The sequence below is a fragment of the Streptomyces sp. 35G-GA-8 genome (assembly GCF_023534745.1).
Classification (GTDB): Bacteria; Actinomycetota; Actinomycetes; order Streptomycetales; family Streptomycetaceae; genus Streptomyces.
The window spans coordinates 173,015-256,474 of sequence record NZ_JAMHJQ010000013.1; the positions used below are offsets into that span (position 1 = coordinate 173,015).

At 70.8% G+C, this 83,460-nt stretch carries 78 protein-coding genes and 1 tRNA gene (1 of these 79 running past the window's edge); 22 read left to right on the forward strand and 57 right to left on the reverse strand.

From position 1 onward, the window contains the following. The 3 genes from M1203_RS28390 to M1203_RS28400 all read left to right on the forward strand — a co-directional run. A protein-coding gene (locus M1203_RS28390) for a fatty acid desaturase (protein WP_249952652.1) crosses the window boundary here: on the forward strand, positions 1–233 show its final stretch. It extends 766 nt beyond the left edge of the window; the window shows 233 of its 999 coding nt (coding positions 767–999); its start codon lies beyond the left edge, outside the window; the stop codon is at positions 231–233. Next, positions 233–928, forward strand: a complete 696-nt coding sequence (locus M1203_RS28395) for a TetR/AcrR family transcriptional regulator (protein WP_249952738.1) — start codon at positions 233–235, stop codon at positions 926–928. The genes M1203_RS28390 and M1203_RS28395 overlap by 1 nt, the downstream gene beginning before the upstream one ends. Before the next feature lie 92 nt (positions 929–1,020). Next, on the forward strand, positions 1,021–1,632 hold the full coding sequence (locus tag M1203_RS28400) for a Uma2 family endonuclease (RefSeq protein WP_249952653.1): 612 nt from the start codon (positions 1,021–1,023) through the stop codon (positions 1,630–1,632). 1 nt (position 1,633) lies between these two features. On the opposite strand, the gene M1203_RS28405 is transcribed toward M1203_RS28400, so the two are convergent. Together M1203_RS28405 and M1203_RS28410 are read right to left on the reverse strand one after the other, a co-directional pair. Further along, positions 1,634–1,996 carry a VOC family protein gene (locus M1203_RS28405; RefSeq protein ID WP_249952654.1) on the reverse strand — a complete coding sequence of 121 codons (363 nt, stop codon included), beginning with the start codon at positions 1,994–1,996 and terminating at the stop codon, positions 1,634–1,636. Positions 1,997–2,002: 6 nt separating this feature from the next. After that, a complete protein-coding gene (locus M1203_RS28410) occupies positions 2,003–2,860 on the reverse strand; it encodes a trans-aconitate 2-methyltransferase (RefSeq protein WP_249952655.1) in 858 nt (285 codons plus the stop codon). A gap of 127 nt (positions 2,861–2,987) precedes the next feature. On the opposite strand from M1203_RS28410, the gene M1203_RS28415 reads away from it, so the two are divergent. After that, positions 2,988–3,482, forward strand: coding sequence for a MarR family winged helix-turn-helix transcriptional regulator (locus M1203_RS28415; protein WP_249952656.1), 495 nt, complete (start codon positions 2,988–2,990; stop codon positions 3,480–3,482). Here M1203_RS28415 and M1203_RS28420 read toward each other — a convergent pair. Further along, positions 3,444–4,388, reverse strand: a complete 945-nt coding sequence (locus M1203_RS28420) for a response regulator transcription factor (protein WP_249952657.1) — start codon at positions 4,386–4,388, stop codon at positions 3,444–3,446. The genes M1203_RS28415 and M1203_RS28420 overlap by 39 nt on opposite strands. Before the next feature lie 246 nt (positions 4,389–4,634). On the opposite strand from M1203_RS28420, the gene M1203_RS28425 reads away from it, so the two are divergent. Continuing rightward, the gene (locus M1203_RS28425) at positions 4,635–5,081 is read left to right on the forward strand and encodes an N-acetyltransferase (protein WP_249952658.1); all 447 of its coding nucleotides are present in this window, start codon (positions 4,635–4,637) and stop codon (positions 5,079–5,081) included. A gap of 62 nt (positions 5,082–5,143) precedes the next feature. Here the strand turns inward: M1203_RS28425 and galK are convergent, their stop codons facing one another. The 3 genes from galK to galT form a co-directional block, all read right to left on the reverse strand. Beyond that, a complete protein-coding gene (gene galK / locus M1203_RS28430) occupies positions 5,144–6,334 on the reverse strand; it encodes a galactokinase (protein WP_374404196.1) in 1,191 nt (396 codons plus the stop codon). 13 nt (positions 6,335–6,347) lie between these two features. Then, positions 6,348–7,316, reverse strand: a complete 969-nt coding sequence (gene galE, locus M1203_RS28435) for a UDP-glucose 4-epimerase GalE (protein ID WP_249952740.1) — start codon at positions 7,314–7,316, stop codon at positions 6,348–6,350. 68 nt (positions 7,317–7,384) lie between these two features. Then, positions 7,385–8,428: a galactose-1-phosphate uridylyltransferase gene (galT, locus tag M1203_RS28440; protein ID WP_249952659.1), complete on the reverse strand. Its 1,044-nt coding sequence runs from the start codon at positions 8,426–8,428 to the stop codon at positions 7,385–7,387. Positions 8,429–8,676: 248 nt separating this feature from the next. Here galT and M1203_RS28445 point away from each other — a divergent pair, with 248 nt between their 5' ends. Together M1203_RS28445 and M1203_RS28450 are read left to right on the forward strand one after the other, a co-directional pair. Then, the gene (locus M1203_RS28445; protein ID WP_249952660.1) at positions 8,677–10,347 is read left to right on the forward strand and encodes a sodium:solute symporter family protein; all 1,671 of its coding nucleotides are present in this window, start codon (positions 8,677–8,679) and stop codon (positions 10,345–10,347) included. A 24-nt stretch (positions 10,348–10,371) separates the two neighbouring features. Further along, positions 10,372–10,692, forward strand: a complete 321-nt coding sequence (locus M1203_RS28450; RefSeq protein ID WP_249952661.1) for a hypothetical protein — start codon at positions 10,372–10,374, stop codon at positions 10,690–10,692. Positions 10,693–10,714: 22 nt separating this feature from the next. On the opposite strand, the gene M1203_RS28455 is transcribed toward M1203_RS28450, so the two are convergent. The 6 genes from M1203_RS28455 to M1203_RS28480 form a co-directional block, all read right to left on the reverse strand. After that, complete coding sequence (locus M1203_RS28455; RefSeq protein ID WP_249952662.1) at positions 10,715–11,425, reverse strand: LuxR C-terminal-related transcriptional regulator; 711 nt, start codon at positions 11,423–11,425, stop codon at positions 10,715–10,717. A 249-nt stretch (positions 11,426–11,674) separates the two neighbouring features. Next, positions 11,675–13,555 (reverse strand): PQQ-binding-like beta-propeller repeat protein, encoded by a 1,881-nt coding sequence (locus M1203_RS28460; RefSeq protein WP_249952663.1) that lies wholly within the window; start codon positions 13,553–13,555, stop codon positions 11,675–11,677. A gap of 84 nt (positions 13,556–13,639) precedes the next feature. After that, on the reverse strand, positions 13,640–15,535 hold the full coding sequence (locus tag M1203_RS28465) for a PQQ-binding-like beta-propeller repeat protein (RefSeq protein ID WP_249952664.1): 1,896 nt from the start codon (positions 15,533–15,535) through the stop codon (positions 13,640–13,642). Positions 15,536–15,774: 239 nt separating this feature from the next. After that, positions 15,775–17,646 (reverse strand): ABC-F family ATP-binding cassette domain-containing protein, encoded by a 1,872-nt coding sequence (locus M1203_RS28470; protein WP_249952665.1) that lies wholly within the window; start codon positions 17,644–17,646, stop codon positions 15,775–15,777. 1,390 nt (positions 17,647–19,036) lie between these two features. Continuing rightward, complete coding sequence (locus M1203_RS28475) at positions 19,037–19,393, reverse strand: hypothetical protein (RefSeq protein ID WP_249952666.1); 357 nt, start codon at positions 19,391–19,393, stop codon at positions 19,037–19,039. Between the two features lie 196 nt (positions 19,394–19,589). Beyond that, positions 19,590–20,012 carry an ATP-binding protein gene (locus tag M1203_RS28480; RefSeq protein ID WP_249952667.1) on the reverse strand — a complete coding sequence of 141 codons (423 nt, stop codon included), beginning with the start codon at positions 20,010–20,012 and terminating at the stop codon, positions 19,590–19,592. Between the two features lie 201 nt (positions 20,013–20,213). Between M1203_RS28480 and M1203_RS28485 the strand changes: the two genes are divergently transcribed. Both M1203_RS28485 and M1203_RS28490 read left to right on the forward strand, forming a co-directional pair. Continuing rightward, positions 20,214–21,083 (forward strand): helix-turn-helix transcriptional regulator, encoded by an 870-nt coding sequence (locus tag M1203_RS28485; RefSeq protein WP_249952668.1) that lies wholly within the window; start codon positions 20,214–20,216, stop codon positions 21,081–21,083. Continuing rightward, positions 21,080–21,280, forward strand: a complete 201-nt coding sequence (locus M1203_RS28490) for a DUF397 domain-containing protein (RefSeq protein ID WP_249952669.1) — start codon at positions 21,080–21,082, stop codon at positions 21,278–21,280. The genes M1203_RS28485 and M1203_RS28490 overlap by 4 nt, the downstream gene beginning before the upstream one ends. A gap of 220 nt (positions 21,281–21,500) precedes the next feature. Here M1203_RS28490 and M1203_RS28495 read toward each other — a convergent pair whose 3' ends face one another. The 11 genes from M1203_RS28495 to rsmI form a co-directional block, all read right to left on the reverse strand. Beyond that, entirely contained in the window at positions 21,501–22,193 is a 693-nt protein-coding gene (locus M1203_RS28495) for a methionyl-tRNA formyltransferase (RefSeq protein ID WP_249952670.1), read from the reverse strand. 196 nt (positions 22,194–22,389) lie between these two features. Beyond that, the gene (locus M1203_RS28500) at positions 22,390–23,013 is read right to left on the reverse strand and encodes a DUF6879 family protein (protein ID WP_249952671.1); all 624 of its coding nucleotides are present in this window, start codon (positions 23,011–23,013) and stop codon (positions 22,390–22,392) included. Further along, positions 23,006–23,275 carry a hypothetical protein gene (locus M1203_RS28505; protein WP_249952672.1) on the reverse strand — a complete coding sequence of 90 codons (270 nt, stop codon included), beginning with the start codon at positions 23,273–23,275 and terminating at the stop codon, positions 23,006–23,008. Before M1203_RS28505 ends, M1203_RS28500 begins: the two co-directional genes overlap by 8 nt. Before the next feature lie 141 nt (positions 23,276–23,416). Further along, positions 23,417–25,558 (reverse strand): tetratricopeptide repeat protein, encoded by a 2,142-nt coding sequence (locus tag M1203_RS28510; protein WP_249952673.1) that lies wholly within the window; start codon positions 25,556–25,558, stop codon positions 23,417–23,419. Continuing rightward, positions 25,555–25,965: a hypothetical protein gene (locus M1203_RS28515; RefSeq protein WP_249952674.1), complete on the reverse strand. Its 411-nt coding sequence runs from the start codon at positions 25,963–25,965 to the stop codon at positions 25,555–25,557. Before M1203_RS28515 ends, M1203_RS28510 begins: the two co-directional genes overlap by 4 nt. A 91-nt stretch (positions 25,966–26,056) precedes the next feature. Beyond that, positions 26,057–26,962 (reverse strand): 4-(cytidine 5'-diphospho)-2-C-methyl-D-erythritol kinase, encoded by a 906-nt coding sequence (locus M1203_RS28520; protein ID WP_249952675.1) that lies wholly within the window; start codon positions 26,960–26,962, stop codon positions 26,057–26,059. Continuing rightward, a complete protein-coding gene (gene rsmA / locus M1203_RS28525; protein WP_249952676.1) occupies positions 26,959–27,897 on the reverse strand; it encodes a 16S rRNA (adenine(1518)-N(6)/adenine(1519)-N(6))-dimethyltransferase RsmA in 939 nt (312 codons plus the stop codon). Before rsmA ends, M1203_RS28520 begins: the two co-directional genes overlap by 4 nt. Then, positions 27,894–29,159: a ubiquitin-like domain-containing protein gene (locus M1203_RS28530; protein WP_308404918.1), complete on the reverse strand. Its 1,266-nt coding sequence runs from the start codon at positions 29,157–29,159 to the stop codon at positions 27,894–27,896. The genes rsmA and M1203_RS28530 overlap by 4 nt, the downstream gene beginning before the upstream one ends. A gap of 163 nt (positions 29,160–29,322) precedes the next feature. Further along, a complete protein-coding gene (locus M1203_RS28535; RefSeq protein ID WP_249952677.1) occupies positions 29,323–30,192 on the reverse strand; it encodes a TatD family hydrolase in 870 nt (289 codons plus the stop codon). 65 nt (positions 30,193–30,257) lie between these two features. Continuing rightward, entirely contained in the window at positions 30,258–30,725 is a 468-nt protein-coding gene (locus M1203_RS28540) for a hypothetical protein (RefSeq protein WP_249952678.1), read from the reverse strand. A 126-nt stretch (positions 30,726–30,851) separates the two neighbouring features. Next, positions 30,852–31,766: a 16S rRNA (cytidine(1402)-2'-O)-methyltransferase gene (gene rsmI / locus M1203_RS28545; protein ID WP_283959114.1), complete on the reverse strand. Its 915-nt coding sequence runs from the start codon at positions 31,764–31,766 to the stop codon at positions 30,852–30,854. 53 nt (positions 31,767–31,819) lie between these two features. Between rsmI and M1203_RS28550 the strand changes: the two genes are divergently transcribed. The 3 genes from M1203_RS28550 to M1203_RS28560 all read left to right on the forward strand — a co-directional run bounded on the left by M1203_RS28550 (position 31,820) and on the right by M1203_RS28560 (position 36,597). Then, the gene (locus M1203_RS28550; RefSeq protein ID WP_249952680.1) at positions 31,820–33,538 is read left to right on the forward strand and encodes a phospholipid carrier-dependent glycosyltransferase; all 1,719 of its coding nucleotides are present in this window, start codon (positions 31,820–31,822) and stop codon (positions 33,536–33,538) included. A gap of 190 nt (positions 33,539–33,728) precedes the next feature. Continuing rightward, positions 33,729–35,369, forward strand: coding sequence for a penicillin-binding transpeptidase domain-containing protein (locus tag M1203_RS28555; protein WP_249952681.1), 1,641 nt, complete (start codon positions 33,729–33,731; stop codon positions 35,367–35,369). A gap of 109 nt (positions 35,370–35,478) precedes the next feature. Continuing rightward, entirely contained in the window at positions 35,479–36,597 is a 1,119-nt protein-coding gene (locus M1203_RS28560) for a DUF1259 domain-containing protein (protein ID WP_249952682.1), read from the forward strand. A 130-nt stretch (positions 36,598–36,727) separates the two neighbouring features. Here M1203_RS28560 and M1203_RS28565 read toward each other — a convergent pair whose 3' ends face one another. The 5 genes from M1203_RS28565 to M1203_RS28585 all read right to left on the reverse strand — a co-directional run bounded on the left by M1203_RS28565 (position 36,728) and on the right by M1203_RS28585 (position 41,357). Continuing rightward, positions 36,728–37,498, reverse strand: coding sequence for an SDR family NAD(P)-dependent oxidoreductase (locus tag M1203_RS28565; protein WP_249952683.1), 771 nt, complete (start codon positions 37,496–37,498; stop codon positions 36,728–36,730). After that, positions 37,485–38,690 carry a serine hydrolase domain-containing protein gene (locus M1203_RS28570; RefSeq protein WP_249952684.1) on the reverse strand — a complete coding sequence of 402 codons (1,206 nt, stop codon included), beginning with the start codon at positions 38,688–38,690 and terminating at the stop codon, positions 37,485–37,487. The genes M1203_RS28565 and M1203_RS28570 overlap by 14 nt, the downstream gene beginning before the upstream one ends. A 75-nt stretch (positions 38,691–38,765) precedes the next feature. Then, complete coding sequence (locus M1203_RS28575; RefSeq protein WP_249952685.1) at positions 38,766–39,548, reverse strand: energy-coupling factor ABC transporter ATP-binding protein; 783 nt, start codon at positions 39,546–39,548, stop codon at positions 38,766–38,768. After that, a complete protein-coding gene (gene cbiQ, locus M1203_RS28580) occupies positions 39,545–40,306 on the reverse strand; it encodes a cobalt ECF transporter T component CbiQ (RefSeq protein WP_249952686.1) in 762 nt (253 codons plus the stop codon). The genes M1203_RS28575 and cbiQ overlap by 4 nt, the downstream gene beginning before the upstream one ends. Position 40,307: 1 nt before the next feature. After that, on the reverse strand, positions 40,308–41,357 hold the full coding sequence (locus M1203_RS28585; protein ID WP_249952687.1) for an energy-coupling factor ABC transporter permease: 1,050 nt from the start codon (positions 41,355–41,357) through the stop codon (positions 40,308–40,310). A gap of 278 nt (positions 41,358–41,635) precedes the next feature. Between M1203_RS28585 and M1203_RS28590 the strand changes: the two genes are divergently transcribed. Next, complete coding sequence (locus M1203_RS28590; protein WP_249952688.1) at positions 41,636–42,049, forward strand: SsgA family sporulation/cell division regulator; 414 nt, start codon at positions 41,636–41,638, stop codon at positions 42,047–42,049. A 136-nt stretch (positions 42,050–42,185) separates the two neighbouring features. On the opposite strand, the gene M1203_RS28595 is transcribed toward M1203_RS28590, so the two are convergent. Together M1203_RS28595 and M1203_RS28600 are read right to left on the reverse strand one after the other, a co-directional pair. Beyond that, on the reverse strand, positions 42,186–44,423 hold the full coding sequence (locus tag M1203_RS28595) for an MMPL family transporter (RefSeq protein WP_249952689.1): 2,238 nt from the start codon (positions 44,421–44,423) through the stop codon (positions 42,186–42,188). 104 nt (positions 44,424–44,527) lie between these two features. Beyond that, positions 44,528–45,100: a TetR/AcrR family transcriptional regulator gene (locus M1203_RS28600; protein ID WP_249952690.1), complete on the reverse strand. Its 573-nt coding sequence runs from the start codon at positions 45,098–45,100 to the stop codon at positions 44,528–44,530. A gap of 220 nt (positions 45,101–45,320) precedes the next feature. Between M1203_RS28600 and M1203_RS28605 the strand changes: the two genes are divergently transcribed. Beyond that, positions 45,321–48,815, forward strand: a complete 3,495-nt coding sequence (locus tag M1203_RS28605) for a S41 family peptidase (protein WP_249952691.1) — start codon at positions 45,321–45,323, stop codon at positions 48,813–48,815. A gap of 86 nt (positions 48,816–48,901) precedes the next feature. Here M1203_RS28605 and M1203_RS28610 read toward each other — a convergent pair whose 3' ends face one another. From M1203_RS28610 to M1203_RS28625, 4 genes are all read right to left on the reverse strand, one after another. Beyond that, positions 48,902–49,198 (reverse strand): hypothetical protein, encoded by a 297-nt coding sequence (locus tag M1203_RS28610; protein WP_249952692.1) that lies wholly within the window; start codon positions 49,196–49,198, stop codon positions 48,902–48,904. A gap of 86 nt (positions 49,199–49,284) precedes the next feature. Then, the gene (locus M1203_RS28615) at positions 49,285–50,184 is read right to left on the reverse strand and encodes an SDR family oxidoreductase (RefSeq protein ID WP_249952693.1); all 900 of its coding nucleotides are present in this window, start codon (positions 50,182–50,184) and stop codon (positions 49,285–49,287) included. Beyond that, positions 50,181–51,152 carry an alpha/beta fold hydrolase gene (locus M1203_RS28620; RefSeq protein WP_374404228.1) on the reverse strand — a complete coding sequence of 324 codons (972 nt, stop codon included), beginning with the start codon at positions 51,150–51,152 and terminating at the stop codon, positions 50,181–50,183. The genes M1203_RS28615 and M1203_RS28620 overlap by 4 nt, the downstream gene beginning before the upstream one ends. 5 nt (positions 51,153–51,157) lie before the next feature. After that, the gene (locus tag M1203_RS28625) at positions 51,158–52,801 is read right to left on the reverse strand and encodes an NAD(P)/FAD-dependent oxidoreductase (protein ID WP_249952695.1); all 1,644 of its coding nucleotides are present in this window, start codon (positions 52,799–52,801) and stop codon (positions 51,158–51,160) included. A 289-nt stretch (positions 52,802–53,090) separates the two neighbouring features. Between M1203_RS28625 and M1203_RS28630 the strand changes: the two genes are divergently transcribed. Beyond that, positions 53,091–53,753 (forward strand): MerR family transcriptional regulator, encoded by a 663-nt coding sequence (locus tag M1203_RS28630; protein WP_249952742.1) that lies wholly within the window; start codon positions 53,091–53,093, stop codon positions 53,751–53,753. Between the two features lie 9 nt (positions 53,754–53,762). Here M1203_RS28630 and M1203_RS28635 read toward each other — a convergent pair whose 3' ends face one another. The 7 genes from M1203_RS28635 to M1203_RS28665 form a co-directional block, all read right to left on the reverse strand. After that, positions 53,763–54,401 carry a hypothetical protein gene (locus tag M1203_RS28635; protein WP_249952696.1) on the reverse strand — a complete coding sequence of 213 codons (639 nt, stop codon included), beginning with the start codon at positions 54,399–54,401 and terminating at the stop codon, positions 53,763–53,765. A gap of 87 nt (positions 54,402–54,488) precedes the next feature. Next, positions 54,489–55,295 carry an exodeoxyribonuclease III gene (locus tag M1203_RS28640; RefSeq protein WP_249952697.1) on the reverse strand — a complete coding sequence of 269 codons (807 nt, stop codon included), beginning with the start codon at positions 55,293–55,295 and terminating at the stop codon, positions 54,489–54,491. Positions 55,296–56,023: 728 nt separating this feature from the next. Then, positions 56,024–57,475, reverse strand: coding sequence for a DUF2079 domain-containing protein (locus tag M1203_RS28645; RefSeq protein ID WP_249952698.1), 1,452 nt, complete (start codon positions 57,473–57,475; stop codon positions 56,024–56,026). 14 nt (positions 57,476–57,489) lie between these two features. Further along, the gene (locus M1203_RS28650) at positions 57,490–57,990 is read right to left on the reverse strand and encodes a hypothetical protein (RefSeq protein ID WP_249952699.1); all 501 of its coding nucleotides are present in this window, start codon (positions 57,988–57,990) and stop codon (positions 57,490–57,492) included. Then, positions 57,983–58,498 (reverse strand): SigE family RNA polymerase sigma factor, encoded by a 516-nt coding sequence (locus M1203_RS28655; protein WP_249952700.1) that lies wholly within the window; start codon positions 58,496–58,498, stop codon positions 57,983–57,985. Before M1203_RS28655 ends, M1203_RS28650 begins: the two co-directional genes overlap by 8 nt. Before the next feature lie 174 nt (positions 58,499–58,672). Continuing rightward, on the reverse strand, positions 58,673–59,080 hold the full coding sequence (locus M1203_RS28660; RefSeq protein ID WP_249952701.1) for a rodlin: 408 nt from the start codon (positions 59,078–59,080) through the stop codon (positions 58,673–58,675). A gap of 174 nt (positions 59,081–59,254) precedes the next feature. Further along, positions 59,255–59,665 carry a rodlin gene (locus M1203_RS28665; protein ID WP_249952702.1) on the reverse strand — a complete coding sequence of 137 codons (411 nt, stop codon included), beginning with the start codon at positions 59,663–59,665 and terminating at the stop codon, positions 59,255–59,257. Positions 59,666–59,919: 254 nt separating this feature from the next. On the opposite strand from M1203_RS28665, the gene M1203_RS28670 reads away from it, so the two are divergent. The 3 genes from M1203_RS28670 (at position 59,920) to M1203_RS28680 (ending at position 61,997) form a co-directional block, all read left to right on the forward strand. Further along, positions 59,920–60,330: a rodlin gene (locus M1203_RS28670; RefSeq protein ID WP_249952743.1), complete on the forward strand. Its 411-nt coding sequence runs from the start codon at positions 59,920–59,922 to the stop codon at positions 60,328–60,330. Positions 60,331–60,648: 318 nt separating this feature from the next. Continuing rightward, on the forward strand, positions 60,649–60,882 hold the full coding sequence (locus tag M1203_RS28675) for a chaplin (RefSeq protein ID WP_249952744.1): 234 nt from the start codon (positions 60,649–60,651) through the stop codon (positions 60,880–60,882). Positions 60,883–61,031: 149 nt separating this feature from the next. Further along, complete coding sequence (locus M1203_RS28680) at positions 61,032–61,997, forward strand: chaplin (protein WP_249952703.1); 966 nt, start codon at positions 61,032–61,034, stop codon at positions 61,995–61,997. Positions 61,998–62,085: 88 nt separating this feature from the next. On the opposite strand, the gene M1203_RS28685 is transcribed toward M1203_RS28680, so the two are convergent. After that, on the reverse strand, positions 62,086–63,354 hold the full coding sequence (locus M1203_RS28685; RefSeq protein WP_249952704.1) for an NAD(P)-binding domain-containing protein: 1,269 nt from the start codon (positions 63,352–63,354) through the stop codon (positions 62,086–62,088). A 65-nt stretch (positions 63,355–63,419) separates the two neighbouring features. Further along, positions 63,420–64,793 (reverse strand): ATP-grasp domain-containing protein, encoded by a 1,374-nt coding sequence (locus M1203_RS28690; RefSeq protein WP_249952705.1) that lies wholly within the window; start codon positions 64,791–64,793, stop codon positions 63,420–63,422. Between the two features lie 164 nt (positions 64,794–64,957). On the opposite strand from M1203_RS28690, the gene M1203_RS28695 reads away from it, so the two are divergent. Then, complete coding sequence (locus tag M1203_RS28695) at positions 64,958–66,145, forward strand: glycoside hydrolase family 26 protein (RefSeq protein ID WP_374404215.1); 1,188 nt, start codon at positions 64,958–64,960, stop codon at positions 66,143–66,145. A gap of 33 nt (positions 66,146–66,178) precedes the next feature. Here the strand turns inward: M1203_RS28695 and M1203_RS28700 are convergent, their stop codons facing one another. From M1203_RS28700 to M1203_RS28735, 8 genes are read right to left on the reverse strand one after another with little or no spacing between them, the layout of a single operon-like run. Continuing rightward, the gene (locus tag M1203_RS28700; RefSeq protein ID WP_249952706.1) at positions 66,179–67,381 is read right to left on the reverse strand and encodes a GNAT family N-acetyltransferase; all 1,203 of its coding nucleotides are present in this window, start codon (positions 67,379–67,381) and stop codon (positions 66,179–66,181) included. 7 nt (positions 67,382–67,388) lie between these two features. After that, positions 67,389–68,171 carry a lipopolysaccharide biosynthesis protein gene (locus M1203_RS28705; RefSeq protein WP_249952707.1) on the reverse strand — a complete coding sequence of 261 codons (783 nt, stop codon included), beginning with the start codon at positions 68,169–68,171 and terminating at the stop codon, positions 67,389–67,391. A gap of 7 nt (positions 68,172–68,178) precedes the next feature. Then, on the reverse strand, positions 68,179–69,327 hold the full coding sequence (locus M1203_RS28710; protein WP_249952708.1) for a glycosyltransferase: 1,149 nt from the start codon (positions 69,325–69,327) through the stop codon (positions 68,179–68,181). Continuing rightward, entirely contained in the window at positions 69,324–70,151 is an 828-nt protein-coding gene (locus tag M1203_RS28715; RefSeq protein WP_374404231.1) for a polysaccharide deacetylase family protein, read from the reverse strand. Before M1203_RS28715 ends, M1203_RS28710 begins: the two co-directional genes overlap by 4 nt. Positions 70,152–70,182: 31 nt before the next feature. Then, positions 70,183–71,919, reverse strand: a complete 1,737-nt coding sequence (gene murJ, locus M1203_RS28720; protein ID WP_249952710.1) for a murein biosynthesis integral membrane protein MurJ — start codon at positions 71,917–71,919, stop codon at positions 70,183–70,185. Further along, the gene (locus M1203_RS28725) at positions 71,916–73,367 is read right to left on the reverse strand and encodes an O-antigen ligase (RefSeq protein ID WP_249952711.1); all 1,452 of its coding nucleotides are present in this window, start codon (positions 73,365–73,367) and stop codon (positions 71,916–71,918) included. The genes murJ and M1203_RS28725 overlap by 4 nt, the downstream gene beginning before the upstream one ends. Then, a complete protein-coding gene (locus tag M1203_RS28730; protein WP_249952712.1) occupies positions 73,367–75,139 on the reverse strand; it encodes a sugar transferase in 1,773 nt (590 codons plus the stop codon). Before M1203_RS28730 ends, M1203_RS28725 begins: the two co-directional genes overlap by 1 nt. After that, complete coding sequence (locus M1203_RS28735) at positions 75,136–76,353, reverse strand: glycosyltransferase (RefSeq protein WP_249952713.1); 1,218 nt, start codon at positions 76,351–76,353, stop codon at positions 75,136–75,138. The genes M1203_RS28730 and M1203_RS28735 overlap by 4 nt, the downstream gene beginning before the upstream one ends. A 472-nt stretch (positions 76,354–76,825) precedes the next feature. Between M1203_RS28735 and M1203_RS28740 the strand changes: the two genes are divergently transcribed. From M1203_RS28740 to M1203_RS39315, 3 genes are all read left to right on the forward strand, one after another. Further along, entirely contained in the window at positions 76,826–77,065 is a 240-nt protein-coding gene (locus tag M1203_RS28740; protein ID WP_249952714.1) for a chaplin, read from the forward strand. A gap of 329 nt (positions 77,066–77,394) precedes the next feature. Beyond that, on the forward strand, positions 77,395–77,859 hold the full coding sequence (locus M1203_RS28745; RefSeq protein ID WP_249952715.1) for a hypothetical protein: 465 nt from the start codon (positions 77,395–77,397) through the stop codon (positions 77,857–77,859). Positions 77,860–78,067: 208 nt separating this feature from the next. Then, positions 78,068–78,418, forward strand: a complete 351-nt coding sequence (locus tag M1203_RS39315; RefSeq protein WP_374404220.1) for a hypothetical protein — start codon at positions 78,068–78,070, stop codon at positions 78,416–78,418. Positions 78,419–78,572: 154 nt separating this feature from the next. Here M1203_RS39315 and M1203_RS28755 read toward each other — a convergent pair whose 3' ends face one another. The 6 genes from M1203_RS28755 to M1203_RS28780 form a co-directional block, all read right to left on the reverse strand. Further along, a complete protein-coding gene (locus M1203_RS28755; RefSeq protein ID WP_249952716.1) occupies positions 78,573–79,214 on the reverse strand; it encodes a vitamin K epoxide reductase family protein in 642 nt (213 codons plus the stop codon). Between the two features lie 63 nt (positions 79,215–79,277). Next, positions 79,278–79,784 (reverse strand): DUF5949 family protein, encoded by a 507-nt coding sequence (locus tag M1203_RS28760; RefSeq protein WP_249952717.1) that lies wholly within the window; start codon positions 79,782–79,784, stop codon positions 79,278–79,280. 104 nt (positions 79,785–79,888) lie between these two features. Then, the gene (locus M1203_RS28765; RefSeq protein WP_249952718.1) at positions 79,889–81,433 is read right to left on the reverse strand and encodes a hypothetical protein; all 1,545 of its coding nucleotides are present in this window, start codon (positions 81,431–81,433) and stop codon (positions 79,889–79,891) included. 182 nt (positions 81,434–81,615) lie between these two features. Beyond that, positions 81,616–82,254, reverse strand: coding sequence for a hypothetical protein (locus tag M1203_RS28770; protein WP_249952719.1), 639 nt, complete (start codon positions 82,252–82,254; stop codon positions 81,616–81,618). A 209-nt stretch (positions 82,255–82,463) separates the two neighbouring features. Further along, a tRNA-Ala gene (locus M1203_RS28775) sits at positions 82,464–82,537 on the reverse strand. Between the two features lie 122 nt (positions 82,538–82,659). Then, on the reverse strand, positions 82,660–83,460 hold an 801-nt coding region (locus M1203_RS28780), incomplete at its 5' end, for a hypothetical protein (protein WP_249952720.1).

Here is an 83,460-nt window from a genome sequence, read left to right on the forward strand (position 1 = left end):
GGGACCGCTCGGGCAATGTGTGGTGGCTCGCGGTGCTGTCCTGCGGTGAGTCCTGGCACAACCTGCACCACGCGGACCCGACCAGCGCGCGGCACGGCGTGCTCAGGGGCCAGCTCGACTCCAGCGCCCGGATCATCCGCTGGTTCGAGCTGCTGGGGTGGGCGTCCGACGTCCGCTGGCCGAGCGCTGCCCGGCTGGACACCCGCCGCAAGAGCGCACCTGCCAAGGCATGATGGGCACCGTGGCGATCGACGGCAGTACGAGCGGCAAGGGCAGCACCGACAAGGGCCGGACCACGGGAGGCCGGCGGACCCGCAGGGTCCGGATGACGGGTGCGGAACGGCGCGAGCAACTGCTGGACATCGGCCGCACCGTCTTCGCCGAGAAGGGCTTCGAGGCCACGTCGGTCGAGGAGATCGCGGCGAAGGCCGGGGTCTCCAAGCCCGTCGTGTACGAGCACTTCGGCGGCAAGGAGGGCCTGTACGCGGTGGTGGTGGACCGCGAGATGCGCCAGCTGCTGGACATGGTCACCAGCGCCCTGACCGCCGGCCACCCCCGTGAGCTGCTGGAACAGGCCGCGTTCGCGCTCCTGGACTACATCGAGACGTATACGGACGGCTTCCGCATCCTGGTCCGCGACTCCCCGGTCGCGCAGTCCACGGGCACGTTCGCCTCGCTGATCAGCGATATCGCCACCCAGGTCGAGGACATCCTCGGCATGGAGTTCAAGGCCCGCGGCTTCGACCCGAAGCTGGCACCGCTGTACGCCCAGGCGCTGGTGGGCATGGTGGCGCTGACCGGCCAGTGGTGGGTGGACGCGCGCCGCCCGAAGAAGTCCGAGGTGGCCGCGCATCTGGTGAACCTGGCCTGGCACGGCCTGGAGAACCTGGAACCGAGGCCGCGGCTGATAGGCCACCGGAAGATCTGAGGGGTCAGCCTTGGGGGGCATGGTCACTCATTGTGATGACGATTGTCGTATTCCACCGCTACGGTGGAGAAACAGGGCCGAGCATTCCGTCCATGGACGACCTCTTGACCAGCGATTGGGCCGAACCCGCACCCCAATGGCCTCGGCCGCCCGACGGCGGCTACACGGTGGAAGATCTGTTCACTCTGCCGGCTCTCCCGCGTCATACCGAGATGATCGACGGAAGCCTCGTCTTCGCGAGCCGACAGAATCTCTTTCACGGCCGAGTGATCGACCTGCTGAGCACCGGCCTGCGCTGTACCGTCCCACCCGATCTGAAGATCAGTCGCCAGATGACAGTGATTCTGGACCGCTACAACGGCTTGGAACCGGATGTCTCCGTCATCCGAGCCGACGCGTGCACGGGCCTTGAGCAGGACAGATACGAGGCGGCCGATGTCCTGCTCGCCGTTGAAGTGGCCTCTCCTGCCTCCCGTGCGCGGGACCACGACAGCAAACCCCGCAAATACGCCGCGTCCGGCATCCCGAACTTCTGGCTGGTCGAGATGGCCGGCGCCGACAAGCACCCGGTGGTGCGTGTCTACGAACTGGACCCGCTGTCCAAGTCGTACCAGCTGACGGGCATCCATCACGACCGGCTCAAGACCGGCGTCCCGTTCACCATCGACATGGACATCACCCTGGAGGCACTGGACCAGCTCTGAGTCAGCCGAGGGGCTCCAGGAATTCGAGGCGGTTGCCGACCGGGTCCTCGGAGTAGAAGCGCCGGTGGCCCGGGAGGTGGTCGTCCCAGGTCACCCGCGCTCCCGCCGCCCCGACGCGGTGGGCGTACGCCTCGATGCCGGTGACCCGCAGGCCCGGATGGGCCTTCTTCGGGGGCCGGAAGTCCCTCTCGATGCCGAGATGGAGCTGCACCGCCCCGGACTGGAACCAGCAGCCGCCGCGCGCGGCCAGCGCGGGCGGCTTGGGGATCTCGGTCATCCCGAGGACATCCACGTAGTAGCCGCGCAGCGCGTCCTCGGAGCCCGGCGGGGCCGCCAGCAGGACATGGTCGATGGCTGTCAGCATCCGGTCTCACGCCTCCTTGTGGGCAACCGCGAAGATCCGGCGGAACGGGAAGACCGTGCCGTGCGGGCTCGGGGGGTAGGCCGTGCGGAGCAGGTCTCGGTAGTGGGCCATGAACTCCGCCGTGGCCTCCTCGTCGTCCTCCAGCGCCGTGAGGACGGGCCGCAGGGCCGTGCCCTTGACCCAGTCGAGCACCGGGTCCTCGCCGGTGAGGAGCTGGAGGTAGGTCGTCTCCCAGACGTCCGCCGCGCAGCCCAGGTCCGTCAGGCGCGTGAGGTAGTCCGCGGGCTCCAGGACGCGGTTGGCCCGCAGGGCCGGGAGGTCGAGCCGGTCGCGCCAGCGCGGGGAGGCGCACACGTCGGCGAGCAGGGTGTGGCTGGGCGCGGTGAAGTTGCCGGGGACCTGGAAGGCGAAGGTGCCGCCGGGGACGAGCGCGTCGATCCAGCCGGCGAAGGAGTCGGGGTGGTTCGGCACCCACTGGAGGGCCGCGTTGGAGACGATCAGCCCGTACGGTTCGCCGGGCGTCCAGTGCGCGGCGTCACCGGTCCGGAATTCCAGCGCACCGCCGCCCGCGGTGGGGCCCTCGTACTCCTCGCGGGCCCGGTCCAGCATCTCGGGCGAGTTGTCGAAGCCGGTGATCCGGGCGGCCGGCCAGCGGTCGGCGAGGAGCGCGGTGACATTGCCGGGGCCGCAGCCGAGGTCGGCGATCCTGACGGTTCCGCCGTCACCGGCGGGCGGCTCGGGGATACGGGCCAGCAGATCGAGGAACGGACGGCCCCGATGGCCGGCGTGCCTGAGGTACTGCTTCGGGTCCCAGGTCGGAGCGGGCTGGGCAGAGGAAGGGGAAGGGGAAGGTGCGGAGTGCATGTGGAGCCCCCATCGCGGTCTCGGCGTACACCGCCGGAGCGGCCCGCGGCGGTCAGGTCCCAGCCTGCACCCGCCATATCTTGACGTCAAGAGACTTCATGTCGAGGCACCCTCTACACTGATCGTCATGGAGGACGAGGTCGACCGACTGGTCGCAGCATGGCGCCGAGAGCGCCCCGACCTCGACGTGGAACCGCTGGAGGTGCTCAGCCGTGTGAGCAGGCTGGCCCGCCATCTCGACCGCGCGCGCCGTATCGCGTTCTCGGAGCACGGTCTGGAGCCGTGGGAGTTCGACGTACTCACCTCGCTGCGGCGCGCGGGCGCCCCGTATCAGCTCTCGCCCGGCCAGCTGCTGACCCAGACCCTGGTCACCTCGGGAACGATGACGAACCGTATCGACCGGCTCACCAAGAAGGGCCTGGTCGAGCGGTTGCCCGACCCCAGCGACCGGCGCGGGGTGCTGGTCAGGCTCACCACCGAGGGGCGGGACCGCGCGGATCAGGCGCTCGCCGGGCTGCTCGTCCAGGAGCGCGCGATCCTCGCCGAACTGTCCCGCGCCCAACGGGGTGAACTGGCCGGGCTGCTACGCCAGTTGACCGCCCCGTTCGACAACGTTCCCTAGCGGCTGCACCAGATCGACCGGTCCGACGCCCGCGCGGCGAGCCAGGGCGACGGCGGCCAGCGTGGAGTGCACGCCCAGCTTCCCGAGCACGTTCTGCATATGCGTACGGACGGTGTGCGGGGAGAGGAAGAGACGTTCGGCGACCGCCTTGCGCCCCAGCCCCGCGACCATGCAGCGCAGCACCTCGCGCTCGCGCGGCGTCAGCGACTCGACCAGCCGCTCGCTCTCCGTACGGTGCTTGCGCGCGGCCGTCAGCTCCCGCAGGACGCCCGTGAGCAGCGCGGGCGGCAGATGCGTCTCGTCCCGCAGGACGCCCCGCATGACGGCGAGCAGCCGTTGCAGCGAGCAGTCCTTCGCGACCCATCCGGAGGCGCCCGCCTGGAGCGCCAGGGCGGCGCGGTGCGGGTCGTCCTTCTCGGCGAGCACGACCGTACGGACGGACGGCTGGCCCGAACGGACCCCGGCGACCAGCGAGATGCCGTCGACCAGGACGGCTTCACCATGGTCCGGCACGGCACGGGCGACCGGCACCTGGGCCGGCCCGCCCGCCGCGGCCGATCCCGATCCGGGTCCCGATCCGGGCCCCGCCGTCGTCCCGTTCGCCGTCCCGTTGGCCGTCCCGTTCACCGCCCCGTTGAGCGAGCCGTTGAGGGAACCCGTCACACTCCCGTTGAGCGAGCCGTTGACCGCACCGCCGACCGCCCCCGGGACCGTGCCCAGATCGGCGTCGACGAGCATCACATCGAACCTGCGCCCCTCGGCCGCCGCGCGTTCGAGACAGCGCAGCGCGGCGGGGCCGCTGCCCGCGGCCGACACGTCCACGTCCGGCTCGGCCGCGAGCGCGGCGGCAAGCGATTCGGCGAAGATGCGATGGTCGTCCACCACAAGAACCCGGATACGTACCACTGGACACCCCCTGAAACGCGGGTGGCGGATGTCGCGAGCACGGCGCCCGGTATGCGGGGCGACAGATCAACGGCACGGCCGCCGCCGCCTGATGACCGCTGCCCCACCCCGGGCGTCGTACCCGACTTGTCTCCACCCCTGAACAGCACCGGCCCCCACCGGTGCTTTTTCCCAGCGTACGGGCGCGGGCCCGAAGCGGAAGGAAATTCGCAGAACTCGTTGGCCGCCGTGTTTATGGTGGGCCCCATGTTTCGTATGGAGACAGAAGTCGACAAGGAACGGCACGCCGCGCTCGGCGAACGGCTGGGCGCGGCCAACTCGGACCGCTCACCGGTCATGCGCGCGCTGCGCACCAGTCCGCTGGGGGAGGAAGTCCCGCTCCACGTCTGGCTGTTGGACGACACGACGGGCGAGCTGGCCGGCGGCCTGGCCGGCCGCACGTGGGCCCGCTGGCTCCATGTGGATCTGCTCTGGGTCGACGACCGGAACCGCGGCGCCCGGCTGGGCAGCCGGCTGCTGGCCGAAGCGGAACGGGTGGCCAGGACGGAGCGCGACTGCGCGCGGGCGCGTCTGGAGACCTGGGACTTCCAGGCCCCGGACTTCTACCGCAAGCAGGGCTACCAGGTCGTCGGCGAGATCATGGACTACCCGCCGGGCGTGACGGAGTACATCCTGGTCAAGACGCTGACCTGACCCGACAGGAACCGGAACCCGACGGGAACGCGCACCTGACCGGACAGCTCGCCCGGCCGCCCTCAGACCAGCCGGTGCGCCCCCCTCGACGGGATCGCGGGGAAGATGCGCGGGGCCGTGTGGCCCGCCGACGTGAAGGCTTCCGTGACCGCCTTCGTCACGGCTTCCGCGTCCGGCTCCTCGACCAGGACGACCGCCGAGCCGCCGAAGCCGCCGCCCGTCATCCGGGCGCCGAGCGCGCCCGCCGCCGTGGCCGTCTCGACCACCAGGTCGAGTTCGGCGCAGGAGACCCGCAGATCGTCGCGGAGCGAGACATGGCCCTCGACCAGGATCTCGCCGACGGCGCGGACATCGCCCGCGTCCAGCAGTGCGATGACCCGTTCGACGCGGTGGTCGTCGCTCACGACATGGCGGACGTAGCGGCGTACGTTCTCGCTCTCGCCCGCCGCGGCCAGCCGGTCGAGCGCCCCGGGCAGGTCCTCGTACGCCACATCGCGCAGCGCGCGCACCCCGAGCGCCCGCGCGCCCGCCTCGCAGCCCGCGCGCCGTTCGGCGTACGCGCCGTCGCCGAGCGCGTGCTTGACGCGGGTGTCGACGACCAGCAGCCGCAGTCCCTGGGCCGCCAGGTCGAAGGGCACCTGGCGCTGCGAGAGGTCGCGGGTGTCCAGATGGAGCGCGTGTCCGTCGGTGCAGCACGCCGAGGCCATCTGGTCCATGATCCCGCACGGCACGCCGACGAAGTCGTTCTCGGCGCGCTGCGCGAGCACCGCCAGCTCCGGCGCCGACAGGCCGAGTTCGTACAGGTCGTTCAGGGCGAGCGCGGTGACGACCTCCAGCGCGGCCGAGGACGAGAGGCCCGCGCCGGTCGGGACGGTCGACGCCAGATGGATGTCGGCGCCGGCGACCGGGTGCCCGGCCTGCCTCAGCGCCCAGACGACACCGGCCGGATAGGCGGCCCAGCCGGCGGAGGAGAGCGGTACGAGCGCGTCGGCGTCGAGCCGGACGACGCCCTGCGAGACATCGGCGGAGTGCACCCGCAGGACCGGGTCCGGACGGCGGGACACCGCGGCGACTGCCCGGTGCGGCAGCGCCAGCGGCATCACGAAACCGTCGTTGAAGTCGGTGTACTCGCCGATCAGATTGACCCGGCCGGGTGCCGCCCAGACGCCCTCGGGCTCGGCCCCGTACAACCGCCGGAACTCCTGGGTCACCGTCTCGACGGCGCCTTCCGCGCCCGTACCGCTCTGGCTCACCCTTGGTTCTCCCTCATCCTTGGTTCTCCTCGCGGCGGGCGAACGCCCACGCGTCCGTGACGATCCCCGCCAGATCGGCGCGGCTCGGGGTCCAGCCGAGACGGTCATGGGCCGCTTCGGCCGAGGCGACCAGGACGGCGGGGTCGCCGCCCCGGCGCGGTGCGACGACCTCGGGGACGGGGTGTCCGGTGACCGCGCGTACGGTCTCGATGACCTCGCGGACCGAGAAGCCCGCGCCGTTGCCGAGGTTGCAGATCAGATGCTCGCCGCCGGTGGCCGCGTCCAGCGCGCGCAGATGCGCCTCGGCGAGGTCGGCGACATGGATGTAGTCGCGTACGCAGGTGCCGTCCGGCGTCGGGTAGTCCTCGCCGAACACCGAGATCGCCTCCCGCTTGCCGAGGGCGACCTGGAGGACCAGCGGGATGAGATGCGACTCGGGGTCGTGCCGCTCGCCGCAACTGCCGTACGCCCCGGCCACGTTGAAGTACCGCAGCGAGACGGCCGCGAGACCGTGCGCCGCGCACTCCCCGCTGATCATGTGGTCGACGGCGAGCTTGGTGGCGCCGTACGGGCTGGTGGGCGCCGTCGGGTCGGTCTCCGTGATGGGGGTGGAGACCGGCTCCCCGTAGGTCGCGGCGGTGGACGAGAAGACGAGCGTGCGCACCCCGGCCGCGCGCATCGCGGCGAGCAGCGCCATCGAGCCGCCGACGTTGTTGTCCCAGTACTTCTCGGGCTTGGCGACGGACTCGCCGACCTGCGAGGAGGCCGCGAAGTGCAGCACCGCGTCGTACGAGGGGTCCAGCCACTTCGCCGCGTCCTGGATCCGGCCCTCGATGAAGTCCGCTCCCGCCGGGACGCCCTCGCGGAATCCGGTGGAGAGATCGTCCAGCACGGTCACCTCGTGACCGGCCTCCAGCAGATGTGCCGCGACCACGCTGCCGACATACCCCGCACCGCCGGTGACGAAGTACTTCCGGGCCACGGGGGCCGTCGCCGTCTTCCCTGTCGTCGCCGTCGTCGCCGTCGTCCCCGGGGAAGACACAGTCTCGCTCACTCGCTCGCTACCTCTCGCAGTCGCTCGGCCGCGGCCTCCGGCGGCACGTCGTTGATGAACACACTCATGCCGGATTCGGAACCCGCGAGGAATTTCAGCTTGCCGGAAGTGCGGCGGATGGTGAAAAGCTCAAGGTGAAGCGCGAAGTCGTGCCGCCCCTCGGCCCGGAAGGGCGCTTGGTGCCAGGCGGAGATGTACGGCGTCGGCGGTTCACCTTCGCCGAAGATCCGGTCGAAGCGTCTCAAGAGTTCCAGATAGATCTGTGGGAACTCTGTGCGCGCCGCGTCGTCGAGCCCGCGGAGGTCGGGGGTCCGCCGGACGGGGTAGAGGTGCACCTCGTACGGCCAGTGCGCCGCGTACGGCACGAACGCCAGCCAGTGCCGCCCCGCGAGCACCACCCGGCCGCCCTCGGTCCGCTCGCGCTCGACGAGGTCGTCGAAGAGGTTGCGGCCGGTCGCGGCGCGGTGCTCCCGTACGGAGCGGAGCATCAGCGCGGTGCGCGGGGTGACGAAGGGGTACGCGTAGATCTGCCCGTGCGGATGGCCGAGCGTCACACCGATCTCCGCGCCGCGGTTCTCGAACGGGAAGACCTGTTCGACCTGCGGCAGCTCGGCCAGTTCGGCGGTGCGGTCGGTCCACGCGTCGAGCACCAGCCCGGCCCGCTCCTCGGTGAGGTCCGCGAACGAGGAGTCGTGGTCGGAGGTGAAGCAGACGACCTCGCAGCGCCCCGAGTCCCCGGCGAGGGAGGGGAAGCGGTTCTCGAAGACGGCGACGTCGTAGTCCGGCTCCGGGATCTCGCTGAGCCGGCCGTCCCGCGAGGGGCAGAGCGGGCACGCGTCGGCGGGCGGGTGGTACGTACGGGCCTGGCGGTGCGAGGCGATGGCGACGGCGTCACCGAGCAGCGCGTCCCGGCGGATCTCTGAGGTGGTGGCGACCGGGCCGAGGGGCCTGCGGTCGGGAGTCTCGCGCACGGCGTCGTCCCGCAGGTCGTAGTAGACCAGCTCGCGGCCGTCGGCGAGCCTCGTCACCGTCTTCTTCATCGGTTGCCTCCACGGCCCACGGCCTCCGGCCGCGACACCACTCCCCAACAGAACCGCACACAAGAAATCATAAGCGAACAGTCGGCGTCAACGGCCACGACTGCCCGGAGCCCCGCCCTCGGACGCCGACTTCGATCACGACTCCGATCACGATCGGACAAAGAAAACCAACACAAGTGTTCATTTTCTAAACCCAGAGGCGTAGGTTCCCGCAGAGTCATCTTCTTGCGACGAAGCGGGTACCCCCCATGCGATACCTGGCCGAAGGGCTCCGGCTGCCCACCAACGGGCTCGACTACACCATCCTGGCGATCTACTTCATAGTGGTCCTCGGCATCGGCTTCGCCGCCCGTGCCAGCGTCAAGACCAGCCTGGACTTCTTCCTCTCCGGGCGCTCCCTGCCCGCCTGGGTGACGGGCCTCGCGTTCGTCGCCGCCAACCTCGGCGCCACCGAGATCCTGGGCATGGCCGCCAACGGCGCCCAGTACGGCGTCTATACCGTGCACTGGTACTGGATCGGCGCCATCCCCGCCATGGTCTTCCTCGGCCTGGTGATGATGCCGTTCTACTACGGGTCGAAGGTGCGCTCCGTACCGGAGTTCCTGCTGCACCGCTTCGGCCCGTCCTCCCATCTGCTCTCGTCGATCATCTTCGCGGTGTCGTCCGTGCTGATCGCGGGCGTCAACCTCTACGCGATGGCGATCGTGCTGGAAGCGCTGCTCGGCTGGCCCGAGTGGGTCGCGATCGTCGTCGCGGGCTTCTTCGTCCTCGCCTACATCACCATCGGCGGTCTCTCCTCGGCGATCTACAACGAGGTGCTCCAGTTCTTCGTCATCCTCGCCGCGCTGATACCCCTGACCATCGTCGGTCTCAAGCGGGTCGGCGGCTGGGACGGGCTGACCGACTCCCTCACCGGCTCGCACGGCGGCGCCTTCCTGAGCGCCTGGGAGGGCACCGGCGTCGGCTCGCCGAACCCGCTCGGCGCGAACTGGCTGACGATCGTCCTCGGCCTCGGCTTCGTGATGAGCTTCGGGTACTGGACCACCAACTTCGCCGAGGTGCAGCGCGCGCTGTCCGCGAAGAACCTCTCCGCCGCCAAGCGCACCCCGCTGATCGCGGCCTTCCCCAAGATCCTCATACCCATGGTCGTGATCGTCCCCGGACTGATCGCGCTGGTCATGGAACCGACGCTGGGCAAGGCGGGCAGCGGCCTCCAGTACAACGACGCGATCCCGGTCCTCATGCGCGATCTGCTGCCGAACGGCGTGCTCGGCATCGCGGTCACCGGTCTGCTCGCCGCGTTCATGGCCGGTATGGCCGCCAACGTCTCATCGTTCAACACCGTGTTCACCAACGACATCTGGGGCGCGTACCTCAAGAAGGACCGTGAGGACGCGTACTACCTGAAGACCGGACGGGTCGTCACGGCGGTCGGTGTGCTGATCGGCATGGGTACGGCGTTCATCGCCTCCAGCTTCAGCAACATCATGAACTACCTCCAGACGCTCTTCTCCTTCTTCAACGTCCCGCTGTTCGTGGTCTTCATCATCGGCATGTTCTGGAAGCGGACCACGCCGGCCGCCGGTTTCTGGGGGCTGCTCTCGGGCACGGTCGCCGCGATGGTCAACTACTTCTGGCTCTACAAGGGCGGAATCGTCGACATCCCGAGCGACCAGGGCGCGAACTTCGTCTCCTCCATCGTCGCGTTCGTCGTCGGCGCCCTGGTGATGGTGGTGGTGTCGTACGTGACGCGGCCCAAGCCCGCCGAGAAGCTCGCGGGGCTGGTGTACGGCACGCGCTCGCCCGACATGGACGAGCTGCCTGCCGAGGGCGACGACGCCTGGTACCGCAGGCCGGCCCTGCTCGGCTGGGGCGCGATCATCCTCGCCGCCATCTGCTACGTGCCGTTCTCCTTCTGACGGCGCCGAGAGGAACACATCACCATGAGCGACCACCGCAACGACGTCGAGGAGCTGGAAGCCAAGTCCGCCACCGCGGCCCGGCTCTTCGACATCCGCCGCATCATCGGCGGGCTCTTCGTGGTCTACGGGATCATCGTGACCATCGCCGGGATCACCGCGTCCGACGCCGATCTGGAGAAGGCGCAGGACATCAACATCAATCTGTGGACGGGGCTCGGGATGCTGGCCCTGGGGCTGTTCTTCCTGGCCTGGCTGAAGCTGCGCCCCACGGCGCCGCCCACGCCGGGCACATCGGCCACTCCGGCCACGCAGGGCACACCGCCCGTCCCGCCCGCCGAGTAACACCCGTCACAGGGGCCGGACTTCACCCACGCCGAGTGCGGTGATCCGGCCCCTTGGCCGCGTCCGGATGCGGCGCGGCCCGGTCCAGCAGCCCCGTACGCGCGGCCAGCGCCGCGGCCTCCAGCCGGGAGCCCACCCCCAGCTTCATCAGCACCCGCTGCACATGCGTCCTGGCCGTGCTCGGCGCGATGCTCATCCCGGCGGCGATCAGCCGGGTGTCCTCGCCCTCGGCGACCCGTACGAGCACCTCCACCTCGCGCGGGGTCAGCATCCGCAGCAGCCGCTGGCCCTCGTCGTCGGGCTGGATCACCGGATTGAGCAGCTCGGTGAACGCTCCCTGGAGCAGCTGGGGCGCCACCGCGGCCTCCCCGGCGCGCGCCTTGACCATCGCCCGCTCCACGCCCTCGATGCGCTCGTCGTGCCGTACGTAGCCGGAGGCACCGGCCGCGAACGCCGCGGCGATCCCGCGCGGGCTGGGCACCGGCCCGAGCACCACCACCGCCACCTGCGGGCGCTCCCGTTTGATCCTTACGATCGGGTCGAACGTGCCCGGCTCGGCGGGCACCGCCGTCCCCAGCAGACACACCTCGGGCGCCCTGCTCACCACCAGATCGGCGACGCCCGCCGTGGGCGCCGCCGCCGCGAGCACCCGGTGCCCGCGCAGTTTCAGCGCCGAGGCGAGCGCCTCGGCGAGCAGTCTGTGATCGTCGACCACCATGATCCGCACACCCATGAGCAACCCTCCCCCCGTCCCCCGTTACCTGCCCGGCCCCCCGGCCCCCGGTCTCTAGACCCGGCAAGCTACACGCTTGTTCGACATCGCGCGCCCCCTAACGGTCAGAAGCCCCTCGGATTGCCGAATTCCCTGCCATTCAGGACTACTGACCGGCCAGTCCGGATACGAGCGGGGCCCCGGCCCGTGGTGTCACCCCCGGGCCGGGGCCCCGAAATGCCGTGCTCGCGGCGGCAGTTGGCCGGGCCGCTACGTGGTCGTGAAGGAGACCGCGAGATACGACTTGTCGTCCAGCGACGAATTCGACGGCTTGCTCAGCGTGGTGTCGGACATGAAGAGCCGGCCGTTGCGGTAGAGCAGTTCCGCGTAGTCCGGCAGAAAGCCGGACTCCATGTCACGCACGGTCTCGCCGGCCGGATTCTCCAGCAGCACCGTCTGCTTGAACGTGCCGCCGTCGATGGAGACGATCTGGCCACCCTTGTCGTACGGGGGCCGCTTGTACGCGATGATGTTGCCGCCATCCATGCGCAGCGGCACCATCGTGTAGCGGTCGCCCGCGTCGGCGCGGTCCGAGGTGCCCTTGCCGGTGGCGAGATCGAACGAGACGATCTCGTTGGTGTCGCCGTACTCCCCGCCGCCCTCGTGCTCCTCGGTCGGCAGATAGAGCCGGCCGTTGCCCACCGCCAGCATCTGGCAGGACTCGACCTCGGTGGAGCGGCACTTCGCCGCGTACTTGTCGGCGTCCGCCGGGATCTTGGCGATCAGCTTGCCGGTCTTCGCGTCGATCGAGAAGAAGTCCGAGATCCCGCTGCCGTCCCCGGCCGTGTCACCGACGTCGGCCGCGACGACCAGCGGGTCGGTCGAGACGACGCTCGCGTAGTCCACACCGGTCGGCATCTGGAAGGTGGAGATCGGGGCGCCGGTGACCGGGTTCAGGTTCTGGATGGAGACCTGCGGGTCGTCGTACGAACCGCACTTGCGGGCCGCCACGAGCCCTTCGCCGCCGCCGTACCCCATGTCGTAGCAGCCCTCGGCGCTGACCTCGGGCTTCCACCGGACCGAGCCGTCGGCCAGATCGAAGGCCGCCCCGCCGTCGGTGCCGCCGGCCGCGATGGTCTCACCGCTGAGGGTGACCTCGCTGAACCGGACCTTCTCGTCACCGACGTTGGAGCCGTTGACGGACTTGGACCAGAGCAGCTTTCCGGCCATCAGGTCGATCGCGCCGACCTCCGTGCACTGCTGGTAGTTCTTGTCGGCCGTCGTCTTGGCCGCGGCGAAGGCGACCGCCGTCTTGTTGTCCTCGGAGACATGGGCCGATGCCGCGCAGACCTGGCCCGGGAGCGGGATCGACCACAGCTGGGTGCCCTTGTCCAGGTCGTAGCCGACGATCTCGTTGACCCCGGTCTTCACATACGCGGTGTCGGTGATCCAGGACCCCTTGACCGTCGTGACGTCGGTGACCTCGGGCACCGGCAGCTGGAAGGCGGCCTTGGACCTGGTGTTGCCCGGCGCCTTCTCCTTGCCCGCGCCGTCGGCGGCCTTCTCGCCGCCGGTGCCGGCCGTACCGCCCTCGGTGGAGCCGGACGAGCCGCCCTTGGCGTCGCTCTTCCCGCCCTCGTCGCCGGAGGACGCGAACAGGACGCCTCCGGCGATGATCAGTACGACGGCGACGGACGCGGCGATGATGATCTGCGCCTGGCGGCTCAGCTTCTTGCCGCCACCGGTGCCCTGCGGGGGCGGCGGGTACGGGTACTGCTGCTGGGCCCCGGGCTGCATGGGCGGGGTCGGGTAGCCGTACGGAGACGGCTGACCCGGCTGGCCGGCCTGGCCCGGCTGACCCGGATACCCGTACCCCGGCGGCTGGTTCGGATATCCGTACCCGGGCTGCTGGTTCGGGTACCCGTAGCCCGGCGGGGGGCCGGGCGGCGGTGTCCCCGGCGGCTGGGCCGGGGGACCTTGCGGCGGCGTCTGCGGATAGCCGTACGGAGGGTTCTCCGGGGGCGGCGTCGGGGCTCCGAACCCGCCGGGGGGCGGCTCCTGCGGGGCACCGAACCCACCGGCCGGAGGCTCCTGCGGAGCGCCGAACCCTCCCTGCGGTGGCTCGTTGGGTGGCTGGGGCGGCTGCGTCATGACGTACGTACCTCGGGAAAGTCGTCGGGGACGAGAAGGGGGACGAGAAGAACGACGAGAGCGGACGGGGTCATTTCCCGAGGGTCATTTCCCGAAGGCCATCATCGTCTTCGTCTTCAGCTCCTCTTCGTCGTTGCTCGCGCTGACCCGGCCGCTCATCACATAGAAACGGCCGTCCACATAGGCGTACTTCGGCGAGTAGAAGGAGTTCTCGATCTGCGCCGTGGACGCCGGGTGCTGCAGGAGCGTGGTCGGGGCGCCACCGCTCGGGGCCACGGTCGCGACCGCGCCGCCCGTGTCGTACGTGGCGTCCAGATAGACCAGGACCTTGCCGCCCTCCATGCGCAGCGGCGTCATCGTGCGGCCCTCGGGTGCCTTCGCACGCCACGTGGACTTTCCGGTGTCCAGGCTGAAGGCGACGATCTCGTTGGTGCGTGAGGTGCTGCCGCTGTCGGGCGCGGTCGCCATGTAGAAGGTGTTCGCGTCGGCGGCGACACCGACACAGCCCTCCAGATTCTGACCGAAGACGATGAAGCTCCCGCCGCAGTTCGGTGCGAACTTGTCGTTGCCGCCCTGGATCTGCGAGCGCGGGGTGCCGTTCGCGTTGAGCGCGACGATGCTCCAGGTGTCCTTCTCGTCGTTCTTCAACGAGACGACCAGCGGGTTGACCGAATAGACCTTGTCGGTGTCCCAGTCGGCGGCCAGCTTGTAGGTCCACTTGGCCTGACCGGTGGTCGGGTCGAGTTCCTGGATCTGGTTCCCGCCGGAGGTGCAGCTCTCGGCGGCGATCAGCTTGGGGCCGCCGGTGAGCGCGTACGGCTGGCAGTCACCGGGGAGCTTGCCGAACAGCTCCTTGCCGTCGCTCACCCGGAAGGCGTTGACGGCTCCGGTGCGGGCGGCGGTCACCGTGTCGCCGCTCATCGCGATGGTGATGTCGGAGAGCAGGTCGAAGGCCCCGGTCTCGGGTATCTCCTTCTTCCAACCGCCCTTGCCGGTCATCAGATCGACCAGCTGGAGCTGGTTGCAGTCGGCCTTCTCCGTGGTGCCGTTCTTGACCCCGATGACCAGCTTGCCGGTGGTCGTGGACGCGACGGGCGCCGCGCAGATCTCGGTGGGCAGCGACAGCGTCCACTTCTTCTTGCCGTCGGCGGCGGAGTACCCCACGACCTGCCGGTACATGGCCTTGACGACGGTGTCGCCGGCGAACCAGGGGCCGTACACGTCGGCGCCGTTGCGCGGCAGGTCCACATCGTTGGTCTGGAGCCACTCGATCCTGGCCTCGCCGTCCTTGCGCCCGGCGTTGAGGTCGTCCGCGGCCTCACGGCCGTCGCCGCTGCCGTCGCCCTGGTCGACGCTGGGCGAACCGGTCGGCTCGGCGTCCCCGCTCTTGCTGACGTTCGGCTTGTCGCCGCTGTCGTCACCGCCGACGGCGAACCATATGCCGCCCCCGATGACCAGTGCGCCCGCGACGGCCGCCGCGATGATGACACCGGGCTTGCCCTTGAAGGGGTTCTTGCCGCCACCGCCGGCGCCGCCGGGGGGCGCGGTGGGCGGGCCGGGGAACTGCTGGGGCGGATAGCCGCCGCCGTAGGGTCCTGGCTGCTGCCCGTACGGTCCGGGCTGCTGGCCGTAAGGCCCTGCCTGCTGGCCGTAGGGGCCCGGCTGGTTGTACGGACCTGGCTGCTGCTGACCGTACGGCCCCGGCTGGTTGTACGGACCGGGCTGCTGCTGGCCGTACGGTCCGGGCTGGTTGTACGGACCCGGCTGCTGCTGATCGGCCGGTCCCGCCTGCGGATAGCCGTAACCGGGCTGCGCGGCGGGCGGACCCGGCGGCGTCTGCGGAGGCGGCGGCATCTGCGGAGGCTGCGCGGGCGGCGGAGGACTCCCCGGTCCGCCCTGCCCCGGCGTGCCACCGTGCGGCGGGTCCTGCGGAGCTCCGAAGCCCCCCTGCGGCGGTTGCTGACTGGGCGGCTGACTCATCAGCGCTTTCCCCCTGTTAGTACGGTCCGCGACCCGGTCGGACTCCCCCGCGATTCCGGTGGCCGATGATTACCGGCCACCGGAATGGAGCGAATCGGGCGCGGTTTCCGCATCGTCATATCAGTCGAGCGGGGCTTCTTTCTATCACTCGGCCGTCGTAGCGGGACGGGCCGGTCCGCCCCTGTTCCCAAGGGAGGACCGGCCCGTGATGCGCTTGTTATGCGCTCTGCACAGCGTCTCTACGCGTCCTCCGCGAGCTCCAGCCAGCGCATTTCCAACTCGTCGCGCTCTCCCACCAGTTCGCGCAGCTCCGCATCCAATTTGGCCACTTTCTCAAAGTCTGTGGCGTTGTCGGCGATCTGCTGATGGAGGGTCGTCTCACGGCTGGACATCTTGTCCAGCTGGCGCTCGATCTTCTGGAGTTCCTTCTTCGCCGCGCGGCCGTCCTTGGCGGACACGGCCCCTGTACCGGCGGCCGTGCCGGCGCCCGCTCCCGTACCAGCTCCCGTACCCGTTCCCGGTCCCGCTGAGCGACCCTCCGCGGGGGCCTGCGCGGCGGCCGGAACCCCGGACTCGATCAACTGGCGGCGGCGTTCCAGATACTCGTCGATCCCGCGGGGCAGCATCCGCAGCTTCGTGTCACCGAGCAGCGCCATCACCTTGTCGGTGGTCCGCTCAATGAAGAACCGGTCGTGCGAGATGACGACCATGGAGCCCGGCCAGCCGTCGAGCAGGTCCTCCAGCTGGTTCAGCGTCTCGATGTCGAGATCATTGGTGGGCTCGTCGAGGAAGAGGACGTTCGGCTCGTCCATCAGCAGCCTGAGCAACTGGAGGCGGCGCCGCTCACCACCGGAGAGATCGCCGACCGGCGTCCACTGCTTCTCCTTGGTGAAGCCGAACTGCTCGCACAGCTGGCCCGCCGTCATCTCCCGCCCCTTGCCGAGGTCGACCCGGTCCCGTACCTGCTGCACGGCTTCGAGGACCCGTAGCGACGGCTTGAGTTCGGAGACCTCCTGGGACAGATACGCCAGCTTGACGGTCCTGCCGACCACGACCTTCCCGGCGGCGGGCTGGACATCGCCCTGCGTACGGGCGGCCTCGGCGAGCGCCCGCAGCAGCGAGGTCTTGCCCGCGCCGTTCACCCCGACCAGCCCGATCCGGTCCCCCGGGCCGAGCTGCCAGGTCAGATGGGTGAGCAGCACCTTGGGGCCCGCCTGGACGGTCACGTCCTCCATGTCGAAGACGGTCTTGCCGAGCCGGGCGTTGGCGAACTTCATCAGTTCGGAGGTGTCACGCGGCGGCGGTACGTCCGCGATCAGCTCATTGGCCGCCTCGACCCGGAACCGCGGCTTCGACGTACGCGCGGGAGCACCGCGCCGCAGCCAGGCCAGCTCCTTGCGGACCAGGTTCTGCCGCTTGGCCTCCTCGGTCGCCGCGATGCGCTCGCGTTCGGCGCGGGCGAAGACATAGTCGGAGTAGCCGCCCTCGTACTCGTGCACCGCACCGCGCTGGACGTCCCACATCCGGGTACAGACCTGGTCGAGGAACCACCGGTCGTGCGTCACACACACGAGCGCGGACCGCCGCGCCCGCAGATGCTCGGCCAGCCAGGCGATGCCCTCGACATCGAGATGGTTGGTGGGCTCGTCAAGCACGATCAGCTCGGGCTCGCCGATCAGCAGCTTGGCGAGCGCGATCCTCCGTCGCTCACCACCGGAGAGCGGCGCGATGACGGTATCGAGCCCCTGCGGAAATCCGGGCAGATCGAGCCCGCCGAAGAGCCCGGTGAGGACATCACGGATCTTGGCGTTGCCGGCCCACTCGTGATCGGCGAGATCACCGATGACCTCGTGTCTGACCGTGGCGTCGGGATCGAGCGAATCATGCTGCGTCAACACCCCGAGCCGCAGCCCGCCACTGTGCGTGACACGCCCGCTGTCGGTCTCCTCCAGCCTGCTGAGCAGCCTGATGAGGGTCGTCTTACCGTCACCGTTACGCCCGACGACGCCGATCCGGTCCCCCTCGGAGACGCCGAGAGAGACACCGTCGAGCAGCGCACGGGTGCCGTACACCTTGGTGACTGCCTCGACATTGACCAGATTGACGGCCATTTTTCTCCTGCTTACGGGGGACACGATCGACATCCCAGCGTAACCGCCATCAAGGCGCCGCCGACCGGCCGGACTGCTCTGTGGCCGGTGGGGGCATGGGGCTGCGGGTTCGTGCCGAGGGGTAGTCGGGGTGGGCCGGTGTAGGCCATGGCGGGTGGGGGCCGCCCCTAGGTTTCAGTTTCGCGGTTCCGGGTCGGGCGTCAAGGGCGCTCCTTCGTCGCGTCGGCTGCGCCGATTCCGCTTCGCTCCACCCTTGACACCCGCCCCTCCACCGCAAGTGCAGCTTTGAGGGGGGGGCGGCCCGGGGGGAGGGGTCCCCGGGGGGCCTGTCCAGTGGACCGGCCCGGTTCCCGGCCTGCGACCCGGTGGACCCTGCGGGGCTGCGCGGCAGTNACCCGCCCCTCCACCGCAAGTGCAGCTTTGAGGGGGGGGCGGCCCGGGGGGAGGGGTCCCCGGGGGGCCTGTCCAGTGGACCGGCCCGGTTCCCGGCCTGCGACCCGGTGGACCCTGCGGGGCTGCGCGGCAGTGGAATGGGGCGGCCCGGCCCCGGCAAAGCGACTGACGGTCGGGAAGTGACCGGGACTCATGCCCCGCTGTGCGGGTCCGTTGTCGGGTGACACCTGTCAGCCGAGGCGGACGGACCCGTCACACGCCCCCTATGCCCCAGTTTGGCGGGCTGTTCCGGGGCTCCCCGGCCGGTCATGTGTCCTGAGACCAGTTAAGTCGTTCCCACGACGCATCACCGGCTCTGACCGGCCCATTGGCCGCCCCATGAGTCACACCTGTCCCTCTGCTCACGCACCCCGGGACGGTGGGGTGGGTGTGACTGGCGAGGCACTGATTGGACCGGTCGGAGGGGGTGATGTGTCAGGGGGCCCGGTTAACCGAACTCAGGACGCATGACCCGCCGGATCCCTCCCCAAAGCACCTTCCAAACTGGGACATTGGGTGCAGGTGGCAGGCCCGTCCGCCTCTGCTGACAGGTGTCACCCGACAACGGACCCTCACAGCGGGGCATGAGTCCCAACCACCCACCCAACGTCAGCTCGCTGAGCCGGGGCCGGGCCGCCCCACTCCACTGCCGCGCAGACCACCCACCGGCCCGAGGCCGGGAACAGACCCCCGGCACATGGGCGCTTCCCCGGGGACCCCTCCCCCCGGGCCGCCCCCCTCAAAGCAGCACTTGCGGTGGAGGGGCGGGTGTCAAGGGTGGAGCGAAGCGGAATCGGCGCAGCCGACGCGACGAAGGAGCGCCCTTGACGCCCGACCCGCAACCGCGAAACTGAAACCCAGGGGCGGCCCCCACCCGTCTCCGAACCTTCCGGCTCACCCCGACTACCCCTCGGCACGAAGGCCGCCGGACATACGCCGGCGGGACCCGGCAGGTCCTTCATCGCACCAAGAGCCATCCGGTCGCGCGGCAGGACCGGCACGGGATGATCACTGTTCTGCCGCTCCGCAGGGAGCGCAGCAGCCGACCGCCCTCGCAGGTCCCGCACACGGCGAAACGGGCGGTCCCGGGCCGCCGCGAGGGCGCAGGGAGGCGCCGTCGCGCGTGGAGCTTGGCGATGGCGGAAAGCTGGCGCCGCTCCCAGTCGGTCGCGGGCCGTACGGAAGTCCGGCGCGCGGCCCAGATCAGCCCGGTGGGGCGTGCCAGACAGACCAGGTGTCCGGCAAATCCGGTGACGCGTCCCGGCATCTCGTACGCGCGGTCGTACACGACCATCCCGACCGTCAGCCCGTCCACACGCGCCGCCCCTCCACCCGGCCCCGCGCCCGCCGACGACGGTGGTGACGGGCGAGCGTGAGCAAGGCGTCCCACATTTCCGGTGTGGGCGTAGACGTCGGCAGGGCATCCGCCTGTACGCCCACGGGTACGAGTACGGGTACAGGCGGTTCGACGCGCGCGCGGCGCCCGAACACGACGCGCCGAAGGAGCCGTCTCATGCCGGCTCCCCGGTAACGGCGAACCGCGCCCACACGCACTTCCCGTACTCCAGCTCCCGGCAGCCCCAGGTGTCGGACAGCGCCGCGACGAGAAGCAGACCGCGTCCACCCTCGTCGGCGTCGGGGCGGCCTACGCGGAGATGCGGAGGTCTGTCCCGGTCGGGGTCGGAGATCTCCAACACCAGGTCGTCGCCGTCGACATGGACGGTGACCTCGATCTCGGCGAGGGTGACGCGGCAGTGGACGACCGCGTTGGTGACCAGCTCGCAGGCCACCAACTCGATGTCCGGAGCGCGGTCGTTGACCCCCCACTTTTCCAGGGTTTCCCTGACCCGTGCCCGTGCGGCCGGGACGTGTCTCCGGCGTTTCGGGATGCGGAAGGTGTCGCGGAGCGGCTCCGCCGTATGGGTTGCGGGCATGTCGCACCCCCAAGCTGACGCATGGTCGTCTTCACGCCGTGTAGCGGGATGCCGACGGCGTGTGCGACTCGAAGCTAAGGGTGCACTTCTCCCTCACGCAACCTCGTTGCATGCAAACTTGCTTTAGTCGCTCTATCGAGTGACTAGTCTGACGACAGCGGAAGTTGCAGACCTATGGCGCCAACAGAGAGGGGAAGGACCATGCCCGCAGGCGGGAAACCAACGGTGCGCAGCAGGCGGCTCGGCACAGCACTCAGGCTGCACAGGCAGGCCGCGAAGATGGACCAGGCACAGGCCGCCGAGGCGATTGCCTCATCCACGGCCAAGATCAGCCGCATGGAGAGCGGACATGTGTCCTGCCGCGTGATCGATGTCCGCTTGCTCATGGGCGCGTACGGAGTTACCGACCGCGAGAAGGTCGCCCGCCTTGAGGAGTTGGCCAAGAGGTCGAATCGGCGCGGATGGTGGCTCGAACATGCCGCACACCTTCGCACCGACTATCTCGACCACATCTCGTTGGAGGATGACGCCTCGTACATTCGGGAGTGGCAGCCCGTCATGTTCCCAGGCTTGTTGCAGACCTCCGCCTACGCGGAGGCCGCCATCGCCGCAGGCCTCGGCTATGTCGCTCCCGAGCGTGTCGAAAAACTGATCAAGGTGCGAGAGGGACGGCAGGGGAAGATCGCTGAGGGCGGGGCCAGTTACACAGCAATTGTCTGGGAGCCGGTCATCACGCAGCCTCTGGTGGACGCTGAGATTCACCGGGAGCAGCTGACCCGCACTCTTGAAGTGGGGAAGCGCAGGAATGTCACCATTCAGGTTCTTCCGTTCACCGCAGGAGTGAAGGCCGGCATGACCTCGGCCTTCGCCTCCTTCAGCTTCGACTCCGAACCGACCGTGGAGGCAGTGACTCTGGACAATCTCAGGGGCACGTCCATCCTTGAGGCAGCCGACGACTTGACGGCTTACGCCAATGCGTTCGACCAACTACGATCGGCAGCACTGGCACCCGAGGCGAGCGCTCAGCTCATGCGGGGCTTACTGCGGAGCAGCAAGGAAGACACATCGTGACCCTTGAGGTTGTAGGCCCCTACCGGAAATCCTCATACTCCGGGCAGGAGAACAACTGCGTCGAGGTGGCCCCAACCGCCAACGGCGGCCGCGCCGTACGGGACAGCAAGGACCGGAGCCGCCCCTCCCTCCACTTCGGCCCTGCCTCGTGGCAGACCTTCCTGGCGGTCGCCAGGGACGGCACGTCCCGCGACTAGTGCCGCGACCGGCAATGTTTGCCCGTCAAGGAGCGGCGTCCGGTGCGTGTGATCGCAAGGCGGCCGGAAGCCCTTGTAGCGGAGCTACCTGGGCTTTTGGCCAACGCCGCGAGCGCGCGTGCCGGGCGACGCGACGGGGCAAACATTGCCGGGAGGGGCACTAGATCCTGTCCGGCCGGACAACGACCCGGCAGTGGACAGCCGGGGAGCTCGTGCGGGCTCAGGCAGGCATCGATTCCACGATCCAGAGCGGACCGTCCGCGCACTTCACCTCAACGCCGTCGGCGGGGTCGAGGGAGGTCCGCAACACCCTGATCCATTCGCCCGCCACCCACGCGGTCGGACCGGACCTGCCCGAGCTGCCGAATCGAGTGGCGCGAACCTGATGGTGGATCCGGCTTCTGCTGTGCTCCCAGTCGATACGGGAGAATCCGGGCTCCATCCATCCCGCGTAAGAGGCATGTGCGGCGCACTGCGCGGTACCCGGAAACCCTTCGGCCACACGCTCAAGAGCCGTAGGAAGAAGGCGCGAGATGAATCCGTCGACCGCGCTCCAGATCCGCTCCGGAAGCACATCGTCGTCCAGTACGATTCCGGATTCCTGGATCAGGATTCCGCCCGAATCGAATTCCTCGTCCATCCGGTGAATACTCAGTCCGATGTCCGGGTCACCGTTCCTGATCGCCCAGTTCACGGGGATGGGACCACGGTATTTCGGCAGCATCGACGTGTGCACGTTGATGGCCCCCAGCGACGTGGCCCGCAGGGCGGAGGGTGGGAACTTCCAGGGGAACCCGTAACAGATCATGAGGTCCGCACCGTATCCGCGCAGGGTTGCCGCCAGCACCTTCTTGCTGCCGGGCAGAAAGAGATCGACCCCCTGCGGAATCCTGTCGGCGATCTCGCCGATCACCGTTCCGGCGCCGGATCTGGTCGGTCCGCCGGGGCTCAGAGACCGTGCGTGTACGTACGCCACGGGTGTGTGCCCGGCCCGTTCGCAGACTGCCTGTAGGACCGCGAATCCTTGCGCCGAATAGGACACCAGGATGACACGCATCGAACCGCCCAACATTTCACGAGACCGGACACTCGACATCTACGCTCGACGGCTACGTTTGAAGATGGTGCATGGCAGGGGGAGGCAGAGGGGCGACACGGCGCCCGAAGAAGCCGCTGAGCCGCTCTCCCGACTCATACAGGTCCAGAATGATTCGCTTGCACTCGGCGATCACGCCACTGTCGGTGTATTTTATGCCGCCGGTAAGGTTTCCGTCGCCGTCATAAATGATTTCATACAGCACAGAGGATCCGATGATGGCGATTTCCGGCAATGCGCCATCGGATTCAAGTAGTGCGATATCACTCAACCCCACGACCCGCGTGTCTTCTCCGCATTGTTCCTTCAGGCGCAGAAGGTGGAGTTCCCATTGAAGATAGGGAACGATGGGCTCCTCTGCCACACGGACACGATGGAGACCGAACCCGTGGTCCGCGATCTTCCGGAAGTACCCCTCGTAATGACCTCGTTGCTCCGAGATGAGTGAAAGAGCATTGCCCCACTCCCCGCGGATGAACGCTTCCCAGCTCTTCACCCCGGGCTCTCTGAAAGTCTGCTGACGTTCAAGCTTCCAGAATCCCGCGCCGCCCGCATGCCAGAAGTGCCTGTCGAAATCATCCAAGTACGCGTCCAGCTCAAGCCGATCGCCGGTCGCGTCCGCCAGGGCGCTACGCATCCGGAATGTCCTCCTTCGCAGCAACGGCCGTCGTGCGCGGAATGATGACCAGCCGCTCGTCACGCGCGATTTTCAACCCATCGGGAAGGCGCGCCCGATAGGAATCCGTGAGGTCCCTGCCGATCACCGCGATATCACCGTTCTCCAGCTCCCAGATGTCCGGGCAGCCGGACTCGCCCCCCGTTGTCCCCAATTCCTCGGGGGGTTTGCCCAGACGACGGACCAGCGGCGAAGAGGGATCTGCTTCCCACGCACGAACCACGCGAATCCTCCAGGTGAGTTGGCGCGATTATGACCGAGCACACATCACACGGCAACGCTGAGTGACGAGTTCGCGCCAGGTGCGGCCCCGCGCGGGGTCCCCCGGGCCCCCGCGCGGGTCCGCCCGGGCTCCGCCCCGTGGCTACGTGTCCGCCTGAAGGTTCCGGTAACTGGCGAGCTTCTCCCGGGCGATCACCGTCCACGGGTGACTCGGGCCGAGTACCCGCTCTCTCCCTTCGATGACGGTCTCAATCTGTTCGACAGCCTCGGCTAGCTCGCCCAGCGCGGCGAGGACACTGCCCAGCAGGCTCCGGGAGGCCATCGTGATCGGATACTCGGCCCCATAGCGCAGCTCATGAGCGGCCAGGGCTCCGCGAGCCAGTGGCAGCGCTTCCACTGGTCGGCCGGTGTTGAACAAGGCATGAGCGCAGTTGAGCTCTGCCGAGAGCGTGATCGGATGATCCGGGCCGAGTTCGCGGCGGCAGACGGCGACCAGGCCGGGGCCTTCCGGGGCTTCCTCGTCCAGCTCGGCGCCCGGCGGCAACTCCAGCAGACACGCCCGCGCCTCCAGTGTGAGGGGATGCGAAGGGCCCAGCTGTACCGTCCGGCCCTTCGCCGCCCGGCGCATCAGCGCCACGGCTTCCGCCGTATCGCCGAGCCAGGTGAGTGGGCGCGACAGGTGCAGACAACTCGTCAGCGCGTCCGGAGAATCCGGACCGTAGACACGCTCCAGATCGGCGAGCACCCGCCGGTGCAGCTCCGCCGCCTCGGCGAGGCGTCCCAGGCGATCCACGGACTTCCCCACGCGTTGACGGAGTCTCAGCACGAGGAGGTGATCCTCGCCCAGCCGGGGCCTCGCCAGTTCCACGGCCCGGTTCGCGACGGCGAGCGCCGACGCGTAGTCACCGCCTCGGTGCTGAGCCGTCACCAGCCGCAGAGCGCATGCGGCCGCCGCCTCCACTGTCGGCTGTCGCACGTCGGACCAGTCCCGTACGCGTCGAAGGAGTGCGAGGACGTGCGAGGCGAGGAGGCTGAGCCGGGCATCCCGTATTCCGCGCTCGGGCATGTCGGGAAGGGCCGACGCCAGGAGACCGGCTGCCGTGGCGGTGAGCCGATCGCGCTGGTCGGCGGGTGTACCCCGGGCAACGCTGTCGAGCAGCACTCCGTGCGTACGCAGGCAGCGCACGCCGTCGCCGGGCACGAGCTCGGTGAGCGAGTGGTCGAGGAGCCCACGCAGCGTCAGTTCGACGCGGGCCGCCGGCAGATCCGGGCCGAGTTCGACGCCACTGAGCAGTGCGAGCGGAAGCGGATCGCTCGCCCAGCAGGCCAGCAGTCTCAGCAAGGGGGTGGCATCGGGCAGTCCCTGCCCGACGAGAGCGTTGAGCGAGAGTTGCCAGGTGCCGCTGATCAGATGGCGGGAGTCGTTGCCGGCGGCGCCCGCGCCCTGGTCGATCAGCTCGATGGGGTCCTGGCGGTCTTCGAGGCGGCGCCCGTACTCGGCCATGGTCCAGGGGTCGATCACCTGGTGGGCCAGGAATCCACCGGCGAGCGTCAGCGCGAGCGGAAGGCGCCCGAGCCGGTCGGCGATGGTGCCGGCCTCCTCGACGGTCCCGGTGCCCGGCGCGAGATCGCACAGCACCTGGGCGGCTTCGGGACGTGGCAGCACCCCGACGTGGAGCAGTTCGGCGGCGGGCCACCAGTGCTGCGCCGACTGGCGGGTGGTCACGAGAACAGTGCCGCGCGGACTCGTGCGCAGCCAGCCGCCGTCGCGCAGCACCGCCGGATCGTCCGCGTTGTCGAGAACCAGTAACCAGGGCCGGTCGGACTGGTCGAGCCGGTCCCAGACCAGGTCGGCCGCCGCGCGGAGGCCGTTGCGCGCCGCCATCAGTTCCCCCTCGCCCGCTCCCCGGTCGGCGGCCACGGCGAGCATGCCGGCACGTAAGGAGGCGTGGTCGGAGGCGTTGACCCAGAGGCTGAGGCGATCGGCCTCGTTCGCCGCGTAGCGGAAGAGCGTGTGGGCGACGGCCGTCTTTCCGCAACCTCCGAGGCCGTGGAGGACGAAGACCCCGCTTCCCGTGCCTTCGGCGACAGCGGCCCGCAGACGCTCCATGAGCTCATCGCGGTCACGGAGTATCGCGGGCGCCCGGCCCACGGCGGGGTGACGCACCGAGTCCGGTCCTGACCACGACGGGCCGTGATGATGATGCTCGGTGATGTGCTGGTCACCCGAAGCCTGGTAGACGCGCCCCTGATCCTCGGCCCGCCCGTCGTTGCGACCGGTCACCGCTGATCGAGGTGGAGGTCACGGCCCGCCTGGTAGATCCGTGCCTCGCCGGAGGCGGTGGCCTGTTGGGTCGGCAAGGGCTGGGCGCGGGCGCCCGGAGCCACCTCGGCCAGCAACGCGCTCAGGTCCTCGGCCAGTTCGGGGTGGGCGGTCAGTAACCGTCGCACCCGGCCCTGCCACTCCGCCCGGATCTCCGCCTCGGTCTCCAGGTCACCCGATGCCTGGGCGATGAGCAGTTCGTCCCGGGACGAGTCGAGCTCGCCGGCGATGGCCTGCGCCCGGTCGGGCCGGGCCCGTCGCCAGAGCAGCAGTAATCCCTCTCTCATGCTCTGCCAGGTATCGGTCGCCAGCAGGGTGACCAGAGTCGTCCCCGCGGTGCCCGCCAAAGCGGCCAGCTCCGGTTCCATACGCGTAGCCCTCCGTGAAAGCGCGGTGTGCCGCATCACAGTAGGTGTTGGTCAAGTCCACGTACAGTGGCCGTTTTCGCCCGACGCCCCCCTACACCACCGTCGCCCCCTTCGCCGGAGACGACGCCACCCGTGCCGTGCGGCAGGTGCCCGAGGTGTGCAGTGCCTCCGCGACCTCCTTCGCCGCGTCCGGGTCCTTCGTCAGGAAGGCCGTCGTCGGGCCCGAGCCCGAGACCAGGGATGCCAGCGCGCCCGCCGCCGTGCCCGCCGCGAGGGTGTCGGCGAGGGAGGGGCGGAGGGTGAGGGCCGCGGGCTGGAGGTCGTTGGACAGGGCGCCGGCCAGCGCGGTGGCGTCGCCCGTGCGGAGGGCTTCCAGGAGGGCGGGGTCGGCGGACGGGGCGGGGACCGGCGTGCCCTCCGTCCGGCGGTCGAACTCGCGGAACACCGTCGGGGTGGACAGGCCGCCGTCGGCGACCGCGAACACCCAGTGGAAGTCGCCGCCCACAGCGAGCGGGGTGAGCTGTTCGCCACGGCCGGTGCCCAGGGCCGCCCCGCCGATCAGGCTGAAGGGGACGTCGCTGCCCAACTCCGCGCAGATGGCGAGGAGTTCGTCCCGCGAGGTGTCCAGCGACCAGAGGGTGTCGCAGGCCAGCAGCGCGCCCGCGCCGTCCGCGCTGCCGCCCGCCATGCCGCCCGCGACGGGGATGTCCTTGGCGATATGGATATGGACGCGCGGGTCGATGCCATGGCGTTGCGCCAGCGCCAGCGCCGCGCGGGCCGCCAGATTGGTGCGGTCGAGGGGGACCTGTGCCGCGTCGGGCCCCGTACAGGTGATGCGCAGTTCGTCGGCCGGAGTGACCGTGATCTCGTCGTACAGACCCACGGCGAGGAAGACATTCGCCAGGTCGTGAAAGCCGTCGGGACGGGCCGCGCCCACCGCCAGCTGTACGTTCACCTTCGCGGGCACCCGTACCCGTACCGATTCGGTCGCGCTCACGCGCCCGCCCCCTTCGACTCCGCGATCCGTGACTCGACGGTCCGCGCCTCCGCGATCCGCGCGAATTCCTCGACTGTCAGTGCCTCGCCGCGTGCCTGCGGCGAGACGCCCGCCGCGACGAGCGCCGCCTCCGCCGCCGGGGCGGAGCCCGCCCAGCCGGCCAGCGCCGCGCGCAGTGTCTTGCGGCGCTGCGCGAAGGCCGCGTCGACGACCGCGAAGACCTCGGCCCTGGAGGCCGTCGTCTTCACCGGCTCGGTCCTGCGTACCAGCGAGACGAGGCCGGAGTCCACATTGGGCGCGGGCCAGAAGACCGTACGGCCGATGGCGCCGGCCCGCTTGACGTCCGCGTACCAGTTGGCCTTCACGGACGGCACCCCGTACACCTTGCTGCCGGGCGCGGCGGCCAGCCGGTCGGCGACCTCCGCCTGGACCATCACCAGCGTCCGCTCGATCGTCGGAAAGCGCTCCAGCATGTGCAGCAGCACGGGGACGGCCACGTTGTACGGGAGGTTGGCGACCAGCGCGGTCGGCGCCGGGCCCGGCAGTTCCTCGACTCGCATCGCGTCGCAGTGCACGAGCGAGAAGCGTCCGGCGCGCGCCGGCATCCTCGCCTCGATCGTCGCGGGCAGCGCGCCCGCCAGGACGTCGTCGATCTCCACGGCCGTCACCCGGTCCGCAGCCTCCAGCAGCGCCAGCGTCAGCGAGCCGAGCCCGGGGCCGATCTCCACGACGACATCGTCCGGGCGCACCTCGGCGGTGCGGACGATCCTGCGGACGGTGTTGGCGTCGATGACGAAGTTCTGTCCGCGCTGTTTGGTCGGGCGTACGCCCAGCGCCGCGGCCAGTTCGCGGATGTCCGCGGGGCCCAGGAGGCCATCGGGTGCGGCGGGCGCGGCGGCGTGGGGTTCAGGGGCGTCGGGCTCAGTGGTGCTCACCCGGTCAGCCTACGGCCGCAGTGGGGCCAGGGACTCGCCCCCCGCTGCACGTAGAGCTTCTTCGCGCGGTACGTCTGCTCCTCGGCCGGTGCGTCCTGCGGCCGTCCGCTGCCGCCGAGCGCGTGCCAGGTGCCGGTGTCGAACTGGTACAGCCCGCCGTAGTTCCCCGACGCGTCGACGGCCCCCGGCCTGCCGCCCGACTCGCAGGCGGCGAGCCCGGCCCAGTTGAGCCCGTCCGCGCCGGCCACGGAGGCCGGTGCCGTCTTCGTGCCCACCCTCACCCGCTGGGTGACCGCCCGGCGCACCACCTCTTCGTGGATCTTCCGCGGCTTCTTCTTGACGCCGTTGACCGTGCGCAGCGCGTAGGTGACCCGGCGCGCGCCCGGCCTGCCCTGCCGGTCGACGACCTCCGTTCCACGGAAGAGGCCGGGGTCCTCGGTCCGCACGGTGTCGTACGGGATGGGCTCGTCGCGTACCTGTTCACCGGCGGTGATCCGCATGACGGTGATCGTCGAGCCGTCACGCGGGAAGGTGTCCCGCGGTACGGACGTGGTGTCCTGCCCGTGCAGCGCGATACCGGCCTGCGCCAGGGCCTCGGCGACGGTCGCCGCGTTCGTACGGATCGTGTGCTCGCGGCCGTCCGCCATGAAGGTCACGGTCCGCTCGGTCCTTACGTCCAGGGCCAGTCCGGTGCGGGAGATCGCGGCCGAGCGGGAGACGGAGAGGAACGCGCCCTCCGCGCGCACCCCGAGCTGGCGCAGCGCGCCCTCGACGGTGCGGGCCGTCGTCCACACCTGGCGCCGGTGTCCGTCGAGGGTGAGCAGGACGGGCCGCCCGTAGCGGACGACGACCTCGTCGCCGTTGCTGAGCTCCGCGCCGGGCGCCGGGGCGACGATGTCGTGCGCGCCGACCGTCACGCCCTCGTGCGCGAGCAGGTCCCGCACCTCTCCGGCGAAGGTGTGCAGGGTGCGCGGCTCGCTGCCGTCGACGGTGAGTTCCACGGCCTTGTCGTGGACGACGAACGCGGAGGTGCCACCGGCGAGGAAGGCGACGACGAGCGCCTGCGGGACGAGCCGGCGCAGCGCCTCGGGGGAGGCGGCGGGGCCGGGCGGAGCGATCGCGGGCGGGGCGGCCCCGGACGGCGCGGCCCCGGACGGCGCGGCCTTGGACGGCGCGGCCTTGGACGGGGTGGCTCGCCCGGCGGGTTTACGGCGGCCCAGCCCGCCCCGTGCCGCACGGTGACTGCCCTGCGTATTGCTCACGACGCTCCACGAGATCCGGTCCGGTCCGCCGCGGCCCTGATGCACACGGCCGCGGTGCCCCCGGAGACTAATGGAGGCTCCGTCACTCTCCAAAGCGACTCGACTACGCTGCGTGCCGACGCTACCCTGCACCCTCCCGCCGGGAGCCCCGGTCCGTTATGCGTCAGTAACCGAACGCACGCGCCGTATTGCGGGAAACCGCCTCGGCCATGGCGTCCTCGCCGATCCCCCGCACCTCGGCCATCGCGCGGAGCGTGACCGGAATGAGATAAGGCGCATTGGGCCGGCCGCGGTAGGGCGCCGGCGTCAGAAAGGGCGCATCCGTCTCGACAAGAACAAGCTCCAATGGCGCTACTGTGAGCGCGTCACGCAACGGCTGAGCGTTTTTGAATGTGACATTGCCCGCAAAAGACATGTAATAGCCGGCGGCGGCACATATCTCGGCCATTTCCGCATCACCGGAATAGCAATGGAACACCGTGCGTTCCGGAGCGCCTTCCTCCGCGAGAATACGCAGCACATCGGCGTGCGCGTCGCGATCGTGGATCATGAGCGCCTTGCCATGGCGTTTGGCGATCTCGATATGGGCGCGGAAGGAGCGCTCCTGGGCGGCCATGCCCTCGGGTCCGGTACGGAAGTGATCGAGCCCCGTCTCGCCGACGGCCCGTACCGCCTCCAGCGCGGCCAGCCGGTCGATCTCGGCCAGCGCGTCGTCGAGCGCCGTGTCGCCGCCGCCCTCGCGCGCCCCCTGCCGCGACCAGCCGTCGGGGTCGCCGTGCACGATGCGGGGCGCTTCGTTGGGGTGCAGCGCGACCGCCGCGTGGACGTTCTCGTACGCCGCCGCCGTCTCCGCGGCCCAGCGCGAGCCCTTGATGTCGCACCCCACCTGGACCACCGTCGTCACACCGACCGAAGCAGCCTTGGCGAGACCGTCCTCGACCGTGCCGTCCTGCATGTCCAGGTGGGTGTGCGCGTCCGCGACCGGCACCCGAAGGGGTTCGGGCAGCGGTGGCGGGGCTTGTTTCGAACTCATGGGCGCGATCCTACGAGGGCCGCGCCCGGGAGATCACCTGCGGTGGTACGGATGACGCTGGTGGCTCACCCGCGGTGCTGGTGGTGCTGAAAGGGGTGCAGGAGGTCGGAGAGGTGCCAGTGGTGCTGCCTGGCCGCCTTGTCCGCCCCCGCCCCCTTCGCCGCGGACGCCCCGTCCTCCCCCGACGGGGCGGCTCCGGCGGGTATCTCCTCGCCCGCCTGCGCCGGTATCTCCCCGGCCGCCGCGGCACGCCTGGTCTTCGCCGGGTGGTGCTGCTCCGCCATGAGCGCCCGTACCGAAGAGACCTGACCGGAACGCATGATGCGGACGACATGCCCCCCGCAGTGGGCGCAGTTCGGGCTGGACAGCGGGGAAGGTACCCGCACGCCCTCGGACTTGTAGACGACGAAATTGTGGCCCGAGCCGTCGACGTGGTGCTCTATGTCGTACGCCTGCTCCCAGCCGTGCCCACAACGCATACAACAAAAGGCATATGCCTCGTGGGCAACGGCTGTACCCGTGATCTCACTCATGCCAGCTCCTCTCCACGACCAAGTGGACGCCTTTGACAGCGGGAGCGCATCAGCCCTGTCGATTAATGGATTGGTCTTGGCCTTCTCATGTCCAAAGGGCACGGCAGGCGGTCTGTGCTTTACATTTCACGAAATTCCTTTGCCGTCCGCGGGGGACATGCGCTCAGGGGCCGTTCCGGCCGCCGTGCGCGCGGCGTTCTTCGCGGCGACGACCGCGTCGAACACCTCGCGCTTGGGCAGGCCCGCCTCGGCGGCGACGGCCGCGATGGCCTCCTTGCGCCGCTCCCCCGCCTCCTCCCGCACCTGTACCCGCCGCACCAGTTCCTCGGGGTCGAGCTCTCCGGCCGTCCGCTCCGGGGCGCCCTCCACGACCACGGTGATCTCTCCCCGTACGCCCTCGGCGGCCCAGGCCGCCAGCTCGCCGAGACCGCCGCGCCGCACCTCTTCGTACGTCTTGGTCAGTTCGCGGCAGACGGCCGCCCTGCGGTCGGCGCCGAAGACCTCGGCCATCGCGGCGAGGGTGTCGTCCAGGCGGTGCGGCGCCTCGAAGTAGACGAGCGTGCGCCGCTCGTCCGCGGCCTCCCGCAGCCGGCCGAGCCGCTCGCCCGCCTTGCGCGGCAGGAAACCCTCGAAGCAGAAACGGTCCACCGGCAGCCCGGAGAGCGCCAGCGCGGTCAGCACGGCCGACGGGCCCGGCACGGCCGTGACCCTGATGTCCCGCTCGACCGCCGCCGCGACCAGCCGGTAGCCGGGGTCGGAGACGGACGGCATGCCCGCGTCCGTGACCAGCAGCACCCGCGCCCCGCCCGTCAGCGCCTCGACCAGCTCCGGCGTCCGCGCGGACTCGTTGCCCTCGAAGTACGACACGACCCGGCCCCGGGTCTGCACACCGAGCGCCTGGGTGAGCCTGCGCAGCCGCCGCGTGTCCTCCGCGGCGATCACATCGGCGGTCTCCAGCTCGGTGGCGAGCCGGGGCGGCGCGTCCGTCACATCACCGATGGGCGTCCCTGCGAGTACCAGCGTTCCAATCACATCCGCCATCCTCGCAGGGCGCGAGGCGCCCCACTCACAGCGGTGTTCCCTACGATGGCGCGGTGACCAGTACTGCGCCAGAAGCCCTCCACGGGCACGACGCCGGCGACAAGCCGCCCTCATGGCCTCAGCGGCTGCGCCGATTCGGCCATGTGCCCCGGCCGGTGACCGGGCTGCGCGAGCGGCTGGTGCCGCCGTACACCCGGCCCTCGGAGCGGCTGTGGGCCGTGCTCGGCGTGCCTCCACGGCTCGCGGACCGGATGATCCGCTGGTCCGCGTGGGGCGGGCCGCTGCTCGTGGCGCTGGTCGCCGGGGTGCTGCGGTTCTGGAACCTGGGCAGCCCCAAGGCGGTGATATTCGATGAGACGTATTACGCGAAGGACGCGTGGGCGCTCGTCAACCAGGGGTACGAGGGCAGCTGGCCCAAGGACATCGACAAGTCGATCCTGCGGGATCCGTCCTCGGTCCCGGTGCCGACCGATCCCGGCTATGTGGTGCATCCGCCGGTGGGCAAGTGGGTCATCGGCCTGGGCGAGCACTTCTTCGGGTTCAACCCCTTCGGCTGGCGCTTCATGCTGGCGGTGCTCGGCACGCTGTCGGTGCTCATGCTGTGCCGGATCGGGCGGCGGCTGTTCCGTTCCACGTTCCTGGGGTGCCTGGCGGGCGCGCTGCTCGCGGTGGACGGCCTGCACTTCGTGATGAGCCGTACGGCCCTGCTCGACCTCGTGCTGATGTTCTTCGTGCTGGCCGCCTTCGGCTGTCTGCTGATCGACCGCGACTGGGCACGCCGGAAACTGGCGGCGGCGCTCCCGGTGGACGAGGACGGCGTGCTGCGCCCGGACAGGGAAGTCGCGGAGAATCTGCGGCTCGGCTGGCGGCCCTGGCGGATCGCGGCCGGACTGATGCTGGGCCTGGCGTTCGCGACGAAGTGGAACGGCCTCTACATCCTGGCCGCCTTCGGGATCATGTGTGTGGTGTGGGACCTGGGCGCGCGCCGGACGGCGGGCGGGGGGCCGTTCTGGGGGGTGTTCCGACGCGATCTGGTGCCGGCCTTCTTCTCGACGGTCCCGGTCGCGATCCTCACGTACATCGCCTCATGGACCGGCTGGATCGTCACCGACAAGGGCTACTTCAGGAACTGGGCCGAGACGGCGGGCAAGGGCGGCAACTGGACCTGGCTGCCCGACTGGCTGCGCAGCCTCTGGCACTACGAGAACGAGGTCTACAGCTTCCACGTCAATCTGACGTCGGGCCACACCTACCAGTCGAACCCGTGGAGCTGGATCGTCCTGGGCCGCCCGGTCTCGTACTTCTACGAGGACCCGGCGGCCGGCACCGACGGCTGCCCGGCGTCCACGGCCGGCAAATGCGCCCGCGAGGTGCTGGCGATCGGCACCCCGATGCTGTGGTGGGCGGGGGCCTTCGCGCTCTGCTACGTCCTGTACCGCTGGTTCTTCCGCCGCGACTGGCGCGCGGGCGCGATCGCCTGCGCGGTGGCGGCGGGCTGGGTGCCGTGGTTCCTGTACCAGGAGCGGACGATCTTCCTCTTCTACGCGGTCGTCTTCGTCCCGTTCCTCTGTCTCGCGGTGGCGATGATGATCGGCGCGATCGTGGGACCGGCGGGCTCCGACGAGAGACGCAGGACGATCGGCGCGGTCGGTGCCGGGGTGCTGGTCCTGCTGATCATCTGGAACTTCATCTATTTCTGGCCGCTGTACACGGGCACGGCGATCCCACTGGACTCCTGGCGCAACAGGATGTGGCTCGACACCTGGGTCTGACCACGTCGGACAGGGGACAAGGAAACGACCAGGAAACGATGCGGGAACGGTGACGGCAAGGGGGCGCGTCAGTCCGATAACGCTCGTTGACGCTCGCCCCCTGTGACACACCGGTCCCGTAGAGTGCACGCGACATCCCCTTGAACACGTTCAGATGTTCCGGGGGCTCCTGGGGAGGGGGACTGCACTCATGCGCAGTGGAGCGAAGATCGCCGTCATAAGCGGGGTGTTCGTCGTGTTCGCCGGCGGCGTCGGGTACGGCGCCTACAACGTGTACGACGGGCTCACCGGCGGCAACGCATCCCCGGCCGGCGACACGACCACGACGGCCGAGGTCAAGACCGGGCCGCTGAGCGCCGCCGAGGTCGACAAGGCCGCGAAGGACTTCCTGACGGGGTGGGCCAAGGGGGACGAGGCGGCCACGGTCGCCCAGCTGACCAACGACCCCGCCACCGCCGAGGCCGTCATCGGCGGCTACCGCGACGAGGCCCATGTCACCGACGCGGTGATCACGCCGGGTCAGGCGGTCGGCGCCAAGGTCCCGTTCACCGTCAAGGCCACCGTCTCGCTCGACGGGAAGACGAAGCCCTTGTCGTACGCCTCGGAACTGACCGTGGTGCGCGGGCTGACCACCGGGCGCCCGCTGGTCGACTGGGCGCCCTCGGTGATCCATCCGAAGCTGACGAAGGACACCCGCCTCGTCACCAACGAGGCCTCCGCTCCCCCGATCAAGGCCGTCGACCGTGATGGCGTCGAGCTGACGAAGGAGAAGTTCCCCTCGCTCCGGCCGATTCTGGACGAGCTGCGCAAGCGGTACGGCGACGACGCGGGCGGCACGCCGGGCGTCGAGCTGGTGCTGAGGAGCGACACCGAGAGCGTGCCGGACGAAACGCTGCTCACGCTCGCCAAGGGCACGCCGGGCGAACTGACGACCACACTGGACGCGGGCGTGCAGGCCGCCGCCGAGCAGGCGGTGAAGAAGTACAGCGAGGCGTCGGTCGCCGCCGTCAAGCCGAGTACGGGCGAGATCCTGGCCGTCGCCAACAACCGGAAGGACGGCTGGAACGCGGCGATGCTCGGCAGGCAGGCGCCGGGTTCCACGATGAAGATAGTGACCGCGGCGATGCTGCTGGAGAAGGGTCTCGTGGCCGCCGACCGGGCGGCCGAGTGTCCCAAGGAAGCGATGTACCAGGGCCGTACGTTCAGGAACCTGGACGGTTTCTCCATCGCGAGCGGCACGTTCACACAGAGCTTCGCCCGCTCCTGCAACACCGCCTTCATCAAGCTGATCGACGACACCAAGGATGACGCGGCGCTGAAGGCCGAGACCGAGGAGGTCTTCGGCATCGGCCTCGACAACTGGAAGACGGGTGTCGCGTCCTTCGACGGCAGCGTGCCGGCCGCGGCCGGCGGTGAGGCGGCGGCGCAGTACATCGGGCAGGGCACCGTCCAGATGAACGTCCTCAACATGGCGTCCATCACGGCGACCGCCAAGAACGGTTCGTTCAAGCAGCCCATCATCGTGCCGCGTTCGCTGGACGACCGGCAACTGGCCACCGCCGCGCGCTCGCTGCCGTACAACGTGGCGAGCCAGCTGCGGAGCATGATGCGGGTCACGGCCACGAGCGGTACGGCGGCGAACGCGATGTCCGGGCTCGGCGGTGACAAGGGCGCGAAGACCGGTTCCGCGGAGGTCGACGGCCAGGCCACCTCCAACAGCTGGTTCACGGGCTACCAGAACGACCTCGCCGCGGCGGCGGTCGTCCAGGCGGGCGGCCACGGCGGCGACGCGGCGGGCCCGGTGGTGGCGTCGGTGCTGGCCGCGGGGTGAGAGCTTGGTCCGGACGGGCCCCTTTGGCAACACTCGCCGGACAGCTCCTGACAGATCCCCTTTTATCCGTTCGCTCGTGATCTCCTTTCATCACGGAGGTATCAATGTGATGAACGGACAACCGCACGAGGGCACGGACAATCACGACACGACCGACAGCGGCAGCGGCAGCGGCAGCGGCAGCGACCAGGACCGGGACCGGGATCACGACACGGCCCACCGATCCGAGACCCCCCGGCGTCTCCTGCTGACCACGGCCGCGCTCGCGCCGCTGCTGGCCGGGATCGGCACCACCGTCGCCCGCGCCCAGTCCCCGGATCCGGCCCCCGCCACCGCCCAGGTGAAGGGCGGCGGTCACCAGCACGAGCCGCTCCAGCCGGTGACCACAACCCCGGCCGACTGGCAGCAGGTCGCGCGGGCGCTGGGCCGGGAAGGCGCCATGGCGGGCGACGAGGCGTACAACACCCACTTTCCGCGCGGGGACCTCGATGTCGTCTCCTACGGAGTCCGGATCTCGCCCCAACTCGCCCTGGGCTCGCACGTGGCGTTCGTTCGCTACACCGACGGCACCGTGCTGGCCATGGGCGATCTCACGGTGACCGAGGGCGAGCTCCAGGAGGTGACGGATGTCCTCCAGGCGCACGGCATCGAGCAGACCGCGCTGCACAAGCATCTGCTCGCCCACTCCCCCGACGTCTGGTGGACCCATGTCCACGCGCACGGACGGGATCCGGTGGCCATCGCCCGCGGTCTGCGCGCGGCGCTCGACCGCACCGCGACCCCGCCCCCGAATCCCCGGTCACCGAAGCCCCTCGATCTGGACACCGAGGGCATCGATGCCGCCCTGGGCATGAAGGGCTCGGACGACGGCGGGGTCTACAAGGCCACCTTCGCGCGCCGTGAGGTCATCGTCGAGCGAGGCATGGCGCTGCCCCGCGGCCTGGGCGCGATCTCGGCGTTCATCTTCCAGCCGCTCGGCGCCGGCAAGGCCGCGCTCAACGGCGATGTCGTGATGGTCGCCGAGGAGGTCCAGCCCGTCATCAAGATCCTGCGGCGCGGCGGGATCGGTCTGGTCGAGCTGCACAACCACGGCCTCAGGGACGAGCCCCGCCTGTTCTTCATCCATCTCTGGGCCGTGGCCGACGCCGTCGAACTGGCCAGGACCCTCCGCAAGGCGGTGGACGCCACGAACGTCGTCTCGGTCCGGCGCGGCGAGCACGGGGGCTAGCCGGGCCCGACCGCGCGCGGAACCGCCGGGGTGGGGCTCGTCGCGCCGCGGCGCCCTCAGGCCCTGTCCGAGCCCCACCCCGTCCCGCCGCACCCCGTCCTCTGTGCCCCGCCCCCCTGTGCCCCGCCTTCTACTCCTCGCCCGCGATCGCTCTCCGCAGCCCCAGATTGCTCGTCAGGATCCCGCCGTCGACCGGGAGCGTCACCCCCGTGATCCAGGAGGCGTCGGCAGAGGCCAGGAACGCGACCGCCGCCGCGACATCGGCCGGCGTGCCCACGCGTCCCAACGGGTAGTGGCCCGCCGCGCGGTCGAGTTCCGCCTCGCGGCCCGACCAGGCACCGGTGTGGATCGTGCCCGGCTCCACGAGGTTGACGCGGACACCGCGCGGGGCCGCGTGGCCCGCCAGCGTACGGGTCAGGCCGGCGAGGCCCGCCTTGGCCGCGCTGTAGGCGTGGTTGCCGAAGTCCTGTTCGCCGTTGACCGAGCCGATCGAGACGATCGCGCCCCGGCCCGAGGCCACCAGATACGGAAGCGCCGCACGGGCGCAGCGGAAGGCGCCCGTCAGGGTGATGTCGAGATCCAGCGCCCAGACCTCGTCCGGCTCGTCCTCGAACAGCGGCGCGTCCCGCGTGCAGGAGTAGGCGTTGTTCACCAGCACGTCCAGCGAGCCGAAGGTCTCGGCCGCGTAGGCCACCGCCGCCTCCACCGACGCCCGGTCGGCCACATCGCAGCCGAGCGCGACCGCGCCGGGGATGGACTCCGCCGCCGTCACCGCCCGCTTCTCGTCCAGGTCCGTCACCAGGACGCGCGCGCCCTCCTCCGCCAGCCTGCGCGCGGTCGCCTCACCGATTCCCCGGCCCGCTCCGGTGATCAGAACTCCGTATCCGTCAAATCGTCTCATCCGGCGATGATGTCGCCGACCGCACCGCGCGCACCAGAGCCTGGGCGCGGGGGTCGGCCGTCACGCCCTTGCGCATCCCATTGGTCACATACCCCATCGCGATGCCCGACTCCGGATCGGCGAAGCCCAGCGAGCCGCCGCGCCCCGGGTGTCCGAAGGAGCCGGGGCCCAGCAGGGGGGCTGCCGGGCCGTGCAGCATGAAGCCCAGACCGAAGCGGGTGGCGACGACCAGTACCCGGTCGGGGCCCGCCGACTCCTCCGTACGCGCGAGCGTCAGCGTCGCGGGCGCGAACAGCCGGTGGCCGTCGACGGGGCCGATCATCGCGGCGTAGCAGCGGGCCAGCGCGCGGGCGGTCGAGATGCCTCCGGAGGCGGGGAGTTCGGCGGCGCGGTAGGCCGGGGCGTTCTCGTCGGGGCGCGGTTCGATGACGCCGAACGCGCGCCGCGTCAGGGACTCCGCGTCGCGGTACGCCTCCGACACGGACCGCTTGGGCCGCAGTCTGAGCGCGCCGCCGACCGCCGTCGGCTCCTCGACCGGGCCGATCCGGCCGACCCGGTGGGCCTCCTCGGCGGGCAGTCCGACCCAGAAGTCCAGCCCGAGCGGCCGGGCGATCTCCTCGGCGATCCACCGGCCCACGCTCCGGCCGGTGACCCGCCTGACCAGTTCGGCGATCAGCCAGCTGTAGGTGTGCGCGTGATAGCCGTGGTCGGTGCCCGGCTCCCACTCCGGCCGCTGGGCGGCCAGGGCCCGCGCGCCCGACTCCCCGTCGATGGCCTCGGCCGGGGTGAGCGGCCGGTCGAGCACCGGCAGCCCGGCGCGGTGCGACAGGAGATGGCGTACGAGCACCCGTTCCTTGCCCGCGCTCTTGAACTCGGGCCAGTACGTGCCGACCGGGGCGTCGAGATCGATCTGCCCGCGCTGGTGCAGCAGCAGCGGTACGGCGGCGGCGACGCCCTTCGTGGCGGACCGGACGACCTGCGCCGTGTCGACGGCCCATGGGGCCGCGTCCGCGCTGCCGTCCCCCGGCTCCTGCCCGCCGACATCACGGGTGCCCGCCCACAGATCGACGACCTTGCGCCCGTCCCGGTACACGGCGACGGCCGCGCCCTGTTCTCCCAGCCGCTCGAAGTTCCGTACGAACGCGTCCCTGACCGGCTCGAAGCCCGCCTCCACCGTGCCCTGGACGTCCACGCCCGCACTCCCGCCCGTCGGTACCCACGCCTCGTACCGCTCGTCGTCCCGCCACGCCCCGGCGGCGCGACCTCTCTATGGTGCAACGTGTCCCGGCGACACGGAACGCGGGTCGAAACCGAACGGCAGCTCCAGCCTGTGCGCGCCCATCAGCTTCTCGTCACCGAGGAGCCGCCCGGTGGGCCCGTCCGCCACGATGACGCCCTCGCTCAGGATCACCGCGCGCGGACAGAGTTCGAGAGCGTACGGCAGATCGTGCGTCACCATCAGTACGGTGATGTCCAGCGCCCGCAGGATGTCGGCCAGTTCGCGCCGGGACGCCGGGTCGAGATTGGACGAGGGCTCGTCGAGTACGAGGATCTCCGGCTCCATCGCGAGGACGGTCGCCACCGCGACCCGGCGGCGCTGCCCGAAGGAGAGATGGTGCGGGGGCCGGTCCGCGTACTCCGCCATCCCGACCTGGCCGAGCGCGGCGGTGACCCGGGCCTCCAGTTCGGGGCCGCGCAGCCCGGAGGCCGCCGGGCCGAACGCGACGTCCTCGCGCACCGTCGGCATGAACAGCTGGTCGTCCGGGTCCTGGAAGACGATCCCGACCCGGCGGCGGATCTCGGCCAGATTCCGCTTCGCCACCGGCACCCCGGCGACCGCGACCGAACCGGCCCCGGCGGTCAGGATGCCGTTGAGATGCAGGACGAGGGTGGTCTTGCCCGCGCCGTTGGGCCCGAGCAGCGCCACCCGCTCACCGCGTCCGACGGTCAGATCGACACCGAAGAGGGCCTGATGGCCGTCGGGGTAGGCGTACGCGAGCCCGCTGACCTCAAGGGAGGCGGGGACATCGGGGGCGGAGTGCTCGGTCATAGGGTCCAGCCAAGCAGACAGACGGCGAGCGCCGACACGGGAAGGGCGGCGGCGTAGGTCCACTGCGCCCGGGACGCGGTCACCTCGTCGATGACCGGCATGGTGCCCGCGTATCCCCTGCTGACCATCGCCAGATGCACCCGCTCACCGCGCTCGTAGGAGCGGATGAAGAGCGCGCCCGCGGACTTGGCGAGGACACCCCAGTGCCGGACGCCCCGGGCCTCGAAGCCGCGCGAGCGCCGGGCGACCGACATCCGCCGCATCTCGTCGGTGATGACATCGCCGTAACGGATCATGAAGGAGGCGATCTGCACCAGCAGCGGCGGCAGCCGCAGCCGTTGGAGACCGAGCAGCAGGGAGCGCAGCTCGGTCGTGGAGGCGAGGATCACGGACGCGGCGACGCCCAGCGTCCCCTTCGCGAGGACGTTCCAGGCGCCCCAGAGCCCGGGAACGCTCAACGACAGCCCCAGGAACCGGACTTGGTCGCCGGGCACCACGAAGGGCATGAGGAACGCGAAGGCCACGAACGGGATCTCGATCAGCAGCCGGCGCAGCAGCACACCGGCCGGGATACGGGCGACCCCCGTGACGGCCGCGAGCAGCACGGCGTACAGCGCGAACGCCCAGACCGCCTCGCGCGGCGTCGAGACCACCACGAGCACGAAACAGAAGACGGCGGCCAGTTTGCAGTGCGGGGGCAGCGCGTGGACCGGCGAGTGTCCGTGCCGGTAGAGCGTGTGTGCGTGACCCGCGCCCATGTCAGACGTTCCCGCCCGCCTGCGCGGGTTCCGCCGCCGTACGGCGCCGTCGCACCGCCCAGAAGACGCCGGTGCCGACGGCCACGGTCGCGGCCACTCCGATCACTCCGGCGAGGCCGCCGGAGATCCGGGCGTCGTCGACGTCCTTGACGCCGTAGTCGGCGAGCGGGGAGTCGGCGGTGTGGTGCGGCTCGGTCTTCCGGTCGATGCCCTGGTCGGCGGCGACCTTCTCCAGTCCGTCGGGGCTGGCGGAGGCGTAGAAGGAGACGAATCCGGCGAGGACGAGCGCGGTGACAAGACCGGTCGCCCAGACCTTGCGGGTGGAGCCCGCGGCCACCGGCACGGGCTCGGACGCGGGGGCGGCGTCGACCAGTTCGCCGCCCACCCGCAGCTTCAGCGGCGCGGACAGTCCCCGGGCGCCGTAGACGAGGTCGGGCCGTACGGCGATGACCGCGCCGACCGTCAGCGCGGTGATCGCGGCCTCGCCGATCCCGATGAGCACATGCACCCCGACCATCCCGGTCAGCACCTTGCCGATCGGGATGTCGGTCGTCCCGCCGATCCAGTAGAAGAAGGTGAAGCCGAGGGCGGCGGCCGGTACGGAGGCCAGCGCCGCCGCGAAGGACGCGACGGTCACCGAACGGCGCGTCCGGGGCAGGAGCTTCACCAGGGCGCGGAAGAGCGCGTAGGCGACGACGGTCGTCACCACGGCCATGTCGGTGATGTTCACCCCGAGCGCGGTGAGTCCGCCGTCCGCGAAGAGGATGCCCTGCATCAGCAGGACGACGGAGATACAGAGCACGCCGGTATAGGGGCCGACGAGTATGGCGGCCAGCGCCCCGCCCAGCAGATGCCCGCTCGTCCCGGCGGCCACCGGGAAGTTGAGCATCTGTACGGCGAAGATGAACGCGGCGACGAGTCCGGCCAGCGGCGCGGTGCGCTCGTCCAGCTCACGCCGCGCGCCGCGCAGACTGACCGCGACGGCGCCCGCGGCGACGGCACCGGTGGCGGCCGAGACGGGCAGATCGATGAATCCGTCGGGGACATGCATGGCGGGGGCTCCGCTTCCTGCTCGTACGGCGCGGTGGTGAGCCGCTCGATGATGGGCCTTCTTGCGAGACATTCGCAAGAGCAGGTGACATGCAAGGTGGCGGGAGGGTGTTCCGCAAGTGCCTGATCGGCAAAGCAATGGCCAAACATCAATATGGACAAATGCGGCATATTTTGTATGATTAGAAGCTAAATGTCCGGTTAGTCAAGGAGGCAGCTCCCGATTCCGCCCAGCACAGCAGCCACAAGCAGCCGTCGCAGCTAACCGAGGAGCCATCGATGTCACCCGTCATCGAGCAGCCCGCCACCGCGCGTCTCATCACGGACGCCCCCCACCCCAGGACCGTCACCGTCACACTCCGCTATGACGGCGCCGATCCGCTCGCCATACGTATCGTGTTCCCGCCGGAGGTCTCCCTCGACGATGACGAAGTCGTCTGGGCCTTCGCCCGCGATCTTCTCGAATCCGGCCTGCGGCTGCCCTCGGGTGAGGGTGATGTCCAGGTGTGGCCCTGCGGCCGGGCCCAGGTCGTGCTGGAGTTCCACTCGCCGGACGGGGTGGCGGTGGTCCAGCTGGACACCGCGCCACTGCGCCGGTTCCTGGACAGTTCGTACGCGATGGTCCCGGTCGGCCAGGAGCGGCACGACATCGAGGTCGAGACCGAGCTGAGCAAGCTCCTCCACAGGACCTGAAACGCACGGCGGCCCGGCCGCCACCCCGAAAGGTGCCCGGCCGGGCCGCGTACCACGCGCCGGCTCCCGTCCCCACGGCCGTCGGCGCGATCCGGGGCCACGCACCGCTCATGCCGTGGCCCCGGCGCATGGGGGATCAGACGCGCACGAGCTCCCGGTCCGCGCCGGGACCGCCGTCAGGACCCTGCGACGCGTCGTCCACGAGCCGCTGCCGCAGTGCCTCGCCCTCCACGTCCACATTGGGCAGCGCCTTGTCCAGCCGGCGCGGCAGCCACCACGCCTTGTCGCCGAGCAGTGCGAGCACTGCGGGCACGATCGCCATCCGGACCACGAACGCGTCGAAGAAGACCGCGATGGCGAGGCCGAAGCCGATCATCTTGATCATCGACTCGCTGGAGCCGATGAAGCCGGCGAAGACCGCGATCATGATCACCGCGGCGGCCGAGACCACCCGCGCGCCGTGCCGGAACCCGGTGACGATCGCCTCGCCGGGCCGCTCCCCGTGCACATACGCCTCCCGCATCCGGGTGACGAGGAAGACCTCGTAGTCCATGGCGAGACCGAAGACCACACCCACCATGAAGATCGGCATCATCGACATCACCGGGCCGGTCTGCTCGACGCCGAGCAGTCCGCCGAGCCAGCCCCACTGGAAGACCGCGACGACCGCGCCGAGGGCGGCGACCACGGAGAGCAGGAAGCCGAGGGCGGCCTTGAGCGGTACGAGGATGGAGCGGAAGACGAGCATCAGCAGCAGAAAGGCGAGTCCGACGACGAGCGCGAGATAGGGCAGCAGCGCGTCGTTCATCTTCTGCGAGAAGTCGATGTTCATCGCGGTGGCACCGGTGACCAGGACCTGGGCGCCGCTGTCCGCCTTGATCTCCCCGCCGGTGTCCCGGATGGAGTGGACCAGGTCCTCCGTCTTCACCGAGGAGGGGCGGTCCTCGGGGATCACGGTGATGGTCGCGGTGTCGCCCGCCTTGTTGAGGGTGGACGGGGTGACGACGGCGACGCCGTCCAGCTTCTTCACCGTGTCCGACAGCTCGGCCGCCGCCGCCTTGGCGTTGTCATTGGTCTTGCCGTCCACGACGACCATCAGCGGCCCGTTGAAGCCGGGGCCGAAGCCGTCGGAGAGCAGGTCGTACGCCTTGCGCTGGGTGGTGCTCGGCGGCTGCGAACCGTCGTCGCCCAGCCCCAGTTCCAGCGAGGCGGCAGGGATGGCGATGGCCCCGAGGCCCAGCACGGCGGTGACCAGGACCGCGACCGGACGGCGCAGCACGAAGCGCGCCCAGCGCGTGCCCATGTTCGGCTTCTCGGTCTCCGCGCCGCCCGCGGCCTTGGCGTCCAGGGCCTTACGGGCCTTGCGGCCGTGCACCCGCTTGCCCGCGAAACCGAGGGTCGCGGGGATGAGGGTGAGCGCGATGAGGACGGCGATCACGACCGTACCGGCCGCGGCGAGGCCCATCTTGGTGAGCATCGGGATATTGACGACGGCCAGCCCGGCGAGCGCGATCACCACGGTGAGTCCGGCGAACACCACGGCCGACCCGGCGGTGCCGACGGCCCGTCCTGCCGCCTCCTCCCGCTCCCTGCCCTCGGCCAGCTCGGCCCGGTAGCGGGAGACGATGAACAGCGCGTAGTCGATCCCGACCGCGAGACCGATCATCATCGCCAGGATGGAGGTGGTGGAGCCCAGGTCGAGGACGCTGGCCAGCGCGGTGATGGTGGAGACCCCGACGCCGACCCCGATGAGCGCGGTCACCAGCGGCAGCCCCGCCGCGACCAGCGAACCGAACGTGATGACCAGCACCACCGCGGCGACGGCCACACCGATGATCTCCGTGGACCCCATCTCGGGAGTGGCCTGGAGCGCGTCCCCGCCGACCTCCACCGTCAGCCCCTGCGCCCGCGCCTCGGCGCCGGTCTCCTCCAGCGCGGTACGGGTCTCATCGGTCAGCTCCATCGAGGTGACCTTGTACGAGACCTGGACGTACGCCGTCGAGCCGTCCTGCGAGACGGCGTTGGCGGTGTACGGATCGGTCACGGAGCCGACCTGGTCGGACCCGCCCGACAGTTCGTCGACGATCCTGCCGACCTCGGCCTTGTGACCGGCGTCGGTCATCTTCTGCCCGGCCGGCGCCTTGAAGACGACCCGGGCGGTCGCACCGTCGGCACTGGCTCCTGGGAAGCGCTCTTCCAACAGGTCGAAGGCCTTCTGGGCCTCCGTCCCCGGTATCGAGAAGGAACTGGACGTGGGCGTGGACGCGGAGGCGGCTCCGACACCGGCGAGCGCGAGCAGTGCCACCCACACGAGGGCGACATAGTTGCGGCGCCGGAAAGCGAACCGTCCGAGCTTGTAGAGGAACGTGGCCACGAGGGCGTACTCCCGGGTCTGTGAATGGAACTGAGGGCATGGGGAGCCGGCCCGACGGCGAGAGAGCGGCACGCGTCAGGTGGTGCGGGTGCTGAGGGGGACTGTCAGACGCCGAGCGCGGGGAGGACCACGGCGTCGAAGTACGAGGTGAGGAAGGACCTGTCGGGCGACCGGTCCTCGATCAGCTGCCGGGCGACGATGGCGCCGACCAGCATGTGCGTCACGTACTTCAGCGCGGGATTGTCCGCGGCGATCTCGCCGCGGTCCACAGCGCGCTGAAGGATCTGCGCGAGCCCGTTGAGCTCGGGCTCGACCAGGAGCTCGCGCAGCGCCTGAAGGAGATCGGGGTTGTCGTGGACGGCATGGAAAAGACCTCGCATCAGCGCGCTGTCCTTCTCCATCTGACAGTCGTCGGTGTGTGCCATCACGGCGTGGAAGTCACCGCGCAGGGTGCCGGTGTCCACGTCGACGAGTTTGATCGGCTTGTTGTGCCGCATCGCATGGGCGACCAGCTGAGGCTTGCTCCCCCACTGGCGGTAGAGGGTGGCCTTGCTGGAGTGGGTGCGGGCGGCGATGGCGTCCATGGTGAGGGCGTCATAACCGACCTCGCGCAGCAGATCGAGCACGGCGGCGTACAACTCGGCCTCACGCTCGGGGGTGAGCCTGCTGCGCGCCACGATCTGCTCCTGCCAAACGAAACGGTTTCGTACAGTACGAAGATAACCCTACCCCCTACCGAAACGAAACCGTTTCGCTTGTGCGCTGCACCACACCCCGGGGCGGTGCTCCGGGGCCCGGCCCCCGGCACCACCGACAACAACCGAAACCCCCGTCACACCCGCACCACGGCCCCCCGCCGGGAGGCGTTATTCGCGCGGAAAGTGCAGCATTGGGTGGGTGAGTGACGACGTCGCGTATCTCCGCTTCCCGCACCTTCACGACGATTCCCTGTGCTTCGCCGCCGAGGACGACCTCTGGGTCGCCCCCCTGGCCCCGGCCGGGCACCGCCCCGCCCGCGCCTGGCGGGTCACCGTCGACCGCACCCGAGTCGGCCACCCCCGCTTCTCGCCGGACGGCCGGCACATCGCCTATACGACCTGGCGCAGCCTCGACCCCGAGATCCATCTCGTCCCGGTCGCCGGAGGACCCGCCCGCCGGCTCACCTACTGGGGCGCCACCGACACCCGTGTGTGCGGCTGGACACCGCCCGACCAGCACGGTGAGTCCCAGATCCTCGCGGTCTCCTCGCACGGCCAGCCGTTCTCGTACTTCGCCTGGGCCTACAGCCTCCCCCTCGACGGCTCCCCGGGCGGCGCGCTGCCCTGGGGACCGGTCAATGACATCGCCGTCGCGGACATCGACGGCGGGCACCGTACGCTCCTGCTCACCGGAAAGCCGCCGCACGAGCCCGCGGCCTGGAAGCGGTATCGCGGCGGCGCGATGGGCCGGCTCTGGCTGCACGGCGAGCGGCTGCTCGCGGACATCGGGGGCCATCTCGACTGCCCGATGTTCGTCGACGGCCGGATCGCGTTCCTCTCCGACCACGAGGGTGTCGGCAACCTCTACTCCTGCCGTCCCGACGGCACCGATCTGCGGCGGCACACCGATCACGACGCCTTCTACGCCCGCCACGCCTCGTCCGACGGGCGCCGGGTCGTCTACCAGTGCGCGGGGGACATCTGGCTGGTCGACGCGCTGACGCCCGACTCGGTGCCGCGCAAGCTGGAGGTGCGGCTGGGCGGCCAGCGCGCGGGACGGCGCGACTACCAGGTCCCGGCCAGCAGCCATGTCGCCGGGATCTCCGTGGACATGACCGGCCGGGCGAGCGCCGTCTCCGTACGCGGCAGCCTGTACTGGCTGACCCACCGCGACGGCCCGGCCCGCACGATCGCGGACACCCCCGGCGTCCGGGTCCGGTTCCCCGTGATGCTCGGTGACACCGGCCAGGTCGCGTACGTCACCGACGCGGAGGGCGAGGACGCGATCGAGATCGCGTATCTGCCCAGGGCGAGCGGTGAGCGGCAGCCGCGGCGGCTGGCCTCGGGGCAGTTGGGCCGCGTACGGGAGATGGTGGCGGACCCGGACGGGGAACGGATCGCGATCGCCTCGCACGACGGCAGGCTGCTGCTGATAGACACGGCGGAACCGGAACCGGAACCAGAGGCGGCACCGGAATCGGCACCGGAACCGATTGCCGAACCGGAGCCAAGAGCCGAACCCGAACCGGAAGCCGAACCCGAACCACCGCCCGGCGCCACCACCACGACCCCACCGGACGCCGCACCAGAACCGACACCCGCACCCGCACCCGCACCAGAACCCGTCGTCGAACTCATCCGCTCCATCAACGGCGCCGTCACCGACCTCGCCTTCTCCCCCGACGGCGACTGGCTGACCTGGTCGCACCCCGGCATCGGCCGCTCGCTCCGGCAGATCAAGCTGGCCAAGATCGCCGGCAGCTTCGCCCGCACGGTCGTCGACGTCACCAACGGCCGCTTCGAGGACGAGAATCCGGTCTTCACCAGCGACGGCCGCTATCTCGCGTTCCTGTCCTGGCGCGGCTTCGACCCCGTGTACGACGTGCACACCGGCGACCTCTCCTTCCCCCTCGGCTGCCGCCCCTATCTCGTACCGCTCTCCTCCGCGACCCCGTCGCCGTTCGCGCTGTCGCCCGAGGGCCGCCCCGCGGCCGGCGGACTCGATCCGTCGGTCGGCGAGTCCGGCGACGGTACGGTCACCGTCGAGGTCGAGGGGCTGGCCGACCGGGTCACCCCGTTCCCCGTCACCGCGTCCAAGTACTCCGCGCTGTATCCGGTCAGCGGCGGCGGTCTGGTCTGGCTGCGCTGGCCGATCTCCGGCGCGCTCGGCGAGACCTTCGCCAACCCCGCCGACATGTCGGGCCGCCCCACCCTCGAACACTTCGACATCACGAAGGCGCGCAAGAGCGAACTCGTCGGTCATCTGGACTGGTTCGTGCCGAGCGGCGACGGCACCCGGCTGGTGGTCGTGGACGACGGCGAGTTGCGCGCCGTACCCGCCACCGAGCCCGGTGACGGCGATACGACCGTCTATCTCGACATGCGCCGGATCCTGCACGATGTCGATCCCGGGGCGGAGTGGCGCCAGGCGTTCGACGAGGCCGGGCGCATCATCCGCGCCTATTTCTGGGAACCGGACATGTGCGGCATCGACTGGAACGGAGTGCTCGACCAGTACCGTCCGCTGGTCGAACGGGTCTGCTCCCCCGACGAGTTCGCGGATCTGCTGCGCGAGGTCCTCGGCGAACTGGGCACCTCCCACGCGTATGTCACCCCGGCCCGCCGCAACGAGGGGCCGCCGCACTACCAGCGCCCGATCGGTCTGCTCGGCGCCAATCTGGTCCCCCGGAACGGCGAGTGGATGATCAAGCGGATCCTGCCGGGCGACTCCTCCGACTCCAAGGCGCGCTCACCGCTGGCCGGTACGGGCATCCGCGAGGGCTCGGTCCTGACCCATGTGGACGGCCGGCCGGTCGATCCGGTGGCCGGCCCCTACCCGCTGCTCTCCGCCGCCGGGGGCACGACCGTCGAGCTGACCTTCCGGCCCGCGGAGCCCAACCGCCCCTCCCGCCGCGTCGCGGTCGTCCCTCTCATCGACGAACGCCCGTTGCGCTACCAGGACTGGGTGGCCAAACGCCGGGAAGCCGTACGGGAGATCAGCGGCGGCAGATGCGGCTATCTGCACATCCCCGACATGGGCGGCTCCGGCTGGGCCCAGTTCAACCGGGATCTGCGTCTTGAGGTCTCGCGCCCCGCGCTGATCGTGGACGTACGGGGCAACGCGGGCGGCCACATCAGCGAGCTGGTCGTCGAGAAGCTGACCCGCCGGATCATCGGCTGGGATCTGACGCGCGACGCCCAGCCCGTCTCCTACGCGTCGAACGCCCCGCGCGGCCCGGTCGTCGCGCTCGCCGACGAGGCCACCTCGTCCGACGGCGACATGATCACCGCGGCCTTCCGGCTGCTGAACCTGGGCCCGGTGGTCGGCCAGCGCACCTGGGGCGGGGTGGTCGGGATGACGGGGCGGCACCGGCTCGGCGACGGCACGGTGATCACGGTGCCGATGAACGCCGCCTGGTTCGACGCGTACGGCTGGTCCATCGAGAACCAGGGCGTGGAGCCGGATATCGAGGCCCTGCGCACCCCACTGGACTGGGCGGAGGGCCGGCACGCGCAGCTCGACGACGCGGTCTGGGCGGCGCTGGACCTGCTGGCCGGGCATCCGGCCTCGACCCCGCCGGGATACGGAGCGGTCCCGGACCTGCGCCGCCCGCCCCTGCCGCCGCGCACGCACGAAGCGCGCGGCGAGAAGACGCGCGGCGACAACACGCGCACGGACAGAGCCCGCGCATAAGACATAAAAGCCCGCACATAAGACATAAAAGAAGGAGGCGCACCCGGTGGAATCCGGGTGCGCCTCGCTGTCATCAAGCCATTCACTCAGGCGTCGAAACGGTCGTCCAGGTCATCGCGCGCGTTCTGCGCCCTGTTCTGCGCGTTCTGCTGCGACTCGTGCTGGGCATCGTGCTGCGCGTCGTGCTGCGCGTTGTGCTGCGGGGCGTCGTGCTGCCCCGGGTTGCGGTCCCTGGCCGGTGAACCAGGCTGCGAACCGCGGTCGGGCTGGCCGGGGCGGCCGGGCTGCTGCGTCCGGTCGTCCTTCTTGTCGCCCTGCCGCGCGTTCGCCTGCTGGGCGGCGAGCTCTTCGGCCTTGTCCTTGAACTGATCGGCGATAGCCATGGAATGTCACTCCTGAAAGGGTGTTGGGGGGCACCGGAGTGGAGCCTCGACCAGACTGACACGCCCGGACATTCCGCGCATTTCGATCAGTAACGCTGTGTACGTTCCGCTTCGTCGGCCGCCCCACCCGCCCCGACCAGCCCCTTTCGCACGCCCGCCAGACGAGGTCCGAAGCGGCGCATCTCCCGCTGTCCGACCGCCGCGATCGCGGCCGGCAGATATCCGCGTACGGGCTGCATCCCGCGCAGCCACCACTGCGCGTACACATGCGCCGAGCGCCGTTCGATCCCGGCGACGAGCCGGTCCACGGCGGGGCCGAGCGGATAGGTACGGTTCGACGGCCACGGCAGCCGGCGCCGCAGCTCCCGCATCACCTCGTCCCGGTCGGCGCCGCGCACCATGTCGGTGTCCGTCCACGACAGATAGCCGACGCCGACCCTGACCCCCTGGTGGGCGACCTCGGCGCGCAGACTGTGCGCGAAGGCCTCGACCCCGGACTTGGACGCGCAGTACGCGGTCATCATCGGCGCCGGGGTGATCGCGGCCAGCGACGCGATCTGGAGGAAGTAGCCGCGGTGTGCGCGCAGGAAGGGCAGGAACGCCCGCGCCGTCACCGCGCCGCCGATCAGATTGACCTCGATGACCCGCCGCCAGGCGTCCGGATCCGAGTCCGCGAAGGGACCGCCGCTCGCCACACCCGCGTTGGCGACGACGATGTCGACCCTGCCGAAACGCGCGTCGATCTCCTGGGCGACCCGCGCCATCGCGGTGTCGTCCGTGACATCCGCGTACCAATGGCCGCGGTCGGCGTGCAGCCGGGCGGCGACCCGCTTCAGTCCGTCCTCCTCCAGCCCGACGAGGGCGACCTTCGCGCCGCGCGCCGAGAGCTTGCGCGCCAGCAGTTCGCCGACGCCGCGCGCCGCGCCCGTGACGACGGCGACCTGCCCATCGAGATCGCGGAAACCCCGCCGGCCCGTCCCGCTCACGCCACGTCCTCCTTCTCGCCCAGGTACGTACCGACGAGGGACCGAATCGCGCCGGTGACGGCCTCCGGGGCCTCCACGGGCGTCATATGTCCCACCCCGGTGAGTTCGGTGAGCCCGGTGGGGCCGTTGGGTCCGGTGAGCCCGGTGGGTCCGGTGGGTCCGGTGGGTCCGGCAGGCTCGGGCAGCGCGGCGGCCAGCGCCCGTGCCCGCACCGGTGGGGTCAGCCGGTCGGCGCTCCCCACGATCACGGCGGTGGGCACCCTCAACTCCCGTACCTCCGCGTCGAGATCGAGCGTGCCGAGGACATGCGCCCAGGCCACCCGGACGGGCCGCGGACACGCGTGCACGATCCGGGCGCACCGCGCGACCCGGTCGGGCGCGGCCCCCGGGCCCATCGTCCCGTAGCGCAGGATCCGCCTCGACAGCGGTGTGACCGGCCCCAGCGGGGCGCGCGAGCCGAGGATCCGCCGGTTGATCCAGGTACGGGTCCTGCCGGGCCGCATCGGTACGAGAAGCGCCTCCGGGACCAGCCGCGAACTGCCCGTGCTGCACAGCAGAACGGCTGCCGCGTGCTCCCGGAAGGCGGGCCGCCGGGCGGCGGCCATCAGCGTCATCCCGCCCATGGAGTGCCCCGCGAGGACGGCTCGCTCCCCCGGCTCCAGCGTGGCGGCGAGCACGGCCTCCAGATCGTCGGCGAGTGCGTCCGTGGAGTAGCCCGCGGAGTGGCCGGCCGGCGCCGCCGAACGGCCGTGGCCGCGCTGGTCGTAGACGATCACCCGGTGATCGGCGGCCAGATCCGCGAGCTGCGCCGCCCAGAACCGGATCGAGCAGGTCCAGCCGTGCGCCAGGACGACGGCGGGCCGGCCCTCCTCGCCGTGGACCTCGACATGGATTCGGGTGCCGTCGGCGGAGACGGCGGTCAGTTCACGCTCCTTGTGCGGCCCGCTCGTCGGACTCATCGGACTCATCGGACTCATCGAACGCTCTCCTTCGCGGCCCGGGATCCGACGCGCTTCCCGGCCGCCCGCTGGTCCGCGCCCCGCTTCTCCGCCTGCCTCGGCACCCGCACGGCCGCGGCGGCGCGGATCACCTCGTACTCACCGAGATCGACCTCCCGGGTGGCCCGCCGGAATTCGGCCGTCGTCCCCGGCCAGACGGTGGTGTTGCGGCCCTGCTCGTCCAGATACCAGCTGGTGCAGCCGCCGGTGTTCCACACGGTCCGCTCCATACGCTTCTGCACCCGCCGGTTCCAGGCGCGCACGGCGGCGGGCCGGGGCGCCAGCGCCACGCGCCCGCTCCCGCCCGCGCTCCCCGGGCCGCCTCCGGTGCCCGTCGCGCTCCGGCGGCCCCCGAGCCCGTCCAACTGCCGCAGATAGTCGGCCATGTAGTTCAGCTGGGACTCGATCATCAGGATCATCGAGGAGTTCCCGAGTCCGGTGTTGGGTCCGATGATCGTCATCCAGTTGGGGAAGCCCGCCGCGGTCGCGCCGCGCAGCGACTGCATCCCGTCCTTCCATGCCTCCGCGAGCGTGGTCCCGTCGGCGCCCACCACCCGCTCGGCGATCGGCATGTCCGTCACATGGAAGCCGGTCCCGAAGACGATCGCGTCGGCCTCGGTCTCCGTACCGTCCGCCGCGACCAGCGTGGAACCGCGCACCTCGGCCAGTCCCGAGGCGACCAGGTCCACATTGGGCCGGGCGAGCGCCGGATAGTACGAGCTGGAGAGCAGGATGCGCTTGCAGCCGATGCGGTACGAGGGCGTCAGCTTGGCGCGCAGCGCCGGATCCCTGATCGCCTTCGCCATATTGGCCTTGGCGAGGGATTCGATGAGCCCGAGTTCGTTCGGCCGCTTGGTGAAGGCCTGGACCTGCAACTCCCTGATGCCCCACAGGAGACGGCGCCGCAGGGTCCCGGTGAACGGGAGCGCCCGGTGCAGCCGGCGCTCGGTCCCGGATATCGCCCGGTCGACGCGCGGCATCACCCAGGGCGGGGTCCGCTGGAACAGCGTGAGCCGGCCCACCTCGGGCTGGATGGCCGGCACGATCTGTATGGCGGAGGCGCCCGTACCGATCATGGCGACGCGCTTGCCGCGCAGTTCGTAGCCGTGGTCCCAGCGCGCCGAGTGGAAGACCTTCCCCGGGAACCCGGCGAGTCCGGGTATCACCGGGATCTTCGGATCGGAGAGCGGCCCGGTCGCGGAGACGATGACATCGGCGGTGAGCGTGGCGCGCGAGGTCTCGATCTCCCAGTGCAGGGCGTCGCTGTCCCAGCGCATCTGCCGCACCTCGTGGTTCAGCCGCAGATGCGGCCGGAGCCCGAACGTGTCGGCGACATGCTCCAGATACGCCCTGATGTGCCGCTGCCCGGAAAAAGTCCGGGGCCAGTCGGGGTTGGGCGCGAACGAGAACGAGTAGAGATGTGAGGGAACGTCACAGGCACATCCGGGATAGCTGTTGTCCCGCCAGGTCCCGCCGACCGAGTCGGCGCGCTCCAGCACCACGAAGTCGGTCATCCCCTCACGGCGGAGCCGGACGGCCGCCCCGAGCCCGCCGAACCCGGATCCGACCACCGCCACGTGTACGTGCTCGCGCACGCGGTCATGTTCGTGCTGGCCCATACCGCCTCCTGACACCGGACGACACACAGGCAATCGCGCCAGTAATCACTGGCACAATTGGAGACTAGAGCAGTGCCGTACTGATGGGTAGGGGGCGGGAGCGGGAAAGTTGCCCCGAGCGCGCCTGCCGGTGCGCGGGCGCGCCCGCCGGTTGTCGCGGGCGCGCGTACGGGCCTGGTCGCGGGCCGGGCGTGCCGGTCGCCGCCGGCCGGCGGGACTGTCGCGACACCTCCGGGTACGCCATAGGCTGACCGGCATGGCAGAAGACGGCGAACCGCGCGAGTACCGCATGGAGGAGCTGGCCCGCGAGGCGGGCATCACCGTCCGTACCGTCCGCTTCTACCGCGAACGCGGCCTGATCCGGCCACCCCGCCGCGAAGGCCGGATCGCCTGGTACGACGACCACCACCTGGCCCGGCTCCGGACGATCGCGGGCCTGCTGGAGCGCGGCCACACCCTGAACGGCATCGCCGACCTCGCCACCGCCTTCGAGAGCGGCCGGGACGTGGGCGAGGTGCTCGGCCTCGGCGAACCCACCGAGGAGACCCCGGTCCGGCTCTCCCCCGAGGAACTCGCCGACTACTTCGAGGGCGAGGTCACCCCGGAGAATCTGCGGGCGGCCCTCGACCTCGGCTATCTGGCCACGGACGGCGACGAGATAGTCCACATCAGCCGCCGCCTGCTGGACGTATCGGCGGCCCTGGTCCGCGAGGGTGTCCCCCTGGCGGCGGTCCTCGACGCCGCCCGCCGCGTCCGCGCCCACGCCGACGCCCTGGCCGGACTCTTCGCCACGGTCCTGCGCACCCACACCACCACGCCGGACACGGAGAAACTGCGCCCGCTGGCGAAGAGCGTGGTGGAGGCGGAATTCTCGCTGGCCCTCGACCGCCATCTCCGCACGGACCGGGAACCCACCCCGCCCACCGCCCCCCCGGACCCCGCCGCAGGCTGAGAACGGTCGCTACACGACCTCGCCGACACCGTCGATCGCCTGCCTGATCGCCCGGACGGCCTCGCCCGGCTCGTCCACCGCGAAGTGCACCCACCGGGCCCGCAGGCACCCACCCCGCCGCGGCCGGACCGGCAAGGGCTCGATGAGTTCGAGGACGACCGAGGTGGCACTCGACACGGAGTACGCGACGACGTCCCCCTCCGCGCCCTCGCCCTCGCCCGCGCCCCCTCCCGCGTCCCCGGGCACACGACGCAGCCCGCGCCCCGGATGCCCGCCGTGGGCGATACGTAACGACTTCACGGCCGCCAGCGGCACGATCAGCTCCCGGAACGGTCCGGTGCGCAGTCGCAGCACCCCGCCCTCGATCACATGGGGAGCGCGCGCGGTCATGGCGCAGAATCCGAGACAGAGAACCAGGAGGATCACCTCCCAGAAGATGTGCAGGGGCCGGAAGGCGGGCGGAATCATCGCGTCCACGACCACGGCGGTGACAACCTCGATCCCGGTCATCGCCCAGATCACCATGCGCACATCGGAGGAGTGCGTCAGCAACCGCCCGCCCTCGGGCGGGAGCAGCGGCCTACGCGCGCACCAGTCCTTCAAGTCCCGCAGCATGGCGGCTGTCCAGGTCGCGGCTGTCCAGGTCACGGAGCGTCTCGGTCCTTCCGCGAGGTCACCGGGCCGGGCGGCGGTACGGGCCGCGCCCTGCGCTCCGGGTGCCGCGGCGAGAACGCGCTATCCGAGATCGTAGGCGACCGTCACCGGCGCGTGGTCGCTCCACCGTTCCTCATGGCTCGCGGCCCTCTCGACATACGCCTTGACCGCACGCGCGGCCAGACCCCGCGTCGCCACGTGGTAGTCGATGCGCCAGCCCGTGTCGTTGTCGAAGGCACGGCCCCGGTACGACCACCACGAGTAGGGGCCCTCCTGGTCCGGGTGCTGGGCACGGACGACATCGACATAGTCCGCACCCGTCTCCTCGAAGACGCGGGTCAGCCAGGCGCGCTCCTCGGGGAGGAAGCCGGAGGACTTGCGGTTGGCGCGCCAGTTCTTGAGGTCGGCCTCCTGGTGGGCGATATTCCAGTCGCCGCACACCAGCACCTCGCGCCCGTCCGCCGCCGCGCTCTTCTTCAGCTGTTCCAGATACGGCAGGAACTCGTCCATGAACCGGTTCTTCTCGTCCTGCCGCTCCGTGCCCACCTCGCCCGAGGGCAGATAGAGGCTGGCGACCGTCACACCGGGCAGATCGATCTCCGCGTACCGCCCGCTCGCGTCGAACTCCGCGCTGCCGAAACCGATCCGCGTGCGCTCAGGCTCACGCCGCGAGTAGAGCGAGACGCCCGCGCGCCCCTTCGCGGCGGCGGGGGCGTGCAGGGCGTGCCAGCCCTCCGGGGAGCGGACCTCCTCGGGGAGCTGCTGGGGCTCGGCGCGTACCTCCTGGAGACAGATCACATCGGCGGAGGTGCCGGCCAGCCACTCCACGAAACCTTTCTTCGCGGCGGCACGCAGTCCATTCACATTCACGGAGGTCACAGTGAGCATTCCGACACACTACCCGCCCGGCTCGGACGCCATCGGACCACCATCGGGCCCGGCCGGGCAGCGCTATTCCGCGTCTCCCCCGTAACGGACCGTAATGCGGTGCCAGGGGAATTCCCCGGTCGTCCGCCTCACTCACACCACACCACGACCGCTCCATTTGTTCCGCTCGGCCACACGAGCGGAGAGCGCCCCGGAACCAGTGCCTCCGCGCGCCGCGGCGGAACTCTTGCCATCGGGGCAAATCGATTGCCCGCACTCACACTTGGGCCACCGGAGACCGGATCCCGGCACCAGATCGGCGCCCTCAACCCCGCGTACGGTCATTCCGCCAGCCTCCGCAGTCCGACGGCGACGCGCTCCACCAACTCACGCGTGGGCTCGGGAAAATATGGCGGCACCCAATCCGGATCCCATCGCACAAAATCCGGGGCCCCGCCCGACGTCAGGGGCTTGTCGATCTCATCGATCGAGAGTGAATCCCTAGCCATAGGTGCGCGTCCTCGCCTCTCCGTGTGCAATTCCTCGTTTCTACACCCGAAGTGACCTTTGCTCACTACTCCGCATGGGGAATTCTCGGCGACAACCCATATGGAACAGAGGGGAGTTGAACGCATGAGCGAGGGGGCGAAAGGCACACGCACATGCGCACGCGAATGCGGACACGGGTACGGGTACGGGTACGGGTACGGGTGCGAGTCTGGGTACGGGTGCTGCTACCGGTACGGGACCTACTCCGCGCCGCCCGTCGCCCGTTCCAGCACCAGATAGCCGCCCACCTCCCCGGTGACCGTGTAAGTGGCCCCTGGATGCAGCCGCTTCGCATACCCCGGCGGGTCCCCGACCCACCTGGTCCTGTTGTCGAGCGCGATGTAGTCCGGGGTGATGCCTCGCGTATCGCCCACCCAGAAGACCCGGCAGCGCGACGTGAGAAGGCTGATCGGCCCGACATTGGCCTCGACGGTCGCGTCGTCGGGGATGCTGTCCAGCAGCCGTTCCGCGGCCCGCACTTCGGGCCGCACCCGGTAGGTGTCCGGCTCGGCCAGCGCCGACAGCGGCAGCGATGTGGTCAGGGCAAGCGCCGCCGCCGCGACCATCGCCGGGAGATGGTGCGCGTAGGAACGCAGCCAGGCGCGGGGGCCGCTGCGGACCCGGACGATCGCGTCGACCAGCGCGAGCGTCACGATGGGCATCAGTACGGCGTTGTAGTGCCAGGCCGTGCCCCAGTAATTGTCCTCCGACGACAGAAAACGCCAGCCGAGCGTGGGCAGCGCGATCAGTATCAGCGGGGAGCGCAGGGCGAGGAGACCGGCGGTCGGCAGCAGAAGCCAGAGGAGCGTACGGAACTTGACGTCGAAGCCGTCGAGGGGGCCGGACCCGCCCTCGACCTTGACCCAGTAGTCGTACGTGTCACCGGAGTTGAAGGCCGGTATGACGAACGCGAACGTGAGCACCGCGGCGACCACCGCCAGCGCCGCCACCGCCAGCGCGTCGGGCACGACACGGGGCGCCGTGCGCCGCGCGCGCACCGCCACGACCAGCGCGATCGCGGCGGCGGTCAGCCCCAGGTCCTCCTTCACCAGCACCAGCGGCAGTGCCCAGCACAGCGCGGCCCGCCGGCGGCCCGTCAGCAGCGCTTCGAGGGCGAAGGCGATCAGCGGGACGGCGAAGGCGATCTCGTGGAAGTCGAACTCGACCGCCCGCTGCACGCCCCACGACAGTCCGTACCCCACACCGATCGCCACCCCGGGCCATCGCCCCAGCAGACGGGCCGCGACGCGGGTGACGGGGATCGCCGAGAGCGCGAAGAGCGCGGCTTGGGCGACGAGCAGCGTGACGGGCGTCGGAAAGAGCCGGTACGCGGGGGCCAGCAGCGCGACGACGGGGCTGAAGTGATCGCCGAGTATGTTCACGCCGGGCCCCTTGAGGTCGGCGACCGGGGCCTCCAGCTGCGCGTACGCGCGTACCACCTGCTCGAAGATGCCCAAGTCCCAGGACATCGTCCGCAGTTGCAGATACCTGGATATGGACAGGGCGGCGTACGCGCAGAACAGGACCACGGCCACGATGTACGGATCCCGGACCCGGACGGTCCGCGTCGGGCTCGCGGCCGGTTCGGGAAGCGGTGTGGAGGGCGGGGCCGGTGTGCCGGCTCCGGGCAGGGCGAGGCTGACTCCGTGCATGGGGTGAGGGCTCCCTATCCGGCCGGCGCCGAGGATATGTCCGCGCCGGAGCCGGGCGACGTCATGACCGACGGTCCGGAGCCGATCCCCGAACCGAAAGGCGGCGTCGTGAACGGCGACGCCGTACCGGACGAGAACGAGGGAGTGCCGGACGGCACCCCGCCGACCGCCGAGCCGGAGGACACCTCGGCGGACGTGGTCGGAGCGGACGGCGACGCGAACCGGCTGCGGCTGGACGGCGTACCGGACAGCGACGGGGGCGGCGTCAACGAGGGGACGGGACGGGCGGGCGGCTGCTCGGCGGTGAGGTTCAGCGCGGCGAGCGCGCTCGCTCCGCTCAGCACACACACCGCGCACGCGGCGGCGAGGGCCAGCGTCGCACGCCGCCGCCGCGTCCCCCGCGCCTCGATCTCCTCGACGGGCAGCGGCAGCACCTGCCGTCCGCTCTGGGTGGCGGCGTGTTTCAGCGCGGCGGACAGGGGATCCTCCCCGCCGCTCGGATGGAACTCAGGCACCGTGCTCCTCCTCGGAGGTGTCGGAGGGGGGTGAGTCGTCGAGCCCGGACGCGAGCGCGGCCCTGGCCCGGGACAGATGAGTTTTGACGGTTCCGGTCGAGATGCCGGCCTCTGCCGCCACCTGCTCCACCGTCAGATCGCACACGTAGTGCAGAACCGCCACCTGACGCTGTCGCTCCGACAACGTCTGGAGCGCGGCGACGAGAGCGACCGTGCCCGGTTCGGGAGCGGCCAGGGTGCGCGGTTCGCTTCCGCTGTACCGCCGCCAGGCGTCCAGGGCCCGGCCCCGCCCGCGCCACCGGCTGACCGCCAGCCGGAACGCGACGGTACGGATCCACGCCTCGGGTCCCGCGTCCCTGTCCAGCTTCGCCCGGCGGCCCCAGGCGCGTACGAAGGCCTCTTGCACCACGTCCTGAGCCTCGTGGAGGTCTCCGGTCATCAGGTACACCTGTCCCACAAGCTGCTGAACGGAGTGAGCGTAGAACTCCTCAAACTCCTCGACGGTCATGCGGCTCCCAGGACGTGGACAGATCTCAGGAGGTATACGCGTGGGGGCGGCGATCCGGTTGACACCGTTCAGCGAGTATTTTCCGCACCCGCCGCACCCGGCATCGCGTACAGAGCCCGGACATGCCGGAGGCCCGGCCCCGCGCAGTGCGCCGGGCCGGGCCTCCGAGTGGGATCAGCGGTTGCCGACACCGTTCCCGGACAGGACCGGGATGTCGTCCAGGATGTGCGACAGCGCCTCGTCGCCCTTGGCCTGCGTCGAGTTCTCGACACACTGCTGGTTCTGCGGGGAGGACAGGACGTTGACGTCCTGGACCGCGATCGGCACGACGCCGATGAGGGAGCCGACGTTCGCCTTGAGCGGCAGACCGACACAGGGCTTGTTCAGCGAGCCCTGGACCAGGCCCAGCTGCGGGCTCATGTCGCCCTTGGTGGACTGGTTGCCGAAGGCCTGCTTCGCACCGTTGCCGCTGAACGACGTGGTGCCCGAGTCGTCACCGATGGCAAGCGCCGGCGACGCGGCGGTCGCCGTCGCTCCGACGATCGACGCCGCTACAGCGGCGGTTGCCCACAGCTTCTTCATTTAAATACCTTTCCGGAAAGTCGGACTCCACCGGTGGAGTCCGCCGTGCTCAACTCGCTCACGGATGGATTAGTTTCGGCGATTCCCCCGAATGGCGTACTGCAATATTCAGAGAAAAAGGCCGGCCCACCGCGGAATTCAGCGGCGGCCCGGCCTGGCGGCCCAGCCGATTTCTCAGTTGTTGCCGGTGCCGTTCCCGGACAGGATCGGGATGTTGTCCAGGATGTGCGACAGCGCCTCGTCGCCCTTGGCCTGCGTCGAGTTCTCGACACACTGCTGGTTCTGCGGGGAGGACAGGACGTTGATGTCCTGGACCGCGATCGGCACGAGGCCCAGCAGGGCGCCGGCGTTCGCCTTGGCGGGAAGTGCGATACAGGGCTTGTTCAGCGAGCCCTGAATGAGGGCGATCTGCGGGCTCATGTTGCCGTGGGTCGCCATGTTGCCGTACGCCTGCGTGGCGAAGTTCCCGCTGGCGGTCGTGGTGCCACCGTCGTTGCCGACGGCGAGCGCGGTGGGCGCGGCGGCGGCGGAAACGCCGACCACGGAGGTGGTGACGGCCAGACCGGCCATAACCTTCTTGATCACGATGAGTCCCCTTCTGAAGGAAGCCCCTAAGTCCCCGGGGCTACTGGTGCAACTCCAGACCCCGGGTTTGGTTCCGGCCCTTCACTCCAACGGTGTATTACCGGGGATCAACAGGGCCGCAACCCCCAGTAACGCCAAGGACAATGCCGCGCACACCGGCAAGCCGATCGAGTGAAGCAGCGGAACTAAACAGCTGATGCCCGGTTGTGCAGGTCGCTCCGCACGCATTCTTTGATGAAAAGGAACACATCGTGATCAAGAAGATTATGGTCGGCGCGGCCGTCGCCGTCTCCGTGGTCGGCGTCACGGCCGCGGCGGCGCCCTCGGCGTTCGCCATCGGCAACGACGACGGCACCACCTCCTTCAGTGGGAACGGTGCCAAGGAGGCCTACGGCAACCAGTCCACCAGGGGCGACCTGAGCCCCCAGGCCGAGCTGATCCAGGGCTCCCTGAACGACCTGTGCCTCGGTGTGCCGGTCAAGGCCAACGTCGGCTCGCTGGTCGGCCTCCTCGTGCCGGTCGCGGTCCAGGACGTCAACGTCCTGTCCAACCCGCAGAACCAGCAGTGCGCGGACAACTCCACCCAGGCCAAGGGCGACGAGCCGCTGTCGCACATCCTGGACGACATCCCGGTCCTGTCCGGGAACGGCACGGGCAACCGCTGATCCCGCACCTCCCGCAGCGCGTACGGGCCGGCAGGGGCAATGGAGCCCCGGCCGGCCCGTACGGCGTTTCCGACGGTGAATTCGAGAGCGCGCGCGGCGTGTAGAATTCCGTCAAATTCCAGCAGTGTTCCGGGTTCCGTGGCTAAGAAAACATTATCGTGGCAACCGAGTGAAGTATCGGCTGCCTAATTCCCGACCAGTTTCTTCGCCTCCGTCCGATCGTTGGACCTCCAGCAGCGGACGTGTGAGCCGGAACAGCCGTGCTCGCGTTCCACGAAGGCCGTGCGAACGTATTCGCCGCTGCGGAAAGGGCTCAAGATGAAGTGCAAGAAGGCCGCAACGGTCGTCGCAGGCCTGCTCCTGGCCATGGGTTCCGCTGCCCCGGCCATGGCCGACGCCGAGGCGGAGGGCGTAGCCGCCCACTCCCCGGGTGTTCTCTCCGGCAACGTCGTCCAGGTTCCCGTGAACATTCCCGTCAATGTCTGCGGTAACAGCATCGACGTCATCGGCCTGCTGAACCCCGCGTTCGGCAACAAGTGCATCAACAAGTGACGTTGCAGTGACGTTGTAAGGGCATCCCCTCGGGGTGTTCTCGGCCGGTCCCGGGGCGTGTTCGGCATGCGCCCCGGGACCGGCCTCAGTTGGCACCGATTTCAACAACGACCACTGCTCGCCGCACCGGCGAGCAGGAGGAGAACCAGATGCGAGATCTCATCAGTAAAGGACTGCTCACCGCCGCCGCGGCGTCGAGTGTCCTCTCCATGAGCGGCGGTTACGCCCAAGCGGTGGACGCCGACGGGGCGGCCGTCGGCTCACCGGGCGTGCTGTCCGGGAACAACATTCAGGTGCCTCTGGAGATCCCGGTCAACGTCTGTGGGAATACGGTGGATCCGATCGGGGTGCTCAACCCCGCCTTCGGCAATGCCTGTGCCAACACGTCGGGCACGCCGAAGCACGCGTCGCACCCGGCTCCCGCGCCCCACGCGGCCCCGGGACCCGAGGCAGCTCCAGGGCCCCAGTCGGACCCCGCGCCCCACGGTGCTCCCCCCGCGCACGCGACGCGGCCGGCTCCCGAAGCGGACGACGCCGCCACACCCGCGGCCCCGCCCCAGAGCCACGCGCCGCATCACGGCGCGCCCGGCCAGGCGTCCCCGGGCGGGCACCACCACGAGGCCGCCGGCTCCACGCACGCCTCCGGCGCCGCCGTCGGTTCGCCGGGCGTGCTCACGGGCAACGCCCTGGAGGCCGTCCTCGACATCCCCGTGAACATCTGCGGCAACTCGGTCGATCTGATCGGCGTCCTCAACCCCGTCTTCGGCAACTTCTGCGCGAACGGCACCCCGCGGCCGCCCCACGGAGACCCCGGCACCCCCGGCTCTCCTGCGGCCCCCGAGGCGCCCGAGCCGCCAGAAGCCGCCACGCCGCCGGGCGGCCGTACCGTGGACCCGCACGACCCCGCCACGCAGCCGCGGACCCCGGCCCCCCGGGGTTCCTCCGACGCGATCCTGCCCGCCTCGATGCCCCTGCCCGCGGCCGCGGACGAGAGCGCCCAGCTGGCCTCCACCGGCAGTGATCTGAACATGCTCGCCATGGGAGCGGCCAGCGCCGGTCTGCTGCTCGGTGGTGGAATCCTCTACCGCCGCAGCACCGTCGCCTCGCGCGTCTGACGGAGTATCCGCCCTGCCGGGAGAATCACGACGGATTCTCCCGGCCGGCTTGTCCCCATCCCACCCGCTCGGGTCCGGGCCCGCGCCGTCAGGACAGTCTCGGCTCCCCCACCGGCGCCGGTGAAGCCTGCCGCTGGCGGACCGTGACGAGCGACCCGCCACGTGATCCGAGCCGCCGTCGCACCCCCGCCACCAGCCGCTCGGCGGTGTACGCGGCCCCGTACACGAACCGCATCGAGGGGCCGAAGGACGGGGCGCTCAGCAGTCCCGCGACGAACAGCCCCGGGTACGAGGACTCGAAGACCGCGCTCGCCTCCGGAGCGCTGCTCGGGCGCACGGTCCGCATACCCGCCCGCAGCTCGCGGTCGACCAGGCCGAGCCGTTCGAGCCCCGGGGTGAATCCGGTGGCGGCGATGACATGGTCCGTGTCCACGGTCCCGACCCGGCCCGTGGTGGAGACCAGCTCCAGCCGTACGCGCCCGTCCACCCGGGACGCGCCCGCCACGCTCTCGCCCAGCCGGACGTCCACCGCCGACTCGAAGCGGTCCCGCAGCCACCACGCGCCGGCGGGTCCGAGCGCCGAGGTGAAGACCCGGGCCCGGGTCGTCTCGGGCAGTCTGCGGAAGATGCCAGGGGTCTCCGCGTAGAGGTAGTTCTTCCATCCGCAGCCCAGCCCGGTGTGCGGGGCGCGCGCCGCCTCCAAGGCGGGGCGCTGCCGGGGCGGCGGCAGGGTGTTCCAGTTCAGTCGGTCCGACCGGGCCACCACCCGTACGACGGTGCCCTGTTCGGCGAGGAGGGCGGCGGTCTCCAGGGCGGCCTGCCCGGCGCCGATGACCGTCACGTCCTGGCCCCGGAAGCGCGCCAGATCGGCGTGGTGGCTGCTGTGCGAGACCTGGTCGGAGGGGAGTCCGCGCAGCGGGGCGGGGATGTCGATGAAGGGCATCACGCCGACCGCGAGCGCCACCGTACGGGCGAGGACGGTCGTCCCGTCGGAGGTGTCGAGCCGGAACCCGCCGGGGCAGGCCCGTACGGACGTGATCGTACGTTCGTCGACGGGCGGTGCCGCGCGCTCCGCGAACCACAGACCGTACGAGGCGAAGAACCCAACGGGCAGCGGGGAGGCGTGGCGTACCTCCACCCCCTGGGTCGCGGCGTAGGCGGCCAGGCTGAACGCGCCCTTGGGGGCGGAGAGATTGGACGCCCATGGCTCTGACTTCAGGAACATGCCGGGTGGCATATTGTCCCGCCACGAGGCCATGGGTCTGCCGAACACGCGCAGATCGAGGCCGGCCGCCGCCGCGTGGGCGGCGATGGAGAGTCCGTAGGGGCCGGCGCCCACAACTACCAGGTCGTACATCGTGTGTCCCGTTCTCTGTGTCGGAGGTTCGGACAGGGGGCTTGGGATGGTTGACGGACGGTTCATCAGGGCGTCTGGGAGACAGGGGGGCGTGGATTCGCGCGGTTCCTGCCCCGCCCGCGCTGCCGTACGGGGGACGTGCGGGGCCGCTCGGAACCGGCCGTACGCCGTCCCGGCAGCGCCCGTCTGAGCCTGCGCCAGCCACGCCGTACGACATGCAGCGCCCATGCGACGGCCATGGCGTACGCGGGCAGCGGATCGTCCAGCGCGAACCACGCGGCCTCCGTGGCCCCGGGCCGCGGCACGCCGCGCCCGCCCCGCCGGCCGCCTCTGTGCCCGAAGGGCGAGAGGAGCGACGAGCGCGGGGACGCGAGAAAGGACAGCAGGGCGTAGTTCTCCACCACGAAGGTCCTGCCGTGCGCCGCCTCCTGCGCGGGGACGGCACGGCCGGTGAGGTCGAGATGCAGCGCCCGTACGACATCAGTGCCCGACCGGTCGGTGAAGAGCCGGAACTGCGCGCCGGGCCGGGGGTTGAAGTCGAGCAGATGGTAGGCGCCGGTGGCGGTGTCGAGCCGGAAGTCGAGGTCGAGGATCCCGCGGTAGCCGAGCGCCGAGACCATCTGACGGGCCATCCGTTCGACCGCCGGGTTGGGCAGCCACCGGCCCACCGCGGTCAGTCCGGCCCCCACCGGCCAGGAGCGTTCCTTGCGCCCGGCTGCCCCGATCAGACACTCGCCGCCACCGCCGCTGTAGCCGTGGAAGAACCAGTCCAGGTCCCGGCCCTGCGGCAGGAACTCCTGGAGGAGCAGCCGGCTGCCCGCCTCGGCGCTGCGCGCGTACAGCTCGCGCGCCTCCTGCGGGGAGCGTACGACCAGGGTGCTGCGCAGCCCGGTCCCCTCCGGGAGGAGCCACGGTCTGCTCCACTTCGCCACCACCGGCAGCCCGAGCGACCAGGCCGCCGCCGCTGCCTCCTCGGCGCCCGAGGGGATGACGGTGCGCGGGTGGGGGATGCCGAGCGTGCCGCAGATCCCGACCAGTTCCGCTTTGTCGGCCACCCGTTCGGGCAGTCCTGACGGCTGTTCAGGGAGCAGATAGCGGCCGTCGAGCCGCTCCCGCAGCCGGCCCACCGCGATCGCGCTCAGATCGTCCATGGCGATGAGCACGGGCGGGGCGGTGAGCCCGTCCGCGATGCCGAGCAGCAGCCGCTGAATCTCCGCCAGATCCGAAGACTCCGTCAGATCCGTGGGGTGGTCGGGCCGCAGATGCGCCCTGCGCAGATAGCGGGAGCGGCCCACGGGGCTGCGCGCGCCCTCGATCACCGCGTGGACCTCGATCCCCGCGCGGCCAAGGGATCTGACGGCGCCAAGGGTGCCGTGGTGGAACGGGTTGCGGTCGAGCCTCATGAGTACGGCGGGGACTCGGGTGTCAAAGCTCGGCACGTTGATGTCCTTCATTTCGGTAACCCATGCGGGGGATGAAATTCACGAACGGACTACTGGAACGCCAGGCCGGGTTCCCGATCGGCTTATTAGAAATACTTTTGTGATCAACGTGACCACGGATCGAGGCCACGGAAAGAGGTCCACACTCACGAGGAGCGGACATGCCCCTTCGACGACGACGGCTGACGACCACCTGCCTGGGAGTGGTCACGGCCGGCCTCCTCGCTTCCGGTGCGGCGCCGCCCGTCGCCCATGACGCGGAGGCGCGGGCCACGACGGACGAATCGATCGCACGCGGGAAACCGAAACCGCCGAGGGCACCCGAACCCGCGATGGGCGCGTATCTCGATTACGGTCCGAAAGGCGTCCGGCGCATCGCCGCCATGCAGAGCTGGCTCGGCGGCAGGGAGCTGCGGGTGGGGCACACCTATCTTCCCGGGGACGTGTGGTCGAACATCGAGGGCAGTCCCGGCTTTCTGGAGGACTGGGCCGCATGGCGAAAGGCGAAGGACGACCGGCTGTTCGTCCTCAACGTGCCCATGCTGGAACACAATGAGGAACGGGTGCCGGACGCCGTCGTCCGCGATGAGCTGCGCAAGGCCGCGCGGGGCGATTACGACGGCCACTTCAAGACCCTGGCGCAGCGGCTCGTCGATCTGGGTGTTCCGGACACGGTGATCGTGCTCGGCTGGGAAATGAACGGGGTCACGTACACGCATCGCTGCGGCCCCGACCCGGAGTCGTGGAAGAAGTACTGGAACCGCATCGTCACCACCATGCGCGCAGTGCCCGGACAGAAGTTCCGGTTCGATTTCGCTCCGAACCGAGGACGGGACGCCATTCCCTGGACCGAGTGCTATCCGGGTGACGATGTCGTCGACATCATGGGCATGGATTCTTATGACCAGCCCCCGGGCCGGACATTTGATGAACAGGTGAATGAGCCCTTTGGGCTTCAGGAGCACGTGGATTTCGCCGCTGCACACGGAAAGGTTATCTCCTATCCGGAGTGGGGCCTCTTCCGCAACGGTGACAACCCGGAATACATGCGCCGCATGCTCCAATGGATCGACACATACAAGCCGGTGTACAACACGGTGACCGACTACTGCCCGCACGGCATCTGGCAGTGCGGGCAGAATCCGAAGTCGTCGAAGATGTTCCGATCCCTGCTGTACGGGTTCAAGCCGGAGCCCTTGCCGCTCCCGGAGCCCATCCCGACACCCACGCCGCCGACACCACGGCCGCCGGGGAGCTGTACGCCGCTGGACCTCGGTCCCTGGGTGGAGAAGTGGCTCGGAGGCAAGATCTGCATCCGTCTCAACTGGTCGCGGCGCGAGGACAGCTGACCAGCCACCCGTACGGGGCGGCGGCGGCCGGGGTCATCCCCCGGCACCGCCGTCCCGCAGCCGTTTGACGAGCGCCGCGGCCCGGTCGCGGCCCGCCGCCTGCGCGACCAGCAGTTGCAAGGACGCCGCCAGATGCGGCCGGGCGAGCAGCAGCCGCTGGTTGCGGACGGTCTCGGGACGCCAGTGGTGCTTGTACGGCTCATTGCCGCGCAGCATGCTGAGCGTGGCGCGGCCGCTCGCGCTGATCCGCTGCGCCCCGCTCCGCAGCAGCATCGAGGCCACGTCCACCTTCCTGGCACGCAGCGCGGGATCGGCCCCGTACAGATAGCCGCCCTCCAGCCGGCCGGAGATCAGGGTGAGATCCGCGGCCACCACCGCGCCGGACAGCCGGAACTCGGTCAGCCGCGCGTCGCCGTACTCGGTCATGGCCCGTACGGACCGGGTCAGATGGTCCGCGAAACGGACGCTGAGGTGTTCCGGGGTGACCCCGCGGCCCCGCCACTGGAGCCGGTGCAGCTCCAGCAGCCGTCCGACCGCCGCCGGGATCTCGTCCTTGGGCACCACCCGCTCCTCGATGCCCAGCGCGTCCAGCTTGCGCAGTTTGGCGCGGGCGCGCTGGGCGCGCGGGGAGGTGAGCCTGCCGAGAAGTTCGTCCATGGGAACGCCGGGCAGTTCGAGGCAGAGGGAGTCGTCCAGCTTTCTGCGCGGGCCGGTCCAGCGGGCGAAGATTCGTTCCGCCGCCGCCCCCGGCCGTACTTCGCGCAGATCGATCACCGCCGTACGGGCCAGCTCGGCGAGCGATGTCACCAGCTCCCCCGCCGCCGCCTCGGCGCAGTCGTCGTGCAGCAGGACATCGGAGAAGTCGGAGATGGACCCGCCGAGTTGGACAAGGACGGGGAGGGGCCGGTGGACGAGCATCAGCGGGGCCGCGGCGACGAGTTTCGCGCCCCGGCGTACGAGCACGACCCGCAGCCCGCGCCGGTTCCCGTACGACAGCCACCACGAGTGCAGCCAGGAATGGCTCTGGAAGGGCGTGGCCGTGCGTGAGCATCGATACAACTCGTGCCAAGCCGGGGCGAGTTCGGCGAAGCGGCCGGCGTCACGGCAGAGCTCCGTGGTGAACACCGGGCCGGACGCCCGCGACGCGGACCTGAACAGCGGGGAGAAGACGCGGAGGTGCGTGACCGGGGGAGCTGTGCGGGTCGCGGCGGTGCGCGCGCTCGATTCGGCGGCCATCAGGCTCTCACACCGTTTCCGACTGAGGCAGCGACTGCGCCTGGGACGGGGGCTGGGCATGCGGCTGGGAATGCGGCTGGTCGGATGTCGCCGGGCCGGGTACGTTCGCGTGGAACTCACCGCGCCGCGGTTTCGGCCTGACCAGCAGTCCGAGCCCGCCGAGCAGCCCGCCCGCGCAGCCGCCCACCAGGGCCGACAGCCCCGCCGAGGGGGTCACCGGAGCGAGCGGCTCGACCGCGCGGGAGAACTGGAGCACCCGCACCCTCGTACTGCCCTGCAAATGGGAGCCGTTGACGACCAGCGCCCGTGCCACCCCGTCCGCCATGTTCACCGCGGTCGAGGCCCGGTCCGAGGTCGCCGTCACGGAGATCATCGGAGCGTCCGGCGAGGTGGCCGTCTGCACGCTCTCCCGGAGCGTGCGCGCGGGCACCCCGGCCCAGACCGGCGCGTCACCGATCAGCGCGACCTGCGCGGCGACCCGTCCATAGGCCGTCGCGAATCCCAGCGCGGCGGCCGGGTCGGACTTCTCCGTCGGTACGACGACGACATAACTGGTCGCCGAGTACTGCGGTGTGCGGAGCATCCCGTACGTACCGCCTGCCAGCGCCCCGGCCAGGACCGCCACCGGCACGATCCAGCGGGCGGGCAGCGCCGTCACCTTCGACAGCGGGAGCCGGACCCGGCGCGACAGGGCGGAGGCGGAAGCGGTGGCGGAGACGGACGCGGGTTCGGGGACGGCGGGCCGGCGCCGCGCGGCCGGGCGTCGCGGAGGATTGGTGTGCGGGGTCATGAGCAGCTCACTTCTCGGAGGGGGCCGGGCCGCGGACGGCGTTCTCGTAGACGGTCATCAGCTGGTGGGCGCTGCGGGCGATGTCGTAGTGGCGCGCGGCCGGGGGCACGGGCAGCCGGCGCGGTCCCGCCTCCTCGAACCGCCGTAGTTCGTCGACGAGTCCGGGTACGGAGCCGCTGACCCGGCGCGCTCCCGGCGCGGCGTCGGCGGGCAGGTCCTGGAGGGCGGGGCAGGTGACATGGAGGACCGGCAGTCCGGCCGCGAGCCCCTCCACGACGGCGAGTCCGAACGCCTCGTCGGGGGAGGTGGAGACGAAGACGTCCATGGCCGCGAGCAGCGAGGGGAGATCCGGCCCGCGCTGTGACGGGAGCGCCGCGGGCGGGGGCGGCGGGTCCTGGCAGGCGCCGTGCAGCAGGATCCGGTCGGCCGCTCCCCGCTCCCTCGCGAGCCGCAGGAGCCGGTCGCGCTCGGGTCCCTCACCGATCAGGAGGAGGCGCGCGTGGGGCAGTTCGGCGACGGCCCGTACGAGCCGGTCGAAGCGCTTGCCGCGGGTGAGCCGTCCCACCCCGCCGACCACGAAGGCGTCGTGGGGCACTCCCAGGCGCGCGCGGGCCGCGCCGCGCGCGGTCTCGTCGTAGGCGAAGCGCCCGACCTCGATGCCGTTGGGCACCACATGGATACGGTCGGGGCGCACCCCCCAGCGTTCCAGGCGCCGGGCGACGGTGGCGGAGACGGCGACGGTCGCGGTGCCCAGGCGTTCGCCCGCGAGATAGAGGGCGCGGGCGCCCGCCGAGAGCGGCCGGCCCTCGATCTGGACGGCCCCGAGGGAGTGTTCGGTGGCCACGATGGTCCGTACACCCGCGAGACGGGCCGCGAACCGCCCGTACAGGCAGGCGCGGTAGAGGTGCGTGTGCACCAGGTCGTAGCGTCCGCGCTTGATCAGCCGCGTGAGCCGGGGCAGGGCGCCGAGGTCACTGTTGCCCGCCATGTCGAGGTCGGTGACGGGGACACCGTCGGCGACGATGCCCTCGGCGACCGCTCCCGGGTTGGTGAGCGTGATGACTTCGCAGTCCGTCGGCAACTGGCGTAACAGAAGCCTGAGTTGCTGCTCGGCGCCGCCGATGCCGAGTCCGGTGATGATGTGCAGCACCCTCATGTCGTGCTCGCCGCCCGGGTGTCGGCCATGGCGGCCACCGGACGCGCCGAGGCCGCGGCCCCCGCCATGGCCATCGCGTCCTGCGCGGTCCGTCTGGTGTGCGCCGCGTACTCGGCGTACTCCCCGGCCGGGACGGGCAGGCGGCGCCAGCGGTGCAGCCGCCGCTTGAGGTTCAGCCTGGGACCGGTGTCTCCTTCCCCGATATGGACGCGGGGCAGCGCGAACACGCCGGTGAGCGGGCCCGGGTCGATGGCGCAGGCGTACGCGTAACCGGCGGCGCGTACGGCCCGAATGGCGCGCGCGTCCACCGTGCCGTACGGATAGCAGTAACCGGCCACCTCGTGACGGCCGGTCAGATCCCGGAGCATTTCCCGCAGGAGCTCTCGGCTCCGCGCGGTGTCGGCCGCGACCAGCGCGTCGTCCGCCTTGGTCAGATCGGTGTGGCGCAGTCCGTGCGAGCCGATCTCCATGCCCGCCCGCGCCGCCGCGCGGATGCCGTCCGCCGTGAGGAGGGGCTTGCTCGGGCCGGGACTGTCCCATTCGTTCGTGCCGCCGAGACGGCCCGGCAGGACGAAGACGGTCGCCGTGAACGCGTAGCGGCGCAACAGCGGGACGGCCTGTTCCAGGAAGTCGGCGTACCCGTCGTCGAAGGTGAGCCCGACGAGCCCGGCGCCCCGCCCCCCGGCGCGGGCGCGCAGCAGCCGGTCCATACTGACGCCGGTCAGCCCCCGGCGGCGCAGCCAGCGCAGTTGCCGTTCGAGCCGGTCCGGCGAGACGGTCACGCGGTAGGGATCGTCGGTGGGGTCGGCGACGGAGTGGTACATGGCGGCCCACAGGGGGCCGGCGGACACCGTGTCAGCGGACATGCGCGAGCTTTCGTGTGAGGGGGCGGGTGAGGAAGCGGAGAATGGTGTCGGTCTCGGGGGCCCGCAGGGCGTGCGCGATGACGAGGAACACCGCGCCGACCACCACGCAGGCCGCCATCGCGCCCAGGACGGGTGACGGGACGAGGGCTCCGCAGAGCCATCCGGAGCCGGTGGCCGCCGCCGCGGCGGCGCTGAGCTTGACCAGGCCCCCGGTCATGAACCGGAGGCTGACGGGCACGCTGTGCCGGCCGACCCCGTGCAGCATCAGGGCGGCGGTGACGGTGATACCGAGGGCGTTGGCGGCGGCGATGCCGAGCACGCCCCACACCTGTACGAGCAGGGCGCCCGCGCCGGTCGTCAGCGCGAGCCCGGTGAGCATCGCGAACGCGGGGAACCACAGCGGGCGCGCGGCGGAGAAGTAGCAGCGTACGAGCGCCCCGACGAGGGTGTGGCCCAGCAGACCGAGCGCGTACACCCGCATCACATCGGCGGTCGCCGCCGTGTCCGCCGGGTCGAACGCGCCGCGCTGGAACAGCACTTCGATGATCTGCGGCGCGCAGGCGACCACTGTCGCGGCGCCGGTCAGCACGATTATCCCGGCGAGCGCGAGATCACGCTCGACCCGGAGCCTGGCCCGCTCGGTGTCCCCCGCCGCCATGGCGCGGGCGACCACCGGGAAGGTGACGGTGCACAGCATCATGGAGAGCGTCATCGGGATCTGCGCGACCTTCTGCGCGTAGTTCAGATGCGAGATGGCGCCGGCCGGCAGCGGCGCGGCGAGGAACCGCTCGATGAGGACCTGCGACTGCCTGCTGAGCGCGAAGACGATGACGGGCGCCAGCAGGGCGAGGGCGACGGTCGGTCCGCCGCCCGCGCCCTTCGGTCCCTGATCGGTCGTGGTCACCTCCACCGGCCGGCGCGCGCGCAGCCTGCGCCACAGGAGGGGCGCCTGGACGAGGACCATGAGCGCGCCGCCGATGGCGACTCCGGCGGCGGCGGCCCGTACCCCCCACCGGTCGCGGACCAGCAGCATGGTGGTGATGATCCCGGCGTTGTACGCGACGTAGATCATCGCGGGCGCCGTGAAACTGCCGTGCGCGCGGAGCGCCGCGCTGCAGTAGCCGGCCATGCCGAAGGTGAAGGCGCACGTGGCGGTCAGCCGGGTGCAGTCGACGGCGAGCCCCGGCTCGGACAGCCCCGGCGCGAGGACGGCCACCACCCAGGGTGCGGTGGCCACCAGCAGGGCCGAGCCGGCGCCGAGGGCGAGGAACAGCCGGGGCAGGGTGCTGCGGACCAGCAGCCGTACCGGGTCGGGATCAAGCACCGGTGCGGTGGCGCGCCGGGCCAGTGCCAGGCTGAACGCCGGTACGAGGATCAGCGCCATGGCGTCCTCGATGAGGAGCGTGGCGGCAACCTCGGGCACGGTCCAGGCGACCAGGAAGGCGTCCGTATCCGGGCCGGCGCCGTAGAGATGCGCGATGGTCTGGTCGCGGACGAGCCCGAGCAGCGCACCGGCGGCGGTCAGCAGCGCGGTGAGGAAGGCCGCGCGCGCCAGGAACCGTCCGGAGGTGAAGGGGCCGCGGCCCTCCGCGCCCGTACGGGTCTTTCCTCCTGCGCCGTCTCCTCCCTTGCCTCCGCCCTTCGCGCCCGCCGGGGAGGGCGGACCGGACTGCGACGGCACGGACCGCGGCGGTACGGCGGGAAGGGAGTGCCTCGTATCGCTCACGCGCGTCCGGCCTCACTCGTGGCGGGCCGCTCCACGGGCCCGAGGGCCCACCTGGCCGCGAGGCCGAGCATCACGGCGGTCAGTACGGTCGAGGGTCCGCCGATGTCCGCGTAACTGAAGTCGACCAGCTGCCAGACCAGCAGCCCGGTGACGGCGAGGCCGCAGTCGGCGCCGGTACGGGAGCGGTGCGCGGCGGGCAGCCGGCGCAGGGTGCGGACGAGGAGCGCCGCCCAACTGCCCGCCAGGGCGACGATGCCCAGCAGCCCCTGTTCGCTGAGGACGAGCAGATACATGTTGTGCGGAGAGAGCAGCGGCTGACGCTGGAAGCCGAGACCGGCGCCCTCGGTGTCGCTGGCGGCGGAGAGCGCGAGCGAGGCGTGGCTGTCGCGGTGGGCGGGGAAGCCCTTCAGCCCGACGCCGGTGACGGGGTGCTCACGCCACATTCCGGTGGCCGCGGCCCACATGGTGTACCGGTCGGTGACGGACTGGTCGGGCGCGTCGGTGACTCGTGTGATGCTGTCGAGCCGCTCGGTGATCATCTGCGAGCCGATACCGAGACCTCCGACGAGTACGACGCCGAGCGCCCCGGCCACGAGCGTGACCACGACGGCGCGGCGCGGCCCCGACAGCGTCAGCTGGAGGGCGACGGCCACGGCGGTGGCGATCCAGGCGCCACGGCTGAAGGACAGGGCGAGGGGTACGGCCAGCAGCCCGGCGCAGCCGAGCGCGACGGCGCGCCGCACGCGGGCCGCGTGCCGCCCCCGGCCGACCGCCCCCGGGCTCAGCGCGAAGCCGATGGAGATGACGAGTCCGTACGCGACGACCGTGGCCATGCCCATCACGTCGGTGGGGCCGAAGGTGCCGACCGCGCGGATCTCCTCGCCCATGTACGAGGCGCCGGTGCCGGTCAGATACTGCGTCACCCCGATCGTGCCCTGCACCAGCGCGAGGACGACGACGGACCCGGCGACCAGCCGGAAGTCACGGCGGTCACGCAGGAGCAGCAGCAGCGCGCCGGGCACCAGCACGAAGATCTGGAGATAGCGCGCCACCCCCGGCAGGCTGGCGGCCGGGTCGTGTGCGCTGATCGCCGCGATGGTCACGCCCAGCACGGGAAGTCCGAGGACGAGCGCGGCGGTACGGGTCAGCGGCCTGGCCCGGTCGCGCAGAACGCGTACGAGGCAGTACAGGACGAGCAGTCCGGAGGCCGCGTCCGCGACACTCCCGGACCCGGCGGAGCCGTCCCCGGCCGGTGCCGAGTCCACGGCGAGCAGCGCGACGACCGCGACGGCCGGCAGCAGATGAGCCGACCGGCGCAGGACGTGTCCCCAGGGACCCGCCGCCGGAAGCGGCCGGGCCGCGGGCCTACGGGCGGCGGGACGACGGGCGGCCGGCCCGGTGATCCCGACGGTGCCCGGGAAAACGACGCCGGTGGCGTCGGCGGCCATCAGCTGCCCGCCGGGCGGACGAGGGACACGGCGGTCCGCAGCAGGATGCACACGTCCTGCCACAGCGACCAGTGGTCGATGTAATGATTGTCAAACCGCGACCGCTCCTCGATGGAGGTGTCGCCGCGCAGCCCGTGGACCTGCGCGAGACCGGTGATCCCGACGGGCATCCGGTGCCTGGCCGCGTAACCGGGCTGGGTCTTGCTGAAGTTGGCGACGAAGAACGGGCGCTCGGGCCGGGGCCCGACCAGGCTCATGTCGCCCCGCAGTACGTTCCAGAGCTGGGGCAGTTCGTCCATCGACGTACGGCGCAGGAAGTTGCCCACCGGGCTCATCCGCAGATCGTTGGCGATGTTCCAGCGGGTGGCGGACTCGTGCTCGTCGGCCGGGCGCAGGGTGCGGAACTTCAGCAGGGTGAAGGTGCGGCCGTGCTGTCCCACGCGTTCCTGGCGGAAGAGCACATCGGGGCCGTCGCAGAACCGGACGGCGAGCGCGCAGGCCAGCAGGATCGGCGCGGCGGCCACCAGCAGCGGAAGCGTGAACACCACGTCCAGCAGCCGTTTGACGACCGCGCCGCGGCGGCGGTCGCCTACGGCGGGCGGTTCGACACGGCGGGCGGCGAACCCCCAGAGGTGCCGCTCCATGGCGACGGGAGCGGCGGTCAGATCCCACGGCCCGGCGCCGACGAACCAGGTGGCGCAGCCGTACTCGTGGAAGAGCGCGACGAGGGCCGCACGGTCCGTACCGTCGCCGGGGTCGCGGAATCCGGAGTCATGAAACCCCGGCTCGTTGAATCCGGAGTCGTTGAACGCGGCTTCGTTGAACCCGGAGCCGCTGAGCGCGCGGTCACGGTCGATGAACCGGTGGTCGATGAACAGCGCGTCCTGGACACCGTTCTGGATGACCGCCCGGTGGATCTCCTCGGCCGACGTCAGCACCGGCAGGGCGGGGGCGTCCGGCACCGCGCCGTCCCGCCCGCCGGGTCTGGTGGCGGCCCGGTCCGGCTCGTCCTCGTCCTGGGCGGGCCCGGCGATCCCGACGGGCCGCAGGCCGTACTCGGGATGCTGGGCGAGCAGCGCGGCCAGCCGCCGCGCGGCCTGTCCCGACCCGACGACCAGCGCGGACCGCAGCCGGTTGCGCGCCACGGCACGGCGCCGGGTGTGCAGGAGCGAGCGGCAGCCGCAGGCGACGACGAGTTGGAGCGCGCAGCCGCCGAGCAGCGCCGGTACACCCACGGCCAGCGCGGGGAGGAACGCGGCGAGTACGGCCGCGGCGGCGCACCAGGCCACCGCGATCCGGGCGGCCAGCGCGGGCAGCTGATCCAGCCCCGACAGGGCGACACCGGGACGGTAGAGCCCGGCGGACGCGTTCAGTACCGTCACCCAGACGAGGAGCTGGACGACAAGAACGGCGTCGCGCTGCTCGTCGTTGAGCACGACGGTGGACAGCAGCGCCGCGAACAGGTCCGAGGCGATGAGTGGGAGGGCGAAGCGCAGCGTGGCGCGCGCGGGCCGGCGGGCCGGCGACGCGAGGCGGTCCGAGGCGTCGCGGGGGGAGGCGATCGGGGCACGCCGCAGGACCTGCTGCCCCAGGGCCCCCGGCCCCGGGGTCTGCGGTCCGACGGTCTGCCCGAGCGCCTGCTGTCCGAGTGCCTGCTGTCCCACCGTCTGTTGTCCCACCGCCGGTTGTCCCAGGGCCTGTTGCCCCATGGCCTGTTCCGCTGTCCGCGCCCGCCCGGTCGGCGGCGGAACGCTGGTGCTTTCCGTGGTCACTGGGGAATCGGCTCCCTGCGTTCGGGGCGCGGCACTGAGGCGACTTCGCGGTACACGTCCGCGATGGCCCGCGCTGTCTGCCGCACGTCATAGGTGCTGAGTACGTGCTGATGGCCCTGGCGGCCGATGGCTTCGCGCAGTGGCGCGTCGCGGAGCAGAGCGCCGATGGCCGCCGCCAGCGCGGGCGGGTCCTCCGGCGGAATGAGACAGAGCGCTTCGTGACCGGGCGACAGGCTCTCGCGCGCGCCGTCCACATCGCTGAGGACGACGGCCCTGCCGCTCGCCATGGCCTCCAGCGGCGCCACCGCCATGCCCTCCCAGCGCGAGGGCAGGACGACCAGATCGGCCGCCCGGTACCAGGGCGCGGTGTCCGCTACGGCTCCGGCGAAGAGCACCGACGGCGGCGCGGCGGCGCGCAGTACGTCGGCGTCCGGACCGTCCCCGACGAGGACCAGCCGCGCCCGGGGCAACTGGAGGAGGATCTGCCGCCAGGCCCGCAACAGGATGTCCTGGCCCTTCTGCCGGCAGAGCCGCCCGACGCACAGCACGAGGGGTGTGCCCGGCGGGAGGGCGGCCAACTGCGGGAGCGCGGCGCGCGCGGCGGTGGTGTCGGCCATGTCCGCGGGACCGGACGGCCCCGCCACGGCACCCGCGCCCGCGGCACCGAACCGTCCGACATCGACTCCGTTGTGGACGACGGACCAGGGGGCACGGATTCCGGCCCGCTCGCCGGTGCGCCGTTCCGCGTCACTGACGCATACGACCCGGTCGGTCCACCGGACGGCCCAGCGCTCCCAGCACCCGGCCAGCCGGCCCGTCATGCCCCCGACCGCCTCGAACGACCAGGCGTGCGGCTGGAAGACGGTGGGCACCCGGCCACGGACGGCGAGCCGTCCGGCCAGTCCGGCCTTCGCGCTGTGGGCGTGCACCAGATCGGGCCCGACCCGCCGTACCACCCGAGCCGCCTGCGCAACCTCACGGACCAGTCCTGGCCCGGGGTCGCGGGTCACCCGCCAGCCATGGACCTCGGCGCCGAGCCGCGCAGCCGCCGCGGCCAGCGGCCCTTCCCCGGGACAGGCGACGGCCACCCGTACACCGGCCTCCAGTTGCGCCCCGACCAGATCAAGAACCACCCTGGCCACTCCGCCGTCGACCGGCTGGACGAGATGAAGAGCGGTGAAGCCGGTCCCGGGCCGGTGCCGTTGTGGCCGCACGCGCAACTCCTCCACTCGTGGATACGGGAAAACGATCTCTTCGAGCGGGCTCCGGGCGCCCGGAGTTCAGTTCCGGTTGTCCGCTCCTACGAAAAACGCACCGGCGCGGCTGGGGTCACGCCTCACGCCGAATCGAACACTTGAGTTATCCAGTTCCCTCGATTTCATTACGACCCCAAGAAACGCCGAATTCCATAAATTGGCACTCCGTCTCGAAGATCGAAACAAGAAGGCACCTTTACAGAGGGCGGAGTGAAAATCACGTGAGACGCGCTGAATCACGCCGAACGTACAAAAGGACTCTTACGAGCGGCTGTTCCTCACTCCGCGGGTCGCCGCGCCTCGGCCAGGTGACACACGGGGCGTCACTCATTCGGACGCGCAACCGACGGGCGCCCTCGGCGTTGATGCATAAGTCGGGCAATCGCGCCCGGCGCGCATAGCGTCCCTTTCGACCGAGGAGCCCTTCTCCATGTCGCGTATCGCCAAGGCTGTTGTTCTCTCCACCGCGGCCGCCGCCGCTGTCGCCGGAGCCTCCGGCGCCGCCTTCGCCGACGCCGGTGCGGAAGCCGCGGCTGTCGGCTCCCCGGGTGTCATCTCCGGCAACGTCGTTCAGGTCCCGATCCACCTGCCCGTGAACGTCTGCGGCAACACGATCGACGTCATCGGCCTGCTCAACCCGGCCTTCGGGAACACCTGCGTCAACAACTGACGACCTTCGCCGTCCCTGTTCGGCGTCACGCCGACATCGCGTCGGCGTCGCACGCGAGAGCCGCTCTCTCCCTCGGGACAGAGCGGCTCTTCCGCTGTCCGGGGGTCACCCTTACGTGCCCGCGTGTCCACTCGTCCGGCGGCGCCGCGCGGCATCACGCGGACGCCGTCCGGGCACGTCGGGCCAGGTGAGAGGTGGGGCGGAGCGGGCCGGGACAGATCCGGGCGCCGTCTGACGGACCGTACGGGAGATGCCCTCTCGGTTGCGGGCCCCGCGCGGGGAACGGACGGTGAGGAGAACGTTCCTCCTCGTCCCGAAAGGACACAGGTATGCGTCTCAAGCTCACCCGCCGTGTCACGACCGGCGCCGTGTGTGCCGCGCTCGTGCTCGGCGCCGCGGCCCCGGCCGCCGCCCATGCACTCTCGCGCGACACCGGCGCCGACAGCTCGCCGGCCCCCGCGCCGGGTCCGGCGGCACCCACGGCACCCGCGGCACCCACGGCGCCTGCGTCACCCGCTTCACCCGCTTCGCCCGCGTCAGAGACCAAGCCCCTGGCGGACGTAGGTGACCTGCTGAAGCCTGTCGCCGATCTGGTCCAGGCGGCGCTGAAGGCTCCCGGCGGCGAACTCTCGCCCGCGGACATCGAGAAGCACACCAAGGCCATCAGAGACGCCGTGGCCGCGCTGAAGGCCACCGCCGAGGCCGACGGGGTGGCCAATGTCGTGGTGACCCTGCAGAAGACCACGGACTCACTGCTCGAACCCGCCACCGCCACCGAGCCCCAGCAGCCCTGAACGGCCTTCGGCCGACCGCTCGTTCGACACGGGAACAGGGCGAGTTCCCTTCATTCGAGTGGCCTGTCCAGAATTCCTTCCCGACGGAGTTTCCGCCGCGCGCACACGTCGTTACTGATGACGAGCGACCGCGCGAATGGGATCTCCAAGAGGCCTGTGCGAAGCGTGAGTTGCCTCGCAACAGACATCGCTGAAAGAAGGATTCACCATGAAGCCCATGAAGGTCGCCGCCGTTGTCGCCGGTTCCGTGATGGCTCTGGGTGCCGCCACCCCGGCGTTCGCCGCCGAGGGCATGAGCCTCAACGGCGGACTGGAGACCGTGCTGAGCGAGGGCCTCAAGGACCCCAGGCCGCTGAACACCAACGCGCTGGACACCGAGAACCCGGGGTCCGTGCTGAACGCCGTGAAGGGCGTCACGGACACCCTGAACAAGAAGAAGGGTGGCAAGGCGAACGGCAAGACGGCCGGCAAGAAGACGTCGGGCAAGACGGGCGCCAAGGAGATCGTCGGCACGTCGACCGGCAACAAGCTGCTCGGTGGGCTTCCGCTCGGGAAGTAGTCTCCGGCAGCGGATTCCGGACGGTCCGGGCCTCGCGAGGGCCCGGACCCCGTAGCCGACCCGGACCCCGTGTAGCCTCCCCGGACCCGGTAGCCCGTCCGGATCCCGTGGCCCGGCCCGGATTCGGCCGACGCGGCTCAGCTGGTCCAGCGGATCAGCTGGTCCAGAAGTCCCACCAGCGGGTCAGGACGAGCATCCCGATGACTCCGGTCCACAGCACCGGCGGCACCCAGTGGAACTCGCCGAGCGCGCTCCGCAGGCCCGCGGGCGCGGGCAGGATCCCGTGCTCGACGTTGTGCGCGGTGACGTAGCAGAACATCACGATCGTGGCGACCCAGGCCAGACAGCACCACAGACACAGCGAGTTGATGCTGTAGAGCGACTGGTACTGGAGCCAGGTGCAGAAGCCGACGCCGAAGAGCGTTCCCGCGTTCAGACCGAGCCAGAACCAGCGCCGGTAGCGCGCCCCGGCCAGCAGCCCCGCGCCGACGCCGATGACCACCGCGTACGCGGCAAGCCCCAGCATCGGGTTGGGGAATCCGAAGACCGAGGCCTGTTCGCTCTTCATGATGTTCCCGCAGGAGACCACCGGATTCAGACTGCATCCCGGGGTGAAGTCCGGGTCCTCAAGCAGTTTGAACTTGTCGAGGGTGATCACCCAGGCCGCGAGCAGCCCGGCCGCTCCGCTGATCATCAGTACGAACGCGAAGGCCCGGCCGCCGCCCCACGCACCGCCACCGCCGGTGCCCTCCGTACGCTCGTCGGTGGTCCTGTTCCGGGCCAGTGCCGTTGTCATCACGTCCGCTGCTCCCCTGCCTCCGGTGGTCATCCGGTGTCTGTCCGTCCGCGCTTCCGACGCTCAGCCGCGCAGGCTGCGTACCGGCACCAGGCAGTGCGCCGCGCTGGTGAGCATCGCCTCGTCACCGGCGAAGGCACGCAATTGCTCCTCGGTGACGGGCCTGCCCGGTGTCGCCTCGGCCCAGGGCCGGGTGGCGACGATGAAGTAGACCTGCCCGTGATCCCGCGCGTCGCGCTCCCACCCCGGCGGGACGGGGCACTGCGCGTTCAGATACGGCATCGTCAGTACGGCGCGGCCCGCCTCCACCAGCAGCGTGATCGGCACGTTGGGGTTCTTCGAGGCATCCACCAGATCGCCGCCGGGGATCAGCCCGATCTCGGCGAGCACCGTGCGCATCGTCTCCTCGCCGGCCTCCGTCCCGTCCCTGCCGTCCCCGAGTGAATAGGCGAGCAGGAAAGGCGGGTTGCGTTCGCCGTCGGCGGGATCGCTGGTCCAGGAAATAACCGAGAGAGTGCCCAGCCGGGAGGCGTTCCGCGCAGTGATCGAGCCGGAATTGATAGAGGTCATGCTGCGGCACAGTAGTGGCCCCCGGGGAATATCCGTGAGCCCGCTTCACCCAAGTGGGGGACCCCGCATGCCACTTCGGGACATCGCTCTCTCAATTTCGTTTTTCAGTACGAGACTTGTTTCTCCGTCCGCTTCATCTGGCCGCGCGCGGACGTGCCCCGCGTGGATGGAGAGAGCCAGGCGTGCCAGTCGCTCTGGCCCGGCAGATCGGGAAGGCGCAGAACGCGCCACCCCTTGGTGTACGCGGGCGGCGCGCCCTCCCCCGCCACCACGACGGCCACCGGCCGGTCGCGGGCGAGGGCGACGAGCCCCGCGGGGGTGATGGAGCCGTCGTGGCCCCCGGTCTGCCGTGACGCGCAGCCGGCGAGATAGGCGAGCCGTACGGCCTCCGCGCCGCTGACCACACAGGGCGGCCGTACGCCCTGGCGTGCCAGCTCCGCCGCCACCTTGCCGAACGCCACCCTGTTGGTACGGCCACGCGCGGCGGCGCTGTCGAGGACCGCGTACTGCACCGCCAGATGCCCTGCCAGCAGCGCGGCGAGAGCGCCCACCGCCAGGGGCCGCGGCCGCGCCGCCCGGCCGATCCTGGCCAGACCCGTCGCCGCCGGCAGCGCGAGCAACGCGTAGGTGGGGAGAAGGAAGCGCGGCGCCGCGTAGCCGATGAGCAGGACGTACGGCACCGCCATCGACAGCCCGGCCAGCGTCGGCACCACCACGACGGCCGCCCTCTTCGCGCGCGCCGCGGCCAGCACCCCGCACAGCACGAGAAGCGGCAGCACGAACCACCACACCGCCGTGACGGGCCGCCGCCACGGAATGTCGCAGGGGCGGCAGAGCAGCCGCCCGTCGAGCGCGCGCACTTGGTCGTCGAAGGCGAGATGCCAGCCCAGGTCCCCCTGGATCGCGCTGGCGCGCCGCAGCCGCGCGGGGAGGCCGCCGTAACCGACGTACGCCTCGACGGCCCACGGCGCGCAGCCGAGGGCCGCACCCGCGGCGAGTGCCAGCAGCGGGAGCGGGCTGCGCCACGCCCCGACGAGAAGCGCGCAGGCGGCGAGCGGCAGGGCGAGCCAGAAGGCGTCGCTGGGCCGCATGAGCGCGACGAACGCCACGCCCCCGCACAGGCCGGCGAGGGCGGCGCGGTCGGACCGGTCGCGCACGGCCCGCAGGAAGCAGCCGACCGCGAACAGGGACCCCAGCGCGACCCACAGGTTCGGCATGACCTGCGGACCGTAGAGGACGGTGATCCACAGTCCGGCGAACAGCGCGCCGGCGAGGGCGAGTACGGGTGCCGGGAGCAGCCGTCGCCACACCCACAGCGCGAGCAGGAGACCGCCGCCCGACAGCAGCGCGAGATAGACACGAAGGACTTCGACGGACGAGGTCAGGACGGTCACCGGCGCGATGAGGAAGGTGATGCCCCGGGCGCGAGGCGCGCTGAAGAAGGCGGCTTCGGCGTCCCGGGCGACCTGGCTGACGTAGACCGTCTCGTCCCAGCCGAGACCCGACCCGGGCACGACGAGGACCAGTTGGAGGAGGGTGTACGCCACCGCGACAGCGACGGGCCAGGCGAACCCACGGCCCACCCACCCGCCGCCGGCCCGGGGCTCCGTCCGGCCGGGGCCCGCGGCGACGGCCGGGGTCTCTGTCATACGTCCCACGCTGCCCCGGCGCCGCCCGCCGGGCCATCGGGACAAGCCACTCGGACGAACGGCCGGAGACGGGGCAGGCGAGGAGCCACGGGCCCGCGGGCAACGGACGTGAACCCGCCGTAGCCGCTCTCGATGCGCGCGGACCGTCTCGTGGTCCGCCGACCGAGCCGGTGTGTCCGGTGTCAGCCCAGTGTGAGCTGCCAGTACGCCGCTTCGCGATACCCGTCGTCCGGTGGCGCCACTTCCACCGTGATCGGCATCCCCGCAGCGCTCCCGGCGACACGTACCGGCACGGTGACCGTCTCGCCTGCGCCGAGCCGCGGCAGAAGCGCCGCGCCTGCCTCCAGACGGTTGAGCCAGTCACTCGTGCTTCCGTCGTCGGGCCCGTAGTCGTCGAGGGGTTCGCCGGCACGTACGACAAGAGGGGCCGGCCCGTACTCGGAGACGCTTTCGTCCGCGGAGCCGCCACCGGGGCTCAGTGGTTCGTCTGTTCCGTTCTCGTACGTGACGGTGAAGCTGTAGGTACGCCCTTCCGGCTCCGGGAGCGGCCCGCTCACGGTCACCTTGAGCCCGTCCTCGTACCGCGCGGTGGTCCCGGGCGCCAGCGGGTCGGCCACGCTGCCGGAAGCACCCTGAGCCGTCTCCTCCAGCTGGCCATATCCGTCCAGGCCCTTCTCCGCTTCGGAGAGACCCCAAATCCCCAGCAGTCCCAGGACGGTGAGAACGGACAGCGCCGTCGCGCAGCCGACGAACCACCGCTGTTCCCTGCTGCCGCCACCGTCGCCGCTGCCACCGTCCGTGCTTCTCTCTGGCGCCTCCATGGGGGCGATGCTACGAAGCGTGCTCCCGGCGCTCTTGAGCGTCGCTACTCAGATCCGGCTGAGTAGTGCGGGGCAAGCATCAGGATCCCGAGGGACATGAGGATCCTGAAGGAGAAGGCTCAAACGACAAGATCCCGGTCGGACGGTGACCGTCTGACCGGGATCTCGTGAACCATTCGGGGATGAACCCATGAACGGCCATGTTGTTGTGGACCTGAGGGGATTTGAACCCCTGACCCCCTCGATGCGAACGAGGTGCGCTACCAGTCTGCGCCACAGGCCCTTGCAACGAGTGAAACCTTAGCACTCCCGCCGCCGTGCTCGGAAATCCGTTAGCGGCTGGTCACCGGGTCACCGGGCCGGGTGGTGGCCGCGGGGAGCGGGGACGGGGTGGGGGGCGGTGGTTCACTCGTTGGCCGCGCGGGGGCGGTCGTCCTCGTCGTACTGGTCGAACAGCGGGGTCCTGCCGCGGTCGCGCGTGCGGCGGGGTGCCGGGGCGCGGGGTGCCGGTGGAGGCTCCGCGGTGGGTTCGGCCGTGGAGGAGCGGGCCGCGCTCCACGTTTCCGGGTCGCCGACCTCGACACCGCCGGTGGCGCGGGGAGCGACCGGGGCGGTGACGTATGTGGGGAGCGGGACCGGTACGGGGTCCCAGCTGTCGCCGCTCGCCGGGCCGCGTTCGCGCTGCTGGTCCACCCACTCCGCGTGGTCGGTCTGCTCGACCAGGGCGCGGCGGCCCGCCTCTTGGGGCGAGACGGTGGGGACGGGGGCGGGCGGCTCGGGGCCGGGCTCGGGCTCCTCGTCCGGCTCGCCCGTGGCGGCCGTCGACGGCTGGTGGCGGCGCGGGCGGTTCTCGCGGAGCCGCTGCGCGGCGGCCTCGGCCCTGCGGCGGTCCATGGTGAACGCGAAGCGGCGTCGCTCCTGACCGCGCAGATGCACGATGTACACGCTCAGGAGTACGGCCGGGAGGGCAGGCGCCCAGAGGAAACCGAGGCCGCCGACCGCCGCGACGATCGTGCCCAGGGTGAAGGCGAGGAAGAGAACCATGGTGGTACGGCGCCTGCGGGCGAGGACCTGGAGCCGCTGCGCGCGCCGGGCGCGTTCCGCCGCGGCGCCCGAGGGCCGTGCGCGCCGCTCGGGGGCGCGCCGCTCGGGAGCGGGGGCCGAACGGCCGGACGCGGGGCGCGCGGGGGCCGGGCGGGACGCCGG

Excerpts from the sequence above, each read along its gene's own strand:
- M1203_RS28395 (WP_249952738.1), top strand. The coding sequence starts at position 233 with ATGGGCACCGTGGCGATCGACGGCAGTACGAGCGGCAAGGGCAGCACC.
- M1203_RS28400 (WP_249952653.1), top strand. The coding sequence starts at position 1,021 with ATGGACGACCTCTTGACCAGCGATTGGGCCGAACCCGCACCCCAATGG.
- M1203_RS28405 (WP_249952654.1), bottom strand. The coding sequence starts at position 1,996 with ATGCTGACAGCCATCGACCATGTCCTGCTGGCGGCCCCGCCGGGCTCC.
- M1203_RS28410 (WP_249952655.1), bottom strand. The coding sequence starts at position 2,860 with ATGCACTCCGCACCTTCCCCTTCCCCTTCCTCTGCCCAGCCCGCTCCG.
- M1203_RS28415 (WP_249952656.1), top strand. The coding sequence starts at position 2,988 with ATGGAGGACGAGGTCGACCGACTGGTCGCAGCATGGCGCCGAGAGCGC.
- M1203_RS28425 (WP_249952658.1), top strand. The coding sequence starts at position 4,635 with ATGTTTCGTATGGAGACAGAAGTCGACAAGGAACGGCACGCCGCGCTC.
- galT (WP_249952659.1), bottom strand. The coding sequence starts at position 8,428 with ATGAAGAAGACGGTGACGAGGCTCGCCGACGGCCGCGAGCTGGTCTAC.
- M1203_RS28445 (WP_249952660.1), top strand. The coding sequence starts at position 8,677 with ATGCGATACCTGGCCGAAGGGCTCCGGCTGCCCACCAACGGGCTCGAC.
- M1203_RS28450 (WP_249952661.1), top strand. The coding sequence starts at position 10,372 with ATGAGCGACCACCGCAACGACGTCGAGGAGCTGGAAGCCAAGTCCGCC.
- M1203_RS28455 (WP_249952662.1), bottom strand. The coding sequence starts at position 11,425 with ATGGGTGTGCGGATCATGGTGGTCGACGATCACAGACTGCTCGCCGAG.
- M1203_RS28460 (WP_249952663.1), bottom strand. The coding sequence starts at position 13,555 with ATGACGCAGCCGCCCCAGCCACCCAACGAGCCACCGCAGGGAGGGTTC.
- M1203_RS28465 (WP_249952664.1), bottom strand. The coding sequence starts at position 15,535 with ATGAGTCAGCCGCCCAGTCAGCAACCGCCGCAGGGGGGCTTCGGAGCT.
- M1203_RS28470 (WP_249952665.1), bottom strand. The coding sequence starts at position 17,646 with ATGGCCGTCAATCTGGTCAATGTCGAGGCAGTCACCAAGGTGTACGGC.
- M1203_RS28480 (WP_249952667.1), bottom strand. The coding sequence starts at position 20,012 with ATGCCCGCAACCCATACGGCGGAGCCGCTCCGCGACACCTTCCGCATC.
- M1203_RS28485 (WP_249952668.1), top strand. The coding sequence starts at position 20,214 with ATGCCCGCAGGCGGGAAACCAACGGTGCGCAGCAGGCGGCTCGGCACA.
- M1203_RS28500 (WP_249952671.1), bottom strand. The coding sequence starts at position 23,013 with ATGCGTAGCGCCCTGGCGGACGCGACCGGCGATCGGCTTGAGCTGGAC.
- M1203_RS28515 (WP_249952674.1), bottom strand. The coding sequence starts at position 25,965 with ATGGAACCGGAGCTGGCCGCTTTGGCGGGCACCGCGGGGACGACTCTG.
- M1203_RS28535 (WP_249952677.1), bottom strand. The coding sequence starts at position 30,192 with ATGAGTTCGAAACAAGCCCCGCCACCGCTGCCCGAACCCCTTCGGGTG.
- M1203_RS28540 (WP_249952678.1), bottom strand. The coding sequence starts at position 30,725 with ATGAGTGAGATCACGGGTACAGCCGTTGCCCACGAGGCATATGCCTTT.
- rsmI (WP_283959114.1), bottom strand. The coding sequence starts at position 31,766 with ATGGCGGATGTGATTGGAACGCTGGTACTCGCAGGGACGCCCATCGGT.
- M1203_RS28555 (WP_249952681.1), top strand. The coding sequence starts at position 33,729 with ATGCGCAGTGGAGCGAAGATCGCCGTCATAAGCGGGGTGTTCGTCGTG.
- M1203_RS28560 (WP_249952682.1), top strand. The coding sequence starts at position 35,479 with ATGAACGGACAACCGCACGAGGGCACGGACAATCACGACACGACCGAC.
- M1203_RS28565 (WP_249952683.1), bottom strand. The coding sequence starts at position 37,498 with ATGAGACGATTTGACGGATACGGAGTTCTGATCACCGGAGCGGGCCGG.
- M1203_RS28575 (WP_249952685.1), bottom strand. The coding sequence starts at position 39,548 with ATGACCGAGCACTCCGCCCCCGATGTCCCCGCCTCCCTTGAGGTCAGC.
- cbiQ (WP_249952686.1), bottom strand. The coding sequence starts at position 40,306 with ATGGGCGCGGGTCACGCACACACGCTCTACCGGCACGGACACTCGCCG.
- M1203_RS28585 (WP_249952687.1), bottom strand. The coding sequence starts at position 41,357 with ATGCATGTCCCCGACGGATTCATCGATCTGCCCGTCTCGGCCGCCACC.
- M1203_RS28590 (WP_249952688.1), top strand. The coding sequence starts at position 41,636 with ATGTCACCCGTCATCGAGCAGCCCGCCACCGCGCGTCTCATCACGGAC.
- M1203_RS28610 (WP_249952692.1), bottom strand. The coding sequence starts at position 49,198 with ATGGCTATCGCCGATCAGTTCAAGGACAAGGCCGAAGAGCTCGCCGCC.
- M1203_RS28620 (WP_374404228.1), bottom strand. The coding sequence starts at position 51,152 with ATGAGTCCGATGAGTCCGACGAGCGGGCCGCACAAGGAGCGTGAACTG.
- M1203_RS28625 (WP_249952695.1), bottom strand. The coding sequence starts at position 52,801 with ATGGGCCAGCACGAACATGACCGCGTGCGCGAGCACGTACACGTGGCG.
- M1203_RS28630 (WP_249952742.1), top strand. The coding sequence starts at position 53,091 with ATGGAGGAGCTGGCCCGCGAGGCGGGCATCACCGTCCGTACCGTCCGC.
- M1203_RS28640 (WP_249952697.1), bottom strand. The coding sequence starts at position 55,295 with ATGCTCACTGTGACCTCCGTGAATGTGAATGGACTGCGTGCCGCCGCG.
- M1203_RS28645 (WP_249952698.1), bottom strand. The coding sequence starts at position 57,475 with ATGCACGGAGTCAGCCTCGCCCTGCCCGGAGCCGGCACACCGGCCCCG.
- M1203_RS28655 (WP_249952700.1), bottom strand. The coding sequence starts at position 58,498 with ATGACCGTCGAGGAGTTTGAGGAGTTCTACGCTCACTCCGTTCAGCAG.
- M1203_RS28660 (WP_249952701.1), bottom strand. The coding sequence starts at position 59,080 with ATGAAGAAGCTGTGGGCAACCGCCGCTGTAGCGGCGTCGATCGTCGGA.
- M1203_RS28675 (WP_249952744.1), top strand. The coding sequence starts at position 60,649 with ATGAAGTGCAAGAAGGCCGCAACGGTCGTCGCAGGCCTGCTCCTGGCC.
- M1203_RS28680 (WP_249952703.1), top strand. The coding sequence starts at position 61,032 with ATGCGAGATCTCATCAGTAAAGGACTGCTCACCGCCGCCGCGGCGTCG.
- M1203_RS28685 (WP_249952704.1), bottom strand. The coding sequence starts at position 63,354 with ATGTACGACCTGGTAGTTGTGGGCGCCGGCCCCTACGGACTCTCCATC.
- M1203_RS28695 (WP_374404215.1), top strand. The coding sequence starts at position 64,958 with ATGCCCCTTCGACGACGACGGCTGACGACCACCTGCCTGGGAGTGGTC.
- M1203_RS28700 (WP_249952706.1), bottom strand. The coding sequence starts at position 67,381 with ATGGCCGCCGAATCGAGCGCGCGCACCGCCGCGACCCGCACAGCTCCC.
- M1203_RS28705 (WP_249952707.1), bottom strand. The coding sequence starts at position 68,171 with ATGACCCCGCACACCAATCCTCCGCGACGCCCGGCCGCGCGGCGCCGG.
- M1203_RS28710 (WP_249952708.1), bottom strand. The coding sequence starts at position 69,327 with ATGAGGGTGCTGCACATCATCACCGGACTCGGCATCGGCGGCGCCGAG.
- M1203_RS28715 (WP_374404231.1), bottom strand. The coding sequence starts at position 70,151 with ATGTACCACTCCGTCGCCGACCCCACCGACGATCCCTACCGCGTGACC.
- M1203_RS28725 (WP_249952711.1), bottom strand. The coding sequence starts at position 73,367 with ATGGCCGCCGACGCCACCGGCGTCGTTTTCCCGGGCACCGTCGGGATC.
- M1203_RS28740 (WP_249952714.1), top strand. The coding sequence starts at position 76,826 with ATGTCGCGTATCGCCAAGGCTGTTGTTCTCTCCACCGCGGCCGCCGCC.
- M1203_RS28745 (WP_249952715.1), top strand. The coding sequence starts at position 77,395 with ATGCGTCTCAAGCTCACCCGCCGTGTCACGACCGGCGCCGTGTGTGCC.
- M1203_RS39315 (WP_374404220.1), top strand. The coding sequence starts at position 78,068 with ATGAAGCCCATGAAGGTCGCCGCCGTTGTCGCCGGTTCCGTGATGGCT.
- M1203_RS28755 (WP_249952716.1), bottom strand. The coding sequence starts at position 79,214 with ATGACAACGGCACTGGCCCGGAACAGGACCACCGACGAGCGTACGGAG.
- M1203_RS28760 (WP_249952717.1), bottom strand. The coding sequence starts at position 79,784 with ATGACCTCTATCAATTCCGGCTCGATCACTGCGCGGAACGCCTCCCGG.
- M1203_RS28765 (WP_249952718.1), bottom strand. The coding sequence starts at position 81,433 with ATGACAGAGACCCCGGCCGTCGCCGCGGGCCCCGGCCGGACGGAGCCC.
- M1203_RS28770 (WP_249952719.1), bottom strand. The coding sequence starts at position 82,254 with ATGGAGGCGCCAGAGAGAAGCACGGACGGTGGCAGCGGCGACGGTGGC.